The organism is Methanofollis sp. W23 (assembly GCF_017875325.1).
GTDB lineage: Archaea > Halobacteriota > Methanomicrobia > Methanomicrobiales > Methanofollaceae > Methanofollis.
The window spans coordinates 807,401-922,743 of sequence record NZ_JAGGMN010000001.1 but is presented as its reverse complement, the minus strand read 5'-3'; the positions used below and the strand labels follow the sequence as shown (position 1 = coordinate 922,743).

Here is a 115,343-nt window from a genome sequence, read left to right as displayed (position 1 = left end):
ATGGAGACATGGAGTTCACGCATCGGCATCGTGAGGGCGGCCTCGGTCTCGGCGTCCAGGCCGAGGTCGTCGACGCAGGTGCAGACATGCCTGATGATCGTCTCAAGGAGTCCGGTCGTGCTCATAGTGAGGGCAGCATTCTCGCGCGCTGAGATAAAGATGGTGTCTGGGGGGATGGGGGCTGACCACGCCCCTCCCTCTGCGTGGTTGATAGGGCGGGTACAGGAGGAGACCACTCAGGTGCCGCCCCCTGGATATCCTCGTCGTAGGAGGGTCCGGGGGGTGCAACCCCACGGCGCGAGACAACAGGTGAGAATCCTTCTGGTGGGGCGGGCGGTCTGATCATCACGCCTTCCCAGACCATACGCGCCAGGGGCTCTGCCCCCGGACCCCTGGACGCAGGGGCAAGGGTGTGGTCAATCCTCGATTTGCACGCCCGAAGAGGGTTTCAACAAAGCCAATAACTGGATATCTTCAGGGCCGATAAAAGAGAGGATCCGATGATACCGGGTAACGCTGAACCTTTTTCAAGCATAGAAATTGTTCGACAAATATATATCTCATATACAACTATGAGATGGTAGTGAGTAAATCCTTCCCGAAAAGGATGAGGCCGCCTTGAGGCGGGTGGGACGAAGTAGGGGAGGGGTCACTATTTTTGTATCTGTTGAGGGCATCTATTCCCGGCCCAGTGAATATTTGGGAAATAAAATAATAGGATATAATTTGATAATCTTGGCTGAATTTTATTGTTATATGGAAGCATTACAATGATATCTCAAGATGGATCTGAGCGGACACCTAGTAAGGCTGAAATCTTTGACTATTGGAAAGATTGGTTATATTCAAACGGTATCGATTGGGGAGAACCAAGTTGTTGGGCGTGTGGAAATACATGGAATGGAAAATATGATATAAAAAATCGGCTTTGTAGAAATCATCTTGATGGTTCTCTTCGCCGGGGGGCTGGCCGCCCCCCGAACCCCCCGCATTCACGATAGGGGGTGGATTGCAACCCTCTCTCTATGGTCATCTCTCCGCCTTCCCGACCCTATCGCAATCCCGGGGGTCCGGGGTGCTAGCCCCCGGCGTGAGCATGAGGGAAGGCGATGGATTCAGTTCACAGGGGGGTGTGGTGATGAAAAGAGGATGTTTTCTACAGAGCCAAAAAATCCTGATGCATCATGGGAAGAGATTCGTGAAAATTGGAATAAAGTCACACCCCTTCAAAGGTGTCACATTGTCCCGAAGAAGATTGGTGGCAACCATCCCTCAAATTTATTTTTAATGTGTAAGGAATGTCACGACCTCGCTCCAGATACTACATCGCGCAAAAGATTCTTTGAATGGGTTCAGATTCAAAGTTGGATGGATAGAAGACTGAAGGAACTTCATTAAGCAGTTAAAACATTTAATTTGAGTGAAAAAGAACTTGAAAAAATTAATGATTTCATGAATGATCCAGATTTCATTGATTGGTTTAAAAAGAATACCGAGTTGCATGGTACCCAGGCAGATTATGGAATAAAATTAAAACCAACAACGATTGTTGCAGCCTTCAAAGAATACATAGAAACAGCCCCCGTTGAAACATCTCTATCTCCTTCTGGGCCGGAGGGAGAAGAATGTGAAGGGAATAAGAGTTCGTGAAGAGTTTGTTGCCGTCCCCCCGCCTATCCTGACGCGGGGGTGCGGGGGGCGGCCAGCCCCCCGGTTGAAGAAGGGAGTACACTGTACCTGAGAAATGGGATCAGGTGAACATCCTGAGCCTCTGTCGCGGCGGCCCTTCTAAACGATTCCCTCCCCTCCAATCAAAACCCCCGATACAACCCAGCCCGCTGCGCTTCTGCCACCGCCTCCTCGTACTCCTCCACCCTCAACGGACGCCCCAGGCTCTCCTGGCACGGCGCCGTCCCCGCGGCGGCATGCCACATCGGGCGATACTGGGCCATGACATTCACATACGCATCCTGCGAGACCTCTTCGGCGATGAAGCGAAAGACCTCGCGACTCCTGGCCAGGCCGTCAGGGAGGACGAGGTGGCGGATGATGAGGCCCCGCACTGCGATCCCCTCGTCGTCGACGACGAGGTCGCCGACCTGGCGCTGCATCTCAATGAGTGCGGGCTTCATGTAGCGGGTGTAGTGCGGGGCGTGGGAGAGACGGCGTGCGGTCTCGTCGTCACCGTACTTGGCGTCAGGCATGTAAATATCAAAGACCCCGTCGAGGAGCCTGAGACTCTCGACGCAGTCGTAGCCGCCGGTGTTGTAGACGAGCGGGATGGAGAGCCCCCTCTCCGCAGCGGTCACGAGAGCCCTGAGGATCTGGGGGAGGTAGTGGGTCGGCGTCACGAAGTTGATGTTGTGGCACCCCTGGCGCTGGAGGGCAAGCATCATCATGGCAAGGTCGTCGCACGAGACCTCCTGCCCGGCGCCCTCCTGGCTGATGGAATAATTTTGGCAGAACTCACAGCACATCGTGCAGTTGGAAAAAAAGATCGTCCCTGACCCATGCCGCCCAACAAGTTCGGGCTCTTCCCCGTAATGCGGCCCGAAACTCGAGACCTTCGGCGCCGCTCCGCTCCGGCAATATCCCCGCTCCCCATGGAGACGGTCGACCCGGCACTGGCGCGGGCAGAGGGTGCAGGCCGAGAGAAGCGCCCATGCTGCATCGGCCCGGCGTGCAAGTTCGCCGCTCCTGAGAAAGGAGAGGTATGAGGCCTCCCTCTCTTTCATCAGACGATCCAGTCTTCTCAGGTCACGATGAAGTCACCGGTCATCTGTGTCGGGTGGACGTCGCAGCGGAAGAAGTAGGTCCCCGGCTCTTCAGGTGCGGTGAAGGTGTAGGAGACCTCGGCCGGGCCGGTGATGACATCGCCGCGGAAGATCACCTCGACGGCGGCATCGGTCTTGTACGCCGCAAAGTTGTGGTCGACTCCCTCGTCCTGGTTGTCGAAGTTGATGATCACCGGCGCACCGGCCGGGACACTGATCTCGTCGGTGTTGAACTCATTGTTCAGGGCGCTCAGGTCAAAGGTCACGCTCTCCCCTGAGGGCTCGATTTCTTCAGTCTCGGTCTCGTTTATCGTCTCATTGGAGGTCTCGTTCACGACCCCGACCGTGGTCTCAGGCATCGTCTCGGTCTCATTCACCGTCTCATTCGCTGTCTCGGTCTCGGTTACCGTCACGTTCATCTCGATCGGTGTGGGCGTGGGCGTCACCGTCCCTGTCCCTGGTTCCCCCGTACACCCCGCCGCCATGACAAAGGCAACCAGGGCGCCGAGGGCCAGCAAGCGTACCATCGCGTGCATGCTGCCGGACAGGCGATACGGGTTCATATACCTTTCGGGCGTCTCTATATGCCGGCCCATCAAACCATGAGGGTGATGCGCGAACTTGCTGCGGTGAAGACTGAGGTGAAAAGATCGCGCTTTTACGCCCATCTCTATGCCCTTGACGACCCTGACGAGATGGCGGAGGTGCTCGACCTCCACAGAAAAGCGTACCGCAAGGCCGCCCACCACTGCTCTGCCGTGCGGTTCCTTTCAGGCAACACCCCGGTCGAGACGACCAAGAACGACGGCGAGGTCGGCCACCCAGGCAAGGCCCTCCTCGGGGTCCTGGAAAAGCACGCCCTCGACCGCCACGCCCTCGTCGTCTCCAGGATCTTTGGCAGGATCAAACTCGGCCCAGGCGGGGTGACCAGGGCCTTCAGGGACGCGGCCGAGTGTGCGGCCGAGTATTATCTGCATGAGGGTGAAGGGTCCAGGTGAAGATTGTCCCGGGCTTTGTAGAATTCCTCATGGCTCTCTGTGGCGGGGGGGCGTGCCGACCCCGGCGAAAGACTATAGCATGGCAGATGACACGCACTCTCCCCACGACAAGTGAGGGATTCTAAAGAGCCCATAAATCTTCTTGAACTTGCTCGTGGTCGTTTACCCGCAAGGGGAAAAGACGGGGAGTCGCAGCGCCGGGGATCAGATGAGGGTGTCTTTTTGATCGCCGACCTGCCACCCCCTGCCAATCTTCATGACAGGGGCAGGGAGGTGAAAACCCTTCAGCCCAAACCTGCCTGCTCCCTCCCCCAATCTGCTCAAAAAATATATATCCACGCAAATGTCACATCTGGCTGTAGAACTGGTCGATCCAGATGAAATACAGGGTGATCTCTGCGTTCCTCCTCCTGACCTTCATAGCGGCGTTCGTCGGACTCGGAGCCCTGCTGGTCTTGCATCACGGAGACAGAGCCCCTGAGATCTCGTTTGAGACCGTCCCTCCAGGCGAGATCATGGCGGTCGTCACCGAGGCAGAACGCCACTTCACCGCAAACCTCACCGGGGCCATCGCCGGCGACGCCGCTCTGGTACGGTCACTGGACCGGAACGCCCCCGACTTCTACCTCATCCCCTTCTCCAGGGAAGATATCACCGCAGTTGCACAGATCACCGTCCTTGAGAACGGGACCCCGAGATTTTCTCGGTGGAGGCATGACCTTTCTGGAACAGTTGCGTGGATGCGCCCGCCGTTCACTACGGCGATCGTCATGCTCGGCGATGCCGGGTATCCAGACCAGAAATGGACGGCACGTATGGTGAGCATCCCCCGCGAGGAACCGGTCATGCCGTTCTGCTGGGAGTTTGAGAATGAAGGAGGGGAGAAGGTATACATTGGCTACGACCTGAAAAACGATGAGATCAGGGTCATCTCCAGGCTGACACCAGGTCAGGGCGCATAGATCCCTGGCCCCGACACGCACCCTTTTCTCCCTATGGCACCGACCTCATGCAGTGCGACCAGGATTCTTCAAGAGATTTTTCCGCCTTTCATCACCCGCAGACACTCCCCTGCCCCCAAACCCCGGCCCGGCGATGTGGGAGGAGGTGCTCGCCCCGACGCAAGGGGAGAGGAGGAGAGTGTTCACTCTCGACGAGGTGGACGTGATCTGTGCTGAGATGAAAGATGCGGAGACGAGACGTGAACTCCTCGCGGCCGTCGGGCGCGGGATCTCCTCCTTCCAGGTCACCGACCTGCGGGCGATGATGGAGAACTTCAGGAGAAAGACCAAAGACCTCGAACCCGGATACCGGCGCCTCCTCCTCCCGAAGGTGGAGGAGCAGGTGATGGGGGCATACCACGACCTTGCCCTCACCTGCCAGGGGAAAAAACCCCTCGACGACGGACCGGTGGACCCCTCGCTCCCGGCCTATGCCGAGATGGTCGCGGAAGCATGCCGGGCCAGGGTGGCGGCCGGGAAAGTGCCCGACCTCCTTGTCCTCAAGTACCTCCTTGCGGCCTACACGATGTACGTCTGCGGCCGCCCTGCCCACCCGGTCGGGACGCCGTTTCCTGGCGGGCTCGAGGTCTATGCTGAGGGCGAGACCTATTATTGCCCGGTGAGAGAGAAGGAAGGGGACGTCCCCTTCTCCCTCTGCCCATACTGCCCGGCGCGGCAGGACACCGGCGCCCGCACCCTCCACGGCGAGGCCGAAGCGGAGAGGATCGAAAACTTGGGGATCATCGAGGAGTCACGTCGCCACTACCACGGGTGAGGGCGGACCTGACAGGACAGAGGTGATCCGGCCGTCGGTGACCGGGGTGAGAGGGGAGTACTCCCTGACATAGGCCTCCACCGGTTCAATGGCCTTGACCCCGGTCCTGACCTTTCTCTCCACCGGGATCCCGGCGAAGAGGGCATATCCGTCGCCCCCTTCCGCCATATACTCATTGACCAGGACGGTGTACATCGCTTCGTCCTCGACCGGCACCCACGCCTCGCCGTCCCTGACAAGAACCGACTCGACCCGTGCGCCCTTGCACACCACTTCCTGTACCGCTTTCCCGTTATAGACCGCGGCATAGGCGGGCCTGCCCGGATCGATCGTCATCTGCACGCCCCCGACCTGGAGGAACCCCGACTCCTGGATGCCCTCGAAGTCGGGGCCGAGGGCCGAGGCGCTCATCTCACAGATCTGGCGGACCTCGGTCCCGTTCATGCGGACGATCACGACCTCGTTCCCGAAAGGAAGGATCTCGGCGAGCATCCCGTGCGTCACCGGACCTGCCGGGAAGACGCGGTCGCCCCTGATCCCCCCGCTGTTGACGACGGCGAGATCGGCCTCGCCGAACCATGCCAGCCAGGCGTCGGCGATGAGGTCGCCGAGCGGCATCTCCCTCGTGCGCAGGTGCGCCTTCACAGCGTCGACCGCCACCGTGCTCTCGCCGATCGCCTCCTGTTCCTGCGCCTTCATCGCCGCCTGGAAGGGGGCGAGGTACTCCCTGATCGCCCGGTCATATCCGACCGAGTCGTCCATCGGCACCGTCTCCCACTGCCAGTCCTCGATCCCGTCGCCGGTGATCGCACACCTCAGAACCCCGAGGCGCTCGCCCTGACTGCCGTCATGGACGATGACCGTCGTCCAGTCTCCAGGCCCCTCGACATTCTCGCAGAGATAGGTATGGTCATGCCCGCCGACGATAAGATCGATCCCCTCCACCTGCCTTGCAAGATCTTCGTCGCAGGCCGCGCCCATATGCGAGAGGGCGACGACGATCTCGGCGCCCTCCTCCCTGAGGGTCTTCACCTCGCCCCTGGCCACGCCCACATAGTCGGGGTCGACCGTGACATTCGGGCCAGGGTTGGTGATGAGGGCGAGGTCAGGGGTGATCAGGCCGAAGAGCCCGATGGAGGTCCCGTCGACCTCGACGACCATGGAGGGCCTGATGACCGCGGCAAGGGCGGGGTCGTCGGTCACGAGGTTTGCCGAGAGGAGGGGGAACCCGGCATGGCGGGTGGCGTTCAGGTAATGCGCCGCCCCATAATCGAACTCGTGGTTGCCCGGACAGGCCGCGGTGTAGCCCGCGAGGCTCATGGCCTCCAGTTCTGGCTCGCCGCCATAGGTGGCGTACAGCGGACCGGTCAGGTCGTCCCCGGCCGAGAGCAGCACCCACCCGTCGACCTCTGTGGCGATCGCGTCCTTTGCGCGTGCGATCCGCTCGATACCCCCGATGGATGCGCCGGTCTTGTTTGCGTAGGGGAAGATATGGCCGTGGAGGTCGGTCGTCGTCATGATGGCGATCTCGTGGGGGCCTTCCTGGGGGAGGAGCGACGCCGCACCATAGACTGAGAGCGCAAGAAGGCCGGCGGCGAGGAGCAAGAGCCCGACCTTCATGGGAGGGGAGAGGGGGTATGATCTCTTCACGCGCAAGCGTGAGCGAGACCTGGGGATAATATTTCTCCTGATGGTTCAATTTTAAACGAAAGCCACATATATCCAATGAAATATAATTTCACGCGCGGCGACAGGTCAGGCACTTCTCTGGAGTTTTGGTTGAATACGGGGCCATCTCGACTCTTTTCCATTTCATCTGCCCGTGACCGAGGCGCCGCGGAGGCGCTCAGGAATGAATCTCTTGAAAAGAGCAAGAAAACCATGTGGGGCGGGTATCGTCGTCCTGGTCGGGGTTGCGGTCATGCTGGTCTCGTCGGCAGGGGCGCTGCCCTGTGCGACCATCAATCTTGGCCTGATGCACACGAACGGGACGGCGGACACCGCCGAAGTGATCGAGAACGGTCCGGTCACGGCACCGGTGGGGACGAACACCTTCACGGCCCTCTGCAACAACACCGGCGATCAGAATCTCGACGGCCAGTGGGCGCGATATGAACTGACGGTCTGGGACACTGAAGGGTATTCCCACACCGACGCCTGGAAGACTGATCGTGCCGGGTCGCATACGCTTGAGTTGAGACTTCATTCGTACAATGCAGGCGATGCTCAGTACTCTCTTTCCTGCCTGACCGGCACCTGGTTTGATGCGGTGCAGAAAGAGCGCACCATCATCAACGACCTCATCTTCGAGGACACAGAGAAGGAGTTTCAGGGTTCTCTGGTGAGCATCTTCCCCCTCGCCCCCATGACCTGGACGCCGGGTGAGGAGGTGCCGGTGGTTTCACTCGAGACAATCCCGCCCGAAGAGGTCCAGGCACCTGTCGCTGAGGCAGAGCGGCATGCCAGGTCAGTCCTTACCGATGCAGTCGCCGGCGACGCTGTCCAGGTGACGTCGCTGGACCGTACCCTCCATGACTTCTGTCTAATCCCCTTCTTCCAGGACGACGAACTTGCCGCCGTCGCAGAGGTCTCGCTTGCCGGGGCTGGCACCTCACCGCACTTCAAGGAATGGAAATTCGGCCACCCCGACCCTGCCGCCGCACTCACGCGCCTCTCCCTCGGGGAGGCGACCTGGGCACTCGGCAGGGCGGGATATACCGGTGGGAACTGGACGGCGCGTGTGGTGAGCATGGGCTGCGACGCCCCTCTCAGGCCGTACTTCTGGGAGTGCGAGAACGAAGAAGAAGAGAAGGTGTATGTCGGCTACGACCGCTACGACGAGGTGATCAGGGTCTATACCGGGGTGACGCCGGGGGCGAGGAGCGGGTGAGAAGAGAGTGGACCAGGGATATGGATGTGAAAATTGAGAAAGAATTCGAGAAAGGGCTTTGAGAAACCCTCACTTCCTCTTGGCGCAAGGATGACTCAATCGCCTTCCCACACAGTCACGCCGGGGGCGCTGCCCCCGGACCCCCGGGATGAAGATTGGGGCGGGAAGGCTGAATAGAAGATCTTGAAAGACGGGATGCCGTCCTCGACCTATCGTGTGGCGGGGGGTCAGGGGGGTGCAACCCCCCGTCAAAGAGAACTATCAAGAGGATTTCTACAGAGCCCGAGAAAGGGCTTTGAGAAACCCTCACTCTTTCCTGATATGAGCGTGAATCACTCGCTTTCCCCCATCGATCGTACCGGGGGCGCTGCCCCCGGACCCCTGGGGGAAGATAAGGTCGGGAAGGCAGATTCTTTGGAGAGGGAGTACCGTCCACGACCTATCCTGGTGCAGGGGCTTGGGGGGACGAGCGAAGGGGGGTCGAGAAGATCTCTAATCTTCGAATGGCCCGTTTGCTTAAACTATCTTTTTAGAACAGAATGGCTCTGTAGAAATGCTCTTGATGACTATCTCTGCGGGGGGATGGCAATACTCCCTTCATGTTCAATATGTGCCTTCCCAGTTCTATCTTCATCCTGGGGGTCCGGGCGGCATTCGCCCCCGGCGAGAAGATAGGGGAAGGCGGGAGGATAGCGCCTACACCGAGAATTGGCGAGGGTTTCTACAGGGCCAACAGAGTGTATAATAACTTCAGGATCATCAATGAGCCTTCCTTACTCAATCCCCCGTGAGAGGATCTGGGAAGACAATGGGTGCGTGACAAAGAAGTGAACGTCTCTCCACCATCACCTGTCCCTCTCTCTTTATTATGGGTATGGTGGGGAGTTCTGGGATGATCGAATATGAAGAGAGCTCTTGTCCCTCATCCTGTTTATCTATACAATTCTCGCATTACTCACGCCGGACCGCCACCGGCCGGGCGCATCATCGGTTTGACATTTGCTCCTTCGAGGTCGCCGATGGCAAAGGAGAACCGCATCCTGATCGAGGGAGGGAGGCCGGACTCAGGGATGGGGACAAACCCGTAGTTCATGTAAAACCCGACCAGTTCGAGGGTCGAGTGCATGTACAGGTCTTCTCCGCCGCAAGCCCTGACCAGAGCATCGGTGACCCGCCTGGCATATCCCCGCCCCCGCATCTCCATAGGGGTGAAGACTCCGTCCACCTCCAGGCCGTCGGGATGGCGGCGGCACCTGGCCACCGTTGCAAGCGTCCCTTCCACGAAGAGCCCGAAGATCCGGTCGGTCGCAGGGTCGGCCGTCTGGCCGCGGTACTCCTTCCAGATCTCATCGACGAGCTCGAACTCCTCGGGTGCAAGTTCGCGCACCTCCTCGTGGAGGTCAGTGGGGCGGGAAAGGACAAGGACCGAGCACGGCGCCTTCTTTGCAACCGCAAGGGCCGTGCTCCCGATCGAGATGTTCCTGATATAGTCGGTCCTGCCAAGCCGCGGGATGACGATGAGATCTGACCCCGCATCGCGTGCGGTCCTTGCGATCTCGTCTGAGGGACGGCCGGTCCTGAGGAGGGCCTGCACCTCGGTCCCGCAGGTCTCCAGGTGAGCCTTCATCCTCGCGAGTTCCCTTTCGGCCGCCTCTTCTTCTTCCGCACCATGATCGCTTGCAAGCACGTGGAGCAGCACCACTTCTCTGGCCCCGAGGCCAGGGAGGAGGGCGACCGCCTCGCGTGACGGCCGACCAAAGGCCACCGGACAGAGGATCGGGGAGGCCACAGGGTCCTGCCGGCCGCTGCCGCCCCGCGCGATGACCACATGCACCCCGGCCTCCTCCAGCACCTTCGTTGAGACACTCCCAAGGAGGAGGGTGCCGATGAGCCCATACCCCTGGGCTCCGACGACGACCGCCGTCGCCTCCTCGTCCCTGACCGCGTCCAGAACGGCGTTGGCGATCTCGCCGTCAGGTGCACGGAGAATGCGGTACCTCGTATTCACCCCGACCTCCTGGTACTCTTCGGCACGCCTGGAGAGCGCTCGCTCTGCCGTCTCTTCAAGCGAATGCAGGGACCGGCCCGCAAACCACGGCCGCTCCTCATTCCCGGGCTTGAGCACATGGACAAGGACCACCTGCCCGAGGCGCGGGAGGAGCGGGACTACTGCGCTCGCTTCCTCGGCATTCTGCGAAAAATCAGTTGCAAAGACCACTCGATCAAAGAGCCAGGAACTCATGATCCCACAATACCGCATAGGTGCCTCACCGGCTAAATACTCTCTGGTCTTTTTGGGCGCAAATCTTTTCATGCCTCCCTGGTATCGAGGTGAACATGCAGAGAGTGAAGAGTCATACTGGACACACCTTTCTTGAAGAGACGAAGTTTGCCCATCTCCCTCCGTCCGACCAGGCGCTCGGCAGGCCGCAGCCGCCCCTTGAACGCCCGCACGCCGGGGCGGCGGTGACCCCGCTCCCGTCTCCTGACGAGGCCGACTTCAGGCCGGTCGGCCTGGTCGAGGCGATCGTCCAGAGACGGAGTCTCCGCACCTATGCCACAGAACCCATGCCCCTTGCTACCCTCTCGTTCCTCCTCTGGTGCTCGCAGGGGGTGACCTCGGTCTTCGGGGACGCCTGGACCTTCAGGACCGTGCCTTCTGCCGGGGCACGTCATGCCCTCGAGACCTACCTGCTCGTAAACCGGGTGGAAGGGCTTGCTCCGGGGCTGTACCATTATGCCGCCTTCTCCCATGGCCTTTCAATGGTCGACGCCCCGGAGAACGTCGCCGACGCCGTCAAGGAGGCACTCATCAACCAGCCTATGGTCACCGACGCCGCCGTCGTCTTTCTCTGGGCGGCCGACATCTACCGGATGACCTGGCGGTATGGGGAGCGGGGCTACCGCTACATCTTCATGGACGCCGGGCATGCCTGCCAGAACCTCTATCTCGGGGCCGAGGGTGTCGGGTGCGGTGTCTGCGCCATGGCCGCCTTCGACGACGACGCCCTCAACAGAATCCTTGGGCTCGACGGCGAGCAGGGATTTGTGGTCTATGCCGCGGCGGCGGGGGTGAAGGGGTGACCTTGAACAGGTCGTGAAGAGCGAATTCACCCGTCCTTGACAGATCATGAAAACTTCGGCTTTGTAGAGGGTTCTCACTCATTATGGATGCGAGCGTGACCTGCTCGCCTCCCTCCCTCATACGCGCCCGAGGCTCTGCCCCCAGGATGAAGAGTGGGCCAGAAAGGCACACTCAATGGACATGAAGAGGGGGTTGCGCGATCCCGTCCTATCGTGACGCAGGGGGTTTGGGGTATGCGAGCGCCAGCGAGTTTGAGAAGACTCTTTGATCTTCGAGTGCGACTTGGAAGGAGTCGAGAAGATTTCTGATTTTCAAATGGCACGTTCCCGCCAGAGCGCACTCATCACGAGAGTTTCTTCAGAGCCAAAAATTTATCTTTTTGGAGGCGGCACCCCCTCGAAATATGCCATCTCTCTCAAAGATCCTCGGGTTTACCTTCTGACAGAGTGTTTGGGGATGACTCGTCACTGAACTCACAGTGATATGGGCAGTGTTCAGAGCCAGAATACGGTGCCTTAATCTTTGAGGTATAATCTCCTAATTGTCCCATGATTTGCGGGGGAGGGAGATCATAAGGCGCATATACTCTATTGAATATACCGAAAGATTAGGATGCCTTATCAGGTATCCCATAGGAGCCGAACTCCTCAGACCAAAACATGCCTTCTCAAAAAATTGTATTTCTCGAAATTGCGACGGTCCTCATAGCCTTCACGCTCACCGGAGGGTGTGCCGTCTATAAAGACAACACCAACTTCCAGGACATCGGTGTCGTCAGGACCGACGCGGAGGGCGAGACCCTCTGGGAGCAGACCATCGACGACAGTGGTTATGGGGACTATCTTCAGGAGGTGACAGCCTCGCCTGACGGTCGGGTATTTGTAGTATCCATTCTCACGAATCCTCCAAAGTCCAATCTTTCGATGGACACAAACTGGGTTGCATGTCTTGGGCCCGATGGAAAGAAACTCTGGAACTGGAGTGGATCGAGTTATCCAGATGATCTTGCCCCGTCCCCTGACGGAGGATGTATCGCTGTGTTTGGATATGGTGGGATCGTGAAGATCAGGTCTGACGGCAGGACCGGGTGGACCGTTCCTGAGTCAGAGATTCTTGAACAATTTTCCGTGAGAAAGAGACCCTCGAGTGCCGATATGTCGGCAATTGCCCAAACAGAATCAGGTCGCTATATCGTCGGTGGCGATCTGCCGACACATAGCCCCGACGGCGCTCTTTGCGTACAGATCGATGAGAACGGGACGGTGCTGGATGCGAAAAAATATACCGGACAGGATAACCCTCTCTGGCGTGTCGGTGCAATCGTCCCCATGTCTGACAGTGGATGTGGAGTGGTGGGGGATCTCTATGAGCAGCCCCGGCTGGCACGTCTTAATGCCAGGGGAGATATTCTCTGGAATGTCTCAGTTCCCTTCTCCTCCTCAGGGTATGACTATCATGGGATCAGGGAGATCGAGGCAGGAAGTCTTGAACTGCTGGTCGTGGAACGAGGGTATGGTGATCCTGATCAGGTGAGGAATATTGTGTATGATCCTGAGGGTGCAGTGCTCAGGGAAGAAACATTTGCTATTCCTTCGAGTTGCCCGATCACCTGGGCGAGTGACGGGGGCTATGTGGTCGCCGCACTGATGGACAATGAGGGTGTTCTCAGCTCCTCTGCATCTGACGGCGGTTCGCGTGTGCACCTTATCAAATACAACGAGACCGGACATCAGGAGTGGGACCGCACCGTGGGATCGAAGTCCATGGATTCTGTCAAGACAATTGATCCAATCGGTGAGAATGGATACGTGATCGCGGGGGAGATCAAGAGGTGATGGGAGCATATGAACAGAAAAAAAAGATCTGATTTTTTTTTTGGAGATTTTTAGATGTCTTCTCGGCTCTGTAGAAATCCTCTTGATGAATCTCTCTGGCGGGGGCCGTGCCGCCCCCCGGACCCCCCGCCTCACGATGGGCCGAGGACAGCAACGCACTCGTCATGGTCATTTATTCTACCTTCCCAGCTCTATCTTCGTCCCGTGGGTCCGGGGGCAGCGCCCCCGGCCAAAGAGGTGGGAAGGCGGGTGACACACATCTCCCACACACAAGAGGTGAGGATTTCTACAAAACCGTCTTCTCAAAGAATCGTCTCTCTCGGACTGATGACGGCCCTCATGATCCTCGTGCTCATTGCCGGATGTGTTGACGACTCTAATTCTTATGATATCGGTGTCGTCAGGACCAACACAGAGGGCGAGACTCTCTGGGACCAGAATGTTGATAGCGGTTATGGAGATCATCTGCATTGGACGTCCTCTCTCCAGTCTGATGTGGTGTCCATGCCTGATGGCAAGGTGTTTGTCGGATATCGCCTTTACAATCGTCCTAGTTCTGATCCTTCCATGCATATGGGATGGATCACGTGTCTTGGACCGGATGGGGAGAAAATCTGGGACTGGAGCATGGAATCGAAATGGCCTGCGGCTTATGCTCCCACCTCTGACGGAGGGTGCATTGTTGTTCCTCATTGGATGAAAAGTCTAGTGAAGATCGGGCCAGGCGGCAAGACCGAATGGACAGTGTTTGCATCGGCAATTTTGGAACAATTACCGCCAAAAAAGAGGCCGACAGATGCATCTATTTCATCGATCGCGTCGACTGACTCCGGGCACTATCTTGTAGGGGGCGGCTTCAAAAAGGGGCTATTCTGTGCTCGGATTGATGAGAACGGAACGGTGATGGATGTGAAAGAATACTCTGGGCCGAAAAAATCTCTTCCTGGCATCAAAGCAATCGTTCCGATGAAAGACGGGGGGTGGAGCGTGGTGGGGGGTTCTTATGAGAAGCCAGGGCTGGCACGTCTCGATGCACATGGAGAGATCCTCTGGAACGCCACACTCCCATACTCACCCTCAGAATTCCGTGGCGTGAGGGAGAATGGAGAGGGTGGTCTGGAGGTGCTGGTCGAGGAAGTAGAGAGAGATACAATATCTGATTCAGAATATATATCCTATGATCCCGACGGCACGATGCACAATATTGTGTACAGTCCTGACGGGGCGATATTCAGGGAAGAGACATTTGCGATCCTTCCAGAATGTCCGATCACCTGGGCGACTGACAGGGGCTATGTGGTCGCCGCACTGATGCACGATGAGGGCGATCTTGGGTATTTTGCATCTTTTGACAGTTCGTCGTATGTGCACCTCATAAAATATGATGAGACTGGACGTCAGGAGTGGGACCGCACCGTGGGATCAGAGCCTGATATGTACCACGTCGTGACGATCAATGCTGTCGGTGAGGACGGATATGTAGTGGTGGGGGAGAGAGTGAAGGAGAGAAGTTTCTTTGACATTCTGGATTCGTAGAGATCCACTGGACTGTTATCTCTGCGGGGGACGCGCCGTTCAAAGACCTGCAGGGCCTCTCAAGTTCGCTCCCGCTCACACCTCCTTGACCCGCCGGGATTTTGATAGGGGGCAAGAAGGCAAAATCAATCGACCAGAAGAGAGATTAGACTCCACCACCCATCGCTTGTGCAGGGGGTCTGGTGAGTCGCAGGCCTCCCCGCGGAGAGTATCACCAGGAGGATTTCTACAAAGCCCTAAAAATATTAAAATCACATTTTTATGTCTCCACGTAGCACAAAGTTTCTAACCAGTGGTGTCATAGCTGAATCAGATAGTTGGACTGATACCCATGCGGAAAGTGTTGACCCTGTTTCTATGCATCTGCCTCGCCGCCCTCCCCACCCTGGTCGGCGCCGCCGATGTCGAGCGTACCCTCAGCACCCCGGCCCCCGCGGACGGGAGTGTGGTGGACGTCACCCTCTCGATCGAGGAGATCGCTGCCGGGGGGGTGATCGAGCACCTGCCTCCTGGGTTTGTCTTTGCAGGGAGCAATCTCCCGGCCGACCGGGTGGCGGCAGAGGAGAACCGGGTCTGCTTCGCCCTCCTCAACGAGACCTCGGTCACCTACCAGATCGTCGCTCCTGAGAAAGGGAGCGGCGAGATCACCGGGGAATGGTACGACTTTATCGACCGGATCAACGGCACCATCCAGGCCTCGCGCATCGGAGTCGACGGCGCCGGTGTCACCGGGACCGCCGCCGGTTCGCCTGGCCCGGCCCCGGCCCTCATCATCGCCGTGCTTGCAGGGCTCATCATCTCACGGGGGCGACGGCAGTGAGCGCAAGAACACTTGCCCTCCTCCTCGCCCTCCTCGTCCTTGCCGCCCCGGCGGCCGCCCTCCAGGCCCCGCCGGACTCCTCGGAAGACGAGACCATCTCTGAGGACGAGTTTGTGAGGATGGTCCTCTCCTTCCTCACCGGCGGAGAGGATGCCCCCCCCCTCGCAGACGTCGAGGAGGCCGCATCTCTCCTCGACCTCCCGTCAGCACAGACACGGACCGTCACCGACCTTGCCGGCCGGCAGGTCCCCCTCGACAGACCGCTGACGAAGGTCGTCGTCTTCAACGGCGAGACCCTTGAGACGATGCGGACCCTCGGCGTGGACCCCTCCCTCGTCGTCGGAGTGGACAAGTACACCGCAGAGCGAGAGACCTTCTTCCCCGAGTACCAGGAGACCCAGGTGGTCGGGAGCATCTGGGCCCCTGACTACGAACAGGTAGTCACCCTCCAGCCAGATGCCGTCTTCCTGTACGCCACCACCAGCAAGGAGACCTGCGACGAGATCCAGAAAAAACTCGAAGACTCCCTCCCAGGCGTGAAGGTCTTCAGGTTCGACTGCTTCACCCCTGAAACCTATGCAGAGGAGGTGAAGGCGATCGGGACGATCTTTGACAAAGACGCCGAGGCCGAGCGCTTCGCCGCCTTCTACACCTCGTCTCTCGAAAACATCTCGGCCGCCGGCGCCGACGTCCCTGAGAGCGAACGCCCCAGCGTCTACATTGAGAACTGGCGGGACTACAAGACCGGTGCGGCCGGATCCGGATACGAGCAGAAGATCGCCATGGCCGGCGGGACAAACATCTTCTCAGCCCTCCCTGGAGACTACCCTGAGATCGATCCCGAGGCGATCATCGCCGCCGACCCTGACGTGATCGTCAAACTCATCGGCGAGGGCACCTACTCCTACGGCGGGTACGCAGATGTCGAGAGCGAGAAGGTCGCCGGGGTCTACGACTCCCTTGTCGCACGCCCAGGGTGGCAGAGCCTCACCGCCGTGAAGGACGACCACCTCCACCTCCTCCACAACAACATCATGGGCGGGCCGCAGCACTTCATCGGGATGACCTACCTTGCCGAATGGTGCTATCCCGACCAGGCTTCGAGCCTCAACCCGCAGACCCTCCATCGCACCTACCTGGAGGAGTTCCAGCACCTGGAGATCGACCCTGCCGACAGGGTCTTTGTCTACCCCTGAGCCTCCATGACACGTGACGCACTCAGGGAAGGAATCGCCGCCGCCCGGCAGAGACGGGCGGCCTTCTTTTTCTTCACCATCCTGGCCCTCTTCCTCCTCATCGGCGTGGCAGTCACCCTCGGAAGCGCCGGGTTCTCGGTCGCCGAGGCCTATCGCGCTGTCCTCGCCGGACTCTTCCCTGGCTCATTTGAGTCCTCTGGGATGGCACAGACGATCGTCTGGGACTTCCGTCTCCACCGGGTACTCTTCGCCGTCGTCGCCGGGTTCGGACTGGCGGTCGCCGGGACCGTGATGCAGGGGATCCTCAGGAACCCGCTCGCCAGTCCTTTCACGCTGGGCATCGCCTCGGCCGCCTCGACCGGCGCCTCGGTGGCGATCGTCCTCGGTGCCGGGTTTGTCGGCGGAAGTTATCTCATCATCGGGAACGCCTTCCTCTTTGCCCTCCTCGCCGCCCTCATCATCTACGCGATGGCAAGGCACCGCGGGATGGGAGCGACCTCGATGATCCTTGCCGGCATCGCCCTGATGTACCTCTTCTCGGCGGTCACGTCCCTGCTCCAGTATCTCGGGACGGCCGACGAACTCCAGGAAGTCGTCTTCTGGATGTTCGGATCTCTCGACCGCTCTTCATGGCCGAAACTCGGGATCGTCACCCTCCTCCTTGCGGTCTGCATGCCCTACCTCGTCTACCGCGCCTGGGACCTCAACGCCCTTGCCGAGGGCGACGAGATCGCTGAAAGCCTCGGCGTCCCGGTCAACCATGCGATGACCATCTTCATGTTCATCGCCTCCCTTCTCACCGCGGCGGTGATCTGCTTCACCGGGACGATCGGGTTCATCGGCCTCGTCGCCCCGCACATCACCAGGATGGTGGTGGGCACCGACCACCGGTTTCTCCTCCCAGCCTCAGGGCTGGTCGGAGCGCTCCTCCTCCTCGGCGCCGACAGCCTGGCCAGAACCCTCCTTGCCCCGGTCGTCCTGCCGGTCGGGATCATGACCGCCTTCCTCGGCGTCCCGTTCTTCATCTACCTCTTCATGCGCAGGAGGGATGCCGGGTGGTGAAGCTTGAGGTGAGAGACCTCTCCTTCTCGTATCGCGAGCGCTCTGTCCTCGACGAGATCTGGTTTACCGCCGAGAGCCCGGGCGTCGTCGGGCTCGTCGGCCCGAACGGTTCGGGCAAGACGACCCTGATCAAGTGCATCGACGGGATCCTCGGGCCTGAAGGTACAGTCCTCCTCGACGGCACGGAGGTCGTCTCCCTCTCCAGACCTGAGGTCGCCAGGCGGATCGCGTACGTCCCGCAGGGGATCACCAACCACTCGCACGCCACCGTCTACGAGACCGTCCTGATGGGGCGTCGCCCGCACCTCTCCTGGCGGGTGAGCGAGGAGGACGAAGAGGCGGTGGTGCAGGCGATGGAGGCGTTGAAGGTGGAAGAGTTTGCCTTCAGGCGTCTCGGCGACCTCTCTGGGGGGGAGCGGCAACGGGTGATGGTGGCGCGGGCTCTGGCCCAGGGTTCCCCGCTCCTGCTCCTCGACGAACCTACAAGCGCCCTTGACCTCAGAAACGGGATGGAGGTGATGGAGACGGTCGGGAGACTCGCCCATGAACACGGGCGCCTGGTGGCGATGGCCATCCACGACCTCACCCTTGCCGCCCGCGCCTGCTCCATGCTCGTCGTCCTGCGACATGGCCGGGTCTATGCACTGGGCCCGCCGGCCGAGGTGCTCACCCCGGACCTCATCGCCGAGGTCTACGGGGTCGAGGCGGTCGTCGAGGAGCGGGAGGGGGTACCCTACATCTTCCCGCTCAGGCCGCGGCGCGACTGAGATTTTTTGCGCACCCCTCCCCCCTCCCCTCCGGCGCCGGTGCCTCCTCTCGCAAGAGAGCATAATTCGCGCCGGTACCGGGATCCAGGACAATTGAGAGAGGCCAGGATCAATAGAACCCAGTCCAATATTTCTGGAAATATTCTACACATCCCTGGCGACAGATGAGGACATCTCGATAACCATGGAATTTACACCCTGAACCGCATCTCCCCTGATTTTCTCTTCAGAAATCGAGAATAGAAGCAGATCCTATATCCGGCATCGGCGCAAACCACACACTCTGGTATTTCATCCCCACGCGATGGACTGCCAGGAGACTTCAGAACAATGCAGTGTTCACATCATCATATCAGTGATGACAGATGCATCTTCGCCTTTGGTCCCTCCAACTCTGCAGTAGAGAAGGCCAAACCCGGGAGTATCATTGCTTTCACCACACAAGACTGTTTTTCCAACCAGATCACCACTGAAGACCAGTGCGTCACCGGGATCGACTTCTCGCGGATCAACCCGGCCACCGGCCCGGTCGCCATCGACGGGGCGGTGCGCGGCGACGCCCTCAAGGTCAAGATCCTCGAAGTCGTCCCGGAATCGCGCGGGACCATCGTCACCATCCCTGACGCCGGCGTCCTCGGCGCAGAGACCAAAAAGTCGACGACACGGATCTGCCAGGTCACGGAAGGATCAGTCCACTTTGGCGGGATCACGATCCAGGCCAGGCCGATGATCGGGGTCATCGGGGTCGCCTGCGACGAGGAGACCTCGTGCGGCAACCCTGGACGTCACGGCGGCAACCTGGACACCACGCTCATCGGTGCCGGCGCGACGCTGTACCTCCCGGTCTTCCATGACGGCGGACTTCTCGCCCTCGGCGACGTCCATGCCGTCATGGGCGACGGCGAGGCCTGTGTCGCCGCCTGCGAGGTGCCGGCCGAGGTCACCGTGAGAGTCGGCCTCTGCAAGGGGCGTGCCCCGGCATGGCCGGTGCTTGAGACCGACGACGCCTTCTCCATCCTGGTCTCAGACGAAGACCTGGCTACCGCCTTTGAAGAAGGGTTCTCCTGTGCGGTCCGCGCCCTCGCAAAGGCCAACGACCTCTCCTGGGAAGACGCCTATATGCTTGCAAGCCTCGTCGCCGACGCCGGGGTAAGTCAGCTCGTCAACCCGAGAAAGACGATCAGGGTCAGCATCCCAAAGAGCGTGATGACGATCACCGCGCTCCTTGAAGCACTGCACCATGACGCGTGAGGCGGAGAAAAATGGCAGAACCTCAGCTTGAGCGTGTCCTGCGACTGCGGGATCTCGTCGCCTTCGCCCTCATCGCCATGGTGCCCATCGCCCCGATGGGGATCTACGGGATCGTGGCCGTCCTCTCTGACGGGCATGTCCCGCTCGTCTACCTCCTTGCGGCGATCGTCATGTCCTTCACCGCCTGGGCCTATGGCCAGTGCGCCTACCGCTTCCCTGAGGCGGGATCGGCCTACGCCTATGTACGCGAGAGTTTAGGATCGCATATCGGGTTCCTCGCAGGATGGGCACTCCTCCTCGACTATATCCTCATCCCTGGCCTGGTCATCCTGGTCTCGGCCCTCTGGATCGAAGCAGCCACCGGTCTCCCCTTCTATCTCTGGGCCCTGGTCTTCCTCATCCCGGCGACGATCCTCAACATCCTGGGGATCAAGCGGGCCGCAAAGGTGACGATGGGACTTTTCTTCTTCGAGATCGCCGTCTTTGTGATCTTCGTCGTCACCGCCGCCGTGCGGATCCTCACCGACCCGACACTCTCTTTCACGCTTGCGCCCTTCTATAACCCCGAGACCTTCAGCGTGGGGGCTGTCCTTTCTGGCGCCTCGGTGGCGGTGCTCAGTTTCCTTGGATTCGACATGATGACCACCCTGGCCGAAGAGACGGTCGAGGCGCGTAAAGTCGTGAGCAAGGCGGCTCTCATCGTCATCCCGCTCGTCGCCTTCTTCTTCATCTCGCTCACCTACTTTGGTGCGGTGATCCACCCTGGCGCCGCCTTCGAGGATCCAGACGTCGCCTTCTTCTTTATCGCACAGGAGACCGGCGGGGACTGGCTCCAGGTCCTCTGCATGCTCGGCACGGTCATCGCCTGGGGGGTCGGCAACTGTCTTGTCGCCCAGGCCAGTGTCTCCCGCGTCCTCTTCTCGATGGGGCGCCAGGGGCATATCCCCGGCATCTTTGCAAAACTCCACCCGAAGTACAAGACGCCCTACATCTCGATCGTCGTCGTCGCCACCATCACGGGTGCGCTCCTCTATGTGCTGACCCTCCAGGACCTCTCGTCCCTGGTCAACTTCGGGGCGCTGACGACCTTCATGCTCCTGCACCTCTCGCTCGCCTACCGTTACATCTCAATCGAGGGGACGCCGAAGCTGGCTGTCATCCCGGCGATCGGGTTCCTCCTCACCGGCGCGATCTGGTACAGTCTCGATATTTTCGCAAAAGAGATCGGGTTTATCTGGGTGATCATCGGGATCGTGTACCTCGCCTTCATCACGAAGGGCTTCAAGGTGAAGACCACCCTCCCGGTCGAATAATTTTTTTTTTGGCTTTGTAGAAACCCTCACCTCTTGTGTGGGGGAGACATGTATCACCCGCCTTCCTACCCCTTTGGCCGGGGGCGCTGTCCCCGGACCCCTGGGGACCACGATAGGGTCGGGAAGGCGGAATAAATGACCATGAGGGGTGCTGCCGCCCTCGTCCTATCGTGTGGCGGGGGGTCCGGGGGGCGGCAAGCCCCCCGCCAGAGAGATTCATCAAGAGGATTTCTACAGAGCCTTTTTTTGGCTTTGTAGAATCGGGCATGAACCTTTGTTGGGTTCACGCATACGGGAAGAAAATGTTCTGAGGTGCGCTACGGCGTGTGGGCGGGATCCCAATCTTCGCGACAGGACCTTTGAAAGATCTTTGAAAGATCTGGTTTCATCGCCGCCCTCCGGGCGCGAGAGTGCGGGAAAGATTTGAGGATCAGGGGCGGTCGGTCCATCTGAAGAATTTTCTATCCTCCGTGTATCGGCTTCAACGTGATAGAGCACGTTCACACTCTCATGAAAACCTGAAGAGAGGATAGTCGGGATCATTTTCATGGGAACCCCCCCCGCATTCCTGGTGTGAGCGCGACTCACCTCCCTTCCCTCATCTTCTCGCCGGGGATTCAGGGGAACGAACGCCAGCGAGTCTGAGAAGATTGGGAATTTTCGAGCGGCACGTCCCCAGCCAAAGATAACTCTCCAGAGGATTTCTACAGGGCCAATTTTTTTTCTTTTTTCCCCTGGCAGGTCCCTGACGTCTCGAAGATCGATCTCATCTGGTTGGCGAAGATCAAAAATTCTCTTGCTCTGTGGAATCGGGCATGAACTGTGGGGGATCCTGGTCCGCGCTCCGCTTTCAATGCAGGACATCACAGGGGAATACCTCCTCATTGCCGCCCTCGCCCGTCTTGATCTCTCTCTCTTTGCCAGGGGGTTGGCCGCCCCAGCGTCCCCCCGCGTCACGATAGGTCGTGGACGGCCATCCCTCTTCAGGGAGTTTGAATATGCCTTCCCGGCTCAATCTTCATCCTGGGGGACGACTGTAGGGAGTCAAGAAGATGGTGGAAGGCGTGATGATCAGACGTGCCCCCCTATCGCAGAATCTTTCCTGGAATCTCGCGTCAGGGGGTCTCACGCCCCGGAGGCCAACGAGATTTTTTCTTCCCGAGTTTCCTTCCCGAGGGTATCCCAAAATTCTCCAGGCCTCATTCTCACCGATGAAGCGCGAGGGATGACAATGAAGAGAGTCCAACTTTTTCATCGTGCACCCATGCACTCGTCACCTCCCCTCTTCGCTCCCTGAATGGCGAGGAGGACGGGAAGGCGGAGAAAAATCATGAAGACAGGACGCAATCCTCCGCCACTCTTCATCGGCGGGGGGTCGGGGGGGCGGCCAGCCCCCCGGTCGAGGATAGTGTGTAGAATTTCTAGAAGGAAGCACTTCAGTTCAAGGAGATCTTCAACTCTAGAGAGCTTCGGGATATGTTCAATGCGTATCTTCTTCCTGGGGGGCTTGCCACTCGAAGATCTTTGATCTTCGAGCACGCCAGATTCTACAGAACCGTTCGACAACAATAATTATGTGAGAAAACATGTTGCTACGCGTCCAGGAATGCCATGACTCACAGGGCGAGAGAATGATCCTCTTGCACTCCACTCCTCCTTCTTCACGCGGCCCCTGGCGCGGCATTCATATCAGGGGACAGACAATCTCTCACAGATTATGCGTACCCATTCTCAGGAGGAGTGTGCGGCATCTGACCGCAGAAATATTCTCATCATCGCCACCGTTGCTTCGTTCCTCACCCCCTTTATGAGTTCGTCCATCAACATCGCCCTCCCAGTCATCGGTGCTGAATTCATGGCCGACGCCGTCCTGCTCGGCTGGATCCAGACCGCCTTTCTCCTGACCTCGGCGATCTTTCTTGTCCCCTTCGGGCGACTCGCCGACATCCATGGGATGAAAAAAATATTCCTTGCCGGGATCACCATCTTCACCCTCTCGACGCTCATCTGCGGACTCTCCCCCTCGGTGGAGGTGCTCATCACCCTGCGGATGCTCCAGGGAGTCGGGAGTGCCATGACCGCCGTGACCGCCGTCGCCGTGCTCACCGCGGTCTTTCCGGTGAGCGAGCGCGGGCGGGTGCTCGGGATCAATGTGGCCGCGGTCTATATCGGGCTCTCGATGGGGCCGTTCCTCGGCGGGGTGCTGACCAGGCACCTGGGGTGGCGGAGCATCTTTCTCACCGTCGTCCCGCTCGGCCTTATGGCCATCTATCTCACCCTGCGGGCCAGGGGCACATGGTCGACTCCCCGCCACGAACCTTTCGACCTCATCGGCTCGCTCATCTATGGTGCGACCCTCCTTGCACTGATGTACGGCCTCACACTCCTCCCTGAGACGACGGGCTTTGGGCTCATCGTCGCCGGGGTTCTCGGGCTCCTCCTCTTCATCTGGTGGGAGTCGCACACCGAGAGCCCGGTCCTCCAGGTGCGCCTCTTCTTCGAGAACCATATCTTCACCTTCTCCAACCTCGCCGCCCTCATCAACTACAGCGCCACCTTTGCGGTGAGTTTTCTCCTCTCCCTGTACCTCCAGTTCAACCGCAGCCTCGACCCCCAGACCGCCGGGCTCATCCTCCTGGCCCAACCGGTCGTCCAGGCCCTCATCTCCCCTGCGGCCGGGCACCTCTCCGACCGGATCGAACCCAGGATCGTCGCCTCGACCGGGATGGGGCTCTGTGCGGCGGGACTTGCGATGCTTTCCGTCCTCACCAATGAGACGCCCTTCCTGTACATCCTCCTCTCCCTTGTGGTCCTCGGGATCGGCTATGCCCTCTTTTCCTCGCCAAACACCAATGCGATCATGAGTTCGGTGGAGAAGCAGTATTATGGGGTGGCCTCCGCGACCCTTGCCACCTCCAGGCAGGTCGGGATGATGCTCTCGATGGGGGTCGTGATGATGATCTTCTCGGTGATCATCGGGCGGGTGACGATCACCCCGGCTGAGCACGCCCCCCTCCTTGAAAGCACCACGCTGGCGTTCATGCTCTTTGCCGCCCTCTGCGTCGTCGGGATCTTCTTCTCCCTTGCACGGGGACGGGTGCGGGAGGAACCGCACGAGATCTAGAGATGATACTGGAAGGCGGTTGAGTCATGCTCACCCCTGGAATGGAGGAGGGGTTACCATGAGCATATCCCACAACTCCTGAAGCCCGACCAATCGCCCTGAACCGAAGTCTTTCCTTCCTGAAATTCAGAACCCTATCCTCCACCGGGGGGCGGCACGCCCCCCGGACCCCCACCGATGAAGATTGGCGGGGGATCGCACCCCGTCTTCATGGCTTCTCGCTGCCTTCCCGCCCCTATCGCCATCGCGGGGCTCCGGGGGCGCCGTGCCCGACGAGAGCGTGGGGGGAGGCGTGATGATCTTGGTGCGCCACCCCAGATCGTCGAATCGTCCCTGTAATTTCGCACCGGGGGGAGCACCCTGGAGACTCGCGATCATGTTCAATCGCGTATGCGTGAGACAGGGGTTCGCCTGATTCTACACCGCGGATCATCAGGTGTGCTCATGGGGCGTGATGCAGGCAGGCGGTCGACGCCAGCACTGTTCTCAAGCAAAAATCGCCCCTTTCTCCAGAAGGGATATGCCGTGCTTCTGGAGTCGTGACCTCATAAAACATCATGGAGACAAAGGTGTGTCCGACCGGGGGAACCGGCCGTGGAAAAATGGGTTCCTCCCCCTCTCAGATCCGGTATTAGGTGCGTGAAACCACTGGAGGGTGGCGATGTGTGGCGATTTCTGAGTATAGTCCCGGACGAATCCTCCCCAACGAGATGTCCGGGTATATGAGAGTAATTTCCCTGGAGTGCTAAGGAACCTGTGTGTATATGGCCGGGGCAGAAGAGCTACTATAACCCGGCAGTGAAGGTCACATCTGCTCACCCCCTCCTGGCGGAGACACTCGATCGGGTGTCATGCCTCCAGTCGACTGCTCGAAGATAGCCCTGAGGCCTTCAGGGAGGTCATTGAGATCTCTGACCCCTCTGACCGAGGCGACGACGCTCATATGTCGACCTCCCGGCGTGCGTTTTTTCTGCGTGTGTCCGGCCTTTTGGACCGGTTTATTCCTGCTCTTTTCATAAGCCTCTGTATCAATAGTCGGGCATTCGGGGCTGATGTAGCCTCCCCGAAGAATGTTTGGAAAACCGGCGGCGACGGAACTCATTTATGTAGGGCCGGATGCCGGGAGGGGGGTTGGGAGCGCGAGAGCGGCGAGGGCATGAGATGAAAATGCCTCAGGATAGGTGCGGAGACGGTAACCCACCCTTCCATATCGGGACTGCCGACGAGAATGATGCATGTGATTATCCCTGAGGCGTGTCGTGGCGGCATGAACGAAGTGTACAGAGTTCTGTTCTGGAAGATGTGTAGATCCTCTTATCTCCTTGAGGGGCATGCGTGACTCAATCACCGTCCCTCATCGATCGCTCCAGGAAGGGCTCTGTAGAAACCCTCTTGATGGTTCTCTTCGCCGGGGGGCTTGCCGCCCCCCGGACCCCCCGTATTACGATTGGTCGAGGACAGCAATACTCTCTCCATGGTCATCAATGGTGCCTTCCCCCCTATCTTCCTCCCGGAGGTCCGGGGGCCGAGCCCCCGGCGTGATTGTGTGGGAAGGCGATTGAGTCACCCTTGCACCGAGAGGGAGTGAAGGCTTCTACAAAACCGAGTTCAGGATATTTTTATGGTAAATCTTCTGGACCGTTTTCTTTGGCGGGGGGCTGCACTCCCCCCCGGGGCGAACATGGGGGAAGACAGGAGAATCACGCTCGTGCCAAAAATAGAGGAGGGCTTCTACAGTGCCCTAGTAAGACATAATCAATGACCATGAAGAGGGGATTGCCACCCCCTGGCGAAGAGACCATCAAGAGGATTTACCATGAAAATAATCCAGAAAACTGTCTTTCCACGTTTGCATGAGGTTTTTATCCCACCAAAATCCACCAGAACAGATGCACTTCCTGAACGATCTGTCCTCTGCCTTCCCGGCCCAATCTTCATCCAGGGGATCCGGGGGCCGCGCCCCCGGCACCGGGGTGTAGGAAGGCATGATGATCAGACGTGCCGCCCTCAATCGCAGAATACTCGCTGCCATCTCGCGCCTGGAGGCGAGTACCCCCTGGAACCCGCAGCAGACGAAGAGGGGCAGGGGCGGCGATGGGGGAATGTTCACACCTCCTGTCATGGAGCGAGGAGAAGGATCAGGGATCCCTCCACACCCAGAAGGACTGCAACGAAAAATTTTCATCACGTATGCGTGAGCCCGAGGTTCATGAGCAATTTTACAGAGCTATTCTGAACTTTACTTGAGATGACGACAGAGCGCGAAGTCCTTCCTCGCCCCCTGCCAGGTACGCCTGAACCTGTAAATTCAAATAGTACGTTCATCTAATTGTTTGAATATCAAATAGTAAGAACACAGGATCATGATCACCATGGACACCATCGAAGAACTCAATGAAGAACTCGTGGAATTTTTCGACCGCTTTGCATCATGGGAGACCTCGGTCATCCAGTCAAGTCCTCTGACCGTCTCTGAGGCGCATGCGATCGAGATCATCGGCCACTACGGCCGGATGAAGATGAAAGACCTTGCCGAACGCCTCGGCGTCACTACCGGCACGACCACGGTCACCGTCGACCGGTTGGAGAAGGGCGGGTATGCCAGGCGGACGCCCTCTGAGAAGGACCGGCGATCGTACATCATCGAACTCACGCCCAAGGGGGAGGAGGCCTTCCTCGACCACCACTGCCATCACCTCCACCTGGCAGGCGAGATCGCCTCGGCCCTGAACGAAGTGGAGACCGGGGTCTTCATCTCGGCGCTCAAAAAGATCAACCGACTGATGTGAGGGAGAGTGATGCAACTACCGTCATGGTGTACCAGGGAGACAACCAGGATCGGGCTTGCCGCTCTCCTCCTCGCGATCGCATTGGTCGGCGGATATCTCCAGGCCCTCCCGTCCCTCCTCGTCACCGCCCTCACCATCGCCTCCCTCCTCCTCACCGCGACCCCCTTCGTTGTCGAGACAGTGCAGGGGCTTGCGCGAAGAGAGCGGAATGTGGGCGAACTTGCCACCCTTGCCATCGCGGCGGCCGTCCTCATCGGCGAGTATACCGCCGCCGCCGAGGTCGGGCTGATCATGGCCATCGGCGAAATGGCAGAGGAGTTCGCCTTTAACCGCTCGAAGAGAGACATCGAGGCGATCGCCGTCGCAAACCCGAACCACGCCCTCCGCAAGGACGGAGTGGGGTGGACCGAGGTGCGGACCGACAACCTCGTCGCGGGCGACGTGGTGCTGGTCAGGCCCGGCGACCTGGTCCCTGTCGACGGGACGGTCGTCATCGGAAGTTCAGGGATCGACGAGTCCAGGATGACCGGCGAGAGCACGCCGGTGGAGAAGGGGACCGGCGGGAGCGTCTATGCCGGGACCGTGAACCTCGACGGGACACTCGAAGTGCGGGTGAGCAGGGCCGGCGAGGACTCGACCTACGGGAAGATCGTCGCCCTCGTAAAAGAGGCCGGCGAACGCCGCCCACCTGCCCGCCCTTTCATCGACCGCTTCGCCGCGGTCTATACCCCGGTCGTCCTCGCAATCGCCGCGGCGGTCTGGGCCGTGACCGGCGACCTGCACCGGGCGATCACCCTCCTCATCGTCGCCTGTCCGTGTGCGCTCCTTCTCTCCACTCCCTCTGCGGTCCTGGCCGCGACCGGCGCCGCCGCGAAGAAGGGCGTCCTGGTCAAGGGCGGCGAGTACCTCGAGGCCGCCGCACAGGTGGACACCTGCGTCTTTGACAAGACCGGCACCCTCACCAGGGGGACCCCTGCGGTCACCGGAGTGGTCCCGGCCGACGGCCAGGACGAGCACGCCCTCCTCGGGCTTGCAGCTGCGGCAGAGCGCGGCTCGCCCCATCCATTCGCACGGGCGGTCATGACCGGCGCAGAACATGCCGGCGTCGAGGTTCCGGTGCAGAGCGAGGCCCGCCTCACCCACGGCATGGGTGTGGAGGCCCGGACCACTGCAGGAAGAGTCGTCGTCGGCAACGCCCAGATGATGGAGCAGGCCGGGGTCGTCATCCCTCCAGACGCCGCTGGGGCCGGGACGGCGATCGCACGCGCCGGCGCCACCCCGCTGTACGTGGGTCGCGACGGCGCCTTTGCCGGACTCATCAGGGTCGAGGACCAGGTCCGCCCTGAGGCGGCGCGCGTGGTCTCGGCCATCAGGGCCGAGGGAGCAGGGCACGTCGTCATCCTCACCGGCGACCACGAGGCCGCGGCCAGGGACGTCGCGGCGCAGATCGGCGTCAGTGCCGTCGAAGTGAAGGCCGGACTCTTCCCTGCCGAGAAACTGGACCATATCAAGGCCCTCCAGAACGAGGGACACACCGTCTGCTTCGTCGGCGACGGCACCAACGACGGCCCCGCCCTCGCTCAGGCAGAGATCGGGGTGGCCATCGGGTCACGCGAGGACACTGTCGCCCTCGAAACTTCACATGTGGTCCTGATGCGTGGCGGAATCACCGCCCTCCCCTGGTTCCTCCACCTTGGCCGGCAGACCAGCAGGACCATCACCGCCAACGTCGTCTTTGCCCTCGGGTTTGCGGCCGTGATGGCCGGGTGTGCCGCCGGCGGACTCATCACCCCGGCGACCGCCGCCATTGCCCACCAGATCGGGACCCTCGTCGTCCTGGCAAATTCGGTGCGTCTTGCCAGGGCAGACCTGGGCTTCTCGTCGCCTGCGTCCAGGGAATCTTCGGATATCTCCACTCTTCCAAACGATCTTCGGGACTCCTTCATTTAACCCGAAACGCAAGATATCTACTGCGCATCCAGGACAGGAGTCTGCCAGGACTTCCTGTCCACTTTCCATTCGCTTCCATGCGTGATTTTGATGCCGGAGAATGAGAGGACCATGCCAGGACCACATACAATTGCATTTTTCAAGAAGGTCGACGCACTGCTCGGCGCCATCAGCCCGAACCACGACAAGATGCTCCTGCGAGTTATTGCCGCCCTTGTCCCGGTCCTCTGTTTTGCCGGCGACCTGATCTTTGGCTCCCCCATCCTCGCCTCGATCGGGGTGGTCACCTATCTCTTCTGCCTGGTGCTGTACGCCGAAGGGCTGCTCAGGAGCACCCTCATGATGCACCGGGTCAGCGCTGAACTCCTCATCGTCGCCGTGATGACCGTCACCCTTCTCGACGGTCAACCTCTCAGCGGGGCGCTGGTCGCCTGGGTCATCGGGTTTGGGCTCTTCATCGCTTCCAGCATCATCAAGAAGAACCGCAAGCGGATCGAAGGACTGGTCAAAGAAGGAAAGCAGACGGCACGGGTGCTTGACGGAGGCACCGTCAGGGAAGTCGGGGTACACGAGGTCTCTGCCGGCGACCTGGTGATCGTCCCGAAGGGAGCGACGGTCCCGGTCGACGGCGAGGTCACCGAGGGTCGCTCTTCGGTCGACGAGTCTGCGGTCACCGGCGAGCCCTACCCTGTCTTCAAAGAGGCGGGGAGCCAGGTCACCTCAGGCACCCTCAACCTCTCCGCGCCCCTCCATGTCAGGGCGACGCGGGACGGGGACGACACCTATCTCGCGGTGGTCACACGAGAGATCGAAGGAAGTCTTGCCGCGAAGTCGCAGACCCAGCAGCGTGCCGAGACGATGGTCCAGGTCTTCCTCATCGGGGTGACCGCGTATGCCGGGCTCCTCTTTCTTGTCACCGGGAGCCTCGACCTCCCGGCGACCGCCCTCTCGGTGGCCTGCCCCTGCGCCTGGGCCCTGGCCACTCCGGCCGCCTTCGCCGCGACGATCGGGCGCCTGGCCCGCGGGCATGTCCTCACCAGGGGCGGCGAACCTCTCGAACGCCTGGTCGGGGCCGAGACCCTGGTGACCGATAAGACCGGCACCCTCACGCGGGCCGAGCCTGTCGTGGGAGACCTTGTCATGCTCAACGGCGCCGAGAGGAAGGAGGTGCTGAGATCGGCGGCGGCGATCGAGGCCAGGTCCTCGCACCCGATCGCCACGGCGATCACGACCTATGCAGCATCACAGGGGACCGGCGCCCTTCCCGAGGTGACCGAGAGTGAAGAACTCCCCGGCCAGGGCGTGCGTGCGGTCATCGACGGGCAGTCGGTCTTTGTCGGGAGTGGGGAGACGATCCAGGCGGCGGGCGTCACCCTCCCGCCCGTGCAGTATGAGGGCCGGGCGATCTGGCTCGCCGTCGAAGACGAACCACAAGGAGTCTTTGTGATCAGAGACGCCCTCCCCGAGACCGTGGACGGGTTTGCCGACGCCGTGCGGGCGTGCGGGATCAGCCGCGTCGTGCTTGCCACCGGCGACCAGGAAGAAGGAGAGGCGCAACGGGTCGCCGCCGCGATCGGGGCCGATGAGTACCATGCCGGGTGCCGGCCTGAGGACAAGACCGCCCTGGTGAAGAAATTCCAGGACGGCGGGCGCGTGGTGATGGTCGGCGACGGGACCAACGACGCCCCGGCCCTCGCAGCGGCAGACGTGGGGATCGCGATCGGCGGCCACCGCAACCCTGGGCTGGTCGTGCGCTCGGCCGAGGTCGTGGTCCTGGGCGACGACCCTGCCGCGGTCCCGAAGGTCCTGGCCGCGGGCAGGGCGATGAAACGGGTGATCAAACAGAACTACACCTGGGCGGTGGGGTTCAACACTATCGGCCTCGCCCTTGCGACCGCCGGCTTCCTCACCCCGGTCCTGGCCGCCATCTTCCATCATATCAGTTCGGTCTTTGTCGTGGCCAATGCCGCAAGGCTGTACTTCACGCGGGATAGCGGCTCAAAATAATTCTTCTTCGGGTCCTGTAGAAACCCGTACCAATTTTCGGTGCAAGCGTGATTCACCCGCCTCTCCTCATGAACACGCCGGGAAGGCACACACAATCGCCATGAAGAGCGTAATGCCGTTCACTACCTATCGCTCGCACGGAGGGACCGGGGGGCGGCACGCCCCCTGGTGGAGGATAGGGTTTAGAAATTCAGGAACGAAAAACTTCAGTTCAAGATCATTTTCAACCACAGTGAGTTTTGGGATGACCTCCTCATAAAAACCTGGGGAGACAATTTTCTGGGCTTTGTAGGAACCCTCCGAATGGCCAGCCCCCCGCAGAGAGAGCCATCGAGAGTATTTCTATAGAACCATTATTCGCCACTTGATCCAAATTTTACGCCCGCATAACTGCGAATTTTTTCGCACTCAAGGGATCCTATATCACCCCCCTGCACCCTATTTTACACATGCGATCCATGACGCAGACGACACGGCGCACCCTCCCCCTGCTGGGTGTGGCCGTCGTCCTCGCCGCCTGCCTCCTTGCCGCGGGATGCACGGGACAGGCGCCTGACGGGACGGACAACAAGACCGAGTGGGGGATCGACCTGAACGGCACCTCCTGGGATCTGGTATCATACGCCCAGAACGGGTCGATGAACGACGTCCTGGCCGGCACGCCGGTCACCCTTGTCTTCGGTGAGAACGCCACTGCCTCGGGTTCTGCCGGGTGCAACTCGTACTCCACCACCTACACGCTGAACAAGACGGCAGGGATCACCTTCGGCCCCACGGTCTCGACGCTGATGTACTGCCCTGGAGAGGGCGTGATGGAACAGGAGAGCGCATACCTCGGGCTCCTCGACACCGTGCGGTCTCTTAAGGTCGAGGACGAGAGCATGACCTTCTTCGACGGGAACGGCACGGCCGTCCTGGTCTTCAAGACCCATGTGCCGCCCGAACCCGAACCCCTTGTCGGGACTGAGTGGGGACTCCAGTGGTACCATGACGACGACGCGATCGTCTCGGTAATCGCCGGCACCGAGATTACGGCGGTCTTCGACGATGAAGGCACGGTCGCCGGGTCGGCCGGGTGCAACCGCTACTTCGCCTCGTACGAGGTGAACGGCACCGGGATGTCCATCGGCCCTGCCGCTTCGACAAAGATGGCCTGCCCTGACGAGGGCGTCATGACACAGGAGTACACCTACCTCGGACTCCTCGAAACAGTAAATTCCTTCACGATCGAGGGGGAGACCCTGATACTCTTCGACGAGAACAAGACTGAGATCCTTACGTTTACGAAGGCCATCCTTCCAGAGCCTGAACCCCTTGTCGGGACCGACTGGACCCTTGAGTCTCTCCACACCGGCGATGCGATCGTCTCGGTCCTCACCGGCACCGAGATCACCGCGGTCTTCGACGATGAAGGCACGGTCGCCGGGTCGGCCGGGTGCAACCGCTACTTCGCCTCGTACGAGGTGAACGGCACCGAGATGTCCATCGGCCCTGCAGGCACGACCCTGATGGCCTGCCCTGACGAGGATATTGCCGAGCAGGAGCGCACCTATCTCGCACTCCTCAACACGACGGCGTCCTTCGTGATCGAGGGCGACCGTCTCTCGCTCATGGACGAGCACGGCACCGTCGTCCTGGACTTTGCAAAGACGCAGGCTCCCGAGACCCTGCCCCTTGCCGGCACCACCTGGGTGCTTGACGCCTACCACCTCGACGACATCGTGATGCCGGTCATTGAAGGGACCGAGGTCACCGCAGTCTTTGGCGAGGACGGGAACCTCACCGGGTCTGCCGGGTGCAACCGCTACTTCGCCTCGTACAACCTCATGGACTCTGACTCCAACTCCTCGATGGAGATCGGTCAGGCCAGGTCCACGAAGATGTACTGCAAAGAGCCCGAAGGGGTCATGGACCAGGAGCGCACCTACCTCGACCTCCTCGGTGCGGTGAAGGGGTATGCCATCGAGGGCGACCAGCTCGAACTCCTTGACGAGCACGGCTGGCGGGTCCTCGCCTTCACCGCGAAGGTCTGAATTTTTTTTCTTTTTTTTTTTGGCTTTGTAGAAGCCCTCACTTATCGTGGGGATCATGCGTGTCATCCGCCTTCCTATCTCTTTGGCTGGGAGGTCGTGCCCCCTGGACCCCCAGAAGATAGGGACGGGAAGGCACAATGAATCGCCATGAAGAGTGCACTGCCATCCACCGCTTATCTTCGGGCGGGGGGACCGGGGTGGCGGGCACGCCCCCCGGCGAAGAGAACTGTCCAGAGGGTTTCTACAGAGCCTTTTTTTGTGCGGAACTGATCACGACGCGAGTGCCGTACCTGATGCATCTCTCTTCTGAACCGCGAGTTGGAGATATTTCTGCATTGGAGAAGATCATGATCTTCGAACCTATCGATCTCCTCATGATGAAGATCAGAGGAGATCGGCAAGGAGGTGATCAGGAAAGAGGGCACTCATTGGATCCACCGCCTATAACCCTCACATATCCGACAACGGGGATTGGTCGAGGACAGCAGGCGGTCGAAACAATGAAAGAAAATTCTCGCGAGATCCACTGGTCTGTGACCTCCCCCAATCATCCTGGCGGGAGTCCGGGGTGCAACCCCCGGCGAGAGGGTGAGAGTGTACTTCCCTATACCATTTGTATCACTCATCTCCTTTCTCTCACGACGGTGACAAATGGTCGGAGCAATCACAATAAAATTCCCAGAGGATCATTTCTACAGAAATTTTTTTTATTTTTTTTTTTTGGGCCTTCTGCATTGGAGATGATCGTGATCTTCAAACCTATCGATCACCTCATGATATAGATTAGATGCGGACGGCAAGCAGTCCGAACAATTGAAAGAATGGCTCTGTAGAAATCATCTTGATGGCTCTCTTCGACGGGGGGGTTGCACCCCCCCGGACCCCCGCCACACGATAGGTCGAGGACGGCGGCGCCCTCTTCATGTTTGTCTGTTCTGCCTTCCCGCCCCAATCTTCATCCCGGGGGTCCGGGCGGCACGCCCTCCGCGGGAGGCTATGGGAAGGCGGATGACACGCATTCTTTCTACGATAGATGAGGATTTCTAAAGAGCCGAAAGAATAATTCTCACAGGACCCATTCTATGATCTCCTGCCCATCCATAATATCCTCCTCTCCGTTCATCTCACACCGGTGTTCACAGAATCCAAAGACCTGAAACTGCAATGCACAAAAGCAACAAAAAAAAGTGGGAAAAAATGGAGCGGAAAAATCATTCAGTACAGGACGCACGAACCCTTCTGAATACCCTTCCCGCTCGCCTTGTCGACGATCTCGTACTCGATCTTCGTCCCGACCTGGACCTCAAACCGCCCTTCGGCACCCTCTGGCTGCCAGGTGATAAACATGCCCCGAGGCTCAGAAGCGGTCTCTGCATTGTCATAGCACCCGTCGGCGATGACCGCAAACTTATCGCCCGGCTTGATGATGTCACCGGAATCGCCGGCGTACTTGTAGAGATAGGTGGGCATACTGGTGCCGTCCACCTCGCGGAACCTCAGTTTCGACGTATCGGCACAACTCTGACTGCTCCTGAAGACCATGGCAGGGTCGATGGTGGTCTTTTTGTCCCTGCTCTGGATCTGGACCTGGATATCATGGATGGAGAACGGGTCCCCACCTTCGTGTTTGAAGAGCAGACCGTTGTTCGCTTTAAACCCGCCTGGATAATCGGGGTCGTCGTTTGTCTTGTCCTCGTCCTGGACCGATTCGACCATTGACTCGCATGAGAGCGCCGCCTGGGGCGCTTTCTTCTGGTCAGAGTAGATCCCGCCTGCGAAGGCACTGACCACCGCGGCGATGACGATCGTCACGACAAGCATCAGCATCACCCCCACCACCGGGGAGACCGCCGAGTCATTCGTCGCTCTCATACCGCGATCACCTCCTTGCTGAAGAGTACCTTGTCACTTGGGATATGGACGATCTTGACCTCGACTGGACTGCCCCGCTCAAAGCCATTGGCCGAGTCGGTCAGGTCGCACCCGATCATCCCGGCATCACCACTCATAAATCCACCCTCCGTGACCCCGGTGCCGATCGTGGTGCCGCTGGACATGATGTCGCCTGACTGGAAGGTGAAGTTTCCAAAGTCCACCTTTGGACTCTCGCCGGGCACTCCCTTTGAGATGTCATTGAGGTAGGGCAGTTTCACGGCGTCGTCGGTCGAGAAGATCCTGACTGCAGGATCTTCGTCGGTCACCTCACTGGCAACCGTCTCGCCACCTGGCAATTTGTAGAAGGTCAGGATCTTCATGTCCGCTGTCGGGATCGGATCGCCGCTGAGATGTTCAAAGGTCATCACGATCTGGTCGCCTTGTGGGCCGCCAGAGGTGGTGATCTGCACATCGATAGAGGTCTGCGGCGGTACTTCGGTGTTCCCGCCGATATGCCCTGCATAGGCGCTGACCACCGCGGCGATGATGATGGTCACGACGAGCATCAGCATCACCCCGACGACCGGGGAGACACCCTCTTCCTGGTTTGAGTGTATTTTTATCAATTCAATCCCTCCTCACTCTCACGCCTTATTGATCGGCGGGATGATCTTCCCGGTCGAGTATACGGCCCCGGTCTGTTTGTCAAAGAGCGTGTATGTGTTCTTTTTATCCCAGTAAAGGGCACAACTCGACTTCTCGCCCTTGAAGCCCATGAAACCAAACGGAGTCTTTGGCTGATCGGCATAGATCATGAACGACTCACCTGGGCGGATGTAGGTGTCAGGTCCACTCCATCCTCCTGGCGGAGGTGCACCGACCTTCTGGAAGTGGTAAATTTTGTCCTTCACACTCTGATCCAGAGACCTGTATTTCTCGGAGAGTTTGTCATAGTACCCCATCTCCATCTGGGTGTCGCCGGTCATGAAACCGATCTTGAGGTCTTTGAGGTCGATCACGTCGCCTCCTTTATGCTCAAACTGGATCCCCTGCCATCCCGGCGTGGTGATGACCGTCATCTCAAGGTTGGCCTGCGGTGCCTTCGGGTTCTGCTCACCCATGCCCGCGGCATAGGCGCTGACCACTGCGGCGATGATGACGGTGACGACGAGCATCAGCATCACCCCGACGATCGGTGAGACTGCAGAATGGTCCTCTCTCAGCGTCCTCATCCCTTCACCTCAAGTTCTTTCTTGAATATGATCTTGCCACTTGGTGTGTGCAGGATGTTGACCTCCACAAAAGAGCCTTCGCCAAATCCATAGTCGTCGTCCTCAATATCAAAACCGAAGAAGTCGCTTATAGCTCCGGCATCTGGCCATACTTTCAGGACACGACCTGGCCGCCAGACGAACTCGCCGAAGGCCGCCCCATTATACTCGCCAACTTCGTTGAGTTTGAGGATGCCACCGTCATTCACCTGCGGGTGGGTGATCGGGTTCAGTTCCCTGTCCCATGGCGCACTCCCAGGTTCAAGACCGCCGTCGATGGTGTGCTTGATCACCTGGCCCCGGCAGTCCTCAGGGATTCGCTTTAAACTTGGGATGGTGTAATAGGTAATAATCTGGAGGTCATTGGTCTGGAGCGAATCTCCACTTAAGAGAGTCAACCTTATGTTTGGGCTTGTGCCCATCATATTTTCAAAATGCATGTCAACATGCGCATCGATCACCGAGACCGGCGCCTTCTCGGTCTCGTCTGAAACCCCACTGGCAGAGGCGCTGACCACCGCAGCGATGATGATGGTCACGACGAGCATCAGCATCACCCCCACCACCGGGGATACCGCCTCGGTGGAATACCCTCCCGCCTCGGCGTCCTCTTTGTGTAACACTTCATATGAGTCCATATCTCATCTACCTCTGAAGCAACTCAGAATTACTTTTTTTAGTTACAGAATATTTGTTAAATTACCCTATAAGATCACCCCTTAATCAACCTTCCTGAAACCCCCAATGTGGCGTTATTTCAATGCGTTGGCGGCATGCAGGGTTGCATCGCGAAGTTGCATTGCATCCAAGATAAATAGAACTAAAACAAAATATTTTGAAAATCTCAGAGGATACCAGGATCCTGGAGTGTCAAGAATATGAACAACCACCTGCATGTAGTAGTATTATGTATATTCCTCATCGCCGCCAGCGCCCTTGTCCCGGCGATCTCGGCGCGCATTGCCACCCCTGAAGGTCCGAACGCCGGGATCGAAAACGGCGACACCGTCTTTCTCGGCGAGAGGGCTGTCGATTTTTCGGCATTTGCAAACCCCACGACGGGTGAGCTGAGACAGATGGTACGGATAGAGGACGGAGAACCCACCGACCCCATCCAGATCACAGACAACATCGCGACCTCCATCCCGCGCGGGATCAAGGTCAATGCCAGGTATTACCCCCTCTATGCAAAGGACGGAAACTTCACCGAGCCAGACACCGGACGGTTCTGCTGGGTCCAGGACGTCGGGGCGTACCTTGGCGACCTCAAGGTCAGGGTCTATGACACCGACGTCCCGCCCTCGCCAGTTATCGTACGGCCCAAGACGATCCCCTACACCATGGGCGTCCAGTTCTTCCTCCCAGACAACACCCTCCCGGTCAACGAGTTCAATGGCCCGTGGTACGAATACGAACTTGAAGGCAATGTCAGGACCAGCGAGGTGGTGAACCTCGACGGCGAACTTCTTTCCCTTGAAGCCCTCTCAGAAAATCCAGCATGGGAAGACCGCCGATATGCCTTCACCTTCGCCGATCAGGACGCCGTGGACCGCGACTGCGAGGTCACGATGATCTTTCGGATGACCCTCAATGGCATTGACTACGAACGCCCCTATACCTTCATCGTCGAGGACCACTCGCTCCAGCTCGAACTCGATGAGACCCAGACCGAGCGCGGGAAAGAACTCGCGCTCACCCTGCATGGGATGCCCTTCACGCACTACGAGGTCTCACTGCCAGATGGAGAAGACTTCCCCATCTTTACAGGAGGCGGATGGGACCGCAAAATCTCTGACTCCACCGTGATCGCCCACCCAGAGTGGGACGGCACCGTCGACCTCCGCATTAAGATCCCACGCACGGCTCCTATCACTGAATACTCTGTGCAGGCACGAGACCCCGACACCACCGAGTACCCGGTCTCGGTCAACTTTGCAGTGACCGCACCGTCGAGCTCGACACAAGACCTGATCTTTGATGAACCACAGTTTGGCGAGTATTCCTACGCCCTTGGGGACGTCATAAAACTCCAGGGCTCCTGCAAAAACATCGACACCAAGATCCCGATCTATCTCTATGTCACCGGCCCAAACCTCCCTCCAAATGGTGCCGCACTCACCGACCCGCAGCGTGAAGTCGTGGACGGTGACCCGTCCACCTTCACCTCCACAATCTACGACCCCTTCCTGAATCTCTGGATGTACGACTGGTGGACCCACTCCTATGCGGCGGCCGGATGCGAGGGGGAGACCTACACCGTCCATGTCAACTTCGTGCCCATCGGGTACATCAACAGTGCTCCAGACAGCGAAGGGAGTGGCCGCATGGGCGAAGCCCCCCCTGCATGGGAGATCCCGCTGAACGAGCCGACCCTCCATGCTAGGTTCCATGAATACACTGGTTTGGCCTTTGCCCAGGGAGACCACCTCTACTCATGGTGGCATGCCCGCGGCAGTCCTGGTCTCAAGGGCGCGATATTCCGCCAGGGCCACCTCAAGTGGTACATCTTTGGGGACAATTTCAAGTACGCCGACTTTGACGCCAAGTTCCCGATCTATCCAGACAAATCTTCATCGTCATCAGGCTCGTCCACGCCCTCGACAGGAGGAGGGAGCAATGGTGTCCCCACCGGCGTGTACGGCTTCAACTATGCACGCGGCTTCACCTACGACCTCACACCTGGAGAATATTATATCGTCTACCAGCACCCAGGGCGCGACAACCAGTTCGACCTCATCCCTGAGAACGACCTCTACTTCAGGGGGCGGATGAGCGAGATCGTCGACACGACCAACGCCCTCCCCTCGGTTCCGGTCGGATCGCTGGAAGCCAGGGCCGCCGCAAAGGCGCTGACCGAAGCGCTGGACTCTCCGAAGATCGACGACCTCTATGTCATGGACACCTTCACCATCGAGGAACCCTCGATCATGATCGCTCCGCCAGGCGAGGTCGTCGTCGGGGACAGACTGGAGGTGAAGGGAACGACCAACCTTGCCTGCCAGGACAAAGCCGCCGACAAGGTCGAGGTCGGGGATAAACTCGCACTCACCATCAGCCGTCTCGACCTGGACCATGGGCACAAAGGCAACACCGCCATGAAGACCGAGACCGTCTACACCTACCCCTCCTCCAAACTCGACCGCTCAACCGGAATGCGGCCCTTCACCTTCGACGAGGTGGAGACCAGCTCCTGGTATCCAGGGCAGTACCTCATCACCATCGAGTGCAAGGACGCCAGGTACAAAAAGACTCTCTCCTTTGAACTTCTCGGCGAGGGTGCACAGCGCGACAGCACCGTGAGCAGACCGGCGCACGACCCGGCCCTTTCTGAGGACCAGGCGTACCCGGCTGCCACCCAGACTTCCTCATGGGAGGACGAGGAGTGGCCGACCCCCTACCAGACCACGGTCCCGGCGACCACTCCCACGCAGTCTGCCGGTCCCCTGCCGGTCGCGGCCTGTGCCCTCGTGCTCGCCGCCCTCATACCCCTCAGGAGGCGATGACCATCGACCTCAACCTCGACGAGTCGTTCTTCAATGCCGTGATCATCGCCCTTGTCATCGGGATCGTGGTCATCGGCGTCCTGGCTGGTCTGAAGATCACCGGGATCTTCGACCCTCTTGCAGGTCCAGGGACGGAGACCGGCAATGGCACTGGTCCCTTGCCTGGCATGGACCCCCAACCGACCGGACCGGTCGCCGGTCAGATGAATTATGCCTGGGATTATCACGGTTGGGATATGACGCTTGACCTGTACATCGAGAACTCCACCTATCAGGCATTCACACACCGCCCGCACCCCAGCATCACCGGCACCGACCCGGAGACCCTCATGGGGACGGCCAGGTATGTCGTGACCGACGGCGATGATGGCGTAATCGATACGATCGCCGATCTCTTCCTGGATAAAAGCCGGGAACGAGGATGGGGGGACTACGAGACCGTCTCCAATGTGCTCGCCTTTGTCGAGAACATAACCTATTCCACCGACCAGAAGAGCCTGAGGTACCCGGTCGAGACCCTGGTCGAGGGGAAAGGCGACAGCACCGACCACGCCGTCCTTGCTGCGGCGGTCCTTCATGAGATGGGCTATGCCGTCTCGCTTCTCTCGTACCCCCCGACCTATGACCGGCGCACTCTCATCCCAGGCGCCACCGCTCTCGGCATCGTCTGCGACGACTCGGTGCCAGGCCGGCGGTATGGAGTGGACGCAACCGCCCAGGTCGGCACGTTCGTCTACCACCCGTCCGACGGCAGAGTTACCGTCGGCTCGCTCCCCGCCGCATGCCCACGAGAGGGCGGTTGGTACGCCGGCGACGCCGTCTGGAGTGCAGGCGAGAATTTCACCGGCAGTCTTGGCCAGGCCAGGTATTACCCGGCGAACAAGACCTTTGTCACCGCCCAGACCCCTGACGCCGCCGCCGAGTTCAGGGAGAAGAGCGGCGAGGAGGTCACCTATGTCATCGAGGACGCCGTCTGGACCGTCCCGCTCACCGTCTGTGCCGCATGGACGGTGGAGATCGAGGAGGTCGGGACACCCCGCGGCGCCTACGACGGCATGGTCCCGGTCTTCATCGGCGGCGACGGACTCTGGTACGGTCGGAGCCTGACACGCGACGCCGGGATCACGGACGACCTCACTGCAGCCAAGAGGATGCCCCTTGGTGAAGACCTCCCCTTCACCACCGACGAAGGTCTGACCGACCTCCTCCGCATCCCGACCCCTGATCGTGCGGGCGCTGCGCCTGCCGACGGGTGGCCTGGTCGCGCCGAGGACTATTACTCCAGCCGCTGGGTGCCCTCAGGAGTCGCCTGGACCCATGACGGAGACTGGACACTCTTCGACCACGCCCTGACCGTCTGCGAGGACGCCGCCCTCTACGACCCCTGGGGCAGGGCTCACCTCACCAGCCCTACGGCCTGGCGGATCTCATACACAATCATTGAGATGGACGAGGAGGCTCAGAAGAAGATGACGCCATACAGCGACGTCCGCTTCGCGGTGTACCGTATCGACGAAGAGCACGGCACGGCCGAACTCGAACAGACCTTCGGGTGGCAGAGCCGGTGGGGCGGTGAGAACGAGGATCACGAGGAGATCTTCGGGCCGGGCACCTACGACATCGCCGTCTTTGTCAGGAACTGCAACGTCGAGGTCGAGATCGAGTATCACCAGAAGGCCGAGAGAGAACCCTACGGAGGCTGGATATGAACTTCAACCTCTCTGCACTCCTCGGGAAGATACGGCCGACCGAACCTTCAGGGAATGGGGACACCCCCCGGGCCGCCCCACGCCCCCTCGACCTCCCTCCGGCGAACGGCGACGACGACCTCCTCCTCCTCGACCGCTACTGGCTCGTCCCGCCCTTCTCCTATGCGAGCATCGTCAGGGCTGATCCCGTCACCCTCCGCTACGAGATCACCGAGCCGAAGGTGACCGAGAAAGAACTCGTCGTCCTTGAAGAGACCTTCGAGCACCTCAGAACCGCACTCGTCTATGACAGTCCGCGGAAACGGGGCGAGATGGACCTCGACCCCGACCTCGCACGGAAGGTGATCTGCTCCTTCGATCCCGAGATCGCCGACGAGCGCGTGGAGGTGCTGTATTACTACCTCCGCCGCAACTTCCTCGGCTACGGGAAACTCGACCCCCTCATGCACGACGAGCAGATCGAGGACATCACCTGCAACGGCGCCGGGGTGCCGCTCTTCCTGTATCACCGGCGCTACGCAAGCATCGAGACCGACTGCATCTTCGACGACACCGAGTTGAACAAGTTCGTGCTCAAACTTGCCCAGAAGGCCGACAAACAACTCTCACTCACGACCCCGCTCGTCGACGCCGCCCTCCCCGAGGGTTCACGTGCGCAGATCACCTACTCTGACATCATCTCCTCGAAAGGGAGTTCGTTCACCATCAGGAAGTTCAAGGCCGACCCCATGACCCCGGTGGACCTCATCGAGAACCAGACCTACGACGCCGACCTGATGGCCCACATCTGGCTTGCGGTCGAGAACAAGAAGAGCATGATCATCGCCGGCGGGACCGCAAGCGGCAAGACTTCGACGATGAACGCCGCCTCCTTCTTCATCCCGGCGGTGGCAAAGATCGTCTCCATCGAGGACACCCGCGAGATCCAGCTCCCGCATGCCAACTGGCTCCCGATGCGGACACGCGAGAGCGCCAATGTCAGCGGCACAGGGGACGTGGGGATGTTTCGCCTCCTCAAGGCGGCGCTGCGACAGCGGCCAGAGTTCATCATCGTCGGCGAAGTGCGAGGCGAGGAGGCGCAGACCCTCTTCCAGGCAATGAACACCGGGCACACCACCTACTCCACCCTCCATGCCGGCAGCGTCAAAGAAGCGATCAACCGTCTCACCCACGATCCCATCAGTGTCCCGATCGCGATGTTCGGGGCGCTCGACCTCATCCTCATCCAGAGCCTGCTGTACCAGGGGGGCCGCGGGTTCAGGCGGTGCCTCTCCCTCAACGAAGTGGCGGTCGAGGGCGACGAGATCAGGTGGGTCCCCCTCTTCACCTGGGACCACCGGCAGGACCGGTTCGTGCGGGTCTATGAGGAGTCGAAGGTCTTTGGCGACATCGCCTACCGCCACGGCTGGAACCAGGCCGACCTCGACGAGGCGCTCGCTCTCCGCCGGGCGGCCCTGGAGAAGATGTCTGCAGACGGCGTACGTGATCTGGCCGGGATCGGGCGGCGGGTGCAGGAGACGATGGCGCAGGGCCAGACATGAACGGCACACCCTTCTCCAGGCCCTCGCCATCGAGGGGTGACGAACTCGCCCGCTCTCTCAGGGCGGCGCACATCCCCATCCCGGCCGGGAAATATTCCAAACTCAGCCTGGTGGTGACCCTGCTGGCAGGGTTCGTCTACCTCTGCGGCGTCTTCCTCCTGGCCCTGTACGGGATCGAGATCAACCTCGTCCCGGCCTTCCCGTACGGCCTCACCGTCTTCCTCGGCTTCTTCGTCCTGGTCGGCGGGGTCTACTGTGCGACCTCCTCGTACCCCGCGCTCCTCGCACGCGGCCGGAAGGCGCAGATCGACCTCGACCTTCCCTACGCCATCACCTACATGCAGGCGCTCTCCTCGACGGTCACGCTCTACGATATCTTCAGGCACGTCTACGAGGCCGGCGACCTCTACGGCGAGGTCTCGAAAGAGTGCGGGCTCATCGTGCGGGACGTCGAACTCTTCGGGCTCGACCTCCTCTCTGCAATGCGCAATGTCCAGGAGGTCACGCCCTCCGAGAACTTCAAAGAACTCCTCAACGACCTGGCGCTCGTCTACCGGAGCGGCGGGAACCTCACCAACTTCTTCGACTCAAAGTCTGAGACCTACCGCGAACTTGCACGCCAGGAACTCGACGCACTCCTCCAGATCCTGGAAATGATCGCCGAGATCTATGTGACCGCATTTGTCGCAGGACCGATCGCGATCATCATCATGCTGGTCGCCCAGAACCTCTCGGGTCAGAGCCAGCTCGAGGGCGTGATGCCGCTGATGTACATCGGGCTGCCCCTCGGGGCGATGGCGATGATCTTCATCCTGTACATCCTCCTCCCCTCAGACAACCTCGAAGTCGCCCACCGCGAGATCAGGGAGGCCGAGTTCAGTGCCGAGATCCTGGACCGCACCGAGACCGAAGAACCGGACGAGAAGTTCCTCAAACACCTGGAGTCCAGGAAACGCTGGCTGCGCCTGATGGAGATCTTCCGTCATCCCTTCAAATTTTTCATCTCCGACTACCAGGTCGGGGCGGTGATCGGGGCCGGGCTTGCGCTCATCGTCACGCTCCAGTACCACACCGGGGCGTTCAGCGCCGTCTTCCCGGCCTACACTGCAGAGGCCTACATCTGCGTCGTGATCATTGCGGCGATCTTCCCGGTGATGCTCGCCTACGAGGCCCGCCGCAGGTATGCGATGAAGGTCGAGTCGCAACTCCCCGAGTTCCTCCGCGAGATCGCAGATATGCGTGACGTCGGGATGACCCTGCAGGGTGCGATCTTCATGATCGCCCGGAGCAAGATGGGCATCCTCTCCTCTGAGGTGCGGGTCGTCTCAGAGGAACTCAGATGGGGGTCGAGTCTCTCCAGCGCACTCGTGCGGATGGAGGAGCGGATCGGGTTGGTCTCGGTGAAGCGGGCGATCTCGCTCCTGGTCAAGGCGAGCGAGGTGACCGACTATATCAGAGAGATCCTCACCATTGCGATCAGCGACCTCGAACATTACCTGAAGATGAAGACCAAACGGCTGAATGTCTCGTTTGTCTACCTGGCCGTCATCTACCTCTCCTTCGGGATCTATCTCTACTCGGCCTACCAGATGAACGTCGCCTTTGTCTCCAGTTTCGAGGCCTACGACGTCACCTTCGACCTCACCTCGAATATCAGCGATATGTTCCATATCGCGATCATCCTCGGGTTCTTCTCAGGGATCATGGCCGGGCAGCTCTCCTCGAACAATGTGCTTGCAGGGCTGAAGCACGCGAGTGTCTTTCTGGCGGCGTCGGTGGTCGTTTTCATCTTTATCCTGTGAGGCTACGGAAAAATGAACAGCAATACAATTTATGAAGAAGCGGTCTCCTCGGTCGTCGGCGAGATGGTGTTGATGGCCCTGGTGATCATCCTGGTCGCTCTCTTTGCCACCTCGGCCTTTCATCTCCTGCCAGGCGACCGCGAGGTCGCAATCGATGTGTTGGTAAACCCCACCTCCGACTCGGTCACCTTCTACCACAAGGGCGGGGACTGGGTGGAGAGAGACGACCTGCGGGTGATGGTCATCCCCAAAGACCGAACAGAGAGGCCGAAAACATTTGGGCATGGCGAACCTGATGGCGATTTTGTGCTCTCCCCAGACACTGAGGCATTCGACCTTGGCAGCAGCCTCACGGTCACAACACCTCTCAATGGCGGAGAGATCGTGCGCCTTGCGACAACGCGCAATGTCATCTATTCAGAGGTGATCTGAATGTCTGAGCAGGAGGAGGGCGTCTCCTCGGTCGTCGGACTGATGCTGGTCCTTGCGATCGTCGCGACGGTCCTTGCGATCTACTCGGCGACCTATCTGCCGGGACTCAAGCAGCAGTCTGAGATCGTGCACACTCATGAGGTGCAGGACGCCTTCTCAAAGTTCGGGGGCGACATCGAGCATGCGGTCTCGCAGAAGTCGCGGTGTCACCTGAGCGAGTCCTTCTCCCTTGGCGGGGGGGATGTCCTCCTCAGCCCTGGAAAATCGAGCGGAACGCTCTCGGTCAGGCCGGAAGAGCGGGACCTCGTCGAGGTCTCTGTCGATGGAAAACGATACAACGCGACCCTTGTCAGCATCACCTACGCACCATCCTTCTCCACCTGGGAACTGCAGGGCTACACCTGGCAGTATGGCTACGTCAATGTGACCAAGGGGGAGAGGGAGACCCCGCTTCATGAGTATACGATGGCTGAGGTGAGACAGGAGATGAAAGCCTACCCGTTTGCACAATCGTTCGTCGAGATCAGGGACACGACTCCTCCGGGCTCAAGCATCTGCACTGATCTCCAGGTGACGCTCGTGAAGATGCGCCCTGGAGAGAGGGACTCGGTCACCGGGAATGGGATGGCACATCTCACCCTGAACGCCTCGGTTTCGAGTGTTCCCACTACAGGAGTGCGGAGCCTCACCTTCGATGTCCCCACCGACATCGCCCTCCCAGAGTTTGCGGAGGCGGTGGACACGAAGATCGGGGAGGAGTGCGCTGCCCTGGAAGAGAGATATCCGACGAATATTGTGTATGACCCTACAGGGCATATGCTTGAATTCAATCCAGAGGTGAACGTGACGGTGCAGACCGTGGGTATCGAGGTGAACGCCCGATGAGAGACGACTCTGCGGTCTCGCCGGTGGTCGGGACGATGATCCTCCTGACGGTGGTGGTCGTCCTTGCCGCCCTTCTCGCCGCCTTTGCCAGTGGGGTTGCCGAGGAGCAGAAGCCTGCACCCTCAGCCGAGATCGCGGTGTACCCGGCGGGTCGCGGCGGGGCGTTTGCCCTTCTCTTCGAGCACCGGGGCGGGGATGCGGTGAAGACCGAGGACATAAAGATCAAGACCTGGGTCCATCTCCCTGACGGCAGGATGAAGGAGGCGACCCATGCCTCACTCTCTGACACGGTGGCATACGCAGGCGAAGATCTCCGCCTCCCCTGTTCATGGAGCAGAAATGGGTCAGACCCATACCGTGAGAACTTCGGGGACGCGGTCTGGCTCCCGGGCACGGTCGCCACCACCGGGAACCTGGAGACGACCGGGGACTTCCTCGGTCTTGAGAGCGGCGACCTGAAAAGATGTATCGAGAAGGAGGCGGTGCTGGAGGTCAAGATCTTCCACCTGCCAAGTGGGACGCTGGTGCAGACGAGCACGATACTCATGAAGGAGGGATGAATGATGAGAAGAGTAGATGAAGACGCAGTCTCAGAGGTGATCGGCGTCATGCTGATGATCTCGGTCACGCTGATCATCGTGGCCCTGGTGGCGGTCTACGCCACCGGTGCAGCGAGCGGGGACGAGCAGCCGGTCAGGGCAAGCCTGATCGCGTCAGAGGTGATGCATGATGAGAACACTGATGAGTATATGGTCGTCTTCGAGCACGTGGCCGGTGACCCGCTCCATCTCAAGCAGGTGCAGGTGAGCCTTGGGGTGCGGGACGACGCCATGCCGCATCTCGTCGTCAATAATGACAAAAAATCGTACCTCCAGAGTTTTTCCAATCCTGGTGAAAATTCCATGGTGCACCTCGGCGACCGGTTTGTCCTGTACGCCGACGAATGGGATGCCGACAGCCTCTCCTGGAATGGTGAAGGAGGAGGAAAGTTCACGGTCGAGTCAGGTCACTTTCTCACCTATCGGTTCATCGACCGGCACACCGGCGCACCGATCTCGTCAGGGGAGATCATGGTCCCCCATCTATAGGTGAGGCAGAGGGCGGTGACCCTTGCATATGGAGATCTGTGAGGGATTGACTGTCGGGCGATCAAAGAGAGAGGGCTCATCGAATCTCCTGCGCCTCCTTATCATGACGAGATACGAGAGGTCGAGGACGGTAATCCCTCTTCAGGGAGTTAGAATATGCCTTCACGGCTCAATCTTCTTCCCGGGGGTCAGGGGGTGAAACCCCCGGTGCGCTTGCGTCGGGGGGAAGAGGCAAGACATTCTACAGAGTGGGTATTTCGATCGGCACCCTTCTCCCGGTTGCTCTCAAGAGTTCAGGCATTTGCCCAGAGCGTCACGGTTCCATTTTTTTCAGAGGTTTCACCACTGTTCAAGACTGTGCCGTCTTTCTCTATGCTGACAGAGAGTTTCTCATCGTCATTGCCGGATTTATGAACGCTCAAACGGATCGGTCCGCTTACATCGCCCTGATAATAGGTCTCATCATCTCCAAACCCCTCGATGGAGGTGTAGGTTTCATTCGCGACATACCAACCCTTCCAGATTTCCTCAGAGGAGACCGAGATCTTTACCCCGCTCCTGAAGATGAGGTCTGGCTCCACGGCGTACGAGACCGACACCGCGCCGTTCGGTTCGGAGGTATGGTTCCCGGCAAGTTCTCTGAAATGTGCGTCATAGATGCCGATGGTCAGCGAATTATTTGATGCATCAAGTTTCCGTGCGCCCATATGGATAGACAGGTCACTTGAATTATAGGGGAAAAAACCCCACTCGGTCCCGTTCACCAGCCGCATCCCCTCGTCTGCAGGGATCTCCGCCTCCCACGGCCCATCGTACCATACATTCAAGAGATATTCTTTCGGACCGTCGGTATGTGCCTTCAGTTCATACCGCCCTGTCGAAAGATTGCAGGTGAACCCGACCATCCCGTTTGGCACCGAGGTGTTCCCTTCCACGAGCAATGTATCTCCGCGAGAGAGGGACACCACCATTCGGTCTGGAGAACGACTGGTTTTATAGAATTTACATGCAACTTCGCCGGGCTCTGTTCCGAGCGGGATGGTTGTCGGGCCCTCCCCGGAGAGGGCGACTTCGTCTCCGTCGTCGAGGACGTAGGACCCGTTCCACGCCCCCTCGGTCGCGACGCTGATCTCGGCAGGTTCAGAGAGACACCCCGCGGTAAAAAGCACCGTTATAAGAAGCAATGTCAGTGAGAATACTCTGAGTCTCATTGATTTTTGCACGGGGGGCACAATAGATAATTCTATGTATATTTTATCTGGAATACACTGTCAGAATCCCTGAAGCCGATCAAGAGCATACCTCTTGAGTCGAGGTGCCGCCCCCCGCCTATCCCCATCATAGAGAGAATGAGTGGGATTCTACACTTATTCTGCTCTGGAGAACCACTCGCCGATTCCTGATGTGACCATGACTTGCCTGTCATTCTCCATCTTCGGGCCGAGGGGCTGGCCGCGACACGAACCACCCGCGCCAAGATAGGTTGTGGCCAGCAATCCCTCTTCAAGGGGGTCCGGGGGTCAGAGAACTCTGCCCCCGGCGAGATTCATGAGGGAAGGCGGGAGAATCACGCCTGCACCCATAAATAGTGAGGATTTCTACAAGGCCACAAGACCTGATTTTCGCCGACGACCAGAATGAGGCGAGCGATCAGAAGCAGTTCAGATAGAGTGATGAGGAATTGCCATGAAAATGATCCTGGAGATCAGTTCTGCAGAAACCCTTGCCAATTCTTTGTATACACAGACATTATCACCTCCCTCTTCTTTGCGCCGGGGTGTGGCCCCCGGACCCCCAGGAGATGGAAGGTGGATGGCAGAAGAGACGACCATGAGAGGTGTATCACCGTCCTCGACTATATCGTGTGGCGTTGGGGTTTGGGAGTGACGATTCAAGGGTGTTCCTATGTAATGTCTTGCCCTGGAGAGAGCACAGATCAGTGCACACCCCAAAAGGCCCACGATTTTTTTCCCTATACCTGAGCCGCAGGGTTCATGCCGAATTACCATGAAAATGATCCTGACGATCCTCTCTTCAGGTTTGTATGAGAGTTTGAACTCGCCATATCCCGTTGAAGCCAATACGCAGAGGATAGAAAATTCCTATGATGAATCGGCCGCCCCCAATCGTCGAGATTTCCTTGCCATCTCGCGCCCGGGGGAAACCCCCCGGACCCCCCACGACGAAGATAGCCGAGGGGCGGCATGATGCTCGACTTTGATTCGCTCCTCGTTCGTAAGGATGAGAGTCATGAATTGATCAAATTTGATATGAAATTTTCATCCCGTATGCTTGAAGCGGGCGCTCGCCTCATGCCGTATTCTACAGAGCCAGATAAAATAGTCCCGGCGAGTCGTCTCTGACCGTCATCAGTATATGCCATGAATGGCAGGAACACTCCCCTATGAGTACGATCCAGATCCTTGATGCCAGGGGTGTGAGTTCTCCAGAGGCACTCTTCAAAAACTTCATGTGCCGATCTGGATGCACTGTCTGAGAACAATGGATCCCGCGCCTCCATCTCCACGAGTCAGAGAGCAAAATACTCAGGGCCGACTTGAACAGATCCTTGAGAGAGGGGTCTGGAGTTCGCGTCTTATCGTGATACTCGCAGTTTTTTCGGGATATTGAGTGCGTTCGTGCTTTTTATCGTCGGTTCGATCGAGATCGTCACAACTCTGTGGCACAGTCTCTCGATCACTGACATGACCATGAGGCACGATGAGATCCTCGTCGGGATCATCGGGGCCGTCGATTTTTATCTCATAGGTATTGTGCTGTTGATCTTCAGTTTCGGAGTCTACGAACTCTTCATCTCAAAGATCATTGTTGCACGCAATGAAGGAGAGTTCAATAACATCCTTGAGATTTACAGCCTCGAAGATCTCAAGACCAGGATCACCGAAGTCGTCATCGTGGTGCTGATCATCAGTTTCTTCCAGAGGATGATCACGATGGTACTCAAGACCTCGCAAGATATGCTCTTCATGGCCATCTCGATCCTGGCGGTCTCGCTGTGTGTCTTCTTCATGTACAAGCACAGGACATAGGAGGGATGGAGGTGGGGCATCCTTCATTTGGCTCTGTAGAACTCCTCTTGATGACTCTCTGTGGTGGGAGGCAGGCCATCGAAGGCGTTCAGCATTCTCAAACTCCCTCCTGTCACCCCCTGACCCCTCGGAAATCGAAGATATTCTCGTGCTCGCTCCGCTCCACCCTACGTAAAGATGGGCGGAAGACATGATAGACAGGTGCCTGACAGGAGAATGAGGAAGGCTCAGCTGTCCTCTCACACCAGGAGAACTCCTCTCAAAAAAAGAGCCGAGAGTTGCCGATTGAGGGGATCCCTCCTTGCTCTCTCTATATCCCATAGACCCGCAAAGAGAGATCTTCATAACCCTGGGCCATGTCTGATTCTACAAAGTCGCTCAATCTTTTTCTTCCATCAAGTCATGACCTGACTTAAAAGCATTTTTCGAGGCGTCATACTTCTTTGTGGATGTATTGATGAAGGTGTTAAAGTAGGATTTATTCTCAATTTTGCGAAATTCTTTCTCCCATTTCGTCCTCTGAGTCTCGGGGATATGATCCATTGCAGCACGTTGATGATAGCAGATATACCCCTGATACCATTGGCTTAATTTCTTGGTCTCCCGAATAATCGATCTGAGTTCAGATGGATCGGCTCTGTTCAATCTTTTCTTTTCGGTTAATTCAGACAGTGTGGTCTTGAATTTATCATGCCCATACTCCAATGCCATCAGGTGATACATTATCCACTTTGTTTGATCATGGGAGTCAGGTATCTCTGAGTCATCCATTGAACAGGTTTTGGATCAGACTCATGTTTGATGTTATGGTCTTTGCCCTGGAGAGATCCTCTCGATGGTCTCTTTGGTGGAGTGTTCGCCGCCCCGGCGGCGAGAGACCTGTACTACACACTTATTCAGGCCGTACAACCGCGATCGCCCCATAGTCGCCGTCGTCAAAGACCGCCGGGACGGTCCAGACAAAGTACCTGCTGCGCGCTCCTTCAAGCAGGTGCCAGGCACAGTTGCCGCCCCGTGTTCCCCTGACCACATCCTTGAGATCCCCAGAACCTGCCAGGAGGTGGAGGAACACACAGGAAGTCTCCGAGATCTGCATGCCGGCGACCGAGGTTTCCTCAAGACTGAAGAGAGTGCAGAAGAGGGCATTGGCATGCCTGACCCTGAGGTCCGACCCGATCGAGACGGCGGCGTCGGGGAGGAAGGGGAAGATCGCCGAGACAGGGAGGCGCAGGGTGAGGCGGTAGACCCTGGCCGACCCAACGACCTGCATCTCGACCCTGCCGGCGACGACGAGCATGTTCAGGTACTTCGCGACCGAGTTGCGGTTGAGACCGATCTTCCTGGAGATGTCAGAGATCGAAAGTCCATAGGTCTCCTCCTCCAGAAGGTTCAGTATCCGGGTCCTTCCGTCCTCGCACTCAAGCGGTGCCGGGCGTTGTTCCCTGTCCTCCATCATATCCAAATTATTTTCGTTATGCTCACATAAATGGATTAACTTTTCCGGGAGAAGGAAAATCCCTTATAGGGGCCTTATCTGCATGCGACCCTGCTGATGGCGCCAGGGACGCGAGGGCCAGGAGTATGTAGGGACGGTGATTCAGTGAGGGCTCCACCAGTTCTCCAGTCTTGAAAAAAGAGCACGCGACGAGAAATTATTATCCAGAATGCGTGAGGCGTGCTTTCTCCTCATGCAGAATTTCAAAATCATTCTCTCTGGCGGGAGGGGTGCCGCCTCCCCGGCATCCGCGTCTATGACAGGGGGAAAGGGAAAGAGGGAGAGACATGTTCGTGCGTGGGAAAGGTGACGGTCTCTCCAGAGCCGTCAACCATTTCACTCGACGGCAAACTCAGGGCAACAGGGCTCGTCCACCTCGCGCATCTGCATACAGATCTGGCAGATCCGCCTGGAGAGATCGTCGACCCGCCCCTCGTGGAGGTCCTGTGCAAGCCGGTGGATCGAATCCTTCACCTCTCCTTCAAAGACGATCTTGTAGCCCCGCTTCTTGGAAAGGTACTGGGAGACCGCGGAGGGAGCGACCTCCATCATCTGCGCGACCTCCTGCTGCGAGGCCCCGCATCTGATCAGTTCTTCGGCGAGCGCCGCCCTGATGGCCGGGAGGACATTCCAGACGATCACCTGGCATGGCAACTTCATGGCATCACAACATTGAAATGGCCTGAACGTGACGTTAAGAATATATTCACAATTGTGAATTCGCCCCAGTGACACAAATACCTTTGTCTGCAGGAGCACATGCACATGAGCATGCCCCACAAGGCATGCAGGTGCAGGAGAGAGGTACAGAATGGTTTCAGAGACACCCATCTATATGGACCACGCAGCGACGACCGCCACCCATCCCGACGTCGTCACCGCGATGCTCCCCTATTTCACAGAACAGTTCGGCAACCCCTCGTCGCTCTACGAGATCGCGGCCAGGTCGAAAGAGGCGGTGGCCCATGCCCGCGAGCAGGTCGCCGCCGCCCTCGGCGCCTCGCCCAGGGAGATCTTCTTCACCTCAGGCGGGACCGAGTCCGACAACTGGGCGCTGAAAGGGGTCGCATTTGCCCACCAGAAGAAAGGCACCCACATCATCACGACCGCCATCGAACACCACGCTATCCTCCACACCTGCGAATGGCTTGAGAAACACGGTTTCTCGGTCACCTATCTCCCGGTCGACCGGTATGGCATGGTCGACCCTGCCGCCGTCGAGGAGGCGATCACTGACCAGACCATCCTCATCTCGGTGATGATGGCCAACAACGAGGTCGGGACGGTCCAGCCCATCGCCGAGATCGGCGCCATCGCCCACAAGCACGGCGTCCTCTTCCACACCGACGCCGTCCAGGCCGTCGGGCAGGTGGCGATCGACGTCGAGGCGATGCAGATCGACCTCCTCTCCCTCTCTGGCCACAAGTTCGCCGGCCCCAAAGGGACCGGGGCGCTCTATGTCAGGAAGGGAGTACGGCTCGACCCCCTCATCCATGGCGGGGCGCAGGAGCGCAGCCGGCGGGCCGGGACCGAGAACGTCCCAGGGATCGTCGGTCTGGGCGTGGCAATCGAGCGGGCGACACGAGACCTCCCTGGACGCACCACGCGGATCGCCGGGATGCGGGACCGCCTGGTCCACGCACTCCTGACAATCCCGCACACCAGACTCAACGGCCACCCGACCAGGCGCCTGCCAAACAATGTCAATGTGGCCTTCGAGTATATCGAGGGCGAATCGATCCTCCTCATGCTCAATGCCCACGGGATCTCCGCCTCCACCGGGAGCGCCTGTTCCTCGACGTCTCTCGAACCTTCGCATGTCCTCCTTGCCTGCGGGGTCCCGGTCGAGCAGGCGCATGGATCGTTGCGGCTCACGCTTGGAGAAGAGACGACCGAGGAAGAGATCGAGACGGTGCTGGAGACCATCCCCGGCATCGTCCAGAGACTGCGGGACATGTCCCCGCTGACTCCCCCTGAACTGAGGACACGGTGAGATCATGTACAACGAGAAAGTAATGGACCATTTCATGAACCCACGAAACCAGGGCGAGATCCCTGACGCCGACGGCGTCGGCGAGGTGGGCAACCAGAGTTGCGGCGACATCATGAAGATCTACCTGAAGGTGGAGGAGGACGTCATCACCGACGTGAAGTTCCAGACCTTCGGGTGCGGGGCGGCGATCGCCTCTTCAAGCATGGCGACCGACCTGATTGTGGGCCGGACCCTCAAAGAGGCGTGGGACCTCTCGAACAGGGCGGTCGTCGAGGCCCTCGACGGGCTCCCGCCACAGAAGGTCCACTGCTCGGTGCTGGCCGAGGAAGGGATCCACGCAGCGATCAATGACTACCGCCAGCGTCATGGCCTCCCTCCCTGGCAGGAAGAGCAAGGATCTCGGGAGGCATGAGAGGGTGTCGGCCGGAGAGACTGATCGCTATGCCCGCCAGGTGATGCTCTTTGGCAGAGACGGGCAGGAACGCCTCGACCATGCCCACATTTTTATCGCCGGCGCGGGTGGATTGGGGTGCCCGATTGCGCTCTACCTGGCCGCGGCCGGGGTCGGCACGATCACCATCGTCGATCACGACACCGTCGACCTCACCAACCTCAATCGGCAGGTGCTCCATTATGAGAAAGACGTCGGGCGGCGGAAGATCGACTCGGTGCGGGAGAAACTGGCTGCTTTCAACTCGCAGATCAAGGTGAATGCTCTCTCCACGACGATCGACCAGGCGAACGCCGCCGACCTTGTGGGGGACGCCGACCTGATCATCGACGCCCTCGACAATTTCGAGACGAGGTACGTCCTCAACCAGGTCGCCATCGAGAAGGGGATCCCCTTCATCCACGGTGCGATCAGCGGGTTCGACGGCCAGGCGACGGTGCTCATCCCTGGCAAGACCCCCTGTCTCAGGTGCCTCTTCCCCAAGGCCCCGCCGAAGGTGGTCTTCCCGGCGGTCGGCACAACACCAGGCCTTATCGGGATGATCCAGGCAAACGAGGCGATCAAATATCTCACCGGCACCGGAGAACTCCTTGCCGGACGCCTCCTCATCCTGGACGGACTGAGAGGGACGACCGACTCGATCGAGATCGTGCGGGACGAGGCCTGCACGGCCTGCAAGGAGACAAAATGAAGGTACGGGTACGGGCCTTCGCACGCTTCAGGGAGGTCTTCGGATCAGAACAGGTTTTCGACCTCCCCGAGGGTGCCGGGCTCGATGCACTTCTCAAGACGTTTGCAGGGAGCTGTGAGGACGGGGATGCCGTCCTCTTTGACACCGACGAAAAACTCAGAGACAGTGTGGTGCTGATGCACAACCGGCGTCGGGTCGACGATGCGGCGGTCGGCAGAACAGTCCTCTCTGACGGGGACGAAGTCGCCGTCTTCCCGCCGGTCTCAGGTGGATAGATGGAGATGAAGAGATGATCACGATCACGCATGACGAGGTCGACGCAGGTGCGCTGATCAGGGCGGCACAGACGCCTGAGATGGGGGCGCTGGTCACCTTTGTCGGGGTTGTCAGGGACGACGACGGACTTGAGGCGATGGAACTCGAGACCTATGAAGAGGCCGCATACGAGGAACTCGCCGCGATCAGGGATGAGGCACTGGAACGCTACGCAGTCACTTCGGTAGAGATCGTCCACCGGGTCGGCAGACTGCAGGTCGGCGATACGATCCTGGTCATCGTCGTCGGGGCAGGTCACCGCAAGGAAGCATTCCCTGCCTGCGAATATGTTATCGACCGCCTCAAGCAGACGGTGCCGATCTGGAAGAAGGAGTACAGACCAGGCGGCGAAAAATGGGTGGCCGGCGAGGCGACGGGGAAGAGAGTGGACTAACCTTTTGTTCCTTTCGGGGGGCTGACCACCCCAGGCTCGAAGATGTTGAGAAGGGGTGAAGGGGCACCATGAAAATGATCCAGAATATCAGTTCTACAGTTTTTCATGAGGATTTGCTCTCACCAAGATCCCTCATAATTGATATGCAAAATACAAATTCTCCTTCAGAATGATCGAGCCTCTGCCTTCCCTGCCTTATCTTCATCCAGGGGTTCGGGCGGCACTCCCCCCCGGCGATAACGTAACGTGTGGGAAGGCGTGATGATCAGACGTGCCACCCCAACTGCAGAATCTTTCCACTAATCTCGCGCCAGGGAGCGGCACCCTCCACACCTCCCATAGTGAGGATAAGACGGCCCCATGTGATGTCCTGCTCTGAAGGGGGAGCAAGGATCCACACACCGGAGACCAAAGAGAATGTTCAACCGCGTATCAGATCTGGTGCTCCTCTCCACGCGCCGCGGCGACAACCTCGTCAAAGACGCCTGCCCCTCTCTTCTCGATCACTGCCACGCCCTTCGCGGTGATCCCCCCCTCGGTCGCGACCCGTGCGATGATCTCGTCGAAGGTGTTCCCTTCTTCTTCGAGGAGTCTGGATGTCCCGGCAAGCGTCTCGGCGACCAGGAGGTCGGCACATGCCCGGGAGACCCCGCCTCGTCGCACCGCCGCCGCGGCAAACTCCTTCATCATGGCGGCGACGAACGCAGGACCGCAACTGGTGAGGAGAGTGAGAAGTTCGAACGACTCTTCCTCCACCTCGACGCCCCGCCCGATCGCGTCCAGGAGGGTGCAGACCAGGTCGCGGTCCGAGGCCGTCGCCCGCTCACCAAAGGCGACGAGGGAGGCCCCTTTGAGCACCTCTGAGGTGAGCGTCGGGATCACCCGCACGACCCGTGCGCGGGTCCATGCCTGGAGATCGGCGAGCGGCACCTCGGCGGCGATGGAGACGAGCAGACTCTCCGGGGTGAGGGTGTCGCTGAGTTCACGAAGCACCCCCTCTACCTCGGACGGCCTCACACAGAGGAAGACGACCTCCGCCCTACAGGCCTCCCTGCACTCTCCGCCGACGCGCACTCCTGTTTCCCTGGAAAGGACGGCCGCCTTCTCCATGGTCTTGTTGTATATGATAACCTCGTCAGGGGTGGCGGCCCCGCTCTTGAGAAATGCCCGGACCAGCATGCCGCCCATACTGCCCGTGCCGATAACACCGATCTGAGTCATAGTTCTCATAGAGTATCGGCTTGAACCCGGATAAATCCAGAGATGACAGAGACGTTAACAGGGAGGTCATCCCAAAACTTTCCTGAGTTCCCCCTCTGCCAGAGATAAAGAAAGATGATGGTGTCAAACTCTCCTCTCTTCGTAGCGTATACATCCATTCATCGCCTTCTTCTCTCTTTTCACCGAGGATATCCCAAAACTCTCCGGCCCTCATTCTCACCGATGAAGAGCGATGGGTGACAATGAAGAGAGCCCTGCGTTTTCATCGCGCACCCATGCATTCGTCGCCTTCCCCTTCGCCCCCGCCGGGGGCGCGGCCCCCGGACCCCCTGGATGACGATGGGAACGGGAAGAGAGAAAAGATCATGAAGACGGAATCCAATCCTCCACCAATCTTCATCGGTAGGGGTCCGGGGGGCGGCAAGCCCCCCGGTCGAGGATAGCATTTAGAATTTCTGGAAGGAAGCACTTCAGTTCAAGGAGATCTTCAACCATAGAGAATTTTGGGATATGCTCACCTGGTGTTCTGCCGCCCGACCTCTATCTTCATCGTGGGGGGTTCCGTGGAGTCTCCCCCAGGCGAAAGAAACCAGGAGAACATTCTTTAGTCTCTATGTGGGGCGGCACGTCGATCGGTCTGCCTTCCTCGAACGGTCGCACCCGGGCCGCCGCCCCCGGAACCCCCGGATGAAGAGAGGGCCGGGAAGGCGCATGGGATGATGCAGAAGAGGGGATGACCGTCTTCCCCTCTCTCTTCTGTGGAGGGACCGAGGAGCAGCCAGCCAACCGACAGAATATCTGCGCTCTGAATTTCTGGAATGAAAGGTTTTGATCCAGACGAAGATTCATGTCAGGGGTACTTTGAGGATATGTTCAGGGTCAGGAGATCAGCATGGTATCGACCCGTGTCCACCTTTAAAGCAGGACCCCACAGGGGAACTCCGTTTCATTGCCACCCCACCTTTCTTCATTCAGGGGGCGTGCCCCCCCTACTCCCTGAGATGAAAAGAGGAACAGGAAAACAGAGGCTTGATCATTCAGGAGATGCATCTGTAATCTTCGTATCAGTCCTGAAGGTGTTTGAAGAATCGGCGCCGTAGAAACTCTCACTATTTTGATTAGAGTATGATTCAACCGCCTTCCCCCATCCCCTCGCCCGGGGGCGCGTGCCCCCCGGCCCCCCAGGAGAGAGAGCGGACCTGGAAGGCACAATAGACGAACATGTGGGGGTGGCGTCCTCGCCCTATCATGTGGCGGGGGTCTGGGGGGGCGGCACGACCCCCGCCAAAGAAAACTGTCCAGAAGATTTACCATGAAAATGATCTTGAATATCGGCTCTTTAGAAACCCTCTTGATGGTTCTCTTCGATGGGGGGACTCGCCCACCCCCCGAACCCACCCGCATGAGGATAGGCAGAGGACGGCAATCCCCTCTTCATGGTCATCGATTGTACCTTCCCGGCCCCATCGTGATCCAGGTAAAGATAGGGACGAGAACATGAAGAGGATAGTATCGCGACCTCTCTTCACGCGAGGAGAGAGATATCTCGTTTTATTGCATCGTGTTGGCGATTTTTGGCTCTTGACACGACACTAGAGACCCACGATCATGTTCAACCGCGTATGCGTGAGACTGGGGTGCATGCCTGGTTCTACAAAGTTGAAGAACGCAAAACCATTATGGAAACCAGGAAGGACGAATCTTCAGGACCATGTTCATCGAGGTCATCCCAACATTCTCCGGCCCTCCCCTTCCAGGAGAGAGCGATGATCATGAAGACAGAGGGCAATCGTCAGCCAATCTTCATCCGCGGGGGACCAGGGGGGCCGCACGCCACCTGGTGGAGAGAGAAATCCAGAGAATTTCTCCAGGGCTATATATCCCACATTTTTCAGTGTTTTTTTCGTAATCAGACAGCATCTCGTGTACGCAAGGCGGTGAGACTCCCGGATAAAGAACAAAAGACGACCTCACCATATACCCGGGCCCTCAACGTCAGGCCTTGAGCAAGACAGATGAGAGCAATGCATAGAAGAACGGAGAGATGATGGCTTATGATTCGGCCGGATTAGAATCAAAGAACATTAGGCCCGCCATATCGCACATGATCCCGTTTCCGCGGCGTTTATAGAAATATTGATATAAAATCATGGAGTTTCTCAAGAGATGCGGGGGACCAACCACCCTTCAGATCGACTGCACCACGAGGACCACCAGTGGACCAGTACCGGCCAGCGCCATATCCAGAACCATCCAGTCACTTCGCCGACTCAGCACAGTCTCCACGCTCGCCCCCGCCGGATAGAAAAGAGGTGTTTATATGAAAGGAATAGAGATGTTCAGAACATTCCTTATCTGCACCATCTTCATCGGTTTCTGCCTCGTCCCGCTTGCGTCATCTGAGGAAATGGGTGACGAGATGGGAGATGAGATAGACAATGTCACCGATGAAGTGGTAGTGGACGAGGAGATGAACAATGTCACTGAGGAAGAGGTAGTGGACGAGGAGATGGACAACGTCACCGAGGAACTGATAGTAGAAGAAGAGATGGACAATGTCACTGACGGCACAGGCGACCTGGTTGCGATGATCGCAGCAGACGAGAACCTGAGTGCGCTGTCGGCTGGAATTGAGATGGGGAACGCAGAGCAACTCCTCGCCCTTGGCGGCCCGTACACTATCTTCGCACCCTCAAATGAGGCCTTCGAAGCCCTTGAACTTGATATGGACGAAAATGAGTCCGTCGAGAACGAGACCAGTGAAAACGAATCTGTCGAGAATGAGACCGTTGAAAACGAATCTGCAGAAAACGAGTCCACTGACAATGAGTCTGCCGAACTCGTATACATCCTGGCAAACCACATCGTGCTGGGTGAATACGACTCTGTCGCTCTCGTCGGCATGGCCGAGGAGAATGGAACTGTGCAGACACTCGCCGGCGAAAACCTCACGCTCATCCTTGATGACGAGGGAGGGCTGATGGTTGGCAATGTCACAGTGACCATGCCTGACATCGAGGCTGAGAACGGCCTCATCCATGTCGTTGATGGTGTGATCCTGCCCGAGAATTTATCGGCTGAAGAGGAGATGCCGGCCGGAGATGAAATGGTTGAAGAAGAGGTAGTTGAAGAGGAGATGCCGGTCGAAGAGGACATGGTTGAAGAGGAACCAATCGAAGAAGAAATAGTTGAAGAAGAACCGGTTGAAGAAATGACATAAGGGACCGCAAAGTGCGTCCCGTCAAATAGGGATGTCCGTAAGGGGCGAAGTATTTCTTTTACCCCCTGCATCCCATTTTTATTTCAGGTGAACAACCATTGATGATAAACGAGGTCTCATAACTGCAGGATCTTTTTCTTCTTTGCTTCGAACTCCTCGGCGGTGATGAAACCCTTCTCCTTCAGGGCCGCGAGGCGTTCGAGTTCGCTCAGATAGGAGCCAGAGAGTTCCTCTTCAATTGACTTGAGGTCCAGGTCAGTCAACTCCTGTTCCCTGATACCCAGGTCGTCCATGGCCCTGTTGAACTCTTCCTCAGTGAGTTCGTCGGCCTTTTTACCGGTGTACACCTCGATCCGGTCGACGTCCTGCTGGCGCACCTTCACCGCGGTCGCCGTGCCCCCGACAGCAAAGGCGACCATCCCCCCAGCAAGGGCAGTCTTCCTGAAATGGCGGCGCATCGTCCGGCGTGAAGTCAGTCTGGCGGCGGGTCTTCGCATCACCTCTTCATCCCCCCATAGAGCCCCAGGGACTGCCGCGCCCCGGGCCACGAGGATGTACCGGGCGTCCTGATATTAGAATATTGTGCGGCGTGCTCTCACGCACACGTCCCGCCTGAACGATATGCCCCGGTCGGTACCCGGATCTCAAACCGCGCCCCCTCCCCTTCACCGCCGGTCTCCCTGATCTCGATCCCCGAGATCTCGAGCACCTCTTTCGAGAGGAAGAGGCCGAGCCCGGTTTTTTTCCCCACGCCCTTCTGGAAGATCCGCTCTTTCTCTGCAAAAGGCACCCCGACACCATTGTCCTCGATCATGATCGTTCCCACGGGATCCCCTGGCACAAAGGAGACCGAGACCTTGGTGACCTTGCCGCCGTGGTAGGCGGCGTTCTCGAAGATATTATAAAAGACCTTCTCAAGGAGGGGATCGGCAAAAACTTCCAGGTTACCGACCGATTCGGTGTAGAGGATCTCTCCAGGGATGATCTCTGCCGCCCGTTGCAGGAGGGCGGAGACCCGCTGCCACTCCGCACCACGGACTCCCAGGTTCTCGTAGTCCCTGGTAAATGAGATCTGTTGCTCGATCCACCTGGTCGTCTCCTTGATCTTCTCGACCATCTGGGCGACCGGCGAGTCTGGCGGGAGCCCGCGCTCGACCTCCTCGTTGTAGAAATTCAGGGCCATGACAAGGTTAAGGATGTCGTGGCGGGTGATGCTTGAGAGGAGAGCGAGTTTTTTGTTTGCCTTCTCCAGGGCCTGGCGGGCCGCCATGATCTCAGTGACGTCGGATCCTTTCTCGATGTACCCCACTATCGTGCCCTCCTCGCCATGGACCGGATAGGAGGTCATATAGAAGGTCTGACCGTTCTTAAGGGTCACATGGTCGGAAACGGCCTCCCCGGTCTCGATGACACGGGGTATCCGGCACCATGGGCACTGCCTCCCTCCGCCCCAGACGACATCATAGCAGTGTTTGCCGATGATCTCTTCCTTTTTCATTCCAAGAAGGACAGCAGTGGCATCATTGACCCAGATGATCCTGAGGTCGCAGTCCAGGTAGACCATCAACTCGTTCACTGAGTTGAGGATCAGTGCTTTTTCGGCCTCTGATCGTTGCAGTGCCCGTTCAAACTGGATCTCGGCAGTCAGGTCGACAAGAGTGGTAAACTGGTGGTACGGCTGCGTCACCCCGTTGCCGGCCCTGGGAATGGTGGTGGCCATCACCCATTTCTCTTCGCCAGAGACCGGATCCCTGATCCCGACCACCTTTCTGCTTTTTTCTCCGGGCTTGAGGGCGGTCCTGACCGGGTGCTTCTCCCTCTCCTCATAGGTGGTATCCCAGCAGGGGTCGGTGAGGCTCTTCCCGAGGAGATGGGTGCGGGCCAGGCCCAGTATCGCCTCGGCGGCCGGGTTGGCGTCGATGATCTCTCCGTCCATGTCCTGGTAGACCACCCCCTGGTTCATCGTCTCGAAGAGTGTCCTGAATTTTTCCTCGGATCGGCGGAGTTTCTCTTCGGCAATCCGCTGATCAGTGATGTCATGGACGATCCCGACAAGGCCGGCGACGCCCCCCGCCTCGTCGGTATAGGTCGCCTTATAGAAGACAACACGGCGGGTATCGCCGTTGCTGATCTGGAAAGAACTCTCATACTCCTGGGTACCTGAGTTGGCAAGGAGTTCGGTGTCCCTGACCTGGTAGGTCTCGGCAAATTCTGCGGAGAAGATCTCGTAGACGGTTTTCCCGATGATCTCGTCCTTTGATAATCCCACGAACTCGACGAAAGCGGTGTTGCACCCAAGGTAGACCTGCCGCGTGTCCTTGTAGAAGAGAGGTATGCTGATGCTGTCAACCAGGCGCTGGAGAAACCCTGGTGCACCATCATACCCTGCGAGGGGGTCGTCCTTGGGGGGGGTCACCTGAATAGATATTATCGTGCTCGGATATATGTGATTTCCTATTATCAATTCTTTTGATTTAGTACTGATTCAAGAGAAATACAAAATAATTGTCGGGATATTGGGGTTTACCCCTTTCGAGACCGGATGCCTCTATTCTGGATCGTGCGACCCAAGATGCCTCATTCCACAATAAACGATCTAAGACCGTTCCAATGGATCATAAAACTCCCAAGAAAGAGCCAAAGCGAGATGCAGTCCCATTCTGTGCCGTCTGTCAGATAGTGCTAACATCCCTCGCAGCCTATAACTCCCTGAATACTGTGGCCACTCAGATCATCATCATCGGCGGCGGACCCGCCGGCCTCTTCTGCGCGATTCATGCAGCAGGGGAAGGGCGGCAGGTGCAGGTGCTCGAGAAGAAAAAATCCTGCGGGAGAAAACTTCTCATCACCGGGACCGGACAGTGCAACCTCACCCATGCCGGGGAGGTCGCCGAATTTTTTACGCATTATGGCGAGCACGGGAAGTTTCTGCGCCCCGCGCTCAGAGGGTTTACCAACCGCGACCTAATCGGGTTCTTCGAGACGCGTGGCCTCCCGACGGTCACCGACCAGAATGGGAAGGTCTTTCCTGCGAGTATGAAGGCCGCCGACGTCCTGACACTCCTCCTCAAGGAGTGCAGGCAGGCAGGCGTGGAGATCAGGTGTGACGAGGCGGTGAAGGAGGTCGGCGCATCTGAAGAAGGGTTTCTGGTCCGCACCACCTCGGCCACCTATCATGCCGACGTCCTCGTCGTCGCCACCGGCGGCGCCACCTATCCGGCCACCGGGTCGACCGGCGACGGCTACGCCATGGCCAGGGCGCTTGGCCATACCGTCACCGAGATCGCCCCGGGCCTTGCCGCCGTCGAAGTGGAGGAACACCCTTTTGCCGACCTTGCCGGGATCTCGTTCGAAGGACTTACCCTCTCCCTCTTCCGCGGGAACAAAAAGATCCGCGAGCAGACCGGCGACCTCCTCTTCACCCACTCCGGGCTCTCAGGGCCTGGCATCCTCCACCTCTCCAGGTACATCTCCCCTGGCGATACACTAAAGATCTCCTTCCTCCCCGGCACCAGCCGCGAGGCCCTTGCCAGAGACCTTGTCGAGAAGACCGCCTCGAACGGGAACCGCCTGGTCAGGACGGTCCTCAACGACTATCCGCTCCCTGATCGTTTCCTGCGACGACTCCTCGCCGCCACCGGAGTCCCCGACGACCTCACCGCTGCCCACCTCACCAAAAAGACACGCACCCGACTCATCACTCATCTCATCGAGTGGCCGCTCACGGTGCAGGGCCTCTCAGACTTCGATGAGGCGATGGTGACGCGGGGCGGGGTCTCCCTTGAGGAGATCAACAAGAAGAGCATGGCCTCGAAGCAGGTGCCTGACCTCTATTTCGTCGGCGAGGTGCTCGACATCGACGGCGATACCGGCGGTTACAATCTCCAGGCGGCGTTCTCGACCGGCATGGCGGCGGCACGGGCGATTGTGCATTCGCACCCGGCGCCGGGAGAGGAGGGGTAGGGGTACAATCATAGGAACCTCTGTGGGGGTGCTCGCCGCCCCCCGGTCCCCGCACACGGAGATTGGGGGGGCCACAGTAGCCTCTTCATCTCCGTTTATTGTGTCTTCCCACCCCATAGCCCCATCTTCCTCCCGGGGGTCCGGGGGGAACTCACCTCCGGCGTAAAAATGTGGGACGGCGGGCGAGTCACGGTCACTGATCGAAGTAGTGAGAGTTTACCATGAAGTCATCCCAAAATTTCCCACCCTCCTTCTCACCGATGATGGTGATAGATGATAATGAGGAGATCCATGCTTTTTCATCGCACATCCATGGATTCGTCACCTTCCCCTTCGGTGGGATGTTCATCTCAAGAGAGTCTTGGGATATACTCCATGAAAATGACCGCGAAAATCAGATCTCCGGGTTTCTTGAATGATTTAATTTTTCCATTCTCCTCCAAAAGAGATGGACAGATTGCAGATACATCTCCAGAATGATCGGGCCTCCGCCTTCCCATCCCCATCTTCATCCCCAGAGTCCGGGGGCGCTGCTGCCCCCGACGTGTGTGGCGGAGAAGGCACGTCGATCTCTGAATGGCCGCGCTCAATCGCAGGATCTGTCCTGTAATCTCGCGCCGAGGGGTTTTTGCCCTCCCCACCCCCCACAGACCGAGGATAGGTATGGGCGACAATGGGGTGGTGGTCCCACAGAGTGTCCTGCTCAGAGGGGATGCACCGGCCCACACACCCTGGAGACCCACGATCATGTTCATCCCATATGCCTGAGCAAAGGTTCATGTCCGATTCTACAAAGCCCAAAGATCGGCTCTGTAGAATCCCTCACCTCTTGTGTGGGGGAGACGTGTGTCACCCGCCGTCCTACCCCTTTGGTCGGGGGCGCTGCCCGGACCTCCAGGGACCATGATAGGGTTCGGGAAGGCAGAATAGATGACCATAAAGAGAGTGCTGCCGTCCTCGACATATCGTGAGGCGGGGAGTTCGGGGAGTGGCCAGCCCCCCGCCAGAGAGTCTCATCCAGGGGGTTTCTACAAAGCCAAAATTTTATCCCATTGCTTACTTACCACTCCATCGACCCCACCAGCCTCGCGATGAGCACCGCGATATAGATCGTCCCGGTCACCGCCTCGAAAGACGCGGCCGACTCCGCCGCCACCGAGACCGGGGAGATGTCCCCGTAGCCAAGGGTGGTGAGGGTGACGAAACTGAAGTACACATAGTCCATCAGGGAAAGTGTGCCCCCCGGCCCCGTGCCGATCTCGTAGGCGAACGAGCCAGGCTGGATCTCATCCATGAACTGGTAAGCCAGCGCCCAGGTCAGGCCCATGACCAGGTAGACGCTGATCGCCCCGGCGATGGTGTCGCCGGTGATCGTCTTTGCCCTGAGCACGATCTCCAGGAGGTAGACGGTGAAGAACGAGAAAAAGAGGAGGGCAAAGAGGTGGCCGGTGATCTCCCCGGCGGCACTGGGGAAAAGGTATGAGATCCAGCGGGCGGAGATCGCCGGGACGGCAAGGAGCAGGACGAAGATGAGAAAATGTCGTTTTCTCTGTGCCGCAAAGACCCCGGTGATGATGACCATCGAGAATAAGACGAGAAAGAGGGGAGTGACAGCAGGGTACACCACGGCCAGCGGGATGGCGATGAGGGTGAGAACCAGAAAGGCGAGCAGCATCCTGAACCGGTAAGCAGAGAGTCTGTCCATCCTGGCCTGCACCCTTTCCCGCCATCTCGCATGCATCCTGATCACCCTGCAGATGCGCCTCTCGTTATATGGATTTTTGCACGAGGAAGAGAGAGAGGGGACCGCCACCCTTATCCTCTTCAAATCAAAACTCACTCTGATCAATTGGCTGCATGCAGGCGATGACGTCCGCCTTCAAACGCCGACCCGGCTGATGACGTCTGCATGAGGTGCTATGCTCACTGACGAACGTACCAGTCCCTGTATCAAGTACATCGCCCGGAGGCGATGTGCCAACGGCGGCTACTGTTTTTACCGCCTGAACGAACCGAACCCCGCAGACACCTTCTTCGCCCTCGACACCCTTCGTCTCCTCGGGGCGGTGCCTGAGGACCCCGCCACCGTCACCTGGCTCCTCGAAAGACAGGGAGAGGAGGGACGGTATCATTCGCCGGAGTGCGGGTATTATGTCCTCTCCTCTTTGGCCGTCCTCGGCCTGAAGCCCGCACACGACCCCCGTGCCTGGCTCACCTCGATCGTCCCGTTCGCCCCGGCGGGTACGCCCCCGGTCGAGTTGACGAGTCTGCTCTCCAGGCCCTCTCGTTATCTCGACCTCTGCCAGGCCCTGGGGGTGCGCCCGCACCCTGCAGTGCGGGCGGCCCTCCTCGACGCGGTCAGGGCATGCCGTCACCATGACGGAGGATATGGCGGCGGTCCGTCCACGCTCGTCGAGACCAGTCACGCCCTTGCGATCTCTGCGGCTCTCGGGGTCCCTTCGCCAGGGAGCAGAGCCTTTCTTACCTCCTGTCTCCATCCGGCCTATGGGTATGTGAACCTGCCAGGGGTGGTCCCTGCATACCTGGAGCATGTCGCCGCCGGGGTCAGAGTCGCCCGGCTTCTCGGAGTGTCGCCGGCAGAAGGGGCAGGGGCATTTGTCCGCCGGTGCCGGAGAGAGAGTGGCGGGTTTGGGAGGTCGATCTATGGTGGGACGGCGACGTTGGAGCAGACCTGGTATGCGGTCAGGACGCTCGATGCTCTTGAGTGAGAGGGCCTGAAAATTGAACCCTGCAAAAATCCTTTTTATAGATCTCTTCTGCGGGGGCGTGCCGCCCCCCAGACCCCCGCGCGATTCGAGAGGCGATGGATCCGGTTCACAGGGGGGTTGAGGTGATGAAAAGAGAATGGTTTCTACAGAGCCGGAGAATATTTCTGGCCGCATGCCCACACAACCCCTCCCTCTGGATGTGGTCATGACTCAATCGTCTTTTTTCTCCGGTTTTGTAGAGACCATCTGGATGGCTCTACCTAAACGTGGCGAGGGACTACCAGGTAAATGATCGTGAAGATCATCACTCCAGGTTTCCATAATGGTTAGAATGCACCAGATACCTTCAAGTGTGATATGCAGATTGAAGACACACCTTCAGAATGATCAGACCTCTGCCTTCCCGTTTCTATTGTCACCCCTGGCCCCCCACGACGAGGATAGGGGGGCGGCACATTGAACTTTGGTCTCCACCGATTCTCTAATCTTGAAAAGAGATCACGCAACGAGAAATGTTCATCCCATATGCATGAGGCATGCCCTTACTTCATGAGCAATTCTACAGGCCTCTTTCATCCCCCTGACCTGGAGGCGAGACGAGCGGAATGGATGAACCTGAAGAGAATGCTGCGGTCCACCATCCTCTCTTGCTCTGAGGAGGGGCGGGGGGAAGGGCCTGAGAGTTTGTATGGGGATTTCTCCCAGGAGAGAGAGGGTGGTGGACAGCCCCAAACGATCCATGCCTCTCTTATACCTTCCCCGCGTACCACCCATCCATGCAGAACCCCGCACACCCTAATCTCACAGATGAAGCCCTCCCTGTCGAGAACGATCTCACCCCTACCCCTGAGGTGCTCGACTGCGCCGTCGAGAACGACCTCGAAGGGCTCACCGCCTATCTCTTCCACGGCGAATCGCAGAAGGTCAGGGAGGACGCCGCCCTTGCCATCGGGATGATGATGGGGGAGTCGGCCGTCGAGGCCTTCATCGAACTCTTCAGTCAGGAGGACAGACATCTCAGGTTGGCGGCGTCCTGGGGGCTCTCGGCCGTCGGCGCCCCTGCGGTCACCAGTCTGATCGCCGCCCTTGCCGAGGGCGACACCCCCACCAGAACCTGGGCCGCCTACACCCTCGGGAGCATCGGCCACTCCAGCGCCGAGAGTCCGCTTGCCGGGGCCCTGGAAGACGAAAACCCGCAGGTGCGGTGGTGGGCCGGGTGGGCCCTCGACCAGATCCTCCAGCGGCAAAGCACCTGCTCGAACTGTTGATCCCATCCATAACCCGCCCCTCTTCTTTTTCGGCTCAGAAATATTCGGCATGGACCCCGGGCTCACGCATACATGATGAAAATTTCGGCCCTGTAGAAACCCTCGCCAATTCTCGGTGCGAGCGCTACCCACCCGCCTTCCCCTATCTTCTCGCCGGGGACTCTGCCCCCTGATCCCCAGGATGAAGATAGGGCTGGGAAGGCACATTCATTGAACATGAAACGAGTATTGCCATCCCCCGCCTATCGCTCACGCGGGGGACCGGGGGGCGGCACACCCCCCGCAGAGAGAGTCATCAAGAGCATTTCTACAGAGCCAAAATTTCATATTGCAGGTCTCAAGGGCGTGGAAGGATCTTTGACCCCTCTCCATGTGACTGGGGGCCGCCCAGAAATCAAGCATCGTGCCGCCGCCCCTCATCGTACGTACACCATCACTGCAATCTCGTGTGGGCGGTTTCAACCCCCGGACTCCCCCCACGGTGAGGAACAGTGGGGGAGGGAATTGAACACGGCCCCCACCGATTTTCCTGTCTTAATATGGGGGATCAAGCGACGAAAACGGTCCATCCCCTATGCGTGAGGTAAGATCTCGCGTCATGCCGAATTCTCCAGAGCCGAAATATCCACACTCTTTTATGATTTCCCGGAAAACAGAGAAGCATGACGGAGAAGAATTCAAAAAACATGGTGCATGACGCCGGCGACACATCCCCTGAGATGACCCTGCGACCTGTGGGAGTGATCAGGAACAGGACCAAGGAACCCTTTCTGATCGCCGGCCATGACGGCATCGCGATGCAGGGAGACCTCGACGATGCCATGAGGCGTGTTCACAAGGCCGACAGAGAAGTGTCAGAGATCGTCGTCAACGAGGATCTGGTCGAGATCCTCGAAGGTATCGACGAGTATTCTCACCTGACCATATTGTACTGGGCGCACCAGGTGCCTGAAACGAGCCGGGCCCTGACCAGGGTGCACCCGATGGGACGGGAAGACATGCCGCTGACCGGAATATTCGGTACTTGCAGTCCCGCCAGGCCAAACCCGGTGCTCATGACAGTCGTCCGTCTCTGCGGGCGGGACGGGAATGTGCTGAGCGTCACCGACCTGGACGCGATTGACGGGAGCCCGGTCATCGACATCAAGCCCTATGTCAGGGATTTTTTCCCGCAGGAAGACGTCCAGATCCCTGGGTGGATGCAGCAGATCCAGCATGAATGTATGAGACAGGAATGATCATCTCTTCCTCCTCCTCTTCTGGCAAAGATTTCCCGTGAAAATATGCAGAGTACGACTCTGTAGAAACCCTCGCCTATTTCAGGCACACGTGTGAACCAATCGCCTCCCCTCCTCCTCGGGCCTGGGGCGCTGCCCTGGCATGATGATGGGGAAGGCACACCGATCAGAATGGCCGTCCTCATCACGGGGTCTTCTCTCTCCTCCCACGACAAGGAGAGGTGGGGGCGGCATTCGATGGTCGCCCCACCCGGTGTCTTGTTCAGAAGGAAGAAAAGCGGGCAGGGTAGGCAGAATGGATAAAGACGGGCTCTGTAGAAATCCTCTTGATTCGTCACAGTTGCCCATGATGCCTTCCCCCTATCTTGCTCACGGGGGTCCGGGGGCAGCGCCCCCGGCCGAAGGCTATGGGAAGGCGGATGACATGCATTCTCCCCACGAGAAGTGAGGGTTTCTCCAGAGCCTAAAGATGGAACCATCCAGATCTTTTCCTGGAAATTCACCAGATAGAACAGTCCATACTCTTAATAGAGGCACTACCACAGCCTTCCACTCTGTCTTTCTGGAAGGGATCGCACCCTCACTCCAGGACCGGGAGTTCTGGGACGAACTCCAGGAAAAATGATTAGAGCATCCCTGCCACCGTGCTCGCCAGGGTGACGAAGAGGAGGACAGGGACGACATAGCGCAGGTAGGTGACCGCCGCCCTCGGGAACTTGAACCTGCTGTTTTTGTTCACCTCGGCAAGAAGCGACTCAGGTTTCCAGAGCCACGAGAAGGCGATGCAGATCACCGAGGCAGAGACCGGAACCAGGAGGATCCCGAAGAGGAGGTCGACACTGTCCAGGAAGGGCGCGCCAAAGAGGGTGATATCGAACCCCGCATAACTGAGGGCCGAAGGAAGCCCGATGATCGCGGCGAGGATGCAGACCAGGAGGGTTGCCTTCTCCCGTGGCCAGGCCCACTCGTCGACGATGGTCGCTACCCCGCCTTCCACCATCGAAAGGATCGAAGATAACGCCCCGACAAAAAGGAGGATGAAGAATAAAGCTCCAAAGAACGAGCCGAAGGCCATCGTCGAGAAGATCTCCGGGAGGGTGATGAAGGCAAGTTGCGGGCCAGAGACCGGGTCGAACCCGAAGGAGAAGACGACCGGGAAGATGATGAACCCGGCAATGAGGGCGACCAGAAAGTCGGCGCCCGCGATGAGGACAGCCGAGCGCGGGATCGACTCAGTGTCAGAGAGATAACTTCCATAGGTGAGGAGCACCCCGAACCCGATGCTCAGGGAAAAGAAGACCTGACCTGCGGCCTGGACCCAGATCCCGGGATCGGAGAGGACCGAGAGGTCGGGGGTGAGATAGTAGGTCAGTCCGGCCTGGACGCCCGGGAGAGTGAGGGCCTGGACCAGCATGACCAGGAGAGCAAGCCCGAGCACCGGCATCAGGTAGCGGTTTGCCCGTTCGATCCCGGCCTTGAGGTCGACCTTCACCACCGACCCGGCAAGGAGGATGGTCGCAAAGAAGGTGACCAGCGGGAGGGGCGAGGAGGTGAAGGTCTCGAAGTCCATGTACCCGGTGACCGAGAAGAGGACGTAGGCCAGCGTCCACCCGGCGATGACCGAGTAATAACTGAAGACGACGATCACCATTACGAAGGGGAGGAGCCCGAGGTGGCGCAGCCGCGGGTGGAGGCGCCCGAAGGCAGTCACCACCGAGCCCCTGAACCCCCTGCCGACGGTGAACTCGAGGATCATCAACGGGATCCCGAAGCAGAGAAATGATATGATGTACGGGATGAGGAAGGCCCCCCCGCCGTTCTCACCGACGACATAGGGAAATCGCCAGATATTTCCAAGGCCGACGGCAGAACCGATCGCTGCAAGGATAAACCCGTAGCGAGACCATTCGGCGCGTTTTGTGCTACCTGTACTCTCTGGTGGCATGGTATCTCCTGAAATCTCAGAATGCTGAATAGATTGTTCAAAAAACGTTGCAGTTCCCCTCAGTTATATCCTCCCGTTTGACGCCGATGAAGCGGATATATAGAGCATCCAGAGCACTCGCGGAGAAAAGGAGAGGAGAGGGACAGGGGAGTCGCGCCGGGAGAGGGAACAATCCTGATGAAGAAAGCATATATCGGCCCTGTAGAGACCCTCGCCACTTCCTGGTGTGACCGTGACTCTCCTGCCAAATATACCTGTCCAGATGGACTCTACACAACCCATATATCATACCCTACCAAAATTTCCCCAGTACATGCAGGTGAACTCTTGATGATCATCACGACCAACGAATCTATCCCTGGCCACGACTTCGAGGTGCTCGGCCTTGTCGTGGGCAACACCGTACAGGCAAAGAATATCGGACGAGACCTTCTGAGCGGACTGAAAGGTGTGGTCGGCGGGGAGATCACGGCCTACACCGAGATGCTCTCCGAGGCACGGGAGATCGCCCTCGAACGGATGGAAAAGGAAGCCGAGAAGGTCGACGCCGATGCCGTCATCGCCCTCAGGTTCTCGACGGCGGAGGCGATGCCGGGCGCCGCCGAACTGATGGCCTACGGGACCGCGGTCAGGTTCAGGTGAGCGGTCTTCGATATTTCGGCTCTGTAGAAGTCCTCTTGATGAATCTCTCAGGCAGGGGGCGTGCCGCCTCCCGAACCCCACCTTCACACGATAAGTCGAGGATGGCAACCCCCTCCTCATGGTCATCTATTCTGCCTTTCCGGCTCTATTTTGCTTCCGTGGATCAGGGCGGCACTCGCCCCCGGCGAGATTCATGAGGGGAGGCGGCTGAGTCACGCGTGCACCCATAAAGGGCAAGGATTTCTACAGACCCATTATTCCGTGAAACCAACAATACTCTGGGACATCATCCTGACCAGGGCCAGTCCCCTCGAAGAGGAGATCGTGGCGATGATCAGGGAAGAAGAGAGGTCATGTCAGGCTAATGAGTCGTCGATCTGATCTGCGCGTAATCCTGGAAATTATCCCAAAACTCTCCTGCTTCCCTCTCGCAGAAGATCGAGACAGATGATGGAGGAGAGACCCTCACCTCTTCGTAGCGCACACATGCATTCATGGTCTTCCCATATCCTCGGCCCCCGATGGAAGATAGGCGTTCATAGTTTCCTGAAGGAAGCGCTTCGGTTCGGCTGAACCTTCAACTCTCAGAGATGTATGGGATCTGCTCCAGGAGAAGAGTTCCCCGAGGATTCAATAACAGAGGAATACTGTTTGGGTGTGGAGAATACGTTCTACAGAGCCTCTCATGACACCTCTCTTCAGTGGAGGGTTTAACGCCTGAAAATTGGGCTCTGTAGAAACCCTCACCTATTATTCTTGGTGTGAGCGTGACTCAATCACCTTCCCATAGTCTCTCACCGGGGGCGCTGCCCCCGGACCCCGGGGACCACGATGGGGGCGGGAAGGCACAATCAATGACCATGAAGAGCGCACTGCCATCCCCCGCCTATCTTCGGCTGGGGGGCCCGGGGAGCGGCACGCCCCACGCAATGAGTTATCCAGAGGAATTCTACAGAGCCATATTTTTCTTCACAGGGATCTCCTGTTGCCTCTGTTCTCAAGCCTCCGCCTACTGCATTATAGACTCCCACGAGAAGACGGGGTGCGGAAGGCAAGCTCAAAGGCCTTGAAGAAGGAGTAGGTCGGGGGTGAGACCAAAAAGAGCATGAGACGATCTCTGGTCTTCGAGGGCCATCACCCGGGCAGAGAGATCCATTCAAAGGGTTCGCTACGACTCGATCCAATCCAGACAAATCTCCCCCATAAAATCGAGGCGATTTCCTCCGTTTTACAAGCCCCAGGGCTCCCCTCTAAACAAGGACGAGAGAATAATATCCCCCGCCCCCATATGACCCCCCTGAGAGGGCTTAGATGGAGACGTTCCATCCGGTATTTCATGAACAAGGCCAAATTTACAGAGATCACAAAATACGCCCAGAATATGCCTGGATCAGAGGGACAGATCCCCAAAATAGGGGCAATCCTGCGAGATCCGGGTACGGGTCGCACCCGTTCCCTGCGACACCCGCACCCCCCAGACACCCTTATATATCGCCGACCCCCTCCCCACCACGAGTGAGGGACATGATCTTTGAGCAGATCGAATCAACTGGACTGGCCCACTACTCGTACTTTGTCGGGGCCGGGCGGGCCGCTGCCGTCGTCGACCCCAGGCGGGATGTGGAGGTCTACCTCGACCTCGCCGACGCACACGGGGTCGAGATCACCCACATCTTCGAGACCCACCGGAACGAAGATTACTGCACCGGGTCGCTCGACCTTGCCAGAGCGACTGGCGCAGAGATCCTTCACGGTGTGGCCCTCGATTTCGGCTTCGGCCGTCCGGTGAAAGAGGGAGAGGTCGTCGGCGTTGGACCGCTGGAGGTGCGGGTACTCGAAACCCCTGGCCACACCGACGAGAGCATCTCCCTGGTGCTCGCCGAGGCCGGGCATGCCGACGCACCCCTCATGGTCTTCACCGGCGACGCCCTCTTTGCCGGAGACGTGGGAAGGACCGACTTCTTCAAAGACCGTCTGGACGAGATGGCCGGCGCCCTCTACGACTCGCTCCACGAAAAGATTCTCACCCTCCACGACGGCGTCATCGTCTGCCCGGCCCACGGCGCCGGGTCGGTCTGCGGCGGCACGATCAGCGACCGCCCACTCACCACCGTCGGCCACGAGAAGAGGACAAACCCGCTCCTCCAACTGAACCGGCCAGAGTTCGTCGCCCGCAAACGTGCCGAGCACCACCCCATCCCGCCGTACTTTGCCACCATGGAGCGCTACAACCTCTCCGGGCCCCTCCCCCTCCGGGGTGGCGAGACCACGCCGATGCGACCGATGCCCCCTGATGCAATCGAGCATGCGGCCGCACGGGGCGCCACACTCGTCGACCTCAGGGGACCGTCCGCCTTTGCCGGTGGCCATGTCCCGGGGAGCCTGAACATCTGGCAGGCAGGGGTCTCGGCATATCTTGGCTATTATGCCAGATATGACCGGGCCGTCATCTTCATCGACGACGTGGCCCGGGCCCCGCGTGCCGCCGCGACCCAGGCCCGTCGTCTCGGGTTCGACGCCATCGACGGTTACCTGGCCGGCGGGATGAGAGCATGGTACCAGAGCGGTCGCCCCATCGGGAGGTGCAAGACCTGCTCGGTCCACGAGGTCGATCCCGACGCAGAGGGGCAGTTCATAATCGACGTCAGGGACCGCCCCACCCGCCTCTCGATCGGGGCGGTCCCTGGCTCCCACTCCATCCCGGTTGAGGAGATCGCCAGGAGGATCAGGGAGGTGCCAAGACACACGGCCATCCTGGCCTACTGCAACACCGGGTTTAAAGGGAGCCTTGCCGCCTCAATCCTCCTCAGGGACGGCTACCAGGACGTCACCAACATCCTGGGCGGGATGAATGCCTGGATCAACACCGGGCGCACCGTCCAGAAAGAACCAAGAAAAGAAGAAATTCCAGTTCTGTAGAAACCCTCATGATGGTTCTCTTCGCCGGGGGGCTTGGCCGCCCCCCGAACCCCCGCACGAGGATAGGCAGAGGACGACAATACCTTCTTCAGGGTCATTTTTGTGCCTTCCCGGCCCCATCGTGGTCCTGGGGGTCCGGGCGGCACTCGCCCCTGGTGTGATTGTGTGGGAAGGCGATTGAGTCACCCTTGCACTGAGAAGAAGTGAGGGTTTCTACAGAGCCGAAATCCCGGCGGTATAAAGACGGTCATGAGCAGAGGACGACATGCCGTCGACTGAGCGACGAGCATGAGAAGAGGAGCGGCCGCCCCCTGATGTGACTGATAAGGGAAGGGATTTGATGGTTCTCTGTAGCAGAGGATGGGAGACCCTTTCTTAAGGGTCATCAAAGGCGCCTTCCTGGTCCAATCCTCGTCCCCGGGATCCTGGGGGGAAGGAGCACCAGGTGAGAAGAGAGAGGAAGGCTGGAATCACACTCACACCTATAATCGGCGAGGATTTCTCCAGAGGTTATAATCAGAGATGGGTCCAGGACCAGAAAAGGCGCGGAGCCAGGGAGTGAATCACCACTCCCGGCATGACGCACCCGAGAACCACGTGCCATTGGCACCATTTCGATGAGGCGACACGCCGCGCCGTCACATCTCGACCAGACCCATTTAGATCCCGGTCGTCTCGTCTGATTCAGTCTCGGTCTCTGTGACCTCAGTCTCAGTTTCCGTCTCAGTCTCTGTAACCTCAGTCTCAGTTTCCGTCTCGGTCTCTGTGACCTCGACCGTCTCGTTCTCTCCAGTCTCCTCGGCGGCCATGACTGCCGGCGGGAGAAGCACAGTATCGATCTCGTGGATGACACCATTGCTCGCATTGATGTCCGCAGTGATCACTGTCGCCCCCTCCACGGTCACGACACCGTCGGTGACCGTGACATTCAGCATCTCGCCTTCAAGGGTCTCAAGAGTATCGAGATCTTCAAGAGAGGTCGAGTTGAACTCGCCAGGCACCACATGGTACTGCAGTACGCTGGTCAGTTCGGTGGTGTTGGCCAGGAGGTCGTCGAGAGTCCCGGCAGGCAACGCTTCAAAGGCCGCGTCATTCGGTGCAAAGACCGTATATGGTCCCTCGTCCTGGAGAGCAGAGGTCAGTCCGGCCGCGTCCAGCGCGGTCAACAGGGTGGTATAGGTCCCTGCGTTGGAGGCGACTGCGACGATGTCATCCTCCGCCCCCGTTTCGACTTCGCTCCCTGTTACATTCTCTGTCTCAGTAACGTTCTCAGTCTCAGTTTCCGTCTCGGTTTCGGTCTCCGTCTCAGCTATCGTCTCGGTTTCGGTCTCCGTCTCCGTCTCCCCGGCAGGCACAGTCGTCGTGACCTCTGTCGGCGACGGCGTCTGGTCGGCCGGCGGGGTGCTCGTACACCCGCAGACCATCAGTGCGGCTGCAAGTGCGGCAAGCACCATGAGTGTCCATTTCCCACTCTTCATGGATGTGTCCCCCCCACAGGGTTACCCTCTCTTCATGATTTGCTCCATATAGTCTTTCCCCCATCCGACCCGTTCGCCTGCAATGACCTCCCTGAGCGTAGGGGTGTCGGTCACCGGTTGCTCGCATGCCGTTCCCCGGCAGAGATAGGTCACTGGCCTCCCCTCGTCGGGGTCCATCTCGCGCGTGTAGGGTGCGACCTCGTCGAGCACCTCCTGGTTATGGCCGTCCCGCAGGACCACCGAGGTGTACGGGAGATAATAGTCCTTCAGGACCGCGAGGAACTGCGCTGTCCCAGGATCATCCCTCTCGCCCGCGACCACCACCTCATAGGAATGGGAAAGCGCGGAGAGGAGAGCGTCCATATATCCAGTATAGGAGGAAGGCCGTTCAGAGGCCATCGTCGAGAAGGCACCAAAGCCCGACGAGGCGACCTGCGCATACTGCGCAGTGCCGGTCAGGCGGTACAGGGTGAGCAGCGCGGTGAATGCAAGCGAATTTCCCGACGGCACCGCTCCATCATAGGCCTCCTTTTTTCTGAATATCAGTTCTTCGCCGCCTTTCGGAGTGGTATAGAACCCCCCTTCCACTCCGTCCAGGAAGAGGTCGATCATGCGGTCGGCAAGCCGTCTGGCCTCCCGCAGGTACGCCCCCTCGAATGTGGCTGAATAAAGTTCGGTGAGCGCCCAGACCATAGCAGCATAGTCGTTGAGCATGCCAGGGACCGCCGTCTCGCCGTCCCGGTAGCGGTGGAAGAGATCCCCGTCCTTCCCCCGCAACCTGCCGAACAAGAACCCGGCCGCATTCTCGGCCGCCCCGATATACCGCTCTTCCCCAAAGACCCTGCCCCCCCTGGCCAGGGCCGCGACCATGAAGGCGTTCCAGTCGAGGAGCACCTTGTCGTCGACAGGTGGGCGCGGGCGCGAGGCACGGGCCGAGAGGAGAACCTTCCTCGCGTCTTCGAGATGAGTCCGCACTTCTTTCTCAGACATCGCAAACTCCTCGGTGAGGTCGGCCACCGGCACCCGGTGGTGCAGGATGTTCACGCCCGGCACCGGCCCCTTGCTCTTAAGGGTGTGGCCGATGCCGTAGGCCCTCACAAAGAGGTCAGCCTCCGCGGGGTCGAGGTGTTCTCCCACGTCCTCGGCGGTCCAGAGATAGAATTTCCCTTCGATCCCCTCACTGTCCGCGTCTTCTGCGGTGAAAAACGCGCCTTCAGGCGACTGCAGGTCCCGCAACACGTACTCGAAGATCTCGTCGGCCGTCTCCTGGTAGAACGGTTCCCTGGTCGCCTCATACGCCTCGGTGCAGGCAAGAGCAAGAAAAGCCTGGTCATAGAGCATCTTCTCGAAATGGGGCACCACCCATTCGGCGTCGGTGGTGTAGCGGTGGACCCCATAGCCGAGTTGGTCGAAGATCCCCCCTCCCCTGATCGACCGCAGACTCTCTTCGGCCATATCGAGTGCCCTCTCCTCGCCGGTCTCGCTCCAGTAGCGTATCAGGAACTGAAGCGTGTGCGGCACCGGGAACTTTGGAGCGTGGTCGAAACCGGCGTTGGTCTGGTCATAGCGCCGGATCAGTTCCCGGTAGGTCCGGTGGATGAGGTCGATCCCTGGTTCGGTGCCGGTCTTCCTGGCCGCCTGGGCGCGGATAAGGCGGTTCCTGATCTCTTCGGCCGATGCAGCGACGTCTTTCTGCTGGTCGGCCCAGAGCCTCCGTATCCGTGGGACCAGTTCGAGGAGCCCGGTCATCCCAAACCGCGACTCCCTGGGGATATAGGTGGCCGCATAGAACGGCAGTTTCTCTGGCGTCAGGATGACATTCAGGGGCCACCCCCCTGTCCCGGTGAGCGAGAGACACGCCTCCATATAGACCGCATCGATGTCAGGACGCTCCTCTCTGTCGACCTTGATCATGACAAAGGTCTCGTTGAGAAGGTCTGCCACCTCGGGATCTTCAAATGACTCCTCTGCCATCACATGACACCAATGGCAGGTCGAATACCCGATCGAGAGAAAGATCGGTGTATGTTCACGCCGTGCATGTTCAAACGCCTCTTCCCCCCAGGGACGCCAGTCCACCGGGTTATAAGCATGTTGTAACAGGTACGGACTCTTCTCTCCAATAAGATGGTTCGGCCGCGGCCGGGTCTTCTCGCCTTCCATGAGTGCCCCTCCCCACCTACCTCCTGCCACATCCTCTATATGAGTCTTTCCTGCAAGGCCCGACACCCTTAATCTGCACCTCACCAAAAATGTACAAAAAACGGTAAAACAAGTCTGGTGATTTCAAGAATGGGCGAAAATATCTTAGAACGTCATTTCAAACTCAGCGAGCATGGCACGTCGGTCAAAAAAGAGTTTGTCGGCGGCCTTGTTACATTCATGACGATGGCCTACATCATCGTCATCAACCCGGCGATCCTTGAGGCGGCGGGTATGCCCTTCGGCCCGGCGATGGTCGCAACAATTCTTTCGGCCATCTTCGGGACAGTGATCATGGGGATCTATGCCAACCGACCCTTTGCGATCGCTCCCTATATGGGAGAGAACGCCTTTGTTGCGTACACGGTCTGCGGGGTCCTGGGATATTCGTGGCAGACGGCCCTTGGTGCGGTCTTCATCTCAGGTGTGCTCCTGACTATCCTCACGCTCACGAAGTCCAGGAATGTCATGGCCGAGGCGGTGCCCTACAACCTCAAGGTCAGTTTCGCGGTGGGGATCGGGATGTTCATCACCTTCATCGGACTGGTGAACTCAAAGATCGTCGTCCTCGGGACCGCGGATGCACCGCTCCATATTGGGCAGGTCACTTCGCCTGAGGTGCTGATCGCCGTCATCGGGTTTTTGATCATTGCGGCCCTGATGATCCGCAAAGTGAAAGGCGCGATCCTCATCGGGATCCTTACGTCTGCCCTCATCGCCTTTGCGACCGGGGTGGCGAAGGCACCGGCAGAGATCGTCAGTATGCCTCCCGACGTCTCGCAGGTCTTTCTCCAGCTCGACGTGATGGGGGCGCTCTCCTGGGGGTTCTTTGCGGTTATCCTCACGATGTTCACGATGGACTTCCTGGACACGATGGGCACCCTCATCGGGGCTTCGGCCAAGGCCGGGTTCCTGGACGAGAACGGGAACCTGCCCGAGATTGAGAAACCTTTCCTTGCCGACTCGCTCGCGACGGTCTTTGGCGCCGTCGCCGGGACGACGACGACCGGCACCTTTGTCGAGTCTTCGGCCGGGATCGAGGCCGGGGGACGGACCGGGCTCTGCGCTCTGTTCATCGCCGGCTTCTTTGCACTCGGGCTCTTCTTCTCCCCGCTCTTTGCGGCCATCCCTGCGGTGGCCACCGGTCCGGCGCTCATCATCGTCGGGATCATGATGATGTCGGCGGTGAAGGACCTGGACTTCGAGGACTATGCCGAGGCGATCCCGGCGTTTGCGGTCATCGTGCTGATGAGTTTCACCTACAACATGGGTGTCGGGCTCTGCGCGGGGTTTGTCCTCTTCCCGCTCCTCAAGATCGTGCAGGGGAAGGTGCATGATGTCAAGCCGGCGGCATGGGTGCTCTTCCTGCTCTGTCTGGCCTTCTTCATCTTTTATCCTTACTAACTCTTTTTTTCGGGGCCGCGGATTTGAGGGACGCGGGATATGGGTGTCGCAGATTGTCATGGAGCATATCCCAAAACCCCATGCCAACATCTGTGATTGGAAGGCGTTTCCGAAACACGGCGTAGTTCAAGAGATTGCTGCCGCCCTCAGCCTATCTTCGTCGTGGGGGGGGGTCCGGGGTTCTCCCCCCGGCAGGAGAAAACAGTTTAACATTCCTTCTCCTTCTGGTGGGGCGGCACGTCTGATCGACGTGCCTTCCCTTGTCTTCACGCCGGGTGAAACACTCTCAATCTCATAGGGGAGTGAAATACTAATTTTAACGAAATCAGTAGTAGATTCGCAGTTCAACATGTGGAGGATAGGAAGGGGGATGGTAAGGATTCCTATCCATAAAACCGCCAATGGATATTGTTTCCGAGATTGATGACGATATGGAAACCTTCGCACGAGATTAATAAAGCCCCCCGCGGATCTCTAATTTGATCCCTGTGCGTGGACATTCAATTTCAAACCCCATTGCATATTTTCGGTTCGCCTCTTCAAATGCCGATAAATTCCCACCAAAGAAGTTAGAGCCCTTTGCCTTCTGCTGGAGGTCGGCGAGGTAGGTAAAGATATGGGGAGGGAGAGGGGAGATCGAACCATACAGTGGATTTCTGCGTTGATACAAACTCTGAGACCGAAGAGGACCGGGAGTCGACATACGAAATGCACCTCTTTCGATCTCTTCGTCTCTGGAATCTGCTATATATGCAAGTCCAAAGATATACTCAAAGACATCCAGAGATCTTGAGAAGGCGAACTGATTCGGGATCAGGCTCCGGATTATAGTATGCATCTCCTCGTAAGGAGAGTCGGGATAGTTGTCAGTGATATAATGCCTATCTCTGGTGGAGTTTCTTATGTCAATATATCCTGTATCAAAACTGATCGTATCGAAAACATTTGCCCACTTGAAAATAGAATCATCCTGCAATAAACCATTATACGGATGCTTCTTCGGTTTCCTCAGAACGGCTTCCAGCATATTGAAGTTCTCGTTACGCACCGCTGCAATCCCTGCACAATAGATGACAAGAACAGCAGGGTAATGTTGCAGAGAGGATAAACCTCTTTTAAATTCTTCATCTACGCTAACGGGTTCAACAGGAATATTATGAGCATGGACTAATCGTTCAATCGTATCTGAGACCAGTTTCACGTGTTCATTATTATCATAATATGCCACCGTGGCGACCATTGCCGCCAGCGGCGCGGTGACTTCCTCTAAATCCTTGAGTATCTGTTTGAGGAGGTCTTTTGAACTCGTAATCGCCGGATTATACTGTCTTTTATTGGCGATGAACGCAAGCAGACGATCGGTCTCTTTGTGAATGAGATCAGGGAGAACGATTTCGGGTTTCATCTTCCTGAGAATCTTTTTGACCTTCTGCACCGCGGTCGAGACGCTCATTTTTTCTTTCTGCTCGTACCGGCGCAAAACCTCAATGCGAGAATGAAGTTCCCCAAAAAACTCATCCGCAGACGCAATCTCAATTATTGATGGATGAAGGCTCTCCATAATCGCTTCCGGAAGAGGTCCAGAGTCCTTCCGCTGGCACCAATAGACTGAATATCTCCTGACCCGTTCTTTTTCTCCCTCTTTGCCTGCAAGAATGTTTACCAGTCCGGTATCGTCCTTCGCCGACCACCCGCAGACGATCAATCCATACTCGGATAGGATCCTGTCCAGATAGTCTTCGAGTTCGGGTGTATAGGAGGCGAGGTCTGCCGGCGTCATCTTTAGGGGAGTGTTGGGATAGTCTCCGTTCACCTTGACGATCCGGCAGTGGTCGGGGATCATCGACATCTTCACCGGTTCGCTTCCTTCGGTGATCACCGTCGGTTGAACTCCTGCATCACGGAGCGCTCGCTCCAGCAGGTCGTCGAAGTTCGTGGTGATGACGAGGCCGACCAGACCGTCTCTCACCATCCTTGCGATCGTTCGGTGGGCCTCGGTCGGTTCAGGGGCGACCCGTTCGCCGTCCTCGCCTTCGAACGTGAAGTACTCACGGAGTACGGCCCCCTGATCTTCCCTGGACGCCTTCAGGTCTTCAAAGAGACCGGAGAATGTTGGTTCTGTACCCGACCTCTCCCGGTACCATGCCACTGGATCCCCATCGATCTGCTCCTGAGAGGTTGCGGCGATCTTCTTGATCATGTTCTCGGTGATCTCCCACCCAGTCGGGATCTTGGCGGTTTTCGATATCCCTGAGCCAAGAAAGAGGGCGTAGCGCTTCGGTGACGAGACAACGGCAAAGGCTGTCGGGAGGAGGTCGTCGGGGATCATACGCCCTCGTCTCCCCTCCGTCGCCGGAGATCGTTAAGACAGATCGCATGCAAGTCAGGTATCATGACGTCTCTGGCTTTTACTTGCAATTTAGATAATAAAATAGTTTTTATTTTTATTTCTAGGATGTTTTGAGAGCCTCCAATCGGGACAGTCATCATATGAATCCTTTCGTGCTTAATGTCGTCACGAAAACCGTTCTAGATGGCCGGGAGAGCCACCCGAAGAGGAAAGAAGAGAGAGGCGTCGCCCTCACCGCATCGCCATCTGCCTGATCAGCGCCATCACGCCCGGCTTCGTCTCCCTCGCCCGTCTCGACCGCGGCCCGCCCATCTCAAGGAAGGGCGAGGACTCGAACATCTCCTTGTTGATCCGCTCACCAATCTCCTCGAAGATCCTGGCATAGGCCGGGCAGTGCGGGTCGACGCCCTTCACCTCGCCGCCGGTCGGTGCGATGGCGTTGTACGGGCACCCGCCCCGGCAATATTTGATGTGTGCGCAGTCCTTGCAGTGCTCATCGACATATGCCTTGAACGCCTCCATCTGCTTCCAGACCGCGGACTGTTCGAGTTCCTCTCTGCTCGGGTGCGTGGCGACATTGCCCATCACGAACTCGGGCATGCCCACGAAACGGTAACACGGGTAGATGCTCCCGTCCGGGCCGATCGCGAAGGTGTTGCCCATGCAGTCGGCATAGGTGCAGACCGTGCCGTGGCGGGTGAAGACCCCACGGCAGAGGTCGTTGATGTTCATCACCTCGATCTCGCCCAGGTGTTCGAGGGACTGGTCCAGGAGGTAGACGAGGAGTTCGCCGTACTTCTCCGGCGTGAGCGTCCACTCGTCCGGGTTGGAGTCGCGCAGCGACGGGAGGGCCGGGTGGAGTTTGAGGGTCAGATTGTTCTCGAGGAAGAAGTTGAAGATCTCTTCTTTGCGCTCCACCGAGTACGAGGTGAAGGTGCAGATGAACCGGACGTCGAGCCCGTGCTCGCGGGCAAGTTCGTAGCCCTGCATCGTCCGTTCATAGTAGCCCTCGCCCCGCTGCAGGTCGCAGATCTCCTTGGGGCCGTCGATGCTGGAGCCGACCGGGATTTTGTACTTCGCGAAGAGGTCGGCGATGCCGGGGGTGAGGAGCCAGAGGTTGGTCTGGATCGCGAAGGTGGGGTGGAGGTGGCTGAGCCCTTCGGCGAGGAGGGGGAGGGCCTCCTGGTAAAATGCCTCGCCGGCCAGGAGGGGCTCGCCGCCATGGAAGGTGACGGTGACCTGGTCGTCCCTGAAGTCCTTGAGCCATTCGACCACATCCTCGACAGTCTTGATGCTCATCCGCGGGGAGTGCTCATCTGAACTCCAACAATATTTGCAGTGGGCCGGGCAGCCCAGTGTCGGGATGAGCATGATGTGGAAGGTACTTTTCATAGGTGGAGGTCATCATGCAGGGAGGTATAGTTTTCCAAAAGACCTGGATCAGGGTATGCCCTCACTCGCTGGACCGGAGGGGTTCGTCCTCTCCCTGGAGCGCGGCATAGAGACGACCGATCTCGTCGACCGTTAACTGCAATTGGTCCAGGTCGTCAGGGTTCCATGAGCCTTCCCGGTCATATGCCTGGATTATTCCGGTAAAGAGTGTGTCGCTCTCCCTGAACATGGCGCTCAGGTCGGCCATCAGCGCGGCCCCCTCGTCGTCGCCGATCCCCTCGCAATACGCGCTCCCCCACCCGGCCGCCCAGGCATTGGTATACCACATATATCGCACGCTCCCGACCCCCAGCGATGAGGCCAGAAATCCCTCTTTCAGGTGAGTCTTTCTCTGGGAGAGGATCTGAGAGAGATTGTCTGGTTCAAGATCCTGGCGCAACGCCTCAAGGCCCTCTGACCCGAAGACCGAGTGCCGGTACGCCTCTGCATAGACCTGATCGTATGCCCCTCAGGGTCTCCGTGGAACTTCGCCAGGTTCCTCTCTCTGATCAACCCGGACCGTTCGTCCCCGGGCAGGGGTTCGTCGGTCTTCTCATAGATACAGTAATGGAGCGTCCCCGGGCCGGGGAGGGAGGTGACCGCCAGCCTGAAGTCGTCATAGCGCTGGAAATAGGTGACATTCCCGACCTCGTCTCGCTGGTTGGCGACGGCGCCGGGATCCAGGTAGTGGATGCCCTCGCCGTCATAGCCCACGACGACGATGTTGTGCCCGGCCTGGCCAGGCCCCATTCCCCATCCTTCCAGTCGGTCCAGGTAGAACTCGTCATAATAGAGGTCCCAGCCCCCGACCATCACCGGCACCCCTCGGTCAAGGGAATTTTTGATCTCCTGGAGGTATTCCTCATAGTGTTCGTCGGTCGCGTTGCCCTGGTGAGGGGACGGCACATACTCCAGCCCATAAAGCGACGCCTGGAATGCATAGTCCTCGTCCCAGAGCCAGGTGGCCTGCGAGGCAAGGCTTCCAGGGATGTAGGAACATGTGCAGGGCATGGCAAGAGAGGAGACGATCTCGCCGTAGCCGACCTCGGGGCAGGCGTGTTTTATCAGCATCGCGATTCCCGCAATCCCGCAGTCGATCGCCTGGTCGCTCTGGGGGACATACTCAATCTGGACCATGGCCCCCTCCTCCACGCAGCATGGTAAGAGAGCGACGACCAGAACGAGGAGGAGGGCAAGAAGAAGGGGGACCGTTCTCATTCTTTTACTCCGGCCGTCCGTATCCAGGTGATAGATTCGCGGACCACAAATGCCAAGAAGACGATCAGGGCGAGGTAGCCGAGGGCGATGAGGTGCTCGCCGTACATCTGGACGGCGATGAAGATCGCATTGAGGGCGAGAAGGAAGAGCAGGGATCCGTTCATGACCGGGAGCACGTCCTCGTCATGTCTGGAGCGCACGGCAAAGGCAGAGAAGAGAAGGAAGAGCGAGGAGAGCGCAATCATGGCGAGGAGGTATGGACCCTTCGCCTCCCATCCGTTTGCTTCAAGCCCTGAGAAGCGGACCGCTATCTCGCCGGGAAGGAGAGGGCAGGCACAGAGAGCGGTGAGGAGAAAGAAGGCGAAGAGTGCAAGGGGGGTGACGAGCAGGCTCTTCTCCTCGACATAGGCCGCAACCAGGGAGATCATGAGGGCGGAGAGGAGGAAGAGCAGGTAATATGGCGTGGCAATGAAGAGGAGGAGGAGCAGGCCGATGATGATGAGGAAGAATCCGAAGTACCGGTTCTTTCTTTTCCAGAGTGCTTCGGGCTCGTACGTAGGCCTAATTCTCAGGCCGATGATCCGGTTTCTCCTGAAGGGGACCAGACAAAGGATCGCTCCAAGAACAACGAGTATGACACAGAGGACCAGTTCGGAGATCGTTTCATCACCCCTTTACCTGATGGGCCGGGCATCTCATATATCTTTAGGTGAATGGGGATGTGAGGGGCAAAAAAGAGGATTGAGAGGATAATCGAGGCTGGACGTTTGTAGGGCTTGCAGTTCACAGCAGCACCGAGGCCGCCGCGAGCACCGGGAGCATCGTCACCATGGCGAGGTGCGGCGCGAACCCCGGCGAGGTCTGGAACGAATACCTGAACGTGGCCCAGACCTGGGTGAAGGCCGTGACCGTCGCCAGCACCTGGAGAGCGGCGGCGGCCATGGCAAGCGCCGGGATGCCGGTCGCGAGGGCAGCCAGGGTGGCAACGAGGGCGAGCATCAGCGCCCCAAAGTGGAGGGCAAGTTTCATCCCGAGCATCCTGAACGTTATGAACCCGGTCACCATGCTGCTTGCGAGGACCGCAAGGGCGAGCACCTGATAGATCATTTCCATGCTCTTTCACCTCAGAAGTTGACGACGGCGTTCGCGGGATCGCTGAGGAGCTGGATGTAGGTTGCGGCCCCGGCGAGTCTGACCCCGTCCACGAGGTCGGCCTCACCGATCCCCCTGAACTTTGCGCTCATCTCGCAGGCGTAGATCGTGGCTCCACCCCTGATCACCTCGTCCATGAGCCGGTCGAGGCGGTCGAAGGCCGGGTGTTTGACGACCGCGGCGTTCCCCTGCCGCGCCATGCTCACGCCGTCCATGAGCAGGAAGATCGTCACCTCTTTGCCCATGCTCTGCGCCGCCTTCGCAAAGAGGAAGGTCGCATAGGCCCGCTCGGCGTTGCCGATCCCGTTGCTCTGGGCGATGAGGACGCGGTCGCGGGCCACGACGGCCTGAGTGCCCTCCTGCTTCTCGGCCTTCTCGGCGATGAGGTAGTGCTTCTCGCCGTCGGCGCCCTGCGTCACGACCTTCGAGCCCGACGACTCGACGGCCGCGGCGATGTCGGCGATCGAGTCGGCGCTCGCGCTCGTGACCTTCAACCTCTCCCCGACCGGAAGGGTGGCGAGGATGGTGCCGACCGTGATCACCGGGCCGGGGCAGAAGTCCCCGCTGACGTCGATCTCTTCCATGGTGCTGCCTGTGGGGGTCATGCGTGCCTCCGTGTGTTTGTCTGATGATGTGATCTCGAGGGTGTAGCCGTGCTTCCTGGCCACAGCCTCCATCCCCTCCTCGGCACCGGGGCTGAGGAGGAAGACGACGGTCTCCGCCGGGTCGTCCAGATATTTGACGACGTTGTCGGCGAGGATGGAGGTGTTCGGGGCCTTGATCCCGAGGGCGCTGACGGTCTTTGTCATCTTCACCCCCACTTCTCCTTGAAGACCTTCAGAGCCTCGACGATCCCGCCGAGGTGGGCAGGCGGGATGCCGAGGATCACCTCGTCTTCGGCGATCCCTGAGTATTTCCGCGAGCCATTGCAGCCCAGGGTCATGTTGGGCACGCCGCGCTGGATGACGGCGACGACGGCGTCGGCACAGATGGACTGGATCCCGGAGTAGTCGCTGGAGACACGGCCTCCGTGGGTGTGGAGGGAGGCCTGGGTGAGCCTGAGGGCCTGCCTGGGCGTGGCGACGATGATGACGACATCGGGCTCGAAGGCGGCCGTCTCCAGGGGGGCGTAGACCGAGGCGTAGAAGTCCTCAGTGCTCTTCGGCATCGCGGTGACGGTCTCGAGCGCCCCTTCGGCGGTCTTGAAGTTCCCGAGTTTGTGGTAGGTGCTCCCATTGGCCAGGTGTTCGGGGAGGGGGCCGACGCCCATGACCCCGGCGCCGCCCTTGCACATGTGCTCCTCGGCGGTGGCATACCCGGCGGCCCCTTTGAGCCTGGCGTCCTGGACAAACTGGCAGTGCCTGCTCTTCTCGATTTTTGCATAGCCTGCCGGCACGTCGTCGGCGGTCTTCGCAAGTTTCACGGCGACGGGACTGCCCTTCAGCCCCAGCAATTCGATGAGTTCGGTTGCGGTCGTCTCGTAGGACATGGTCGTTTCACCTCATGGTTTTAGACTGTGTGGTCTAACTATACTGTATAGTATAGTTTTGATATATACTTTTCCCTGTGGCGAAAGATATTAGACGATATAGTATAGACCCACAGGGGATCATGGAGACGTACTCAGATACCGAGCAACTGATCCTCTCCTACCTCAGGTCTCACCGGCCTGAGGAGTGCATGCTCGACAAGATCTCCAGGGGGACTGGCAAGAGCAGGGCCACGGTCCTGAAATATCTCGGCATCCTCCACGCGAAGGGGCTCCTGGAGTACACCTTTGTCGGCCGCAGCAAACTCTGGAAGATAAAGGAAAGGTCGGGCACGGGCGAGCAGGCGGCCCCCGCGGCGGCGCATGCCGAGGAGGAGGCCGACCTCGCGGCCCTGGCCTTCGCCCTCTACGAGGCCAGGCGGCAGGAGGCCGACCTCGCCGACCGCCTCGCCCTCCCGGAGACGATCGTCCTGACCGTCACCGACGACCTCAGGGTGCTGGCCGCAAACCGTCTCTTCGCCTCGCTCTTCCCCGAGACCAGGGGTCTGCGCGACCTCCTCCGCCCTGTCGACGAGACGAGGGTGGACGGGGCGCTTCGGTCGGTGAAAACAGGCCGGGCCGCCACCGTCGAACTCGACCTCAGGGAGAAGGCCGGGATCTACCGCCCCTATGCCGTCACCCTCGTCCCCCCGCCCGCCGCCGGCCCGGCCGGGTGCGTGGCCGTCATCGGAGAAGATCTTTCCAGTCGGCGGCGGACAAAGCGGGACCTTGAGGCGCTGCTCTATATCATCAGGAGCGTCGGGACCGCACCGGATGAGGAGCACCTTCTTGAGGGGACGATGACGGGCATCAGGGAGAAACTGGTCCCGTACCTCCATGCGGCGGTCTTCACGCCCGGCGGACATCCGGCCTACGCCACCTTCGAGCCTTCAGACGATCGCATGGCCACCGTCCTTCCGCTGGTAAAGGAGAGCATGGAGCAACTGGAGACCGCGGCCGCCGGGCCGCTCGCCCTGCCCGGCATCGGCGGCGAGGTAAAATCCGCCCTTGCTGTCCCGATCATCGAGGAGGAGGAGGCGACCGGCGCCGTCCTCCTGCTCCTCGGTTCGGAGGCGAGCGCGACGCTGGTCGAGAGCCTGGAGATCGTCGCCGACGAACTGGCGAGCGCCCTCAAGATGCAGCGCCTCGACCGGGAGCGGAGCGAGTACGTCAACACGCTCCTGGCCCTCAACCGTCTCTCCGGGATCCTCAACGACGCACGGGACGAGGCGTCAATGCTGGAACGTTCCATCGAGGCGGTGATGGGGGCGCTCGGGTTCGAGATGGGCTGTGTCTACCTCCTCGACGAGGCCGACGAGATGGTCCCGCGGGTGCAGCGGAACATGCCCGAGAGCCTGCGGCAGATGTGCCTCTCCGGTGTCTTCGACGCCCTCTTCGAGCGGGCGTTTGCGGAGCAGAAGGTCGTCTACATCACCCCCGAAGCCCCGGCCTATGCCGCGCTCGACGAGGCCGTCAGGGCGCAGGGGGTGAGGACCGTCCTCATCATGCCGATCAAGATCGGCGGCGAGGTGGTGGGGCTGCTGAATATGGGGAGCGGCAGAGAGAAGTGCTATATGCGCACCAGTCTGGAGAACCTCTCCTCCATCGGGCTCCAGCTGGGGCTGGCCCTGGAACGTTCGAGGCTGGCGCGGGAACTGGAGGCGCGGGGGTGAGGACTCTTTTGAGATCCTGATTTTTTTTGTAATTCTCTGGAAGCTCATGCCTTCCTTCGCACTCGCTCCGGGGGCGATGCCCCTGGATCCTGCATTCTCAATGTCATCATTATTGAGAGGCAGTTGTGCATTTGCCATATGGATCCTAAGATTATTCTCTGAGGCAGTGACATGACAACATATGATTAGATCGATTTTCTAATGTTTAATAGGCCAATAATAATTCAAATGTTTTCTAATTTTACTATAGAAAATCTCACATGCACAATTTCATGAATTATCATATTTATAATATTGGAATAATCCTTCGGGGGCCGATGATAACTTAAACTAGGAATATGGAACAAAATATTGTATGGCTTAAATTATTGGTGCTTGCTGGAACTAGGGAGAAAAATAATGATTTGGTTTGAGTATTACATGATTATCAACTGGATTTTGAATCCATATACACAAAAAGAACTTGGTCAGGGTATCAACCAACTTCTGATAAATATTACATCTTCAAATCCAGCCATGCAAAACACTTTTGCTACAGCTTGCACGGTAATGGCAACCCTTGTGGCGATCATTTTTTCTATATCCCTTGTTATGGTTCAAATTGGATCAGAGAAATATGGTTATCAAATTCTGAAACAGTTTATCCATAACAAAGTAACAAAAGGACTTTTTTTGATTTCAATGGCAACAATCCTGATATCTCTTATTTTAATGTGGCAGGATATGACAAATTGGCACTCATTTATATTTATATTGGTTCTTATTTTATTGTGGTCAATTATATTCTGGCGATATTACATATTTATGACAAAGATAACAAACTATGAACAGGTTATCCAGTTGGTGCATAATAATTGTATTGCAGACATACGGCGGGACAAAAAGAAAAATGTGAAAGAAATATTAGAATCAATTGAAGAGACTGCAATCAGAGGGATCTCTAGAACCGATACTGATTTTTCATTTAAATTTACAATCGCACTATTTAATATCTATCGAGGGATATTGAGTGAAAAAAAATATTCCTGGGTCAAGGATGAGATCTGTTTACATCTCGTGAGAATCATAGACCGTGCTGTCGAACTCCGTGTTCAATTTAGGAATTATCTCTGGACAGGGATATTTGACATCCTAAATTGTGAGATTACTGAAAATCCAGAAATTGATATGGAGTTTATTAAGGCGTATACTTCAGAGTTTCTTTTCAGAGTAAACAAAAAAATAATCGATGAAGATGATTTCGAATCATTTAAAAAAGAGATTCAAACGTATAGTGTAGAAAACACATGGGGCAACCCGAAATCGATCCAAGAAGAAATATTGCAGGACATTGCACTAGAGCAGTTTCAATTTTTGCCCCTCTTTGCTTCTGATACTACGAAATACAGCCAAATAAAAGAAAAATATCTATTGTTAGAGTATCTCATAAAGGAACAGTCAGTCAAAGATCATAGCGCAATACAAACTGCGATTAATGAGTATACGGAATACAAAAATGATCTTGAGTGTGAAATAAAGGCGTCACTAAAAACTGGCGATAATCTTACAGCCATTGTAGGAGAATTAAAGGCAAATAGCAGTCGTGAAATATTCAATTTAAATTCACTCTTTGTCGCATTCAAAATGCATCAACTGTTCTTTATTGTTGGTGCCTATCTTGTATTTCGGGAACAAGAAGGAGATCTCAAAGCCCAAACATACATCAAAGAACTGTGGGAACACACTGAATCTAAGAATCCACACACGATTAATATAAATGATTCCCCAGTACTTTTTGATCCTTCGTGGCTCACAAAAGTCCTTTTCTATGGAGGTTCAGGGGTTCGGTATTTTCCCAAGATGGGTAAGTTAACTCTTATCTTTGATACATTTAGAGATCCTGAAAGAGCATTGCAGACATACTATCTGTTATGCATGACGAGGTATCTTTCAAGAACTACTGAAGATCCTCAGATCCCAAGTGGTGAACCTACAGGAAGGGACTACCTTAAACACGATTTGGAATTCTGTAATATTTTTGTCGAAAACTCTGAGGATTTACTGAAGAACTGTGATTTATTGATTGAAGAAGCAGACTGCTGGGATCAATTATTCGACAACAAAGCGGAGGAGCAACTTGAACGGACAAAGACGTGGATTCAAAAAAATCGGGAATATTGTTCAGAACATACCGAAGAACTCGTGAAACAAATAGATTATGACTGTGAAAAATGCCGAGAACTGAAAAAATATATCAAGCAAGGTTATGGCAAAATCGCTATAAATGATATTGCAACGATTAAAATCATCAATAGAGAGGATCGAGACACTTCGAATTTCCAGAAATATTCATCAAGAATAAAGAATGGATATCCTAAACGTCATCTGATTAACGATGAATATGTATTTGATCCGATTCATCATAACAAACATATTTTTGAAGCCATTGGAGAAAGGATTGCACGCCAAGAAAAGATTTGCATAATCAAGACAATTCTAAGTTCAAAAGCAATTACACGATCAGTAGACAATAATATTGATACAATTATCGATACCATAAATGACAAAAAGTCATTGCTTGAAAATAAAGGATATAGTCCATCGACGATTATTATCCCACAGGAACTCTTTAGGGGGTTTCACGATCATGGATATATCGAAAATTCAAGTCAATTTATTTGTAAGGATAAGACCCAACTGAAGATTGTTTTTATCCCTGGTTTTGATCACATTATTTTATTTGATCAAAATCATAGCGTTGCAGAATATGTCCGGCAAGGAAATGAAAACGAGAGATTAAAGATCTCCTTAAAAGAAATGGATGATAAATTGCATCTCGATATCTGTGGATGTTCAGAGATGTTTTATTCTATTTCCAATCCTGATGCATTTCAGATTATAGACATATCGGCTCTGTAGAATTGCTCATGAGGCGAAAGCACGCCTCAAGCATGCCGAATGAAAATCTTTCATAGCATATCTTCAGGGTGATTTTCATAGCAAAACCTCACTTATTCCAAATGCGAGCGTGAACCAACTGCTTTCCAACATTTTTATGCTATGGGCTTCACACCCCCCAGCCCCTGCCATGGAGATAGGGAAAAACTGCAGAAGAGTAGATCCAAGGAAAGCCATTCTTCTATCCGGCTGATACCCACTCGCTCCAATCTTCACGATACAGGGATCAAGAGGCCGAAGGCCCATGATCCCCGCGGTTTGCATACAAACTACTTCTCAAGATACCGTTTATACCACCAGAACCACGGCGTATCCAGGAAGCCGATGACGTTCTTCGCCACGATCTGACCGATGATGAGCGGGATGAGCGGAGCGACGCCGCCGAAGGCGATGACGACAAAGATGACGCTGTCCACCGTGAGGCTGAAGAGGTCGCTGGAGACGCTCCTGAGGAGGACGCGATTCGGATAGCGCTCTTTGAGCCTCGCAAAGATCCAGGCGTCGATGTTCTGGGCGACGAGGAAGGTGACCCAGGAGGCGAGGATGATCCTGAGACTCTGGGCAAAGACCTCCTGCCACATCGATTCATAGGCGAAGAAGGGCGCCGGCGTGAGGGTGTTGGTCATCACGATGAAGGCGACGAGGAGCACCTGGGTGAGGAAGGCGATCCCGATGGCGATGTGGGTCTTGTGCTCGCCGTAGACCTCGTTGATCATATCGATGGCCTGTGAGAGGAAGGGGTAGATGAAGACCCCGGCTGGGGCGAGGAAGACAGCGATGCCAAGGTCGAACTCGACGATCCGCGCCGCAAGCACCTGGGAGGCGGCGAGGTAGACGACATAGAACCCGACCAGGGCAGGGTAGCCGTACTGCCGGTGGTGCCTGATGATGTACGCCGAGGCATAGGTGACGATGGTGAGGCTGAGCGCCCAGTAGATCCAGACGATGGGGAAGTCCATGATGCTTTTACATGTTGGGCGGGAGAGGACTTAGATGCTGGCACCGCGAGGGGAGGCCGGGGATTTTCTTCGCCGGTGGAGGGCCGGGCATGAGTCGGGAACGCGTCTCAACCACATACAATCGTTCATAGCAGGTCTCCGGGTGTGTCGCCCCCGGCGCGAGGCGGCGGTGAAATTTCTTTGGCGAGTTTTGGAGAATTTTGCATGAACCCTGGGTTCAAGCATACAGGATGAAAATTTCTCGTCGCCTGGTCGCTTATTTTCAAGACAAAAAAACCGGTGGAGACCTCTCTCAATTGCAGTCCCCTGGCTATCTTCGTCGTGGGGGTCCGGGGGGTTTCCCCCCGGTGCGAGATGGCAGGGAAGATCCTACGATCGGGGGCGGCACGTCTGATCTCCTGCTGTCCCGCCTTCTCGCACGAATCGATCTCATGCTTTCCTCCATGCTCGCACCGGGTTGCAGCCTCCGGACCCCTCGACAGGATTGGGTTTGGAAGACAGAGATCATGAGCGCGAAGACAAAAATCCTGAAGAGCATCGTGCCGCCCCCAGGCCATCTTCGTCGTGGGGGGTCCGGGGGCAACGCCCGCGGCGCGAGCAGAGATAAAATTTTTCTCCCTACCGCCTGACCCGATACCCCGCCCGCGTCAACGTCTCGATCACCCGCTCGTCCCACCTGCCATCGTCCTCCTCGCGGATCGCCCCGACATATTTCTCCCAGCACTCTGCGAGGGCGGAGTCGTCGGTCGCGAGATGGCGGCGCTCCATCACCCGGCCCACCCGCTGCCCCCTTGCGTTCAGGATGAGCAGACGCCAGCATGAATACTCCCGACAGATCTCTGGCCTCGTGAGGTGGACGATGCAACAGATGCGGCCGTGTACCGGATCGTCTCGGAGGAAGGGGCAGGCATCCGGCCAGCGCTCGAAGATGCCGCGGTCAGGGAAGAGGTGCGTCTTGTCGGGATCGATCCTGACGGCATGCTCCTCCCCGGTGTAGCGGTTCAGCATCAGAAAATTTCCGTCGCCGCACTCCTCTGTCACGACATGGACGTCGCCCAGGTGGCTGCAGCACTCCCCGCACTGGATGCACGTGAACGGCATGGGGTCTCTCCTCTGATGAAGAGGGATCTCTGTCCTGCAATGTATATACTCCGGTTTTGAGTGCTGTTTGTCCTGAGGACTTTGATTGTGTAGGTACACAAAGCCCTGCCATGACCTCCAGTCGGGCCGGGGCGATTTTTCAGCCCTGGTTCCCTTAGAAAGTCCAGGGACATGAAATACACAACATTACTGGAGCAATCATGTTTCGAAACAGTATGGAAATCGGCATATACATTTCCAATGATTCTAATGTATGAATACCCCTCAACTCTCATATTCTACGTTTCATCGCCAGTATCTCAGGTTCAAAAAAGCAATCTACCTGGAGTTCGGCGAACACTTTGACTCATTCCACACCGGCGAACCCCTGAAGCAGGAAGGTTATAAGGTTGAGATCTCTAGACAGGGGCGGAGGATCCTCGAATTCGAGAACTGGAATGAGGACAACATTGGCACAGGCAAGATCCTCCGGCATGTTATCGCCGCGATCGAGATCAATAACCCCACCCTTGATATACGTAATAATCTGGTGCAATGGGAAAACCGCCGGGGCGAGGAGGGGCGCCCCCATCAGTCTCTGTACACAGCACTGGAAGATCCAGCACAGACAGCAGCGTACGAAAAAACCCTTTTTGAGTTGTATCATGAACAGATCCCTCATGCCGAGGCCTTCGAGCGGATCGTCGACCATGCAGGACGACAGTATGCCTATGTTGCGTACCTCTTCTTCCTCCTCGACCCTGACCGCTATCTGCCCATCGCTACCAGAAACTTCGACCGGGCCTTCGAGATGCTCGATGCCCCGCTCAAGACATCGCAGAAGTGTTCATGGGAGAACTACACGGCCTATCTTGCCGTCATGGAACAGGTCCGCACCGCCTTGATCGGCGAGGGGGTGGAGAATGTCTCGCTCCTCGACGCTCATTCTTTCTGCTGGATGCTTGCTACACTCCCCCTCCCTGAAGATAGAGAACCGTCAGTCAGACCGACATTCGAGCATTTTGAGTGCGCATCCTTACAAAACAACGCAAAAAGTTCTGGCGACCTTATCGATTTTGAGGAGTCGGGCAGGAAGAGGGGGTATCTCAGGGGACTTGCCGAAGAGATCGTGCTGGAGTTTGAGAGAGAACGTCTGCGAGACGCCGGGTGCATCGATCTGGCCAAACGGGTGCGTCTGGTCTCAGACGACCACCGTCGTGGGTATGATATCGCCTCCTTTGAGACCGACGGTACCCCACGATATGTCGAGGTGAAAGCGGTCAGGAAGAACAGTGAAGGCGTCCGTTTCTATGTGACCGAGAATGAATTCGAGAAGTGTCAGACCCTTGCACCGTACTTCTTCTACTTTGTCAGCGGCGTCCTGGACGAACCTGAGATCAGGTATCTCAGGAGCGAAGAACTCCCAGAGGACGCTCTTCAGCCGGTGTGATCTATACCGCTTCGCTTTCTTCTTCTCCCTGACCCCCCTTTTCCTCTCTCGAAAACCCTATCATCCCCCTCCCCCATACCTACCCCAACCATGGCCTGTGAGACGATACAACCGGCCGGACGGCTCAGGGACATCCTGAGACGGATCGACGGCCGCGGATACAAGGCATACAAAGACTGCGAGGGGGCCTACGCCTTCGACGACTTCTCCCTCATCATCGACCACGCCCAGGGCGACCCCTTCGCCGCCCCGAGCCGCGTGCGGGTGCGGGTGGCGGCAAACGTCGCAGGCTTCCCGGCCGGGTGCGTCTCGACCAAGACCCGCGAGGTGGCCTTCAGGGACTTCCTTGCCAGGGGTTTTGCTGCGGCCATCGACGCCGCGGGCCCAAACCGCCGGGGGAGCGGGAAGAGCGGGCAGATCGCCGTCGCCCGTCCCGGCCAGGAGGTGCTGGAACGCTCCTCGGTCGTCGTCACCGCGGAGCACGCCGTCGAAGTCCGGTTCACCGTCGGGCTCCCGGCACGCGGCCGGAGCGTGCTCGGGCGGCAGGCGGATGCGATCTTCTTCGAGGATGTCCCGGCCCTCGTGCGTGCCTCCCTCCTCTACTCCGCCGTCGACGCCGCCGCCCTCGACCGCCACCTCAAAGTGAGCGAGGACGCCGACCACCTCAGGGCCGCGCTGCATGACCGCGGCCTCGTCGCCTTCGTCGCCGACGGCGCCGTCCTCCCGCGGGCAAGCGGGGTGGACGACCGGCCCCTCCGCAACGCCGTTCCCTTCACCTCGCCGCCCTCCCTGCGGATCGAGATCGCTCTCCCCAACCGCGGCACCGTCGCCGGCATGGGCATGCCGGCCGGCATCACCCTCATCGTCGGCGGCGGCTTCCACGGCAAGTCCACTCTGCTGCGGGCGATCGAGCGCGGCGTTTACACCCACGTCCCGGGCGACGGCCGGGAGTACGTCGTCGCCGACCCCACCGCCGTGAAGATCCGCGCCGAGGACGGCCGCCGGGTGGAGCAGGTCGATATCTCGCCCTTCATCGCCGACCTTCCCGACGGCCGGGACACCCGCGCCTTCTCCACCGAGAACGCGAGCGGGAGCACCTCGCAGGCGGCCAACATCATGGAAGCCCTGGAGACCGGCACCCGCCTCCTCCTCATCGACGAGGACACCGCGGCGACGAACATGATGATCCGCGACCGACGGATGCAGGAACTCGTCGCCGACGAGCAGGAACCGATCACGCCCTTCATCGACCGGGCGCGGGCACTGTACCACGACCTCGGCGTCTCGACCGTGCTCGTCATCGGGGGGTCTGGCGACTACTTCGACATCGCCGACACCGTCGTCTGCATGCAGGCCTACCGCCCTGAAGACGCCACCGCACGGGCGCAGGCGATCGCCGCGCGCTATGCCTCGGAACGGTTCACCTCACCCAAAAAAGGGTTTGGCACCTTCATGCGGCGGGTGCCCGAGGCGCGGAGCATCGACGCGCGCAAAGGCAGACGGGACGCAAAGGTCGCGGCCGACGGTGTTCGCGGGATCAGGTTCGGTGTCCACGAGGTCGACCTCTCGGCCGTGGCCCAGGTCGTCGACCCGGCCCAGACTGCAGCCATCGCCCATGGCATGCTCATGGCAAAGCGCCTGATGAACAGAGGTTCGACCCTCGAAGAGGTGGTGCAGGCCGTCGCCGCCGAGGTCGAGAGAGAAGGCCTCGACGTCCTCACCTCCCACCCGGTCGGCGGACTTGCGGGTTTCAGGCCCTTCGAACTCGCCGCGGCCCTCAACCGCCTCCGGACCTTCAGGGCCGGGCAGAAAGAGTAGGCGTCCCTATTCGCTGCACCTTCCGGACGGCCGCGACCTCCGGGGCGTCCGGGCCCCCAAGCATCTCGACGATCGCCTGCACGTACGGTTCCTGCCGCGTCATGCTCGGGAACGCACGGGGATCGTTGCGTGCCCCTTTTCACCCCATCTTTGCATGGCCAGTGGCGATATAATACAGAAAATCCTCTTTCGGGAGACCCCAGCGACAGTTCACCTGGAGCCTCACAAAATCGGAGTTCTTCGGGTTGGGAAAGAGCACCGCACGGGTGCCGGGCAGCGGGACCGGCGCCCCGTCCTTTGAACCGGCAAGGGCGATCACCCGGCGCCACAGGGGATCGCAGGCGCTCGCGGCGTCGGGACAGGAGCGGCAGAACCGGTTCGACGGCGGCGTGCCGTCGCCGACATAGCACCGGCAGAAGTTCACATCCATAGACGGATCTTCAGCGGAGAGGAGGATGAAGGGATCGGTTTTCATGCGGCAGGACGTGTCCTCTGCCAGTTCGGCCCGCCAGACCTGGAAAAAAAGAATTTTTTTGAGCGTACCATGTCACGCTTTCTTTCCGTGTATCACCAGCCCGTAGGGATGGGCGATCACCTGCCAGCCGGCCAGGTGCGAACGCCTGAGCAGATCCATGATCTCCTCCCTGGTATACGCCGCTCTGACCGAGGTCTCAAAGCCGGGCCTGATCTCAGGGGGTTCGCAGGACTCGTACATCTGCCGGTAGATCCCAGGGGAGAGATCGCGCCTGAGGTCGGTGATGCAGAATCGCCCGCCCACCTTCAAGACGCGGAAGATCTCATCGAAAACCCTTTCCGGAGACTCCCATTCGTGGAGAGAGCCGTTTGAAAAGACCGCATCAAAGACGCTGTCTTCAAACGGCATCGCAAGAGCATTGCCTTCCTGATAACGGACCCGCGCCGCAAGACCGTAGCCTTCGGCGTTCTTTTCTGCAGAGGCGATCATCGCCCGACTGATCTCAAGACCAACCAGCCTGGTCTCTTCGGTTGCCTTCAGCCATTCAAGACCGAGATAGCCTGGGCCCGGACCGATTTCAAGGGCCGTACCTGCTTTGATCCCGGATTCGAAAAGTCCTTCGACAGGGAGGTGCCCCGCGTCCCTCAGGTTCTTCTGCATCTCTTCATAGATCTCGACGATCATCTCGTCCTGGATGCCGTCATCGGTTTCCGGTACTCTCTTTTCAAACATCTGTATCACCTGATGATCTTCATCTGCATGATAGCGTGCATCGGCCACTTCTTCGAGTCTCAGGAGTCTGCCCTCTCTCACGACCGTCATCGGCACATGCAGGCGGTCCCGTGATCGTTTCAGATCCCGAAGCACGCTTGAAAACGACGTCCCGTCATGGACGCCGGTGAACTTCGCACACAGTCGGGCAAACTCCTGCTGCTCTTCCCCTGTCAACTGCGCCATCCCCTCTTCGAAGTAAGCGAAGAGGCGTCCTTCAATCGCAAGGAGCCACTCTTCCCCTTTTCTGGTGGGGACAATATAGTAGGCCCGTCGGTCATCCGGGTTGCGAACCCTGTGGACATATCCCTCTTTTTCGAGATGGTTGATGAGATCGGTGGCAGTGCTCCGGGACACATCGAGCATGCCGGCGACATCACCCATACAGATTCTGTAGAAGTAGGCTGAGTAGAGGATCTCCGTGGCGGCAGGGGAGAGAGGACTTTTTCGTCCCCGGTCTACCTCCCAGAGCATATTCATGGCGATCTGCACCATTCCCAGCGAGAGGCGGATGCGTGCGATTGTGGGTATGCCCATATTTATTTCTACAGCAGTGTCGGCAATAAATATTACGGATATCCGTAGTATCCTGGGGCAGGGCATAAGAGACGACAGAACATGGCGGCGGGTGCCGGTCGAGGCCGGGGACGCACCCGGCGACCGGCCCCGAAAAAAATATGACCTCACTCAGGACCGTTCTTGCACGCCTTCTCCCCAAAGATCCCGGAGACCCCGAGGAGGTCGTTGATCCAGCGCAGTTCGTCGCTGCACTGGAGCAAGATGACCAGGAGGAGCGTGATCGGGACGGCAAAGATCATGCCTGGAAGCCCGAGGATCCAGCCCCAGATGATGAGCGAGAGGATGACGACCATCGGCGGCATCTCAAACCGTCTCGATGCGATCTTGGCATAGATGGGGTTTTCGACGACGGCGTTGAGGATAACGACGATCCCCACGACCGCCGCCGCCCCCCAGAGCCCGTACTGGAGCCAGGCAAAGAATATTGCCGGGAGGGCGGCGATGATCAGGCCGATATAGGGGATGAAGGCCAGGATAAATGTGAGGACGCCCCACAGCACGGCGGAATGGATCCCCATGAGCCAGAGCGAGAGCCCGAAGAGGACGCCGTGGATGAGATTTGCCTCGGTCCTCACAATCACGAAGTCCATCATGAGCCTGCTCATCTTCTCGATCCCGACGAAGGTCTTTGGCTCACGCACCAGCCCCCGCTTCAGGCGCTCAGAGATATGGGGGATCTCCAGGACCGCAAACATCGTCGTGATCAGGATGAAGAAGAGGTACATGAGGGCGTTCCCAAGCCCGATCGCGTAGGGCTCGATGAACGTAACGACATCGGCGAGATGGAATGACGCAGGAGTGAATGCCGAAGCGTCGATCCCGATGTCCTGGAAGAGCGCCGTCAGGTCGGCAAGACGCATCTGCAGGTCGGCCTGGTAGGTCGGGAGGTCGGCGAGCAGCGTCTCAAGCGAACTGACCGTGATCACCACCCCGACGATCAGCACCACTGCGGCGACGGCCGAGATGACGCCCATGGCGGCGAGGTCGGGCAGGCCCCGTTTTCTGAGCATGTCCATTGCCGGGAGTGCAAGGATGGTCAGGATTACAGAAATGAGCAGGAGGTTGACGATATATGCAGAGTAGCGCATCCCGATGACGATCACGAAAAGCGACGCCATGATGGCCAGGGCCTGCAGGGTGCCAGAGATCTCTGAGGGGGGGTCCATGATATATGCCTGTGTCGTGATGAGAGAAAAGAGCGATCTTTTCAGGGTGACAACCTACAGCACTTCGACCTCGTCGTCCTGCATCCGGCGCGCTCTTGCCTCGTAGGCCCTGGGGTCGCGGGCGTACTCCCTAATGACCCCGACTTCGTCTGCCGCCCTTCTACTGAGACCCATCTGGAGGTCGGCGAGGTCGGCGTCGTAGCGAATGAGCGCAGCCGCCAGCACCGGGGAGAGGTAGACGTCTTTCTGCACCGCATTGCCGGCGGCGACCAGGTGCTCGATCACCGCCCGGCCGTCGCCTAAAATCGCGAGGAGATGGAGGGCGTGCCTCACTGCGGTGCGGTCCTCTCCTGCATCTTCAAGGACGCCGCGGAGCCGCACGAGCGCGGCCTCCCGATCTGCAGGGAGTGTCCCCTGGCGCGTCACCGAGGCATGCACGATCTGGAGGGCCGTCCGCGCCGCCCGCCCGCCGCGGTCCAGCACCGTGACGACGATATCCAGATCGGCGGGCGCGAGTGGGTGCACGGCCTTGTACAGGAGGAGGTCGTGGAGCGCGGCCTGTATGGTCTCAGTGTCCCCTCTTGCCAGGGCCTCTTCAAGGCCAGCGGTCAGAGATGGTGCGTAGTCGGCGTGTTCCATCGGCGTGTCATGGAAGACTCGCGCCGGCACGGCATGAAGGTGCCGTTTCCCCTCTGCGAGTCGGGGAGGCCACAACCTTGATACCTCACGTCCGCCACGATCCCTCCTGAAGGAGAGAGAATGCTGCATACCCGCGAGATCATCAGAAAACTCTGGGACGCCCAGGGATATGGAAACCTCGCCATCTGGGAGGACGGATCCACCGAGGTGGTGGCGCCGGGATCGCACCCCGAGAAGGCCGGTCAGCCCCCGCTCCTCGTGCTCAAGCCCCTTGCCCTGGTAGTCGGGTTCCCGATGCTCGACCATGCCCTCCATGACGCCGGGCTCCTGGCCGCGGTCGAGGCGGCGGTCAGGGAGACCGGAGCCGAGATTGTGCGGGAGTAAACCAGGGTGAGCAAGGTTCTGGTGCAGGGGAAAGGAGGGGGATGCATAGAATCGGGCCTCCGCATTACCGATCTGCATCTTGCCACCCAAGGATTCATCACCTATAAGAATCATCATAGTAGTGGAGACCTGTAATGGAAACCAGCAAGTTGTATGTCGGAAACCTGACATATTCGGTAACTGAAGATCAGTTGGAAGAATTGTTTTCCCAGTACGGCGACGTCAAGAGCGTCCGCGTCATTGAGCGCAAGGGATTCGGATTCGTTGAGATGGGCACCCCTGAAGAGGCCGAGAGCGCCAAGGAAGCCCTGAACGAGACTGAGTTCGAGGGGCGCACGCTTCGGATTGACGAAGCTCGCCCGCCACGCCCGCGCAACGAATACCGGAGATACTGAGATTTTCTCTTTCTCCTTTTTTTAGGATGTGCGTTCTGTCACATCCAGTCTACGCGGTGAGCGTCAGCATTCGCTTTCCGCCGTCCTTCTCCCGCGGGGCACGGCATCATTCAAGTATCAGAGACTTTTTTTGGGACTCTATGTTTTTCCTCCAGAAACAATGACCAGAGGAGTCTTTGGAACACTTTCAAGAATCGGGCCTATAGATAATTCTCACTCTGTAGAATAACTCAGAACGCAAAGGCCGCTTCAGGCATACCTGATGAATATCTCATCTCACCCTTCTCCAGGGCGCGGCAGATCGATCTTTGATCTTTCCGCTCTGTAGAATTCGGCATGAACTCTTGGTTCGGGCATAATCAGTTGAATATTGCTCTGAGCAGCGTTTCGGAGAGTGGACGGATCCCCCTCAATCACGACCTGAAGGACCACTCAATCGCCGCCCTCCGGCGCGAGACTGTAGTGTCGGCCCTGTGATTGAGTGCGGCATGTCCTGATCATCACGCCTTCCGGCACCACCGCGCCGGAGGCTCGGTTCCCCCCGGACGAAGATGGGACAGGAAGGCAGAGCGATGATCATGAAGACGAAATACAGTCCCCGGCCACTCTTCTCTCACTTTTCTGGATACCCATAAGATACAATCACTCCCCCGCGTCATACGCGCAGGGAGCGCGACGCCGCGTGAGTTGGGCATGAAAGTACATCTGGTACCCTGACGAGGGAGGAGCCGCGCTCCGGACACGAGAAAGAGGAGGAGCGGGGGGTGCGGTGCGTAATTTATTCTCACCCCTCGACTCTCCCGATCGGCATCAGATAGAGCGGGCGCTCGTCCTCGTTCATCCCGAGGACGCGCTTCACCTCGTCGTCATCGAATGCCCCGATCGAGACCGTCCCGAGTCCGAGGGAGGTGGCCTGGAGATAGATGTTCTGAGCCGCATGCCCGGCCTCCATATACACATACCTGACCCCCCGCTCGCCGTACTTCCCGGTGGTCCGCTCATACACTCCGGCGATCGCGATGACAGCCGCGGCGTCCTCGACCGCCGACTGGTTGAGGGCCGCGCCCGAGAGGTCGCGCCTGACGTCCCCCTCGACGACGCTCTCGATCCGGTGCTCGGCTGGGAGATAGCGATAGACCCCGGCGGGGAGATCGGTCACCTCGCCGACCGCCACGTAGACCTCAAGCGGGTACAGCGCCCCGGCCGATGGTGCGGTCCTGAACTCTCTCAGTTCATCGGTCACCCCCTGCGCCGCCCAGAGGAGTTGCGAGAGGTCGTCGAGGCCCGGCGGCGTCTCGGCGTAGTCTCGCACCGACCGTCTCGTGGCGAGCACCTCCTCGATTGCTCTCCCCCCACGCTCCTTGGGTGCCGGGAGTTGTATCTGCGCTCCTTCGCTCTTCTTTTCCGGGGCCCCGACTTCAGGGGCCTGCAGCGCGGAGAAGACCACCATCAGTCCGACAAGTCCCAGCACCGTAATTGTAAGTATAACCAGCAGGGTGTTCGTTCTGTCCCCCTCCGGTGGGGCAGGGCGTACGCCCTGGTATTTATACCGTGCCCCTCGGGGAGGAGGAATTTTTGAGTGGCCGGATTCCTCCCCGAGGTGACCGAGGAGGAAGGTCGCGATGTCCTGGCTGGCGGCGTCGGCCTTCAGGGGCGGGAGCGCCTTCGAAGACGTGCCACATCCCTTCATAGACGTAGAGATCAGCGTCGACGCCGCCGTGTGTCATCGCCTGATGGACCCTGGAGCATTCGCTCAGCAGAAGGTCATGGGTGCCGGTGACGATGAGGGGGGTTGTCGACCGAGAAGTTCGCATAGAGAGTGAACCCGGTAAGGAGGGTCTCGCGGGAGAGGAACGGGTCGAGGCCATCGTTGGGTTGGTGTACAGGCTGTCGCTCCCACCGGTGGGCGACGGCCGGGGAGAGGAGGTTCTCCTCATAGGCTCTGACCATGGTGGTGAGGGCAAGGTTGCCGCCAGTCAAGTCGCCCATGACGACGACATGCGCGGGGTCGTGGTCCTTGATCAGGATCTCGTAGACGACACAACAGTCGTCAAGTGGCGCAGGGAAGGGCTGTTAGTCGACCGAATAGATGGTGAGCTCGAGGTTCTGTGCAAAGAGGTAGGCCATCGGGTACTCGGCGCGGTTGAAGGTCCAATCGCCGCCATGGATGGAGAGGGCGATGGTCTCGTTCGTGGCGTCGTTCGTCTGGGTGATGACCTGGATCGGGACGCCAGCGATCTCTTCGGTCTCAGTCTGCTCCACCTGGTTGAGGAGTACGTCGAGAAACGGTTTCTTTGCCTCGGCACTGGCCGCCCTGGCCTTCTGCACCTCTTCGAGGGGGATGGGGGGGGTCTGGACGCATCCTGCGGCAATCATGATGACGGCAAGGAATTCGTGCCTGGTTGTCGGGGATCGTGGATTGCCGGGTGAGCCGTCTGCTCTATCTGATATTTTCTCGCGTGTCGTGCAGAATATATTGTGCGACGCCGGAGAATGGACATTTTATGTTGAGGTGTGCAGTATAGTGAAATGCAGGACGGCGTCGCACGGCCTGGAGGCGTGTTCATCCTGAGGATCTGGACTGTGGTGAACTGATGTCACCTCCGGGCATTAGGGTAGGACTTTTTGATATTTTATTGTTTTTACCTGCGCCATTTTAGAAATAGATGCTTATTTGAAGAGATTTTTTCATGTTTATTCATTATAATTTTTAAAAGTCAAGAAAAGAATCTTCTAATCCTCCTGATATGCCATCACCTTTTTGTTGTTGGGTGTCTATTTTGTAGGAGAGCGAGGGTATCTAAGCCAGGCCAAAAGAGGTGGACTTAAGATCCATTCCCGCAGGGGTCCGTGGGTTCGAATCCCACCCCTCGCATTTCTTTTCTGGGTTATAATTGGTAGAAAAAACGCCACTTATGGATCTTAGTCATTCAAGTCCTGTAGAAATCCTCCCCATTCTTGGGGCAAGCGAACCTCAACTGCGTCTTCATATCTCCCCACCGGGGTCGCGGCGCCCCTGAACCTTCGGAGGATGATGAAGTTGGGGGGGCAGATGAGCATGATGAGGGCGCTGCCGCCCTCGATCCTATGAGGGGCGGAGGCGCGATCGAGGTGGGAAGACACAGGATCAGAAGAGCACTCAGGCAGATCTATGGGGCCATCTACAGGAATGATAGTGAAGTGATCCTCACCTCCTCGTCGCGCACCCACGTATCCATCCCCTCCCCCACTGTTCTTCATCCGCAGGAGAACTCTAGCACGAGTGATAGGGAATGGCAAGCAGTCGGGGGAGACGATGTCCGCGGGATTAGGATTCAAAATACCTGCTTTAATCTGGTCTGTTGAAATAATATGGATTTTTATCGCTTTTTTTTGTCAATAGATCATTAAAAAATCATCGTTATTAAAATGATTTCCATATGTGCAGGCAACTCACACCCCCGGACCTAGATGTGAAGTTAATTAAGCTGCTTTTCTGGATGCCAGCTTATTTGTTAATTATTATTCATAAATATCACAGAATTAAAAAATAAATTAATAGGAACATTTATATTGTAGAAATCGGATTTACTAAGTACTCAGCCAGGCGCGGACGTCACAACTGGTGGGCCAGAATGAAGCCATCCCCACAATTGAAGAACGAATTCCTGACGCAAGGCGGAGTGCAGAGCATATCTTGGCAAGGTGAAGAGACGTGGAAACAATAGAGATTACTGATACCATCTCCAGGGTACTGACCGGGGACTTTTCAAAAACCCTCGACGAGGAACAGTGCGACGCAGAGACAAAACCGATCGTTGCGGCAGTGAACAGGCTTATCGGGAAACTGCAGGAGAGCGAAGAAGAGAACACCGCACTCTCCGCAGAGCTCGACAATTTCAAGCGTTCTATATCTGAAAACCCGATCCCGATGCTCTTCCTGGACGCCGATTGTAATGTCACCGACGACAACCGGGCCTATGAAGAATTCAGTGGAATGAATCGTGACGAAGTCGTGGGAATGAATGTCAACGACTTCAAGATCCTCGAACAGGAAGGGGACGGGCTCAAGGACACCTTCCAGAAGAAGACGCGCGGGTTCTCCAAGACGGTCGTCGAGTACCCCACCAGGGTACGGAACGCCATCGAGTACACCATCCCGTTCCTTGATGGAGACGGCAACATCGAGTCCGTCCTCATGGTCCTTGTCGACACCACCGACGCAGATGACGAGAGGAAGCGGGCGGAGACCCTTGCAAAAGAGGCAGCCAAGAAGGCCCAGTGGTACCAGGAGATCCTGGACGCCATCCCGTACCCGATCACCGTCACCGACATGAAGATGAATTGGACGGCGATGAACACCGCCTTTGCAGACTCCTTCGGCCTTAACCGCGAACGCCTGATGGGGCAGCACTGCAGCGCGACCAACGGTCCGCTCTGCCACAATGACGGATGTGCGATCAAGCAGCTCAGGAAGAGCGGAAAGGAAGCGATCACGACCTACTTCGACGACGGCGAGGAGAACTTCCAGCTCGACTGCGGGTATCTTAATAACGCGAACGGTGAGCGGATCGGACATATCGAGGTCGTCCAGGACATCACCGTCATCAAACAGCAGGAGAAGGAGGCCAAAGAGAACGAACGGCGCCTCAAGCAGAGTGCCGATGAACTGGCAGCAGCGCTTGATGCCATGGCGAAGAAAGACCTCACCGCGGCCCTCGCCCTCAGGGACGACGACCCCCTCAAGGTGCTGAAACAAGACTTCCTCGGCACACAGAAAGAGATGCGGGATATGCTCGGTGAGATCACCAGGGCGATCCAGGACATCGACACCAACACCGACGAGACGAGCAAGAGTTCAGAGGAGATCGCAAAGGCGATCGAGCAGGTCGCGATAAAGAGCCAGAAGGCGTCCGACGACTCCAAGAAACAACTCGACAACTTCGAAGAGGCAGCACGTGCGATGTCTGACCTCTCGGCCTCGGTCGAGGAGATCGCCAGCACCTGCCAGGAAGTGCTTGAGAACACCGAGAAGGGTGCTGAAGTCGGAGAACAGGCAAAGAACCTCGGCCAGGAAGCAACCTCTAAGATGCAGGAGGTTGTGACCGTCGCCCAGCGGGCGGTGGGTGAGATCGGCAAACTCAATTCCCAGATGCAGGAGATCGACAAGATCGTCAAGTTGATCACCGACATCTCCAACCAGACCAACCTCCTTGCCCTCAACGCCGCGATCGAGGCGGCACGGGCCGGCGAGCATGGCCGCGGGTTTGCCGTCGTCGCAGGCGAGGTCAGAAACCTTGCCGGCGAGTCGAAGAAGGCGACCAGCAACATCGAAGGCCTTATCACCGCCATTCAGGGCCAGACCGAGATGACGGCCAGGGACATGGAAGGGGTCTATGCCGAGATCAACGAGGGGATCGCCAGTGTCGAAAAGACCCTCGAGGCCCTCAACCACCTGGTCATGATGTCCAGAGAGGTCAAGGAGAACGTGACCGAGATCGCCAAGGCGACCGAGGACCAGGCCAACAACACCAACCGCGTCACCGAGAAGGTAGCCGAAACCAAGGGCATGACCGAGGAGAGTATGCACGGCATCGAAGACATGGCCGCCCTCACTGAGGAAGTCTCCGCTTCGGCCCAGGAGGTCGGGAGCGGCGCCCAGGAAGTCGCCGAGATGGTCGGCGGCCTCAGTGAAAAGGTCGACGAGTTCAAACTCGAGTGAGGTCCCGGCATGGCTGAGACTATCGATGTCGTGAAGTTTGAACTGGGCGGGGAGTGCTATGCCCTGGATATCCACCTTGCCAGGGAGATCGTGGAGATGATCCCGATCACCCCTGTCCCCAGGGCCCCGGCCCATATCGCCGGGTTGATCAATCTCAGGGGCGAGGTGACGACGATCATCGACCTCGCCAGCCTCCTCGGCGTCCCAGATGACCTGGAGACCGAGATCACAAAGAAGATCATTGTGCTGATGCCAGAGGCGACCGGCGGGGCAAACGTCGGGGTGATCGTCGGCGACGTCCACAGTGTCATCCAGGTCTCTGAGAAGAATGTCGAGCAGATCGACGAGGGCACGAGTGCCGACGGGTTTGTGAAGGGGATCATCAAGAGCGGTGAAGAAGACTCCGAGAAGAGCGAACTCGTGATCTGGCTGGACATGCTCAAGATCATGAAGGAGAACACGAAGTACTGAGTGCGGTCTGCACCACCGCGCGCACACGCCCCTCAAGGCCAGGAATTGTCCTGATGTCTCGCACCCGGTCGACACCGTCGACCAGCACCATGCCGGCGACGGTGATCCCGAGGTTTTCCATGAAGACCTCGACGACCTGGGTGAGACACGCAAAGTTTTCCTGGCCCTGCCGCCCGCAGACTCCGAGGAGGAGGCCGCACACCACCTCCATTCTTATCCTCCTCCCCGTGAAGTTCAGCGTGGCGTGCAGGGCCTGGCAGCGGTCGATGAGGGCCTTGAGCCCGGCCGGTACGGTATTGGTGTAGACTGGTGAACAGACGATAAGGAGGCGGGCATACCGTAAAGCGCGGACGACTCCCTCCATCTCGTCATCAAAGGTGCAGGTGCCGGTGTTGTAGCACTGGTAACATCCGATGCATGGATGGATATCCATGTCGTCGGGGTAGAGCACCTGCACTGATTTTCCTGAGGCCCTGACCTCTTCTGCAACCCATCCTGCAAGGATGCTGCAGTTCCCGTCGGCCCGCGGGCTTCCCTGCACGACGACCACATCGGTGAGCGGGAGTGCTGGGGGGGCGCGGAGAGGGATTTTTTTGAGATATGCAAGAAATTCAAGAGGATCGTCTTTCAGCCCTTCCTCCCATTGCCGGGCGCGCTGTCTTGCGACAGAAAGGGGGTCGAGCCCGACGGTCGGGGAGTATTCGTAGGTGTTGGTCCTGAAGACTGCGGCGGCTCTTTTTCCTGCCCAGAGGGTGAGGGTGTAGCGCTCCATGGTAGGATAGAGGGGTGAGAGATCTTCTCTCTCAAGGGTGAGAATAAATGTCCCTTCAGGTGTCCTGACCTCCCGCTCTTCAAGAAGGGCCCGCGTCCAGGCCATAGGGATGAGTGCACGCTGGCTGTTCATATATGCTCTTGTCCAGGGGCTTTGTCCCGGCATGTCCTCAGGTGCAGACACACCAGGGACCACGGTCTGGAGGCTACGGATCCAGAACGCCCTCCACTCTCCTCGCACCAGATAAGAACGATGCCCTGACCCCACAAAATCCGGCATGAGGCGAGATCACGCCTCACGCATACGGGATGAAAATTTCCTGGTGATGGATCATCCTTTTTCAAGACAGGAGATCGTTGTCCCATCGCCGCCCCCATATATCGGCTCTGTAGAAATCCTCTTGATGAATTTCTCTGGCGGGGGGCGTGCCGCTCCACGAGAGGTCGAGGACGGCAGCACTCTCTTTATGGTCATCTATTCAGCCTTCCCGACCCTATCGTGGTCCCGGGGGTCAGGGCGGCACTCGCCCCGACCAAAGGGGCAGGAAGGCGGGCGACACACCTCTCCCCCACACAAGTGGTAAGTGGTGAGGGTTTTTACAGAACCCATCTATCCTCATCATGGGGGGTCAGGGGCCCTCTTGCCGGCACGTGATGAGAGGTGCTGTCCTGATCGACGTGCCTTTCCGCTACACCTTGCCGGGGGCTCCGCCCCCGGACTCCTGGGATGGCGATTGGAGCAGGGAGGCAGAACGATGAGCGTGAAGACAGGATGCGACCCCCCGCCACTCTTCATCAGCGGGGGGTTAGGGGGGCTTGGCCTCCCCCCGCCAGAGAGTCCCATCCAGAGGAATTTCCACAAAGCCGTACCTTCATATACCGTCACGTCCAGGTGCGAGGGTGATGGGCATCAATGACTGGCCTCACCTTCTCGCGTGCCTGCTGGTCCTCTGCCTCTGCACCGCAGGCATGGCCCATGTCCCGGTCCAGGGAGGAGAGAACGATCATCTCGATCATGCGCTCCAGATCGAGGATCCAGAAAAGTCCTGGGTGGTCTACGACACCCTCCCACCGGGCGGAGGGGTAAAGTACTATCGTTTTGACCTGGAGGAGGGCGACAAACTCCGTCTTGGACTCTTCATACCCCCAGGCTACTCCGCCGCCCTGCCGACGCTGGCGGTGATGGGGCCGGGGATCGCCAGGTCCGGCACCGTGCCTGCCGGCGTCGAGGTCCCTCCTGATGCCGGCGTGGTCGTTGTGGAGAGCCGCGCGCCGGTGCGTCCAGAGTACGAACCCTTCACTCCTTCGGCCCTCTCACGGGTGGCGACATATTCCCTGGACGTCGCCACCCCTGGCACCTACTATGCCGCCGTCGCAGGGGAAGACGGGAACTTCGGGCTCTCGGTCGGGTTCAGGGAAGAGTTCTCTCTCATAGAATGGCTTACCGTCCCACTCTCAGTGGTCGGTGTCCACCTCTGGGAAGGGCAGATCCCGCTCCTGGTCTTCGGCCCCCTGGTGTTGGTCCTCGCCATCGGAGCCGTCGTCCTTGCCCGAACCCCACATCGTCCCGACGGTCCAGGCATCATGGCCGTGGTCGCCGGACTCCTGTACATCGGAGGCGGAGCAATGGTCCTCCTCCAGATGGGAATCGCCCTCGCACAGACCGGGTGGTCGCCCGCCGCACTCTTCACGCTCCTCTTCGCCCTCGCGCCGCTGGCGCTCGGGACCGTCGCCGTCAGGGCAGGGATGAAAACAGAACGGAAAGGCTTTGCTCTGGAGATGGCCGGGGTCGGGTTGCTCGGCCTCCTCCTCTGGGCAGGACTGGTGCTCGGGCCGGTCCTTGCCCTTACCTCGTCCCTGGCCGCCGTCTTCGGGAGAAGAGGATAGCGGGATACCGTTATCCGGCCATGCGTCCAAGATCAGCAGCGTTATGACTGAGGCAAATCGACCCGATGTCCTGGTCCTCGGTGCGGGGGGGGTCGGGCTCTCCCTTGCCGGGGCACTTGCAGCCGTCGCCCATGTCACGGTGGCATGCAGGCCGCGCCATGCCGGGGCGATCAGAAGAGACGGCCTCGTGATGGAAGGGGTCTGGGGGGACCGCACTGTCAGGGAGATCGCCTGCATCACCGGCCTGGAGGAGAGCCTGCCGGCACCTGATCTCGTCGTCATCACCGCAAAGGGATTTGACACGAGAGCGATCTGTGAGGAGTACGCCGACGTCCTCAAGGGAAGAACGGTTGCGAGTCTCCAGAACGGGATCGGCAATGAGGAGGTCATCGCCGAATATGCCAGGAACGTCATCGGCGGCACAGTCACCACCAACTTCTCGGTGGTCGGCGATGGACATGTGAGGGTGAAGAGCCAGAGCAGCCCGATGATCTTTGGCCACTGGTCGGGCCCTGACGTGGAGATGGTTGGCCGTCTCGTGGAGATGGTCAGGTCGGCCGGAGTCCTTGTCGAGGCCAGCACCGATATCAGGTCGGCAAAATGGTCGAAGTCCCTCCTGAACCTCTCGGTAAACCCGATCTGCGCTCTCCTCTCTGTCCAGGTGGGGAGGGCGGCCGACCCCCGCCTGCGGCAGGTGATCGGGGCGATCGTCCGCGAGACCTTCATGGTGATGGAGGCAAAAGGCGTCAGGACAGATTGGACGACTGCTGAAGCCTACCTCGACCACCTCTTCATGGTGCAGGTCCCTGACTTCGACACCGCCTACCCTTCGATGTATTATGATATTCAGGCCGGGCGGCGGACCGAGATCGACCTGCTCAACGGCTATATCGCCGACCAGGGTGAGGTACTCCAGGTCCCGACCCCATACAACCGGTGCATCGCCGACCTCATCAGGTTCAAAGAAACAAACGGCAGGGAGTAGGGCAATCCCGGCGACCAGGTGTTCACTCTCGCTCGCACGTGAAGATCGGTGTGACGTGACTGTCTCCCCATACCGATCGCACTGGAGGGGGGGGCGGCACACCCCCTCGTCCTTCCATCACACGATCAGGAGCAGGACAGGAATCCCTTCTTCAAGATTATGGCTTTATAGAATCAGGCATGACCCCGGGTTTACGCATACCGGATGAATATGATCGTGAGTCTCTGGACCGTGCACTGACCGTGTTCCTCCTTCTGAGCACGACACCATACGGGAATCACCGGATGGCCGCCCCCCCCTATCCTCTGTCCAGGGGTGCACAACCCCCGGCGCGAGATTACAGAGAAGATTCTACGATCTGGGGCGGCACGCCAGGTCATCGCGCCTTCCCACACCTTCGCACCGGGGCTCCGCACGAGGACGTGGGAAGGCCATGGATGCTTCATTGCAGCACTATGAGGAGATGAGGATCTCTCAACCATTATCCAATCGCGAACTTCTGCAGGGGTAAGGGGAGAGAGGTCTGGGATGACCTCATGGTATAAACCCTCACGGTGGCCCACTCTGCAGGGAATGGTCCCCCACTCCCCGTATCAAGCCCCCCTCTTCATCTCCATTAGGTGCGCTTTCCCGGCGCAATCGTGGTCAAGAGAGTCAGGGTGCACACCCACGGCCGGAGGGATGGGAAGGCGGATGTATCATACGCGAACCAAGAAGAGGCGAAAGGTTCTACAAAGCCGAAACGTGGGGCCCCTGACCTACGTTTCAAGACCGCCCCTCTCACTTCGCCGAAATGACGCCCCCGTAGTGCGTCTTCACATGCCGCTTCGCCTTGCGGTACAGCAGCCTCTGGTAAGTGTTGAAGGTATAGAACGACCTGAGATACGGCAACGGGTCATCCACTCCCTTCAGTCGCCGGTAGATCTTGGCATAGTTCTCCATACCATACCGGTCCCAGAGGTAGCGGTTGACCACCCCCGCCTTCAGCATATCCCCGAAGGTCTCCTCTGCGGCATGGCCATAGTCGAAACCCTTGATGATACTCTGCGCGGCGAGATGGCCGGACCTGAGAGCGTACAGGATCCCAAACCCCCAGAAGGGATCCTGGAGCCCGGCCGCCTCTCCAGCATATAGGCGGCCGTTATCCTGATAGTGCGGCGGCAGGGCAACCCTCCCCACTCCCCCGCATGGGTGCGGGTCCTTCACGTCCAGGTCGACAAGTTCGGAGAAAGTCTGCTCTGCTTCGGCCAGGCATGACCCGGCCTTCTCAAAATCACCGGTCAGCATTGTGCAGAGACAACCGCGGCCATTCATCACCAGGAGATAGGCGTAGCCGTTCCTGGATGCGGCGGAGTTGACAAGCCCATAGGCAAGGTCGTCCATTGAGGTCGAGAAGGTGTAGCCTCTCGCGACCGCATGCACCCCCCGGCGTTCAGGACCGGTCGCCACGATCTCGGTCCGATCCTCAGGGAGGGTTGAATTAAACCTGATATCGACCCCGGCATCCAGGGCCTGCTCTTTGAGGGCATGGTCAAGACAGCCGGGACTTTTTCCACGTCGTACAAGGTAGAAGGCCGGCTTCTGGCAGGCAAAAGAGAGAATCTCCTGCCCGTCGGAGACCGAGAGACGAGCATAGGGGCGGTGTTCAAATTCAGGCCTGATCCCGATCCCGCCAAGGCGGTCGATGACGTCTGAGGAACCTGACCAGTTCTCAAGCCCCTGGAGGTCGCCCCTAAAACGCGTCCCGACGTCCTCCTGCTTCTCGTACACCTCCACATTATGTCCCGCCCTCGCCAGGGTGACGGCCGCTGCAAGCCCGGCCGGGCCGGCGCCCAGAATCCGGATCATATCCATGAGGGGTGTTCCTGCCCTTCATGCCATATACAGGTGGCGGTCATGGATAACCGCCCCCTCTATATTTTATAGGGGTTCCCGGAAACTCCAGGAGTTATCTCTATACTCCTTCCCTTCTGATCTATATTCATGTCGCCAGAGATTGCTCCAGGAAACCGCGTCAGACTCGACATGCATGTCCACTCTGTCTACTCACCTGATGCCGTGATCGAGATCGACACCATCGTCCGTGCATGGCGGACGCACAGAGTCCTGGCCATGGTCTGCGACCACAACACCATTCGCGGCTCAGAAGAAGTCTTTCGCAGGGTCAGGGAATTTGATCCAGATGTCCCACTCATCCGTGCCGAAGAGATCTCGACGACCGAAGGCGAGGTGATCGGTGCATTTCTCACCGAGGAGATCACTCCAGGCCTGAGTGCCGGCGAGACGATCGACCAGATCAGCGAGCAAGGCGCCGTCTCGATTGTCCCCCACCCCTTCTGCACCTTCCGGACAAGTGCCATCGATCGCCGCGCCCTGGACGAGGCCGTCGACCAGGTCGATCTCATCGAGGGATATAATGCCAGGAACACTGCACCAGAGGCGAACCGCACTGCGCAGGCATATGCCAGAACCCACAAAAAAAATCTCACCGCCGGTTCAGACGCCCATCTCCCCTTTGAACTCTGCCGGACTTTCGTCGAACTCGAACCCTTCGAAGGGCCAGGCGACCTCCTTGCTCACCTCAGAAATGGGACAGTCCATTTCAAGACCACCACCCCCGCAGTTCACCAGGTCTCACGGGCGGTGAAGGCCGTGAAGCGTTCAGCGCGTCAACGAGAATATCGCAAGATTTGGAGATAATTATAGTATGGGGGGGCATTGATTCATAAACTATATTTTATACACAATATATTTATGGTACAGGTGCCATGATCACGATCCAGACCGGGCGTCCCTACCCCCCACCAGTACACGATAGTGTATATCCAGGCCCAGTCGGTCCTGGCTCCCCAGTCCTCTCTTTCGACCCGGTCCTTTAGAAGGTGCTGAGATGCTCCAGAACGAAACAGTGATCAGTGCAGTCTGCACTTATGCGGACACAGAAAGAGGTTTGTTGAGAGAGGGGATCGCTGCGGTCGAACTCCCAGAAGAGTTCGTCGCCGTTCTCCCTGAATATGAAGAACACTTCGGGGAACGGAACCGGTTCCTCTGGCAGTGGTGCTGGAAGATCCTGTACGACCAGGAACCGGGTTTCGGCTTCTCCTCGGTCCCGCAGGCATGCCGACGGGATGCGGCGCTGGTCAAGCTCTTCATCATCCTGGCCACCACGGTGACCGACGACGTCTCTGACCGGCACCAGAACCGACGGCTGCTTGAGGTGATGCTCCAGGTGCCGTTCAGGCGTGACGACCTGACCGTGCCAGACGACCTGGCGCCAGAGGAGGCGCACCGGGTCCGCTACCTTGCCGCCCTCTTCGACGAGATCTATGCGAGGGTGGAAGCGGCCCCGCGCTGGGCAGAGTTCGGCGACCTCTTCTTCTTCGACCTTGCCCAGACCTGGAACTCATTCAGGTACGCCTACCTCATCAACCGGCATCCAGAGGTGATCAGTCATGCCGAGAACCTCTCGTACAACTCGCACAACATGACCATCTACATCTGCGGGACGGTCGACGCTCTCTACTCCCCTGACCTCATGAAAGAAGACCTCCCTCATCTGCGTGAACTGGTCTGGTTTGGCCAGCAGATGATCA

95 protein-coding genes, 1 tRNA gene and 1 riboswitch (2 of these 97 running past the window's edge) are annotated in these 115,343 nt (G+C 58.4%); of the genes, 55 read left to right on the top strand and 41 right to left on the bottom strand.

Annotated features, from left to right (window positions below; translation table 11 throughout):
* On the bottom strand, nucleotides 1-125 hold the beginning of the coding sequence (locus J2129_RS03860) for a Glu/Leu/Phe/Val dehydrogenase (protein ID WP_209629614.1). It extends 1,123 nt beyond the left edge of the window; the window shows 125 of its 1,248 coding nt (coding positions 1-125); its start codon is at nucleotides 123-125; its stop codon lies off the left edge, out of view.
* A gap of 1,291 nt (nucleotides 126-1,416) precedes the next feature.
* Here J2129_RS03860 and J2129_RS03855 point away from each other — a divergent pair.
* Complete coding sequence (locus tag J2129_RS03855) at nucleotides 1,417-1,650, top strand: hypothetical protein (RefSeq protein WP_209629613.1); 234 nt, start codon at nucleotides 1,417-1,419, stop codon at nucleotides 1,648-1,650.
* A gap of 161 nt (nucleotides 1,651-1,811) precedes the next feature.
* Here J2129_RS03855 and J2129_RS03850 read toward each other — a convergent pair whose 3' ends face one another.
* A complete protein-coding gene (locus J2129_RS03850) occupies nucleotides 1,812-2,735 on the bottom strand; it encodes a radical SAM protein (protein WP_209629612.1) in 924 nt (307 codons plus the stop codon).
* A 17-nt stretch (nucleotides 2,736-2,752) separates the two neighbouring features.
* Nucleotides 2,753-3,310 (bottom strand): cupredoxin domain-containing protein, encoded by a 558-nt coding sequence (locus tag J2129_RS03845; RefSeq protein ID WP_245320602.1) that lies wholly within the window; start codon nucleotides 3,308-3,310, stop codon nucleotides 2,753-2,755.
* Between the two features lie 48 nt (nucleotides 3,311-3,358).
* Between J2129_RS03845 and J2129_RS03840 the strand changes: the two genes are divergently transcribed.
* From J2129_RS03840 to J2129_RS03830, 3 genes are all read left to right on the top strand, one after another.
* Nucleotides 3,359-3,772 carry a YigZ family protein gene (locus J2129_RS03840; protein ID WP_245320601.1) on the top strand — a complete coding sequence of 138 codons (414 nt, stop codon included), beginning with the start codon at nucleotides 3,359-3,361 and terminating at the stop codon, nucleotides 3,770-3,772.
* 377 nt (nucleotides 3,773-4,149) lie between these two features.
* Nucleotides 4,150-4,734, top strand: a complete 585-nt coding sequence (locus J2129_RS03835; protein ID WP_209629611.1) for a hypothetical protein — start codon at nucleotides 4,150-4,152, stop codon at nucleotides 4,732-4,734.
* Between the two features lie 178 nt (nucleotides 4,735-4,912).
* Nucleotides 4,913-5,548, top strand: coding sequence for a DUF2115 domain-containing protein (locus J2129_RS03830; protein WP_209629610.1), 636 nt, complete (start codon nucleotides 4,913-4,915; stop codon nucleotides 5,546-5,548).
* Here the strand turns inward: J2129_RS03830 and J2129_RS03825 are convergent.
* The gene (locus J2129_RS03825) at nucleotides 5,525-7,168 is read right to left on the bottom strand and encodes a bifunctional UDP-sugar hydrolase/5'-nucleotidase (RefSeq protein ID WP_209629609.1); all 1,644 of its coding nucleotides are present in this window, start codon (nucleotides 7,166-7,168) and stop codon (nucleotides 5,525-5,527) included. The genes J2129_RS03830 and J2129_RS03825 overlap by 24 nt on opposite strands.
* A gap of 232 nt (nucleotides 7,169-7,400) precedes the next feature.
* On the opposite strand from J2129_RS03825, the gene J2129_RS03820 reads away from it, so the two are divergent.
* On the top strand, nucleotides 7,401-8,438 hold the full coding sequence (locus J2129_RS03820) for a hypothetical protein (protein ID WP_209629608.1): 1,038 nt from the start codon (nucleotides 7,401-7,403) through the stop codon (nucleotides 8,436-8,438).
* 955 nt (nucleotides 8,439-9,393) lie between these two features.
* Here J2129_RS03820 and J2129_RS13180 read toward each other — a convergent pair.
* The gene (locus J2129_RS13180) at nucleotides 9,394-10,698 is read right to left on the bottom strand and encodes a universal stress protein (protein WP_209629607.1); all 1,305 of its coding nucleotides are present in this window, start codon (nucleotides 10,696-10,698) and stop codon (nucleotides 9,394-9,396) included.
* A 77-nt stretch (nucleotides 10,699-10,775) separates the two neighbouring features.
* Between J2129_RS13180 and J2129_RS03810 the strand changes: the two genes are divergently transcribed.
* The 9 genes from J2129_RS03810 (at nucleotide 10,776) to J2129_RS03770 (ending at nucleotide 21,303) form a co-directional block, all read left to right on the top strand.
* On the top strand, nucleotides 10,776-11,522 hold the full coding sequence (locus tag J2129_RS03810) for a SagB/ThcOx family dehydrogenase (protein WP_209629606.1): 747 nt from the start codon (nucleotides 10,776-10,778) through the stop codon (nucleotides 11,520-11,522).
* Nucleotides 11,523-12,182: 660 nt separating this feature from the next.
* Nucleotides 12,183-13,358: a hypothetical protein gene (locus tag J2129_RS03805; RefSeq protein WP_209629605.1), complete on the top strand. Its 1,176-nt coding sequence runs from the start codon at nucleotides 12,183-12,185 to the stop codon at nucleotides 13,356-13,358.
* A 249-nt stretch (nucleotides 13,359-13,607) separates the two neighbouring features.
* Entirely contained in the window at nucleotides 13,608-14,894 is a 1,287-nt protein-coding gene (locus J2129_RS03800; protein WP_209629602.1) for a hypothetical protein, read from the top strand.
* A 331-nt stretch (nucleotides 14,895-15,225) separates the two neighbouring features.
* Nucleotides 15,226-15,714 (top strand): hypothetical protein, encoded by a 489-nt coding sequence (locus J2129_RS03795; RefSeq protein ID WP_209629600.1) that lies wholly within the window; start codon nucleotides 15,226-15,228, stop codon nucleotides 15,712-15,714.
* Entirely contained in the window at nucleotides 15,711-16,910 is a 1,200-nt protein-coding gene (locus J2129_RS03790; protein WP_209629598.1) for an ABC transporter substrate-binding protein, read from the top strand. The genes J2129_RS03795 and J2129_RS03790 overlap by 4 nt, the downstream gene beginning before the upstream one ends.
* A gap of 6 nt (nucleotides 16,911-16,916) precedes the next feature.
* Nucleotides 16,917-17,972 (top strand): iron ABC transporter permease, encoded by a 1,056-nt coding sequence (locus tag J2129_RS03785; RefSeq protein WP_209629596.1) that lies wholly within the window; start codon nucleotides 16,917-16,919, stop codon nucleotides 17,970-17,972.
* Nucleotides 17,966-18,739: an ABC transporter ATP-binding protein gene (locus J2129_RS03780; RefSeq protein WP_209629594.1), complete on the top strand. Its 774-nt coding sequence runs from the start codon at nucleotides 17,966-17,968 to the stop codon at nucleotides 18,737-18,739. The genes J2129_RS03785 and J2129_RS03780 overlap by 7 nt, the downstream gene beginning before the upstream one ends.
* Before the next feature lie 330 nt (nucleotides 18,740-19,069).
* A complete protein-coding gene (locus J2129_RS03775; RefSeq protein WP_209629592.1) occupies nucleotides 19,070-19,990 on the top strand; it encodes an acetamidase/formamidase family protein in 921 nt (306 codons plus the stop codon).
* A gap of 11 nt (nucleotides 19,991-20,001) precedes the next feature.
* Nucleotides 20,002-21,303, top strand: a complete 1,302-nt coding sequence (locus J2129_RS03770) for an APC family permease (protein WP_209629590.1) — start codon at nucleotides 20,002-20,004, stop codon at nucleotides 21,301-21,303.
* Between the two features lie 1,251 nt (nucleotides 21,304-22,554).
* Here J2129_RS03770 and J2129_RS03765 read toward each other — a convergent pair.
* The gene (locus J2129_RS03765; protein ID WP_209629588.1) at nucleotides 22,555-22,842 is read right to left on the bottom strand and encodes a hypothetical protein; all 288 of its coding nucleotides are present in this window, start codon (nucleotides 22,840-22,842) and stop codon (nucleotides 22,555-22,557) included.
* 178 nt (nucleotides 22,843-23,020) lie between these two features.
* On the opposite strand from J2129_RS03765, the gene J2129_RS03760 reads away from it, so the two are divergent.
* Entirely contained in the window at nucleotides 23,021-24,427 is a 1,407-nt protein-coding gene (locus tag J2129_RS03760) for an MFS transporter (protein ID WP_209629586.1), read from the top strand.
* A gap of 805 nt (nucleotides 24,428-25,232) precedes the next feature.
* Here J2129_RS03760 and J2129_RS03755 read toward each other — a convergent pair.
* Nucleotides 25,233-25,370 carry a hypothetical protein gene (locus J2129_RS03755; RefSeq protein WP_209629584.1) on the bottom strand — a complete coding sequence of 46 codons (138 nt, stop codon included), beginning with the start codon at nucleotides 25,368-25,370 and terminating at the stop codon, nucleotides 25,233-25,235.
* Between the two features lie 1,420 nt (nucleotides 25,371-26,790).
* On the opposite strand from J2129_RS03755, the gene J2129_RS03750 reads away from it, so the two are divergent.
* The 4 genes from J2129_RS03750 (at nucleotide 26,791) to J2129_RS03735 (ending at nucleotide 33,206) form a co-directional block, all read left to right on the top strand.
* Nucleotides 26,791-27,216, top strand: coding sequence for a MarR family transcriptional regulator (locus J2129_RS03750; protein WP_245320598.1), 426 nt, complete (start codon nucleotides 26,791-26,793; stop codon nucleotides 27,214-27,216).
* Between the two features lie 9 nt (nucleotides 27,217-27,225).
* Nucleotides 27,226-29,166: a cation-translocating P-type ATPase gene (locus J2129_RS03745; protein WP_209629582.1), complete on the top strand. Its 1,941-nt coding sequence runs from the start codon at nucleotides 27,226-27,228 to the stop codon at nucleotides 29,164-29,166.
* A gap of 111 nt (nucleotides 29,167-29,277) precedes the next feature.
* Complete coding sequence (locus J2129_RS03740; protein ID WP_209629579.1) at nucleotides 29,278-31,173, top strand: cation-translocating P-type ATPase; 1,896 nt, start codon at nucleotides 29,278-29,280, stop codon at nucleotides 31,171-31,173.
* A 458-nt stretch (nucleotides 31,174-31,631) separates the two neighbouring features.
* Nucleotides 31,632-33,206: an META domain-containing protein gene (locus tag J2129_RS03735; RefSeq protein WP_209629577.1), complete on the top strand. Its 1,575-nt coding sequence runs from the start codon at nucleotides 31,632-31,634 to the stop codon at nucleotides 33,204-33,206.
* A gap of 1,215 nt (nucleotides 33,207-34,421) precedes the next feature.
* Here the strand turns inward: J2129_RS03735 and J2129_RS03730 are convergent.
* Genes J2129_RS03730 through J2129_RS03715 form a run of 4 tightly spaced genes read right to left on the bottom strand, consistent with a single transcriptional unit; the run spans nucleotide 34,422 to nucleotide 36,990 of the window.
* Nucleotides 34,422-35,078 (bottom strand): type IV pilin, encoded by a 657-nt coding sequence (locus J2129_RS03730; RefSeq protein ID WP_209629575.1) that lies wholly within the window; start codon nucleotides 35,076-35,078, stop codon nucleotides 34,422-34,424.
* Complete coding sequence (locus J2129_RS03725) at nucleotides 35,075-35,707, bottom strand: type IV pilin N-terminal domain-containing protein (protein ID WP_245320597.1); 633 nt, start codon at nucleotides 35,705-35,707, stop codon at nucleotides 35,075-35,077. The genes J2129_RS03730 and J2129_RS03725 overlap by 4 nt, the downstream gene beginning before the upstream one ends.
* An 18-nt stretch (nucleotides 35,708-35,725) precedes the next feature.
* Nucleotides 35,726-36,313: a type IV pilin N-terminal domain-containing protein gene (locus J2129_RS03720; RefSeq protein ID WP_245320595.1), complete on the bottom strand. Its 588-nt coding sequence runs from the start codon at nucleotides 36,311-36,313 to the stop codon at nucleotides 35,726-35,728.
* Entirely contained in the window at nucleotides 36,310-36,990 is a 681-nt protein-coding gene (locus J2129_RS03715; protein WP_209629573.1) for a type IV pilin N-terminal domain-containing protein, read from the bottom strand. Before J2129_RS03715 ends, J2129_RS03720 begins: the two co-directional genes overlap by 4 nt.
* A 240-nt stretch (nucleotides 36,991-37,230) precedes the next feature.
* On the opposite strand from J2129_RS03715, the gene J2129_RS03710 reads away from it, so the two are divergent.
* From J2129_RS03710 to J2129_RS03675, 8 genes are read left to right on the top strand one after another with little or no spacing between them, the layout of a single operon-like run.
* Nucleotides 37,231-39,855: a hypothetical protein gene (locus J2129_RS03710; protein ID WP_209629571.1), complete on the top strand. Its 2,625-nt coding sequence runs from the start codon at nucleotides 37,231-37,233 to the stop codon at nucleotides 39,853-39,855.
* A complete protein-coding gene (locus J2129_RS03705) occupies nucleotides 39,852-41,564 on the top strand; it encodes a hypothetical protein (protein ID WP_209629570.1) in 1,713 nt (570 codons plus the stop codon). Before J2129_RS03710 ends, J2129_RS03705 begins: the two co-directional genes overlap by 4 nt.
* Nucleotides 41,561-43,105 (top strand): type II/IV secretion system ATPase subunit, encoded by a 1,545-nt coding sequence (locus J2129_RS03700; protein ID WP_209629568.1) that lies wholly within the window; start codon nucleotides 41,561-41,563, stop codon nucleotides 43,103-43,105. The genes J2129_RS03705 and J2129_RS03700 overlap by 4 nt, the downstream gene beginning before the upstream one ends.
* A complete protein-coding gene (locus J2129_RS03695; RefSeq protein WP_209629566.1) occupies nucleotides 43,102-44,907 on the top strand; it encodes a type II secretion system F family protein in 1,806 nt (601 codons plus the stop codon). Before J2129_RS03700 ends, J2129_RS03695 begins: the two co-directional genes overlap by 4 nt.
* Nucleotides 44,908-44,919: 12 nt before the next feature.
* Nucleotides 44,920-45,339 (top strand): type IV pilin N-terminal domain-containing protein, encoded by a 420-nt coding sequence (locus tag J2129_RS03690; RefSeq protein ID WP_209629564.1) that lies wholly within the window; start codon nucleotides 44,920-44,922, stop codon nucleotides 45,337-45,339.
* Entirely contained in the window at nucleotides 45,340-46,224 is an 885-nt protein-coding gene (locus J2129_RS03685; RefSeq protein WP_209629562.1) for a hypothetical protein, read from the top strand.
* Complete coding sequence (locus tag J2129_RS03680) at nucleotides 46,221-46,784, top strand: type IV pilin N-terminal domain-containing protein (protein WP_209629560.1); 564 nt, start codon at nucleotides 46,221-46,223, stop codon at nucleotides 46,782-46,784. The genes J2129_RS03685 and J2129_RS03680 overlap by 4 nt, the downstream gene beginning before the upstream one ends.
* Nucleotides 46,785-47,312: a type IV pilin N-terminal domain-containing protein gene (locus J2129_RS03675; protein ID WP_209629558.1), complete on the top strand. Its 528-nt coding sequence runs from the start codon at nucleotides 46,785-46,787 to the stop codon at nucleotides 47,310-47,312.
* Nucleotides 47,313-47,605: 293 nt separating this feature from the next.
* On the opposite strand, the gene J2129_RS03670 is transcribed toward J2129_RS03675, so the two are convergent.
* Entirely contained in the window at nucleotides 47,606-48,523 is a 918-nt protein-coding gene (locus J2129_RS03670; RefSeq protein WP_209629556.1) for a hypothetical protein, read from the bottom strand.
* A gap of 1,428 nt (nucleotides 48,524-49,951) precedes the next feature.
* Between J2129_RS03670 and J2129_RS03665 the strand changes: the two genes are divergently transcribed.
* Nucleotides 49,952-50,362: a YqhA family protein gene (locus J2129_RS03665; protein WP_348632284.1), complete on the top strand. Its 411-nt coding sequence runs from the start codon at nucleotides 49,952-49,954 to the stop codon at nucleotides 50,360-50,362.
* 378 nt (nucleotides 50,363-50,740) lie between these two features.
* Here J2129_RS03665 and J2129_RS03660 read toward each other — a convergent pair whose 3' ends face one another.
* The 3 genes from J2129_RS03660 to J2129_RS03650 form a co-directional block, all read right to left on the bottom strand.
* On the bottom strand, nucleotides 50,741-51,133 hold the full coding sequence (locus J2129_RS03660) for a hypothetical protein (RefSeq protein WP_209629554.1): 393 nt from the start codon (nucleotides 51,131-51,133) through the stop codon (nucleotides 50,741-50,743).
* 121 nt (nucleotides 51,134-51,254) lie between these two features.
* Entirely contained in the window at nucleotides 51,255-51,818 is a 564-nt protein-coding gene (locus tag J2129_RS03655) for a helix-turn-helix domain-containing protein (RefSeq protein ID WP_209629552.1), read from the bottom strand.
* A gap of 375 nt (nucleotides 51,819-52,193) precedes the next feature.
* Entirely contained in the window at nucleotides 52,194-52,517 is a 324-nt protein-coding gene (locus J2129_RS03650; RefSeq protein WP_209629550.1) for a transcriptional regulator, read from the bottom strand.
* A gap of 151 nt (nucleotides 52,518-52,668) precedes the next feature.
* Between J2129_RS03650 and nifS the strand changes: the two genes are divergently transcribed.
* The 5 genes from nifS to J2129_RS03625 are packed head-to-tail and all read left to right on the top strand — an operon-like array spanning nucleotide 52,669 to nucleotide 55,701.
* The gene (gene nifS / locus J2129_RS03645; protein WP_209629548.1) at nucleotides 52,669-53,850 is read left to right on the top strand and encodes a cysteine desulfurase NifS; all 1,182 of its coding nucleotides are present in this window, start codon (nucleotides 52,669-52,671) and stop codon (nucleotides 53,848-53,850) included.
* A gap of 4 nt (nucleotides 53,851-53,854) precedes the next feature.
* A complete protein-coding gene (gene nifU, locus J2129_RS03640; protein ID WP_209629546.1) occupies nucleotides 53,855-54,262 on the top strand; it encodes a Fe-S cluster assembly scaffold protein NifU in 408 nt (135 codons plus the stop codon).
* Complete coding sequence (locus tag J2129_RS03635; protein WP_281069792.1) at nucleotides 54,198-54,992, top strand: HesA/MoeB/ThiF family protein; 795 nt, start codon at nucleotides 54,198-54,200, stop codon at nucleotides 54,990-54,992. Before nifU ends, J2129_RS03635 begins: the two co-directional genes overlap by 65 nt.
* Nucleotides 54,989-55,267 carry a MoaD/ThiS family protein gene (locus tag J2129_RS03630; protein ID WP_209629545.1) on the top strand — a complete coding sequence of 93 codons (279 nt, stop codon included), beginning with the start codon at nucleotides 54,989-54,991 and terminating at the stop codon, nucleotides 55,265-55,267. Before J2129_RS03635 ends, J2129_RS03630 begins: the two co-directional genes overlap by 4 nt.
* 14 nt (nucleotides 55,268-55,281) lie before the next feature.
* Entirely contained in the window at nucleotides 55,282-55,701 is a 420-nt protein-coding gene (locus J2129_RS03625; protein WP_209629543.1) for a molybdenum cofactor biosynthesis protein MoaE, read from the top strand.
* 432 nt (nucleotides 55,702-56,133) lie between these two features.
* Here the strand turns inward: J2129_RS03625 and J2129_RS03620 are convergent, their stop codons facing one another.
* Nucleotides 56,134-56,922: a pyrroline-5-carboxylate reductase gene (locus J2129_RS03620; protein ID WP_209629541.1), complete on the bottom strand. Its 789-nt coding sequence runs from the start codon at nucleotides 56,920-56,922 to the stop codon at nucleotides 56,134-56,136.
* 2,320 nt (nucleotides 56,923-59,242) lie between these two features.
* On the opposite strand from J2129_RS03620, the gene J2129_RS03615 reads away from it, so the two are divergent.
* Nucleotides 59,243-60,142 carry a fasciclin domain-containing protein gene (locus J2129_RS03615; protein ID WP_209629539.1) on the top strand — a complete coding sequence of 300 codons (900 nt, stop codon included), beginning with the start codon at nucleotides 59,243-59,245 and terminating at the stop codon, nucleotides 60,140-60,142.
* A gap of 116 nt (nucleotides 60,143-60,258) precedes the next feature.
* Here J2129_RS03615 and J2129_RS03610 read toward each other — a convergent pair whose 3' ends face one another.
* Together J2129_RS03610 and J2129_RS03605 are read right to left on the bottom strand one after the other, a co-directional pair.
* Nucleotides 60,259-60,639: an SHOCT domain-containing protein gene (locus tag J2129_RS03610; RefSeq protein ID WP_245320855.1), complete on the bottom strand. Its 381-nt coding sequence runs from the start codon at nucleotides 60,637-60,639 to the stop codon at nucleotides 60,259-60,261.
* Nucleotides 60,640-60,737: 98 nt separating this feature from the next.
* On the bottom strand, nucleotides 60,738-62,558 hold the full coding sequence (locus tag J2129_RS03605) for a PAS domain-containing sensor histidine kinase (RefSeq protein WP_209629535.1): 1,821 nt from the start codon (nucleotides 62,556-62,558) through the stop codon (nucleotides 60,738-60,740).
* Nucleotides 62,559-62,860: 302 nt separating this feature from the next.
* Here J2129_RS03605 and J2129_RS03600 point away from each other — a divergent pair, with 302 nt between their 5' ends.
* Both J2129_RS03600 and J2129_RS03595 read left to right on the top strand, forming a co-directional pair.
* A complete protein-coding gene (locus J2129_RS03600; protein ID WP_348632283.1) occupies nucleotides 62,861-64,105 on the top strand; it encodes an NAD(P)/FAD-dependent oxidoreductase in 1,245 nt (414 codons plus the stop codon).
* A 221-nt stretch (nucleotides 64,106-64,326) separates the two neighbouring features.
* Nucleotides 64,327-64,524, top strand: coding sequence for a hypothetical protein (locus J2129_RS03595; protein WP_209629532.1), 198 nt, complete (start codon nucleotides 64,327-64,329; stop codon nucleotides 64,522-64,524).
* A 641-nt stretch (nucleotides 64,525-65,165) separates the two neighbouring features.
* On the opposite strand, the gene J2129_RS03590 is transcribed toward J2129_RS03595, so the two are convergent.
* Nucleotides 65,166-65,810 carry a potassium channel family protein gene (locus J2129_RS03590; protein WP_209629530.1) on the bottom strand — a complete coding sequence of 215 codons (645 nt, stop codon included), beginning with the start codon at nucleotides 65,808-65,810 and terminating at the stop codon, nucleotides 65,166-65,168.
* Between the two features lie 148 nt (nucleotides 65,811-65,958).
* A riboswitch (Fluoride riboswitch) is annotated at nucleotides 65,959-66,020 on the top strand.
* A 4-nt stretch (nucleotides 66,021-66,024) separates the two neighbouring features.
* On the opposite strand from J2129_RS03590, the gene J2129_RS03585 reads away from it, so the two are divergent.
* The 3 genes from J2129_RS03585 (at nucleotide 66,025) to tsaA (ending at nucleotide 69,340) form a co-directional block, all read left to right on the top strand.
* Nucleotides 66,025-66,834, top strand: a complete 810-nt coding sequence (locus J2129_RS03585; RefSeq protein ID WP_209629528.1) for a prenyltransferase/squalene oxidase repeat-containing protein — start codon at nucleotides 66,025-66,027, stop codon at nucleotides 66,832-66,834.
* 776 nt (nucleotides 66,835-67,610) lie between these two features.
* Nucleotides 67,611-68,102, top strand: a complete 492-nt coding sequence (locus tag J2129_RS03580) for a HEAT repeat domain-containing protein (RefSeq protein WP_209629526.1) — start codon at nucleotides 67,611-67,613, stop codon at nucleotides 68,100-68,102.
* Between the two features lie 662 nt (nucleotides 68,103-68,764).
* Nucleotides 68,765-69,340, top strand: coding sequence for a tRNA (N6-threonylcarbamoyladenosine(37)-N6)-methyltransferase TrmO (gene tsaA / locus J2129_RS03575; protein ID WP_245320590.1), 576 nt, complete (start codon nucleotides 68,765-68,767; stop codon nucleotides 69,338-69,340).
* A 625-nt stretch (nucleotides 69,341-69,965) separates the two neighbouring features.
* Here the strand turns inward: tsaA and J2129_RS03570 are convergent.
* The gene (locus J2129_RS03570) at nucleotides 69,966-71,285 is read right to left on the bottom strand and encodes a sodium-dependent transporter (protein ID WP_209629524.1); all 1,320 of its coding nucleotides are present in this window, start codon (nucleotides 71,283-71,285) and stop codon (nucleotides 69,966-69,968) included.
* A gap of 330 nt (nucleotides 71,286-71,615) precedes the next feature.
* On the opposite strand from J2129_RS03570, the gene J2129_RS03565 reads away from it, so the two are divergent.
* Complete coding sequence (locus tag J2129_RS03565; protein WP_209629522.1) at nucleotides 71,616-71,927, top strand: heavy metal-binding domain-containing protein; 312 nt, start codon at nucleotides 71,616-71,618, stop codon at nucleotides 71,925-71,927.
* Nucleotides 71,928-73,451: 1,524 nt separating this feature from the next.
* Nucleotides 73,452-74,846 carry a rhodanese-like domain-containing protein gene (locus tag J2129_RS03560; protein WP_209629520.1) on the top strand — a complete coding sequence of 465 codons (1,395 nt, stop codon included), beginning with the start codon at nucleotides 73,452-73,454 and terminating at the stop codon, nucleotides 74,844-74,846.
* Between the two features lie 659 nt (nucleotides 74,847-75,505).
* On the opposite strand, the gene J2129_RS03555 is transcribed toward J2129_RS03560, so the two are convergent.
* Both J2129_RS03555 and J2129_RS03550 read right to left on the bottom strand, forming a co-directional pair.
* Nucleotides 75,506-76,324 carry a fasciclin domain-containing protein gene (locus J2129_RS03555; RefSeq protein ID WP_245320589.1) on the bottom strand — a complete coding sequence of 273 codons (819 nt, stop codon included), beginning with the start codon at nucleotides 76,322-76,324 and terminating at the stop codon, nucleotides 75,506-75,508.
* Nucleotides 76,325-76,345: 21 nt separating this feature from the next.
* Entirely contained in the window at nucleotides 76,346-78,487 is a 2,142-nt protein-coding gene (locus J2129_RS03550; protein WP_209629518.1) for a thioredoxin domain-containing protein, read from the bottom strand.
* A 129-nt stretch (nucleotides 78,488-78,616) separates the two neighbouring features.
* Here J2129_RS03550 and J2129_RS03545 point away from each other — a divergent pair, with 129 nt between their 5' ends.
* Nucleotides 78,617-79,930 (top strand): NCS2 family permease, encoded by a 1,314-nt coding sequence (locus tag J2129_RS03545; RefSeq protein ID WP_209629516.1) that lies wholly within the window; start codon nucleotides 78,617-78,619, stop codon nucleotides 79,928-79,930.
* Nucleotides 79,931-80,381: 451 nt separating this feature from the next.
* On the opposite strand, the gene J2129_RS03540 is transcribed toward J2129_RS03545, so the two are convergent.
* The 8 genes from J2129_RS03540 to J2129_RS03505 all read right to left on the bottom strand — a co-directional run bounded on the left by J2129_RS03540 (nucleotide 80,382) and on the right by J2129_RS03505 (nucleotide 87,570).
* Complete coding sequence (locus J2129_RS03540; RefSeq protein ID WP_209629514.1) at nucleotides 80,382-82,259, bottom strand: SIR2 family protein; 1,878 nt, start codon at nucleotides 82,257-82,259, stop codon at nucleotides 80,382-80,384.
* 252 nt (nucleotides 82,260-82,511) lie between these two features.
* On the bottom strand, nucleotides 82,512-83,672 hold the full coding sequence (locus J2129_RS03535; protein WP_209629512.1) for a TIGR04083 family peptide-modifying radical SAM enzyme: 1,161 nt from the start codon (nucleotides 83,670-83,672) through the stop codon (nucleotides 82,512-82,514).
* A 61-nt stretch (nucleotides 83,673-83,733) separates the two neighbouring features.
* Nucleotides 83,734-84,000, bottom strand: a complete 267-nt coding sequence (locus J2129_RS03530) for a hypothetical protein (RefSeq protein ID WP_209629511.1) — start codon at nucleotides 83,998-84,000, stop codon at nucleotides 83,734-83,736.
* A gap of 47 nt (nucleotides 84,001-84,047) precedes the next feature.
* Complete coding sequence (locus J2129_RS03525) at nucleotides 84,048-84,929, bottom strand: hypothetical protein (protein WP_209629509.1); 882 nt, start codon at nucleotides 84,927-84,929, stop codon at nucleotides 84,048-84,050.
* Nucleotides 84,926-85,510 (bottom strand): hypothetical protein, encoded by a 585-nt coding sequence (locus tag J2129_RS03520; RefSeq protein WP_348632331.1) that lies wholly within the window; start codon nucleotides 85,508-85,510, stop codon nucleotides 84,926-84,928. The genes J2129_RS03525 and J2129_RS03520 overlap by 4 nt, the downstream gene beginning before the upstream one ends.
* Before the next feature lie 202 nt (nucleotides 85,511-85,712).
* The gene (locus J2129_RS03515; protein ID WP_209629507.1) at nucleotides 85,713-86,042 is read right to left on the bottom strand and encodes a DUF5400 family protein; all 330 of its coding nucleotides are present in this window, start codon (nucleotides 86,040-86,042) and stop codon (nucleotides 85,713-85,715) included.
* A gap of 11 nt (nucleotides 86,043-86,053) precedes the next feature.
* Entirely contained in the window at nucleotides 86,054-86,890 is an 837-nt protein-coding gene (locus tag J2129_RS03510) for a DsrE family protein (protein ID WP_209629505.1), read from the bottom strand.
* Nucleotides 86,891-86,892: 2 nt separating this feature from the next.
* Entirely contained in the window at nucleotides 86,893-87,570 is a 678-nt protein-coding gene (locus J2129_RS03505) for a DUF169 domain-containing protein (RefSeq protein ID WP_209629503.1), read from the bottom strand.
* A 122-nt stretch (nucleotides 87,571-87,692) separates the two neighbouring features.
* On the opposite strand from J2129_RS03505, the gene J2129_RS03500 reads away from it, so the two are divergent.
* Together J2129_RS03500 and J2129_RS03495 are read left to right on the top strand one after the other, a co-directional pair.
* Nucleotides 87,693-89,282 (top strand): GAF domain-containing protein, encoded by a 1,590-nt coding sequence (locus tag J2129_RS03500; RefSeq protein ID WP_209629501.1) that lies wholly within the window; start codon nucleotides 87,693-87,695, stop codon nucleotides 89,280-89,282.
* A gap of 420 nt (nucleotides 89,283-89,702) precedes the next feature.
* The gene (locus J2129_RS03495) at nucleotides 89,703-92,180 is read left to right on the top strand and encodes a DUF2254 family protein (protein ID WP_209629499.1); all 2,478 of its coding nucleotides are present in this window, start codon (nucleotides 89,703-89,705) and stop codon (nucleotides 92,178-92,180) included.
* A gap of 308 nt (nucleotides 92,181-92,488) precedes the next feature.
* Here J2129_RS03495 and J2129_RS03490 read toward each other — a convergent pair whose 3' ends face one another.
* Together J2129_RS03490 and J2129_RS03485 are read right to left on the bottom strand one after the other, a co-directional pair.
* Entirely contained in the window at nucleotides 92,489-93,178 is a 690-nt protein-coding gene (locus J2129_RS03490) for a queuosine precursor transporter (protein WP_209629497.1), read from the bottom strand.
* Between the two features lie 618 nt (nucleotides 93,179-93,796).
* Nucleotides 93,797-94,279, bottom strand: a complete 483-nt coding sequence (locus tag J2129_RS03485; RefSeq protein ID WP_209629496.1) for a YkgJ family cysteine cluster protein — start codon at nucleotides 94,277-94,279, stop codon at nucleotides 93,797-93,799.
* 253 nt (nucleotides 94,280-94,532) lie between these two features.
* Here J2129_RS03485 and J2129_RS03480 point away from each other — a divergent pair, with 253 nt between their 5' ends.
* On the top strand, nucleotides 94,533-95,708 hold the full coding sequence (locus tag J2129_RS03480) for a DUF3883 domain-containing protein (protein WP_209629493.1): 1,176 nt from the start codon (nucleotides 94,533-94,535) through the stop codon (nucleotides 95,706-95,708).
* A 90-nt stretch (nucleotides 95,709-95,798) separates the two neighbouring features.
* Nucleotides 95,799-97,526, top strand: coding sequence for an ABC-ATPase domain-containing protein (locus J2129_RS03475; RefSeq protein ID WP_209629491.1), 1,728 nt, complete (start codon nucleotides 95,799-95,801; stop codon nucleotides 97,524-97,526).
* Between the two features lie 139 nt (nucleotides 97,527-97,665).
* Here J2129_RS03475 and J2129_RS12995 read toward each other — a convergent pair whose 3' ends face one another.
* The 4 genes from J2129_RS12995 to J2129_RS03455 all read right to left on the bottom strand — a co-directional run bounded on the left by J2129_RS12995 (nucleotide 97,666) and on the right by J2129_RS03455 (nucleotide 101,186).
* Nucleotides 97,666-98,001, bottom strand: a complete 336-nt coding sequence (locus tag J2129_RS12995) for a hypothetical protein (RefSeq protein ID WP_245320585.1) — start codon at nucleotides 97,999-98,001, stop codon at nucleotides 97,666-97,668.
* Between the two features lie 72 nt (nucleotides 98,002-98,073).
* Nucleotides 98,074-99,309, bottom strand: coding sequence for a methyltransferase domain-containing protein (locus tag J2129_RS03465; protein WP_209629489.1), 1,236 nt, complete (start codon nucleotides 99,307-99,309; stop codon nucleotides 98,074-98,076).
* Between the two features lie 146 nt (nucleotides 99,310-99,455).
* Complete coding sequence (locus J2129_RS03460) at nucleotides 99,456-100,517, bottom strand: AI-2E family transporter (protein WP_209629487.1); 1,062 nt, start codon at nucleotides 100,515-100,517, stop codon at nucleotides 99,456-99,458.
* Nucleotides 100,518-100,571: 54 nt separating this feature from the next.
* Entirely contained in the window at nucleotides 100,572-101,186 is a 615-nt protein-coding gene (locus tag J2129_RS03455) for a hypothetical protein (protein WP_209629485.1), read from the bottom strand.
* Nucleotides 101,187-101,276: 90 nt separating this feature from the next.
* Between J2129_RS03455 and J2129_RS03450 the strand changes: the two genes are divergently transcribed.
* Together J2129_RS03450 and J2129_RS03445 are read left to right on the top strand one after the other, a co-directional pair.
* The gene (locus J2129_RS03450) at nucleotides 101,277-101,540 is read left to right on the top strand and encodes a hypothetical protein (RefSeq protein ID WP_209629483.1); all 264 of its coding nucleotides are present in this window, start codon (nucleotides 101,277-101,279) and stop codon (nucleotides 101,538-101,540) included.
* Between the two features lie 134 nt (nucleotides 101,541-101,674).
* Entirely contained in the window at nucleotides 101,675-101,935 is a 261-nt protein-coding gene (locus tag J2129_RS03445; protein WP_209629481.1) for an RNA-binding protein, read from the top strand.
* 784 nt (nucleotides 101,936-102,719) lie between these two features.
* Here the strand turns inward: J2129_RS03445 and J2129_RS03440 are convergent.
* The 3 genes from J2129_RS03440 to J2129_RS03425 all read right to left on the bottom strand — a co-directional run bounded on the left by J2129_RS03440 (nucleotide 102,720) and on the right by J2129_RS03425 (nucleotide 104,311).
* Nucleotides 102,720-103,625 carry a SagB/ThcOx family dehydrogenase gene (locus J2129_RS03440; protein WP_245320581.1) on the bottom strand — a complete coding sequence of 302 codons (906 nt, stop codon included), beginning with the start codon at nucleotides 103,623-103,625 and terminating at the stop codon, nucleotides 102,720-102,722.
* A gap of 74 nt (nucleotides 103,626-103,699) precedes the next feature.
* Nucleotides 103,700-103,924: an alpha/beta hydrolase gene (locus J2129_RS03430; RefSeq protein WP_245320580.1), complete on the bottom strand. Its 225-nt coding sequence runs from the start codon at nucleotides 103,922-103,924 to the stop codon at nucleotides 103,700-103,702.
* An 84-nt stretch (nucleotides 103,925-104,008) separates the two neighbouring features.
* On the bottom strand, nucleotides 104,009-104,311 hold the full coding sequence (locus J2129_RS03425; RefSeq protein WP_209629476.1) for a hypothetical protein: 303 nt from the start codon (nucleotides 104,309-104,311) through the stop codon (nucleotides 104,009-104,011).
* A gap of 414 nt (nucleotides 104,312-104,725) precedes the next feature.
* Between J2129_RS03425 and J2129_RS03420 the strand changes: the two genes are divergently transcribed.
* From J2129_RS03420 to J2129_RS03410, 3 genes are all read left to right on the top strand, one after another.
* Nucleotides 104,726-104,810 (top strand) — tRNA-Leu (locus J2129_RS03420).
* Nucleotides 104,811-105,629: 819 nt separating this feature from the next.
* Nucleotides 105,630-107,636: a PAS domain-containing methyl-accepting chemotaxis protein gene (locus J2129_RS03415; RefSeq protein WP_209629474.1), complete on the top strand. Its 2,007-nt coding sequence runs from the start codon at nucleotides 105,630-105,632 to the stop codon at nucleotides 107,634-107,636.
* Between the two features lie 9 nt (nucleotides 107,637-107,645).
* Nucleotides 107,646-108,107, top strand: a complete 462-nt coding sequence (locus tag J2129_RS03410) for a chemotaxis protein CheW (protein ID WP_209629472.1) — start codon at nucleotides 107,646-107,648, stop codon at nucleotides 108,105-108,107.
* Here the strand turns inward: J2129_RS03410 and J2129_RS03405 are convergent.
* A complete protein-coding gene (locus J2129_RS03405; RefSeq protein ID WP_245320578.1) occupies nucleotides 108,082-109,011 on the bottom strand; it encodes a flavodoxin family protein in 930 nt (309 codons plus the stop codon). The two genes, J2129_RS03410 and J2129_RS03405, sit on opposite strands and share 26 nt — an antisense overlap.
* Before the next feature lie 770 nt (nucleotides 109,012-109,781).
* Here J2129_RS03405 and J2129_RS03400 point away from each other — a divergent pair.
* Both J2129_RS03400 and J2129_RS03395 read left to right on the top strand, forming a co-directional pair.
* Nucleotides 109,782-110,765 carry a hypothetical protein gene (locus J2129_RS03400; protein ID WP_209629470.1) on the top strand — a complete coding sequence of 328 codons (984 nt, stop codon included), beginning with the start codon at nucleotides 109,782-109,784 and terminating at the stop codon, nucleotides 110,763-110,765.
* A gap of 43 nt (nucleotides 110,766-110,808) precedes the next feature.
* On the top strand, nucleotides 110,809-111,750 hold the full coding sequence (locus J2129_RS03395; protein ID WP_209629468.1) for a ketopantoate reductase family protein: 942 nt from the start codon (nucleotides 110,809-110,811) through the stop codon (nucleotides 111,748-111,750).
* A gap of 780 nt (nucleotides 111,751-112,530) precedes the next feature.
* On the opposite strand, the gene J2129_RS03390 is transcribed toward J2129_RS03395, so the two are convergent.
* Complete coding sequence (locus J2129_RS03390) at nucleotides 112,531-113,604, bottom strand: NAD(P)-binding protein (RefSeq protein WP_209629467.1); 1,074 nt, start codon at nucleotides 113,602-113,604, stop codon at nucleotides 112,531-112,533.
* Nucleotides 113,605-113,733: 129 nt separating this feature from the next.
* Here J2129_RS03390 and J2129_RS03385 point away from each other — a divergent pair, with 129 nt between their 5' ends.
* Together J2129_RS03385 and J2129_RS03380 are read left to right on the top strand one after the other, a co-directional pair.
* Nucleotides 113,734-114,450: a PHP domain-containing protein gene (locus tag J2129_RS03385; protein ID WP_209629465.1), complete on the top strand. Its 717-nt coding sequence runs from the start codon at nucleotides 113,734-113,736 to the stop codon at nucleotides 114,448-114,450.
* A gap of 190 nt (nucleotides 114,451-114,640) precedes the next feature.
* Nucleotides 114,641-115,343: the 5' portion of a hypothetical protein gene (locus J2129_RS03380; RefSeq protein ID WP_209629464.1), read on the top strand. 320 nt of this gene lie beyond the right edge of the window; 703 of the gene's 1,023 nt are visible here — the first part of the coding sequence; its start codon is at nucleotides 114,641-114,643; its stop codon lies beyond the right edge, outside the window.

What these genes read in the sequence shown, in the direction of transcription:
- J2129_RS03850 (WP_209629612.1), bottom strand. Translation starts at nt 2,735, where the DNA reads ATGAAAGAGAGGGAGGCCTCATACCTCTCCTTTCTCAGGAGCGGCGAA.
- J2129_RS03845 (WP_245320602.1), bottom strand. Translation starts at nt 3,310, where the DNA reads ATGCACGCGATGGTACGCTTGCTGGCCCTCGGCGCCCTGGTTGCCTTT.
- J2129_RS03840 (WP_245320601.1), top strand. Translation starts at nt 3,359, where the DNA reads ATGCCGGCCCATCAAACCATGAGGGTGATGCGCGAACTTGCTGCGGTG.
- J2129_RS03835 (WP_209629611.1), top strand. Translation starts at nt 4,150, where the DNA reads ATGAAATACAGGGTGATCTCTGCGTTCCTCCTCCTGACCTTCATAGCG.
- J2129_RS03825 (WP_209629609.1), bottom strand. Translation starts at nt 7,168, where the DNA reads ATGAAGGTCGGGCTCTTGCTCCTCGCCGCCGGCCTTCTTGCGCTCTCA.
- J2129_RS03820 (WP_209629608.1), top strand. Translation starts at nt 7,401, where the DNA reads ATGAATCTCTTGAAAAGAGCAAGAAAACCATGTGGGGCGGGTATCGTC.
- J2129_RS13180 (WP_209629607.1), bottom strand. Translation starts at nt 10,698, where the DNA reads ATGCGGTATTGTGGGATCATGAGTTCCTGGCTCTTTGATCGAGTGGTC.
- J2129_RS03810 (WP_209629606.1), top strand. Translation starts at nt 10,776, where the DNA reads ATGCAGAGAGTGAAGAGTCATACTGGACACACCTTTCTTGAAGAGACG.
- J2129_RS03805 (WP_209629605.1), top strand. Translation starts at nt 12,183, where the DNA reads ATGCCTTCTCAAAAAATTGTATTTCTCGAAATTGCGACGGTCCTCATA.
- J2129_RS03795 (WP_209629600.1), top strand. Translation starts at nt 15,226, where the DNA reads ATGCGGAAAGTGTTGACCCTGTTTCTATGCATCTGCCTCGCCGCCCTC.
- J2129_RS03785 (WP_209629596.1), top strand. Translation starts at nt 16,917, where the DNA reads ATGACACGTGACGCACTCAGGGAAGGAATCGCCGCCGCCCGGCAGAGA.
- J2129_RS03775 (WP_209629592.1), top strand. Translation starts at nt 19,070, where the DNA reads ATGCAGTGTTCACATCATCATATCAGTGATGACAGATGCATCTTCGCC.
- J2129_RS03770 (WP_209629590.1), top strand. Translation starts at nt 20,002, where the DNA reads ATGGCAGAACCTCAGCTTGAGCGTGTCCTGCGACTGCGGGATCTCGTC.
- J2129_RS03760 (WP_209629586.1), top strand. Translation starts at nt 23,021, where the DNA reads ATGCGTACCCATTCTCAGGAGGAGTGTGCGGCATCTGACCGCAGAAAT.
- J2129_RS03755 (WP_209629584.1), bottom strand. Translation starts at nt 25,370, where the DNA reads ATGAGCGTCGTCGCCTCGGTCAGAGGGGTCAGAGATCTCAATGACCTC.
- J2129_RS03750 (WP_245320598.1), top strand. Translation starts at nt 26,791, where the DNA reads ATGATCACCATGGACACCATCGAAGAACTCAATGAAGAACTCGTGGAA.
- J2129_RS03745 (WP_209629582.1), top strand. Translation starts at nt 27,226, where the DNA reads ATGCAACTACCGTCATGGTGTACCAGGGAGACAACCAGGATCGGGCTT.
- J2129_RS03740 (WP_209629579.1), top strand. Translation starts at nt 29,278, where the DNA reads ATGCCAGGACCACATACAATTGCATTTTTCAAGAAGGTCGACGCACTG.
- J2129_RS03735 (WP_209629577.1), top strand. Translation starts at nt 31,632, where the DNA reads ATGACGCAGACGACACGGCGCACCCTCCCCCTGCTGGGTGTGGCCGTC.
- J2129_RS03730 (WP_209629575.1), bottom strand. Translation starts at nt 35,078, where the DNA reads ATGAGAGCGACGAATGACTCGGCGGTCTCCCCGGTGGTGGGGGTGATG.
- J2129_RS03720 (WP_245320595.1), bottom strand. Translation starts at nt 36,313, where the DNA reads ATGAGGACGCTGAGAGAGGACCATTCTGCAGTCTCACCGATCGTCGGG.
- J2129_RS03715 (WP_209629573.1), bottom strand. Translation starts at nt 36,990, where the DNA reads ATGGACTCATATGAAGTGTTACACAAAGAGGACGCCGAGGCGGGAGGG.
- J2129_RS03710 (WP_209629571.1), top strand. Translation starts at nt 37,231, where the DNA reads ATGAACAACCACCTGCATGTAGTAGTATTATGTATATTCCTCATCGCC.
- J2129_RS03705 (WP_209629570.1), top strand. Translation starts at nt 39,852, where the DNA reads ATGACCATCGACCTCAACCTCGACGAGTCGTTCTTCAATGCCGTGATC.
- J2129_RS03700 (WP_209629568.1), top strand. Translation starts at nt 41,561, where the DNA reads ATGAACTTCAACCTCTCTGCACTCCTCGGGAAGATACGGCCGACCGAA.
- J2129_RS03695 (WP_209629566.1), top strand. Translation starts at nt 43,102, where the DNA reads ATGAACGGCACACCCTTCTCCAGGCCCTCGCCATCGAGGGGTGACGAA.
- J2129_RS03690 (WP_209629564.1), top strand. Translation starts at nt 44,920, where the DNA reads ATGAACAGCAATACAATTTATGAAGAAGCGGTCTCCTCGGTCGTCGGC.
- J2129_RS03685 (WP_209629562.1), top strand. Translation starts at nt 45,340, where the DNA reads ATGTCTGAGCAGGAGGAGGGCGTCTCCTCGGTCGTCGGACTGATGCTG.
- J2129_RS03680 (WP_209629560.1), top strand. Translation starts at nt 46,221, where the DNA reads ATGAGAGACGACTCTGCGGTCTCGCCGGTGGTCGGGACGATGATCCTC.
- J2129_RS03675 (WP_209629558.1), top strand. Translation starts at nt 46,785, where the DNA reads ATGATGAGAAGAGTAGATGAAGACGCAGTCTCAGAGGTGATCGGCGTC.
- J2129_RS03670 (WP_209629556.1), bottom strand. Translation starts at nt 48,523, where the DNA reads ATGAGACTCAGAGTATTCTCACTGACATTGCTTCTTATAACGGTGCTT.
- J2129_RS03660 (WP_209629554.1), bottom strand. Translation starts at nt 51,133, where the DNA reads ATGGATGACTCAGAGATACCTGACTCCCATGATCAAACAAAGTGGATA.
- J2129_RS03655 (WP_209629552.1), bottom strand. Translation starts at nt 51,818, where the DNA reads ATGATGGAGGACAGGGAACAACGCCCGGCACCGCTTGAGTGCGAGGAC.
- J2129_RS03650 (WP_209629550.1), bottom strand. Translation starts at nt 52,517, where the DNA reads ATGAAGTTGCCATGCCAGGTGATCGTCTGGAATGTCCTCCCGGCCATC.
- nifS (WP_209629548.1), top strand. Translation starts at nt 52,669, where the DNA reads ATGGTTTCAGAGACACCCATCTATATGGACCACGCAGCGACGACCGCC.
- nifU (WP_209629546.1), top strand. Translation starts at nt 53,855, where the DNA reads ATGTACAACGAGAAAGTAATGGACCATTTCATGAACCCACGAAACCAG.
- J2129_RS03635 (WP_281069792.1), top strand. Translation starts at nt 54,198, where the DNA reads ATGACTACCGCCAGCGTCATGGCCTCCCTCCCTGGCAGGAAGAGCAAG.
- J2129_RS03630 (WP_209629545.1), top strand. Translation starts at nt 54,989, where the DNA reads ATGAAGGTACGGGTACGGGCCTTCGCACGCTTCAGGGAGGTCTTCGGA.
- J2129_RS03625 (WP_209629543.1), top strand. Translation starts at nt 55,282, where the DNA reads ATGATCACGATCACGCATGACGAGGTCGACGCAGGTGCGCTGATCAGG.
- J2129_RS03620 (WP_209629541.1), bottom strand. Translation starts at nt 56,922, where the DNA reads ATGACTCAGATCGGTGTTATCGGCACGGGCAGTATGGGCGGCATGCTG.
- J2129_RS03615 (WP_209629539.1), top strand. Translation starts at nt 59,243, where the DNA reads ATGAAAGGAATAGAGATGTTCAGAACATTCCTTATCTGCACCATCTTC.
- J2129_RS03610 (WP_245320855.1), bottom strand. Translation starts at nt 60,639, where the DNA reads ATGCGAAGACCCGCCGCCAGACTGACTTCACGCCGGACGATGCGCCGC.
- J2129_RS03595 (WP_209629532.1), top strand. Translation starts at nt 64,327, where the DNA reads ATGAAGTCATCCCAAAATTTCCCACCCTCCTTCTCACCGATGATGGTG.
- J2129_RS03590 (WP_209629530.1), bottom strand. Translation starts at nt 65,810, where the DNA reads ATGGACAGACTCTCTGCTTACCGGTTCAGGATGCTGCTCGCCTTTCTG.
- J2129_RS03585 (WP_209629528.1), top strand. Translation starts at nt 66,025, where the DNA reads ATGCTCACTGACGAACGTACCAGTCCCTGTATCAAGTACATCGCCCGG.
- J2129_RS03580 (WP_209629526.1), top strand. Translation starts at nt 67,611, where the DNA reads ATGCAGAACCCCGCACACCCTAATCTCACAGATGAAGCCCTCCCTGTC.
- tsaA (WP_245320590.1), top strand. Translation starts at nt 68,765, where the DNA reads ATGACGGAGAAGAATTCAAAAAACATGGTGCATGACGCCGGCGACACA.
- J2129_RS03570 (WP_209629524.1), bottom strand. Translation starts at nt 71,285, where the DNA reads ATGCCACCAGAGAGTACAGGTAGCACAAAACGCGCCGAATGGTCTCGC.
- J2129_RS03565 (WP_209629522.1), top strand. Translation starts at nt 71,616, where the DNA reads ATGATCATCACGACCAACGAATCTATCCCTGGCCACGACTTCGAGGTG.
- J2129_RS03560 (WP_209629520.1), top strand. Translation starts at nt 73,452, where the DNA reads ATGATCTTTGAGCAGATCGAATCAACTGGACTGGCCCACTACTCGTAC.
- J2129_RS03555 (WP_245320589.1), bottom strand. Translation starts at nt 76,324, where the DNA reads ATGAAGAGTGGGAAATGGACACTCATGGTGCTTGCCGCACTTGCAGCC.
- J2129_RS03550 (WP_209629518.1), bottom strand. Translation starts at nt 78,487, where the DNA reads ATGGAAGGCGAGAAGACCCGGCCGCGGCCGAACCATCTTATTGGAGAG.
- J2129_RS03545 (WP_209629516.1), top strand. Translation starts at nt 78,617, where the DNA reads ATGGGCGAAAATATCTTAGAACGTCATTTCAAACTCAGCGAGCATGGC.
- J2129_RS03540 (WP_209629514.1), bottom strand. Translation starts at nt 82,259, where the DNA reads ATGATCCCCGACGACCTCCTCCCGACAGCCTTTGCCGTTGTCTCGTCA.
- J2129_RS03535 (WP_209629512.1), bottom strand. Translation starts at nt 83,672, where the DNA reads ATGAAAAGTACCTTCCACATCATGCTCATCCCGACACTGGGCTGCCCG.
- J2129_RS03530 (WP_209629511.1), bottom strand. Translation starts at nt 84,000, where the DNA reads ATGTGGTATACCAATGCCTGGGCGGCCGGGTGGGGGAGCGCGTATTGC.
- J2129_RS03525 (WP_209629509.1), bottom strand. Translation starts at nt 84,929, where the DNA reads ATGAGAACGGTCCCCCTTCTTCTTGCCCTCCTCCTCGTTCTGGTCGTC.
- J2129_RS03515 (WP_209629507.1), bottom strand. Translation starts at nt 86,042, where the DNA reads ATGGAAATGATCTATCAGGTGCTCGCCCTTGCGGTCCTCGCAAGCAGC.
- J2129_RS03510 (WP_209629505.1), bottom strand. Translation starts at nt 86,890, where the DNA reads ATGACAAAGACCGTCAGCGCCCTCGGGATCAAGGCCCCGAACACCTCC.
- J2129_RS03505 (WP_209629503.1), bottom strand. Translation starts at nt 87,570, where the DNA reads ATGTCCTACGAGACGACCGCAACCGAACTCATCGAATTGCTGGGGCTG.
- J2129_RS03500 (WP_209629501.1), top strand. Translation starts at nt 87,693, where the DNA reads ATGGAGACGTACTCAGATACCGAGCAACTGATCCTCTCCTACCTCAGG.
- J2129_RS03495 (WP_209629499.1), top strand. Translation starts at nt 89,703, where the DNA reads ATGATTATCAACTGGATTTTGAATCCATATACACAAAAAGAACTTGGT.
- J2129_RS03490 (WP_209629497.1), bottom strand. Translation starts at nt 93,178, where the DNA reads ATGGACTTCCCCATCGTCTGGATCTACTGGGCGCTCAGCCTCACCATC.
- J2129_RS03485 (WP_209629496.1), bottom strand. Translation starts at nt 94,279, where the DNA reads ATGCCGTTCACGTGCATCCAGTGCGGGGAGTGCTGCAGCCACCTGGGC.
- J2129_RS03480 (WP_209629493.1), top strand. Translation starts at nt 94,533, where the DNA reads ATGAATACCCCTCAACTCTCATATTCTACGTTTCATCGCCAGTATCTC.
- J2129_RS03475 (WP_209629491.1), top strand. Translation starts at nt 95,799, where the DNA reads ATGGCCTGTGAGACGATACAACCGGCCGGACGGCTCAGGGACATCCTG.
- J2129_RS12995 (WP_245320585.1), bottom strand. Translation starts at nt 98,001, where the DNA reads ATGAAAACCGATCCCTTCATCCTCCTCTCCGCTGAAGATCCGTCTATG.
- J2129_RS03465 (WP_209629489.1), bottom strand. Translation starts at nt 99,309, where the DNA reads ATGGGCATACCCACAATCGCACGCATCCGCCTCTCGCTGGGAATGGTG.
- J2129_RS03460 (WP_209629487.1), bottom strand. Translation starts at nt 100,517, where the DNA reads ATGGACCCCCCCTCAGAGATCTCTGGCACCCTGCAGGCCCTGGCCATC.
- J2129_RS03450 (WP_209629483.1), top strand. Translation starts at nt 101,277, where the DNA reads ATGCTGCATACCCGCGAGATCATCAGAAAACTCTGGGACGCCCAGGGA.
- J2129_RS03445 (WP_209629481.1), top strand. Translation starts at nt 101,675, where the DNA reads ATGGAAACCAGCAAGTTGTATGTCGGAAACCTGACATATTCGGTAACT.
- J2129_RS03440 (WP_245320581.1), bottom strand. Translation starts at nt 103,625, where the DNA reads ATGAAGGGATGTGGCACGTCTTCGAAGGCGCTCCCGCCCCTGAAGGCC.
- J2129_RS03430 (WP_245320580.1), bottom strand. Translation starts at nt 103,924, where the DNA reads ATGGGCGACTTGACTGGCGGCAACCTTGCCCTCACCACCATGGTCAGA.
- J2129_RS03425 (WP_209629476.1), bottom strand. Translation starts at nt 104,311, where the DNA reads ATGATTGCCGCAGGATGCGTCCAGACCCCCCCCATCCCCCTCGAAGAG.
- J2129_RS03410 (WP_209629472.1), top strand. Translation starts at nt 107,646, where the DNA reads ATGGCTGAGACTATCGATGTCGTGAAGTTTGAACTGGGCGGGGAGTGC.
- J2129_RS03405 (WP_245320578.1), bottom strand. Translation starts at nt 109,011, where the DNA reads ATGAACAGCCAGCGTGCACTCATCCCTATGGCCTGGACGCGGGCCCTT.
- J2129_RS03400 (WP_209629470.1), top strand. Translation starts at nt 109,782, where the DNA reads ATGGGCATCAATGACTGGCCTCACCTTCTCGCGTGCCTGCTGGTCCTC.
- J2129_RS03395 (WP_209629468.1), top strand. Translation starts at nt 110,809, where the DNA reads ATGACTGAGGCAAATCGACCCGATGTCCTGGTCCTCGGTGCGGGGGGG.
- J2129_RS03390 (WP_209629467.1), bottom strand. Translation starts at nt 113,604, where the DNA reads ATGGATATGATCCGGATTCTGGGCGCCGGCCCGGCCGGGCTTGCAGCG.
- J2129_RS03385 (WP_209629465.1), top strand. Translation starts at nt 113,734, where the DNA reads ATGTCGCCAGAGATTGCTCCAGGAAACCGCGTCAGACTCGACATGCAT.